Below are 100,100 nucleotides of genomic sequence, written 5' to 3' on the forward strand. Positions count from 1 at the left end.
GCCCCGGCCGTGAACTCGGCCGGGGCAGGGCTCCCTCTGGGCCGCCCCCGGCGGGACGTCACTCCTCGTGAGGGTTCAGGTGGGTCCAGCGTCCCTGGCCCTCGTGCCGCATTTCCATGCCGTAGTAGGGCTGACGGCGACCGGCGGGGGCGGCCCGGCCCCTGGCGATGTCGGTCACCAGGAGCGCGTTCCTGTGCACCTCGTAGGTGACGGTCAAGCGGTCCTCCCCCTCGGCTCGCCACACCCCGTGCCTGTCGGCCTCCTGAGCGATCCTCAGCAGCGCGTTTCCGACGTCTCTCTTCAGTCTCTTGGGCAGGGCGGTGAACTGGGTGCGAGCGGCCTCGGCAAAGATCAGGTCTCGAATCATGTGCCCTCCCCCGTGCACGAAGGACTCCATTCGATGCGGGAGCCCCGATGAACGATAGGTGCCGGCACTCCGCAACGTCACGGGGAATACGAACTCGACCGCATTCGAGGGGAATTCGGAACGGGATCGTGAATCAGGGCCGGACGGAAGCCACTTCGGTCATCCATTCGGAATCCGTAGGGCCGGCCCTCGCCGGAACCGGAACGAAGTCACCTCGGCGCACCGGGAGTCCTCCGTGGCCCTTGGGTGCGCGCCAGAACCTTCGCTCACGAAGGAACGGCGACCGGCCCCGCTGCCACGGGGCCCGGCTCGCGGCTCACGCGGTGATGGCCGATCGGCATGGCCCGCCGGGCCGTCGGCGGCACGTGCCTTGTCCGCCGCTGACCCGCGCCCGGGCGTGTCAGCTGTCTCCTGGACCGAAGTCCCGCGCGGTCCCGTAACCGTCGGCCACGGTCACAGGCATCCCCAGCACCTTCGCCAGGTACTCCCCCGTAGCCAGCGTGATCGGCCAGGCCTTGTCCCGGTCGGGGTCGTCCGACGGTTCGATCTCTATCGTGATGTTGGGCATCGTTCCTCGCTCGGAAGTCGTGACGACGTGGGTCGACCGGCATGCGACATCGCAGGACCCACGGCATGGTGCATGAACCGTCGCTCCCGCTTGACCGACCACCGCAATGTATTCCACGTCACCGACATCAGTCACCGGATGGCGTCCCGCCAGGTGGTGCGGTGGATCGCGGCGTCGAAATCCGCAGGTGGGACGGCCGGTGCTGCCGGGTCGGGCATCCGGCCCTTCTCCACGGGGCACTTCGCGGACCGCCGCTTCCCCGGAAGTCGCCACGGTCCTGGCACCGGGCGCGAAGGGCTCGACCCCCTGCACCACGTCGTGGGGCGTGGTCCCTCGCCGTACCGCCAGGAGGCATGTACTCCTTTGAAAAGCGGGAGCATTTCGGCCTTCAGTGTTCACATTCCGCTCGTTTGAGCGTGTGAGGAGCATCCGCCCGCCGGATGCTCACCCTTTTCAACAGGGTGAGGGGTCACGAGAGCCCCGGGAGGTCACGTCCCGCCGGGTGGTGCAGCCGGTCAAGTATGCGCCATGCGCAGGTCACCACCGCATCGGCACGGTCCCGGGGTGGCCGACGGCACTGACGGCAGACCCGCCGGGGCGGGGCCGGCCGTCCGCCGCCCCGCGAGCACCCCGGCGCCGGCCGTCTACGACAACGTCGTGCGCCGATTGGTCCGTTCGTTCAACGCTGCCGAGCCCTTCTTCCTGAGTCGAAGCCGCGGCGGGAGGCAGCGGGGATGCGGGCCGCCGAGTTCGCGGCGGCGGTGGAGTACGGGGGGAGGACCTCGTCCACCAGGTCGAGGGCGGGAAGCGGATTCCCCGGCCCGAGTACTGCGTCGAGGTCGCGACACCCCCGACTCCGTCCACGTCCGGGACTCCAAGACCCCCGACAACCCCCGTCTCACCCGCACGGCGGCGACGTGGGCCCGCCTCGTGACGCGTCACGCCGGCTGAGACCGGGGGCCGTCGCGAGGACGGCCCCCGGGGTGGGTCAGCTCGCGTACGTCTCGAACTCGGCGATCCTCGGGGTGCCCGAGGCGCTGGTGATCTCGAAGGTGATCTTCTTCAGGGAGGTCGCGGAGAAGCTGATGACGCCCGCTCCGCTGCCGGAGGCCAGGACGGCGCCCGTGTCGTGGTTGAGGACGCGGTAGGAACCGATGGTGCCCGAGCCCGACGCCTGCTGGATGTTGATCTTGGAGACCGTGGTGGCCGAGCCCCACTTGACCGAGACGGAGCCGGTCGAGCCGGACGGCGACCAGTACGTGCTCGTGCTGCCGTCGACGACGTTGCCGTAGCTCGTCCCGGAGGCCTTGGAGGAGCCGTCGGCGCCCGCGCCGAGGCTGAGGTTGGTGCCGGTGGGCGGGTCAGTGGGGTCCGGGTCCGTCGGGTCCGGGTCGGTGGGGTCCGGGTCCGTCGGGTCGGGGTCGGTCGGGTCCGGGGTCTGCGGGGTGCAGCTGCCGTCCGAGACCTTCAGCCCCTTGTTGGCGCCCGCCGTCTGGCTCACCACGCTCGGCACGCAGTTGGCCGCGTCGAGGGTGTACGCGTACGGAATGCCGACCGACGTGTTCGACGTCGGGTTCGGGCCGGCGGGGTTGTTGTCGCCCTCCCGCTCGGACCAGGTCACGTTGTCGAAGATGTTGCCGCTGACCTGCCAGTAGCCGGCCGCGTCGGTGTAGAAGGTGCCGAGGACGTCCTTGGAGTCCTCGAAGTAGTTGTTGTCCACCTTCGCGCGGGCCCCGGCACGGGAGTTGATGCCGGACTCGTTCAGGTTCCTGTAGTGGTTGTTGTAGATGTGCGAGATGCCGCCGCGCAGCAGGGGCGTGCGCGAGTCGATGTTCTCGTACAGGTTGTGGTGGAACGTGACGTAGCCGTTCGAGGTGTCGCTCTCGCTGGAGCCGATGAGGCCGCCGCGGCCGGAGTTGCGCAGGGTGCTGTAGGACAGCGTCACGTACTGGGTGTTGTCCTTCATGTCGAAGAGGCCGTCGTAGCCCTCCGACTCACCGCCGGACGCCTCCAGGGTGGTGTGGTCGACCCAGACGTTGCGGACACCGCTTTCCATGCCGATGGCGTCTCCGCCGTTCGACGTGGGCGAGCCCGACTTCTTGACGTTCCGGATCGTCACGTTCTGGATGATGATGTTCTTGGACTCCCGGATGTGGATGCCCAGTTGGTCGAAGACGGCGCCGTTGCCGACACCGACGATCGTGACGTTGCTGATCTGCTTGAGCTCGATGACACCGGCGGCGGTGCTGCAGCTGCTGCCGGACACCTTGGCGGTGTTGCCGTGGTTGATGGTGCCCTCGACCTGGATGACGATCGGGGTGGAGCTGCTGGCCCGGCCGCACAGGGCCTGGTGGATCGCGGTGCCGGTGGTGGCGCGGACCGTCTGGCCGCCCGCGCCGCCGGTGGTCCCGCCGTTCTGGGTGGCGTAGCCGGTGACGCCGCCGGTGGCGGCGGACGCCGTGGAGGTGGACAGGGCCATACCGGTCGCTGCCGCGAGGGCTCCCGTGGCCAGTAACGCGGAGAGTCGCACTGCGACTGTTCGTCTCATTCTCGTCTCGCCTTTCGCTCTCGGGTGCCGGGCGTTCCACACCGAGCCGCTTTATGTCATGGGCATGTCAGTGCTACCGATGAGGGGAGGCGGGGTGAGCCGACCCATCGGCGAGAAAGCGCTTTCTTCGTATCCGTCGCGACAGTAGGGCCACATCCGAGGGGCTGGCAAGGCTCCGCGCAGTTACGGAAGAAACACTTCCGTTTCTTCCGGGCAGGCGCTCCCCCTCTAGGTCACAACCTGTCCTATATCGCTCCTAGCGTGGTCCTCGACCGCGGAACAGGAACGACGGAAGGCGGAGACCATGACCGTGAACGAGCCGACCACCAGCGCCCCCACCGAGGCCCCGGCGGTGACCGGTGAGCGCGCCGACCTGCTGGAGACGCTCGCCAAGCACCGGCACTTCCTGCGCTTCACCACCCGTGACCTGACCGACGAGCAGGCCGGGCTGCGGACCACCGCCGGCGAGCTCTGCCTGGGCGGCCTGATCAAGCACGTCACCTCGGTCGAGCGGGGCTGGGTGGACTTCATCCTGAACGGCCCCTCGGCGATGGGGGACTTCACGGCCATGACCGAGGAGGACTGGGCCCGGCGGGCCGACGAGTTCCGGATGCTGCCCGGTGAGACGCTGACCGGTGTGCTGGCCGACTACGCCGACGTGGCCACCCGGACCGACGACCTGGTCGCGGCCCTGCCCGACCTCGACGCCGCATGGTCCCTGCCGAAGGCCCCGTGGTTCGAGTCCGACACCCGGTGGACGGCCCGCAGGACGCTGCTGCACATCATCGCCGAGACCGCTCAGCACGCCGGCCACGCCGACATCATCCGCGAGTCCCTGGACGGCGCCAAGAGCATGGGCTGACGCGGCGCCGCCGCCCCCGTCGCGTCACTTCCGCCGAGCCGGGGGCGGGGCCGGAGGCGGCGGTGAAAGCCCACGGGGCCGAGGCCCACGGCCACCGGCCCCGTGCGCCCGTCAGCCGGACACCGGGCCGGACACCGCTCCGGCCCGCGGCTACAGCACCGGCAGGTTCTTCCGCAGCTCGAAGGCCGTGACCTCGGAGCGGTACTCCTCCCACTCCTGCCGCTTGTTGCGCAGGAAGAAGTCGAAGACGTGCTCCCCGAGGGTCTCGGCGACCAGGTCGCTGCGCTCCATCAGGGTCAGGGCCTCGCCCAGGTTCTGCGGCAGCGGTTCGATGCCCAGCGCGCGGCGTTCCGCGTCGGACAGGGCCCACACGTCGTCCTCGGCGCCCGGCGGGAGCTCGTAGCCCTCCTCGATGCCCTTCAGGCCGGCGGCCAGCAGGACGGCGTAGGTCAGGTACGGGTTGGCGCCGGAGTCGATGGAGCGGACCTCCACGCGCGCCGAGCCGGTCTTGCCGGGCTTGTACATGGGCACGCGGACCAGCGCCGAGCGGTTGTTGTGGCCCCAGCAGATGTACGACGGGGCCTCGCCGCCGGCGCCGGCCGTGCGCTCCGTGCCGCCCCAGATGCGCTTGTAGGAGTTGACCCACTGGTTGGTGACCGCCGAGAGCTCCGCGGCGTGCCGCAGCAGGCCCGCGATGAAGGAGCGGCCCACCTTGGAGAGCTGGAACTCCGAGCCCGACTCGTAGAACGCGTTGCGGTCGCCCTCGAAGAGGGAGAGGTGGGTGTGCATGCCGGAGCCGGGGTGCTCGGAGAAGGGCTTCGGCATGAAGGTCGCCTGGACGCCCTGTTCGAGGGCCACCTGCTTCATGACCAGGCGGAACGTCATGATGTTGTCCGCCGTGGAGAGCGCGTCCGCGTACCGCAGGTCGATCTCCTGCTGGCCGGGGGCGCCCTCGTGGTGGGAGAACTCCACCGAGATGCCCATCGACTCCAGCATGGTGATCGCCTGGCGGCGGAAGTCCATGCCGACGTTCTGCGGGGTGTGGTCGAAGTAGCCGGAGTTGTCCGCGGGGGTCGGGCGGCTGCCGTCCAGCGGCTTGTCCTTCAGCAGGAAGAACTCGATCTCCGGGTGGGTGTAGAAGGTGAAGCCCAGGTCGGAGGTGCGGGCGAGGGCGCGCTTGAGGACGTAGCGCGGGTCGGCGAAGGACGGGGAGCCGTCCGGCATGAGGATGTCGCAGAACATGCGGGCCGTGCCGGGGGCCTCGGCGCGCCAGGGGAGGATCTGGAACGTCGACGGGTCCGGCTTGGCGATCATGTCGGACTCGTACACCCGGGCGAAGCCCTCGATGGCGGAGCCGTCGAAGCCGATCCCCTCGTCGAACGCCTGCTCCAGCTCGGCGGGGGCGACGGCCACGGACTTGAGGAAGCCCAGCACGTCGGTGAACCACAGGCGCACGAACCGGATGTCGCGCTCCTCCAACGTCCGGAGCACGAACTCCTGTTGCTTGTCCATCTTCCGCTTCCCCATCCTTGCCGGTCAGGCCGCCTGTCCGCTCCCACGCCCCGGGAGGCGGTCGGGCATCGAGAGCATCCCACCACACCAGCGTTTCATACGCGTTGCCGACCTTGATCGATCGGTCGGCCGCGGCTTGAACGCCTCGCACACGCCAGGTGTACCGCTCCGGAACCCATCTTGCCCGTTCGGGCCGACATCCGTAACGGGCGGCTCGTCGCCGGCGGCTCACGGCCTCGGGGAGATGCCCAGCAGGAGGGGGCCCGTGGGGGCCGCGACGATGTCCGCCACCGTGACCGGGTCCAGCGAGGCGAAGAACGCCTCCTGGGCCCCGCGCAGGGCGCCGCGCAGCCGGCAGGCCGGGCTCAGCGGGCAGGGGGACACGGTGGGGGTGCCCTCGCAGTCGACGACGTCCCCCTCGCCCTCGAAGGCCCGGACCACCGCACCCACGGAAGCGGTACGGCCCTCCTCCGTGAGGCCCAGACCGCCGCCCCGGCCGCGGCGGGCCGTGAGCAGGCCCATGTGCCGGAGCTCGGCGACGACCTTCGCGGCATGGGTGTACGGCACGTCCATGGCCGCCGAGACGTCGCGTGTCGTCGGGTTGGAGTCGCCGGCCACGGCGAGGCGCATGAGGACGCGGAGGGCCAGGTCGGTGGAGCGGAGGAGCCGCATAGCACGCAGCGTAAGTAATACGCATTCGGGGTTCAAATTATTCGGTGTGGAGAATGCGTGCGCGTGGGTGCCGGGCCGGATTCCCGCACCCTCTACGGCTCGCCCCGCCTTCCCCATTACGATCAGCTGATCCGTTCGTCCCACTCTTCCTCTCCCGAAGGACACTCCCATGGGCTCCGCCAAGAAGAGCAGCGCGGCACGTTCGGCACGCATAGAGGAGATGCGGCGCGCCGAGAAGGCCCGCGAGCGCCGCAACCGGCTCCTCACCATCGCCGCCAGTGTGGTGGTCGTCGCCGGGCTCGTCGCCGGCAGTGTGGTGCTCGTCCAGTCGCAGTCGGACGACGACGGCGGCAGCGCGGCCTCCGACTCGAAGAACTCGGGCAAGTTCGTCACGGGCGACGACGGCGTGCGCAAGTGGGAGGGCGAACTGGGGCGCAACCACGTGACCAAGGCGGTGGACTACTCCGTCTCACCCCCGGTCGGCGGTGACCACAACCCGGTGTGGATGAACTGCAACGGGGACGTCTACACCGACGAGATCAGCAACACCAACGCCGTGCACTCGCTGGAGCACGGCGCCGTGTGGGTGACGTACAACGCCTCGGCCGACAAGGCGGACGTCGACGCGCTCGCGGCGAAGGTGAAGAAGACGCCGTACACGCTGATGAGTCCGGTGGACGGGCAGAAGGACCCGATCATGCTGTCCGCCTGGGGGCACCAGCGCACGGTGACCGGTGCGGACGATCCGGCCCTGGACGCGTTCTTCGAGAAGTTCGTCCAGGGGGAGCAGACGCCCGAGCCGGGGGCCGCCTGCACCAACGGGCTGTCCGAGTGAGGCAGGCGGGGCTGATCGCGGGGGCCGCGGCCACGGCGCTGGTCGCGGCCGGGGCGATCACGTACGCGGTGGCCGGGGACGAGGGGTCCTCGGGCGCGGTCCCGTCCGCCGAGTCCGCGGACGCCGGGTTCGCCCGGGACATGGCCGTGCATCATCAGCAGGCCGTCGAGATGTCCTACGTCGTGCGGGACCGCACGGACGACGAGGAGGTCCGGCGGCTCGCCTACGACATCGCCCAGACGCAGGCCAACCAGCGGGGCATGCTGCTGGGCTGGCTCGACCTGTGGGAGCTGCCCAAGGTGTCCTCAAACCCGCCCATGACCTGGATGGGCATGGGGAACACGGCCTCCGGCAAGGACGGGGCGCTGATGCCGGGGATGGCCACCAACACCGAGATGAAGCGGCTGGGGTCGCTGAGCGGGGAGCGGGCGGAGGTCTTCTACCTGCGGCTCATGACGGACCACCACAAGGGCGGGGTCCACATGGCCCAGGCGTGCGTCCGCGCGTGCGGGGTGGGTGTCGAGAAGCGGCTCGCGCGGACCATGGTGGAGGGGCAGGAGTCGGAGATCGCGCTGATGGCGGGGATGCTGGAGGAGCGGGGGGCGGCGGCCCGGCCGTAGCGGACGGGGCTCCGGGACATCGCGTCGCTCTGACGATTACACTGGGCCCGTGCCTCAACTACGTCTCGCCCTGAATCAGATCGACTCGAGCGTCGGCGACCTCGCCGGCAACGCCGAAGCGATGATCCGCTGGACCCGGCACTCCGCCGAGCGGGGAGCGCACCTCGTGGCGTTCCCCGAGATGGCGCTGACCGGGTACCCCGTCGAGGACCTCGCCCTGCGGTCGTCCTTCGTGGAGGCCTCGCGGGCCGGCCTGCGATCCCTCGCCGCGCGGCTCGCCGAGGAGGGGTTCGGGGACCTTCCGGTGATCGTCGGGTACCTCGACCGCAGCGCCGCCGCCCAGCCGAAGTACGGGCAGCCGGCCGGTGCGCCGCAGAACGCGGGCGCCGTGCTGTACGGCGGTGAGGTGGTGCTGAGCTACGCCAAGCACCACCTGCCGAACTACGGCGTCTTCGACGAGTTCCGGTACTTCGTGCCCGGTGACACCATGCCGGTGGTGCGGGTGCGCGGTGTCGACGTCGCCCTCGCCATCTGCGAGGACCTGTGGCAGGACGGGGGGCGGGTGCCGGCGGCACGGTCGGCGAAGGCCGGGCTGCTGCTGTCGATCAACGCCTCGCCGTACGAGCGGGACAAGGACGACACCCGGCTGGAGCTGGTGCGCAAGCGGGCGCAGGAGGCCGGGTGCACGACCGCGTACCTCGCGATGACGGGCGGGCAGGACGAGCTGGTCTTCGACGGGGACTCGATCGTCGTGGACCGTGACGGCGGCGTCGTGACGCGTGCGCCGCAGTTCGCCGAGGCGTGTGTCGTGGTCGATCTCGAACTTCCGGCGGCGGAGGCGGACGCGCCGACGGGGGTCGTCGACGACGGGCTGCGGATCGATCGGGTCGTGTTGTCGGAGGCGCCCGTGCCCGCGTACGAGGCCTCGTCGTCCGGGGGGTATGCCGAGCGGCTCGACGACGACGAAGAGGTGTACTCCGCGCTGGTGGTCGGGTTGCGGGCGTACGTCGCGAAGAACGGGTTCCGGTCGGTGCTGATCGGGTTGTCCGGGGGGATCGACTCGGCGCTGGTCGCCGCGATCGCCTGTGACGCGGTGGGGGCGGAGAACGTGTACGGCGTGTCGATGCCGTCGAAGTACTCGTCCGAGCACTCGAAGGACGACGCGGCGGAGCTGGCGCGGCGGACCGGGCTGAACTACCGGACCGTCGCGATCGAGCCGATGTTCGACGCGTACATGGGGGCGCTGGGGCTGACGGGGCTGGCGGAGGAGAACCTGCAGTCGCGGCTGCGGGGGACGCTGTTGATGGCGATCTCCAACCAGGAGGGGCACATCGTGCTGGCGCCGGGGAACAAGTCGGAGCTGGCGGTGGGGTACTCGACGCTGTACGGGGACTCGGTCGGGGCGTACGGGCCGATCAAGGACGTGTACAAGACGTCGGTGTTCCGGCTGGCCCGGTGGCGCAACCGGGCGGCGGTGGAGCGGGGGCAGACGCCGCCGATCCCGGAGAACTCGATCGCGAAGCCGCCGAGCGCGGAGTTGCGGCCGGGGCAGGTGGACACGGACTCGCTGCCGGACTATCCGGTGCTGGACGCGATCCTGGCGCTGTACGTGGACCGGGACCGGGGGGCGGACGAGATCGTCGCGGCCGGGTTCGACGCGGAGCTGGTGACGAAGACGCTGCGGATGGTGGACCGGGCGGAGTACAAGCGGCGGCAGTATCCGCCGGGCACGAAGATCTCCCCGAAGGGTTTCGGCAAGGACCGCCGGCTGCCGATCACGAACGGCTGGCGCGAAGGGATGCGCGTCTGACGCGCGTCCGGTGCCTGTCCGGTGCCTGCGGCGTCGCGGGTGGGATGCCTGCGGCGCCGGCACGGCTTCGGTGGGGCGCGCGCGGCGCCTGCGTCCGGTGGGTGGATCAGGGCCGCGGGCGGCTGCCTGCCGCCGCTGCCGCGGGCAGTCGTGCCTCCCCCCATGCCTTGAAGGCCTGGGAGGTACCCCAGGGCGGTACGGGTGGGCGGTGGGGGTACCTCCCGCCCATGGGGGTCCTCGCGCGAGCGGAGCCGGGAGTGGGGAGGCACCCCGCCGCGCGCGGGTCCGGTATTCCGTCGAGTGACGGGGGGATGAAGGAAGGACGGCTGACCTGCGGTTTTCAGTCGCCCTGTGGGGTGACCCTCACACGGGCCGCAATGGGGAGGTGGTCGCTCGCCGTGGCCGGGAGGGTCCAGGAGCTCTCCGGTTCGGCGCCCTTGACCAGGATCTGGTCGATCCGCGCCATCGGGAACGACGCCGGCCAGCTGAAGCCGAAGCCGCTGCCCACGGCGCCCTGCGTGGAGCGCATCTGCGAGGTGACGGCGTTCAGGGCGCGGTCGTTCATCGTGCCGTTCAGGTCGCCGAGCAGGACGATGTTCGGCAGTGGTTCGTCGGCGATGGCCTCACCCAGGGCGTCCGCGCTCTTGTCCCGCTGACGGGCCGTGAAGCCGGCCTCCAGCTTCACCCGGACCGAGGGGAGGTGGGCGACGTAGACGGCGACCTGGCCGGCGGGCGCGGCCACCGTGGCGCGCATCGCGCGCTTCCAGCCGAGGCGGATGTCGACCGCCTTCACGTCGCTCAGGGGGTACTTGCTCCACAGGCCGACGGTGCCGACCACCTCGTGGTACTCGTACGTCGACGCCAGCGCCCGCTCGTACGTCGGGACCTTCGACGCCTTCAGCTCCTCGAGGGCCAGCACGTCCGCACCCGCGGCGGCCACGTCGCGGGCGGTGGCGGACGGGTCCGGGTTGTCGGCGTTGACGTTGTGCGTGGCCACCGTGAGGTCGCCGCCCGTGGTGGTCTTGTCGGTGAGCAGGCCGCCGAAGAGGTTGAGCCAGACGGCCGCCGGCAGGATCGTCGCGATCAGTGCCGTCGCCGACTTGCGGATCAGGCCGAGGACGAGCAGCACGGGGATCAGCAGCCCCAGCCAGGGCAGGAAGGTGTCCACCAGGCTGCCCAGGCTGCCGATCGCGTTCGGGATATGGAGGTGGGCCTGCATGACCAGGGCCGTCAGGACCGAGCAGGCGGCCAGGACGAGGCCGCGGCGCCAGATGCGGCGGTCGCCGCGCCAGCCTCTGGTGAGGCGCTCGCGCAGGCGCCGGAGCCGGGTCGGCTGCGGCCCGGACCCCGAACCGCCGTTGTCCGTCTCCGTCACGTACGCCTGCTGCGCCATACCGTCGCCTCACAACCTGCCGTGCGCACCGTCACCCTGTGTCCGTATGACCCTAGGGGATGATCGGTTCCGTTCCTGCCGCCCCGCGACGGCCGTACGGGGGCGAGGACGCGCGGGAGCGCTCGGGGAGTTCCGGGCGGGGGTGGCGAAAGCGCCCTCTGTGACGAAACGCGCATATCGCGGCTAGCTCCTGACGGGGCGTAGCCCCTGGAGGAGGGTGTCGACCACCCGCTCGGCGAGGTCGTCCGGGAGGTCGGCGTCGGGGCGCATGACGGTGCGGACGAGGACGGGGCCCACGACGATGTCGTTGAGGAGTTCCATGTCGACGTCGGCGCGCAGTTCGCCGGTCTCCCGGCCCCGGCGCAGCACTTCCAGGCCGAGTCTGCGGCGCGGCACGATGACGGTGTCGTGGTAGGCGGCCCAGAGGTTCGGGCTGCTCTTCATCTGGGCGTGCACGTGGTGCAGGATCGCCGAGGTGCGGCCCGCCAGGCCCCGTCGGCGCAGGGACTCCAGCAGGACCACGAGGTCGTCACGCATGGAGGTGCCGGGGAGTTCGGGGTCCGGGGGCTCGGCGGCGCGCATGACGTCGACGAAGAGCCGCTCCTTGCCGCTCCAGCGGCGGTAGATGGTGGCCTTGCCGACGCCGGCCGTGCGGGCGATGCGCTCGATGGAGAGCTCGGCGAGGGGCACGCCGTCCTCCAGGAGCCTCATCACTCCCTCGATGACGGCGCGTTCGACCGCCTCGCTGCGGGGACGGCCCCGTGCGGGTCCGTCCTGCCGGGGGTCGGTGTCGGCCGGGCTCACGTCGTCGGGTCCTTTCGGTGGGCTGGGACGATTCTCCCCGGTGGGCGGTGGGAACGGTCCACCGCCCAGGGGTCCTCAGTCCGCCGCCGGGACCAGTTCCCGCTTCTCCCCGTCCCCTTCAAAGGTCGGCCTGCGGCCGGGCAGGAACACCACGGCGACGATCGCGCACAGCACCGTGATGCCCGCTCCCCACAGTGCCGTGATGTGCATCGCGTGCAGGAACGCGTCGTCGGCGGCGCCGGCCAGGGCCTCGCCGCGCGCGCCCAGCCGGTCCGCCACGGCCAGGGTGGCCTCGATGGACTCACCGGCGGCGTGCCGTGCGCCGGGCGGCAGCAGGCCGAGCTCGTCCTCGATGCCGTCGCGGTAGGCGGTGGACAGCACCGAGCCGAGTACGGCGATGCCGAGGGCGCCGCCGACCTGGCGGAAGGTGTTGCTCAGGGCGGAGGCGGAACCGGCCTTCTCGCGGGGCAGGGCCTGCATGACGACGACGCTGACCGGCGTCATGACGTGCGCCATGCCGGCGCCCATGAGGAAGAAGACGACCTCCAGCACCCAGATCGGTGTGTCCCCGTCCAGGACGGCGAACGCGGCCAGCGTTCCCGCGAGCACCACCAGGCCGGCGGTCGTGGTGACCCTGTCGCCGAAGCGGTCCACCATGAGACGGGCCCGGGGCGCGAAGATCATCTGCGTGGCGGCCAGCGGCAGCATCAGCAGGCCCGTCTCCAGCGGCGAGTAGCCGCGCACGCTCTGGGTGTAGAACACCGCGAAGAACGTCACGCCCATCAGCGCGAAGAAGACCAGCGCGATCGCGGCGATCGCGGCGGAGAACACCTTGTTCCTGAAGTAGGTGACGTCGATGGACGGGTGGTCGCTGCGCTTCTCGACCGCCACGAACGCGGCGAGCACGGCGAGACCGGCGCCGACGGTCGACACCACCGTGACGTCGGTGAAGTCGGCGAGCCGGCCGCCCTTGATGATGCCGTGAACCAACAGGACCAGGCCGCTCACGGACAGGACGACGCCGAGGGGGTCGATCCGGCCCGGGTCCGGATCGCGGGAGTCGGGGACCAGCCACAGCATCAGGGCGACGGCGAGGACCACGATGGGCACGTTGACGAGGAAGACCGAGCCCCACCAGAAGTGGTCCAGGAGGACGCCTCCGGTGATCGGGCCGATGGCGATGGCCAGGCCCACGCCGCCCGTCCAGATCCCGATGGCCTTGGGCTGTTCGGCGCGTTCGAAGACGTTCATCAGGACCGCCAGGGTGGCCGGCATGACGAACGCCGCGCCCAGCCCCATCACCGCGCGGAAGCCGATCAGCTCGGCCGGTGAGCCGGAGAACGCGGCGAGCGCGGACCCGATGCCGAACGCGACGAGACCGCCGACCAGCACCTTCTTGCGGCCGAGCCGGTCCCCCAGCAGCCCCGCGCTGAAGAGCAGGCCGGCGAAGACGAGCGTGTAGGAGTTGATCGCCCACTCCAGCTCGCTCTGGGTGGCGCCCAGGCCGGTGGGGGCGGGGGTGGAGATCGTCTTGATGGCGACGTTCAGGATCGAGTTGTCGAGTACGACGATCAGCAGGCTCAGCATCAGCACGCCGAGGATCACCCAACGGCGCCGGTGCACGGCTTCCGGGACCCGGCGGGCGGGGGCGGCAGGAGAAGTCATGCGGCCAAGGCTAGGACAATTACGATACGAGACCGTTCCGTATCGAGGGAGTTTTGCCCGGAACTTTCCGAAATGTTGCACGTGTGCATGTGGGCGGTGCCGGGGGCGGTGGGGCGGAACCCACAGGGGGCCTCTGGCCCTCCTCGGGGCGAGGTGCCACCATGGACATGGTCCGGGGACGCCGTCAGGGCGCCTCGAGATGACGTGTTGGGAGACGGTTCAATGACGCAGCTTTCGGCTGCCCAGACCGGGACGACGTCCGGTTCCTCCGCCGGTGGCACCACGCTGTACGGGGGCAAGGGCACGCGCCGTATCACTGTCCGCGACATCGCAGCCGCCAAGGAGCGCGGCGAGAAGTGGCCCATGCTCACCGCGTACGACGCGATGACCGCGTCCGTGTTCGACGAGGCCGGTATCCCGGTGATGCTCGTCGGCGACTCCGCGGGCAACTGCCACCTCGGGTACGAGACCACCGTGCCCGTCACCCTCGACGAGATGACCATGCTGTCCGCCGCGGTCGTCCGGGGCACCTCGCGCGCCCTGATCGTGGGCGACCTGCCCTTCGGCTCCTACCAGGAGGGTCCGGTGCAGGCGCTGCGCTCGGCGACCCGGCTGGTGAAGGAGGCCGGTGTCGGCGCGGTGAAGCTGGAGGGCGGCGAGCGGTCGCACCGGCAGATCGAGCTGCTGGTGGAGTCCGGGATCCCGGTGATGGCCCACATCGGGCTGACGCCGCAGTCGGTGAACGCGATGGGCTACCGGGTGCAGGGCCGGGGCGAGGAGGCGGCCCAGCAGCTGCTGCGGGACGCCAAGGCCGTGCAGGACGCGGGGGCGTTCGCGGTGGTGCTGGAGCTGGTGCCGGCGGAGCTGGCGGCCGAGGTGACGCGGGTGCTGCACATCCCGACCGTCGGGATCGGGGCCGGGCCGGACACGGACGCGCAGGTGTTGGTGTGGACCGACATGCTGGGGCTGACCGGGGGGCGGGTGCCGAAGTTCGTGAAGCGGTACGCCGATCTGCGTGAGGTCATGAGCGGGGCGGCGAAGGCGTTCGCCGAGGACGTGGTCGGCGGGACCTTCCCGCAGGAGGAGCACTCCGTGCACTGAGCCACTGCGGCACCACCTGCCGGCCCCGCCGATCTTCCCCCGTCGGCGGGGCCGGCGCATGTCCGGGCTGGGCGCCGGACCGCGCGGCCCGGCGCTCGCGGGGCGCCTCCCGGGCCGTTCGGGCACGGGCGGAGGCACGGCTGCCCGCGGGGGCGATGGGCTGTCGGTGGGATGTCGGGGGTTTGTCGGTGGGGGGCGGCAGAGTCGGAGACATGAAGCGAAACGACGATGACCTGGGGGGCGCGAGGAGCGCCGTCACCGTACGGGGGCTGGTCAAGCACTACGGGGAGACCAAGGCGCTGGACGGGGTCGACCTGGATGTGCGGGAGGGCACCGTGATGGGGGTGCTCGGGCCGAACGGGGCCGGGAAGACCACGCTGGTACGGATCCTGTCCACCCTGCTCACGCCGACCGCCGGACACGCCACCGTCGCCGGGTACGACGTGGTCCGCCAGCCGAGGCAGCTGCGCCGGGTGATCGGGCTGACCGGCCAGTACGCCTCCGTGGACGAGAAACTGGCGGGCTGGGAGAACCTGTACCTGATCGGGCGGCTCCTCGACCTGCCCCGTAAGGCGGCCCGGGCCCGCGCCGACGAGCTGCTGGAGCGGTTCTCGCTCACCGAGGCGGCCAGGCGCCCGGTGGCCACCTACTCGGGCGGCATGCGGCGGCGCCTCGACCTGGCCGCCTCGATGATCGGCCGGCCGGCCGTGCTGTACCTGGACGAACCGACCACGGGCCTTGACCCCCGTACCCGCAACGAGGTGTGGGACGAGGTCAAGCGGCTGGTCGGCGACGGGGTGACGGTGCTGCTGACCACCCAGTACATGGAGGAGGCCGAGCAGCTCGCCTCCGAGCTGACCGTCGTGGACCGGGGCAAGGTCATCGCGAGCGGCGGCATCGAGGAGCTGAAGGCCAAGGTCGGCGGCCGCACGCTGCGGGTCCGCCCGGCCGACCCGCTCCAGTTGCGTCCGCTGGCGGACGCCCTCGACACGCTGGGCCTCACCGGACTCGCCACCACCACCGTGGACACCGAGCGGGGTGCCGTGCTCGTCCCGGTGCTCAGTGACGAGCAGCTGACCGCCGTGGTCGGCGCGGTCACCGCGCGCGGCATCACGCTCAGCTCCATCACCACCGAACTGCCCAGCCTGGACGAGGTGTTCCTGTCCCTCACCGGCCACCGCGCCAGCGCCCCGCAGGACGCCGCACCCGCCGAGACCCGCGAGGAGGTCGTCGCCGTATGAGCGCCACCGCCACTACCTCCACCACCGGCCTCCACGCCGACGCCCGCATCCCGCTGCGCGGACATCTGCGCCACACCGGGGCCCTGGTGCGCCGCAATCTGCTGTGGATACGGCAGGACCCGGAGTCGATGTTCGACGCCGTGCTGTTCCCGATCGTCTTCACCCTGCTGTTCGTGTACGTCTTCGGCGGCTCGATCGGGCAGTCGCTGGGCGGCGGGCAGGAGGCGTACGTGCAGTACATCGTGCCCGGACTGATGGCCATGATGGGCATGAACATGGCCCAGGGAGTGGGCACCGGCTTCAACCAGGACTTCAACACCGGGGTCATGGACCGCTTCCGGTCGCTGCCGATCGGGCGCGGCTCGGTACTGTTCGCGAAGATCTCGGTCGAGATGATGCGGATGCTGATCGCCACCGCGATCCTGATGGTCGTCGGTGTGCTCGTCGGCTTCGACATCACCAACTGGCCGGGGCTGTTCGCCGCCGTGGGACTGTCCGCGGTGTTCGGCTCGGCCCTGATGTGGGTCTTCCTCACCCTGGGTGTGGTGATGAAGAACGCGCAGTCGGTGCAGGCGATGGGCTTCCTGGTGCTGATGCCGCTGCAGTTCGGCTCGTCGATCTTCGCGCCGACCCAGTCGATGCCGGGCTGGCTGGAGTCCTTCACCCAGGTCAACCCGCTGTCCGCGCTGGCGGACGCCGCACGCGGGCTGATGGTGGGCGGCCCGGTCGCCCACGACCTGTGGCTGACGCTGGCCTGGTCGGCGGGGATCACGGCGGTGATGGCGCCGGTCGCGATCCACAAGTTCCGTACGAAGAGCTGATCACGCCGGTTCGAGCAGGGCGACGGCCTCCTCCGGGGGGAGGCCGCCGCCCTCGGCGTACGCGGTGCCGTACGCCATGTCGCCGAGTGCCGCCCGGGCGCGTGCCTCGGCGCGTTCGCGCACCGCGCGTTCCACGAGCGTGGCGTGGTGTCCTGGCGGCAGCCAGGAGTCGGCGGCGCCGAGGCAGCGGGCAGCGTCCCGGGCGTGCCGTCCGCCGTCGAGTCCGGCGAGGGCGGCGGCGCCGAGGGTGAGGTACGCGGCGCGCATATGGGGTGCCATGGCGGCGGACAGCGGATCGCCCGCCTGCCGGATCGCCTCACGGATGACGACCAGGCCCCGCTCGTCGTTGCCCTCGGCCACCTCCAGCCAGCCCTCGGCGCCGAGGATGAACGCGTCGAAGACCACGTAGTGCGCGATGCGGAACTCCTCGCGCAGGGCCCGCAGATGCTCCCGCGCCTCCGCCGTACGCCCGGTCGTGCAGAGCCAGCCGGTCAGGAAGAGCCGGGCGGCGGGCAGGGCCTCGGTGTGCCGGCCCCTGGTGTCGTCGATGACCTCGCGCAGCAGTCGCTCACCACGCTCCGGGTCACCCCCCTCCAGCAGCGCGCTGCCCAGCCGGGCGGTGAGTATGGCCGTGTGGGCGCGGGCTCCCAGGCGGTCTGCGTACTCGATCGCCGCCTCGAAGTCGGCGGCGGCGTCCTCGTACGCGCCGGCGCGTTCACGGGCCTCGCCGCGCGCGGAGAGGGCCTCGGCGATGCCCCAGGTGTCGCCCAGCCGGCGGTGGATCTCCAGGGCCTCGTCGGCGGCACGGCGGGCGTCACCGGCCCAGTCACTGCGGTTGGCCAGGAAGTTGGCGCGCAGCTGGAGGTTGGCGGCCAGCTCCCATTCGAACCCGGGGTTCTCCCGGCAGGTACGGATCGCCGCGTCGACCACGTGGCGCAGCCGTTCCATGTCACCGGTCAGCATCACGGCGAACACCCAGAGCAGGCCGGGCGGCCGGCAGACCTGCGGCATGCCCGGCTCGTACGTCGCGCCGACGAGGCGCAGCTTGTGCTGTGCCTGCGGGGTCTGCCAGTCGTCCAGTTCGGTGTCCATGTGGGCCAGATGGGTCAGGTGCACCCCGCGCCGGGCCTCGGCGAGGAACTCGCCGGTCATGGGCGGCGGGGCGTCGGTGCAGCGCTGCCACAGCGGGGTGGCGGGCCGCACCGGTTCGGTGAACGGGTCGGGGGCGAGGGCCATGACCTCGGTGCACCAGTTGCGGGCCTCGATGCGCAGATCGCGCATCTGCCAGTACCAGGTCAGCGACAGGGTGATGCAGAGTGCCTCCTGCTCGTCGCGCAGGGCGAGGGCGTGGCGCAGGGCCGTGCGCACGTTCTCGTACTCCCGCTCCAGCAGTGCGACGGCGGCCTGCTGGCGCGGGCCGCGCAGCATCGGCTCGGTGGTGCGGGCGAGTTCACGGTAGTACGTCAGGTGCGCCCGCTCGGCCTCCGGACGCCGGCCGGACCCGTCGAGGCGTTCACCGGCGTACTCGGCGACGGTCTCCAGGAGCCGGTAGCGCATCTCGCCGTCGCCCGAGGGGGCGGCCACCACCAGGGACTTGTCGACGAGGGAGCCGAGCGCGTCGAGGGCGGCCGGTCCGCACACGGCCTCGGCGGCGGCGAGGCCGCAGCCGCCCGCGAAGACCGACAGCCGGCCCAGTACGTCGCGTTCGTCCTCGTCGAGCAGGTCCCAGGACCAGTCGACGACGGCCCGCAGGGTCTGCTGCCTGGGCAGGACGGTGCGGCTGCCGGAGGTGAGCAGCCGGAAGCGGTCGTCGAGCCGGTCGGCGATCTGGCGCGGGGTGAGCATCCGCAGCCGGGCGGCGGCGAGTTCGATGGCCAGCGGCAGTCCGTCGAGGCGTCGGCAGATCTCCGCGCAGGCCGCCGCGGTGCCGTCGTCGGCGTCGGTGCGGAAGCCGGGGCGGGCGGCGGCGCCGCGGTCGGCGAGCAGGCGCAGGGCGACCGGCTCGGGCAGCGGCTCCACCGGGCGCAGTAACTCGCCTCGTATGCCGAGGGGTTCGCGACTGGTGGCGAGGACGGTGAGGCCGGGGCAGCGTTCCAGCAGCGCCTGAACGAGGTGGGCGGCGGCCTCGACGACGTGCTCGCAGTTGTCCAGGATCAGCAGCATGCGACGCGGGCCGCAGTGTTCGGCGAGACGCTCCACGGGGTCGTCGTGCCGGTCGGTGACGGCCCGCATGCTCTCGGCGCCGGCGCCGTACAGCACGGTCTCGCGGGCGCCGACGGCGGTGAGGACGGCCTCGGGGACGGCGTCGGGGTCGTCGACCGGGGCGAGTTCGGCGATCCACACGCCGTCGGGGAGGGTCTGCCGTACGGTCTCGGCGGCCTCCTGCGACAGCCGGGTCTTGCCGGCCCCGCCCGGCCCGAGCAGGGTCACCAGGCGGGCGGCGGCGAGGTCGGCGCGGATGGTCTCGATGTCGGTCTCCCGGCCGACGAACGAGGTCAGCCGGGCCCGCAGGTTGCCGAGCGGCGCACCGACCCGGGTCCGGGGCGCGGGCTCCGGCCCGGGTTTCAGCAACTCGGCGTGCAACGCACGCAGTTCGGCGCCGGGGTCGGAGCCGAGGCGGTCCGCGAGCAGGCGTCGTACGTCCTCGAAGGCGGCCAGGGCCTCGGCGGTGCGGCCCGTGTCGCGCAGGGCCCGCAGCCGGAGCGCCTGGAGGGGTTCGTCGAGGGGGTGGCCGTCGCACAGCGCGGTCAGCTCGGGCAGGGACTGCTCGGCGTCGCCGAGGGCGAGGGCGGCGGTGTGCCGGGCGCGCAGCACGTCCAGGTGCCGGGTCCGCAGGCGGGCCGCCTCCGCGGTGCGGTCGGGCAGGCCGGTGAGGGCGGGGCCGCGCCACAGGGCGAGGGCGTCGTCGAGGACGACGGCCGCCTTCGCGGCGTCCCCGTCGGCCAGGGCGCGCAGGCCGTCGCCGGCCAGCCGCTCGAAACGGTGCAGGTCGATGTCGTCGGGCGCGGCGGTCAGCCGGTAACCGCCGTCGGCGGAGGCGATCTCGTCCGCGCCGAGCGTCCGGCGCAGCCGCCCCACCAGTGCCTGAAGGGCCCCGGTCGCGTCGGCCGGCGGATCACCGTCCCAGACCTCGTCGACCAGCAGGCCGACGGGCACGGTGCGTCCGGGCCGCAGGGCGAGCACGGTCAGCAGGGCGCGCAGCCGCGCCCCGCCGACCGGGACGACGGTGCCGTCGGGACGGAGTGCCTGGGTGGTGCCGAGGATGCGATAGCGCACGGGGTCCATTCTCTCCGGTGACGGCCGGGACGGTCACAGGGGCCGGGAGGAGGGCGTTGTCGTCCCCCACCCTGCGTGGAACCGGGCGGGCGCGCGAGACGTTTTCACCGTGCGCCCGGTACCGTCGGGCGGTCCCCGTGTGTGCCCGACCGTCCGAGGAGCCCCATGACCACCGCCGCCACCCGTCACAGCGACCGGAGGATCAGTCCGGTCTTCCTGGGCATCCTGGCCGTGACGGCGGTCACCGGGTGGGCCACCTGGACCGGGTTCGCGGAGCAGCCCGGGGTCGCCGTGTTCCTGTTCGTGACGGCCGCCTGGATCGTCTCCCTGTGCCTGCACGAGTACGCGCACGCGCGCACCGCCCTGCACAGCGGCGACATATCGGTCGGCGCGAAGGGCTATCTCACGCTGAACCCGATGAAGTACACGCACGCCCTGCTGAGCATCGTGCTCCCGGTGGTCTTCGTGATCATGGGCGGGATCGGCCTGCCGGGCGGTGCCGTGTTCATCGAGCGCGGGCGGATCCGGGGGCGGTGGCGGCACAGCCTGATCTCGGCGGCCGGCCCGCTGACGAACGTGCTGTTCGCGATCGTGTGCACGGCGCCGTTCTGGCTGGGCGCGCTGGACGGCGTACCGGCCGGCTTCCGGTTCGCGCTGGCGTTCCTGGCGCTGCTCCAGGTGACGGCCGCGATCCTGAACTTCCTGCCGGTGCCGGGGCTCGACGGCTACGGCGTGATCGAGCCCTGGCTGTCGTACGACGTCCGGCGGCAGGTGGAGCCGTTCGCCCCGTTCGGTCTGCTGTTCGTGTTCGCGCTGCTGTGGGTGCCGTCGGTGAACGGCGCGTTCTTCGACGTGATCGACTCGCTGCTGGGGACGCTGGGGATCGACGAGCTCGACACGTACTGCGGCTACGACCTGTTCCGCTTCTGGCGGGAGACGAGCGGGTACTGCTCGGTCAGCCCGTGACCGGCTTGCCGTCCCGCGTGGCCGCCCGCCCGCGCCTGACGTAGTACCAGGTCATGTTGGACGACAGGCCCGCCAGCAGCACCCAGACGATGCCGATGAACACGCTGCCCCGGACGAAGGAGACGACGGCCGCGGCGACGGTGAGGAGGCACACGGCGAGGGCGTAGAGGGCGAGTCGCCGGGCCTGGGCGGGTGGGGGCGAGGGGGGCATGACTGCGGGCTCCTGTCGGGGGACACTGCTACGGCGTCCAGTGTCCCCCATCGCCTCATACGTCCGTGACGCGGAGCCCGGCGTGCGCCTTGTAGCGGCGGTTGACGGAGATCAGGTTGGCCACCAGCGACTCCACCTGGTGGGCGCCTCGCAACCGCCCGGCGAAGACGCCCCGCATGCCCGGGATGCGCCCGGCCAGCGCCTGCACGATCTCGACGTCGGCGCGGTCCTCGCCGAGCACCATCACATCGGTGTCGATCTCGTCGATCTCCGGGTCCTGGAGCAGGACGGCCGACAGGTGGTGGAAGGCGGCGGTGACCCGGGAGTCCGGGAGCAGCGCGGCGGCCTGCTGGGCGGCGCTGCCCTCCTCCGGTTTCAGCGCGTAGGCGCCCTGCTTGTCGAAGCCGAGCGGGTTGACGCAGTCCACGACGAGCTTGCCGGCCAGTTCCTCGCGCAGGGACTCCAGGGTCGTGCCGTGGCCGTCCCACGGCACGGCGACGATCACGAGGTCGCTGCGGCGGGCGGTCTCGGCGTTGTCGGCGCCCTCGACGCCGTACCCGAGTTCCTCGGCGGCGGCCCGCGCGCGCTCGGCGGCGCGGGAGCCGATGATCACCTTCTGGCCGGCCTTGGCGAGCCGGTAGGCGAGGCCCTTGCCCTGCGGTCCGGTGCCGCCGAGCACACCGACGACGAGCCCGGAGACGTCGGGCAGGTCCCAGGGGTCCTTGGCGGGGGCCTTCGCGGGCTGCTGTGCGCTGTCACTGGAGGTCATGACCCGACTCTACGTCCGGGGCGGCACCGCGCCCGGCGGGCGTGAGCTCCGTCACGTGTCCCGGGGCCGTGTCCCCGGTTCGGGCGAATCCGGGCCGGACACCGGGACGCGGCCGCGTGGTCGGGTGCAGGATGCGGCCGCATGGATGCGGTACGGGTCGCGCTGCTGCGGGAAGTGCTCGCCGGGACGGAATGGCTGGGCGTCACCCGGCACTTCGCGGGGACGCTGCGCGGGTCGGTGGTCTCGCACGGGGGCGGGCTGCTGCTCGTGGGCACACCGGAGTACGAGCCGTGGCATCTGGCGGCGCATCTGGCGGACGAGGCCGCCTGGTCGGGCACACCGGAGCTGGCCCCCACGCTCGTACGGCATGACGCGCGCCCCTCGGACCCCGCGCATCTGGCGGTGGGCCTGGGGCGCCTGGAGGCGGCACGGCGGGGTGAGACGCTGCTGGTGGTGGCGCCCGGGGAGACGGCCGGGGAGACGGCCGCCCCGCTCCTGGAGCGGGTGTGCGACGCCCGCCGGGCCGGGGCGACGGTGCTGTCCCTCGGTCCCGGTGAGGGCGAGCTCCCGGCGATGGCCCACGAGGTCCTGCCGGTGCCGGACGGCTCCGAGCTGGACCTGGACACCGTGCAGCACCTGGTCAGCGCGGCGGCCGGCGAGAACGTCCTGCCGGTCCGCCGCGGTCCGCGCCGTTTCCGGGACCGGCTGTCGCGGCTGGCCGACCTGCTGACGGCCCCGCCGCCCACGCGCTGGTAGCCGCCCCGGTGCGGTCAGCCCTCGTCCCGCTCGCCCGCGGGGGCGTCGTGCCACTTGGGGTCGTTCTCCCACCGGAGGTCGCGCTCGCGGGCCGTCTCCATGGCGTGCTCGGCCTCGGTGCGGCTCGCGTACGGGCCGAAGCGGTCCTTGGCCGGGCAGTCGGGGCCCTCCTCGACCTTCTTGTGCTGCAGGCAGTAGTACCACTCGCCCGGCTTTCCGACCGTCCGCTTCTTGAACAGGGGCATGACCGGCTCCTCTTTCCATCTCGTCTCCGTCTCGCCACGGAGATGGTCCCCCGTCGCCGCTGAATTAGACTCGCCGGCATGTCTGGCCAGTCGCTGCTCGTCCCTGGGGAACTGTCCCCCGCCCGTACCGTGCCCGGGAACATCCGTCGTCCCGAGTACGTCGGCAAGCCCGCCCCTGCTCCGTACACCGGTCCGGAGGTGCAGACGCCCGAGACGGTCGAGGCGATGCGGACCGCCGGCCGGATCGCCGCGCGGGCGATGGAGGAGGCCGCGAAACTGATCGCGCCCGGTGTGACGACGGACGAACTGGACCGGGTGGCGCACGAGTACATGTGCGACCACGGCGCCTACCCGTCGACGCTCGGCTACCGCGGCTTCCCCAAGTCGCTGTGCACGTCGGTCAACGAGGTGATCTGCCACGGCATCCCGGACACGACGGTGCTGCGCGACGGCGACATCGTCAACCTGGACGTGACGGCGTACATCGGCGGGGTGCACGGCGACAACAACGCCACGTACCTGGTCGGTGACGTGGACGAGGAGAGCCGCCTGCTGGTGGAGCGGACCCGGGAGTCCCTGGCCCGCGCGATCAAGGCGGTCAGGCCGGGCCGGCAGATCAACATCATCGGCCGGGTGATCGAGTCGTACGCGAAGCGGTTCGGCTACGGGGTGGTCCGTGACTTCACGGGCCACGGCATCAGCACGTCCTTCCACTCGGGCCTGATCGTCCCGCACTACGACAGTCCGCACGCGACGACGGTGATGCGGCCGGGGATGACGTTCACCATCGAGCCGATGCTGACGCTGGGGACCCACGAGTACGACATGTGGGACGACGGCTGGACGGTCGTGACGAAGGACCGCAGGCGTACGGCCCAGTTCGAGCACACGCTGGTGGTGACGGACACGGGCGCGGACATCCTGACGTTGCCGTAGCGCTCCCCCCATCCCCTTGGTTTTCCTGGCCCGCCCCTTCCGGAGGGGCGGGCTTTCGCATGTCGTGGCAGGGTGGGGAGTTACCGACAGCCTGTCGGCAAGCCATTGACTTAGGTAAGCCTAACCATAGAAGATCTGGATTCATGGACTCCTTCTCGACCCTCATCCGCACCGCCTCCCACGAGCAGCACATGGAGGCGGAGACGTCGACGTTCATGAGCGACCTGCTCGGCGGCCGGCTGGGCGTGGACGCGTACGCGCGCTACACCGAGCAGCTGTGGTTCGTGTACGAGGCCCTGGAGTCCGGCTCGCACGGGCTGACGTCGGACCCGGTGGCGGGCCCGTTCATCCGGCCGGAGCTGTTCCGCCTGCCCTCCCTGGAGCGCGACCTGGCCCACCTGCGCGGCCCCGGCTGGCGATCCACGCTGACCGCCCTCCCCGCCACCCGGACCTACGCGGCCCGTGTCGCCGAGTGCGCCCGCACCTGGCCGTCCGGCTACGTCGCCCACCACTACACCCGCTACCTGGGCGACCTCTCCGGCGGCCAGATCATCCGCGGCACGGCGGAGAAGACCTGGGGCTTCGAGCGGAAGGGCGACGGCGTCCGCTTCTACGTCTTCGAGGACATCGCCAACCCGGCGGCCTTCAAGCGGGGTTACCGCGAACTCCTGGACGCGGTCCCGGCGGACGACCTGGAGAAGCAGCGCGTCGTGGGCGAGTGCAAGCGGGCGTTCGCCCTGAACACGGACGTCTTCCGGGCGCTGGGCGAGGAGTTCCCGCTCTCGGCGTGACTCCCCGGGCCTTTCCCCACCCCACCTCATCACGGCAGCGCGGGGTGGGGGCACCCTCCGCTGAAAGCGTGAGCAGCGGACGGAGCGATGCCAGTCAGCCGCTCAGGTGAGCAGCACATGGACAGTCAGGGCTGCCATGCTCACGCTTTTCGAGTGGGCGGACAGCGGGGCCCACGCACCTGTCCGGGACGACGAGAACCCCGCCGGACCGGTGGTCCCCTTCGGGTGGGACGCCCGTCGGACGTGCGTCGCGCGGCGGCCGTCAGCGTTCCAGGTGGACCCGGCCGCCGATCTCCGTCCAGCCCTCCGGCTGGGGGGCGGTGAGGATCTGGGAGCCCGTGCCCTGGGTGATGTTCAGGGCACGGCCCAGCCGTTCCGTGAGCAGCAGGGCGGCGGCGCCCGTCGCCTCGTCCTCCTCGATGCCGTCGTCGCGGCCGGGGAAGGCGCGGGCGCGGACGCGGCCGGCCGACTCGTCCAGCCAGGCCCAGGCGTAGATCCACTCCCCCTTCGGCGGCACGGGCAGGTCGTCGACCTCGGCGGCGGTGGCGTACTGGCGCAGGGTGCGCGGCGGCACCCACTCCGCCCGTGCCTCGATCCAGCAGAACTCCCCGTCCTGCCGGGCGCCCACCACCCCGGCGGGGACGACCAGTTCGGGCACGTCGAGCAGCCAGCCCGCGCCGACGCAGGGGTGGCCGGCGAAGGGCAGACGCAGGGTGGGGGTGTAGATGTCGATCACCCCGCGCTCGGGATCGTCGACGAACACGGTCTCACTGAACCCGAGCTTCTCGGCGAACGCCTGCCGGTCCTCCCGCTCGGGCATCACCGAACCCTCGCGCACGACACCGAGTTCATTGCCGTACCCGCCGTGGGGGCCACAGAAGACGCGCAGGACGTCGTAGTCAGTCACGGGGGCATTCAAGCATCGTGCGGGCGGCGTGGCCGTCCCAGGTCACGGCGCCGCCCGGCGGGGGCCGGCCGGGGGGCGGGGCGTCGTCATGGGGCGGGGAGGCCGCCGTACCGGCGTTCCGTGGCAGCCCGCCGACGCTCGTCCGGCATGATCGGCGTCACCGGCTCCGGCGCTCGGGCGAAGGGAAGCCGTGCCGGAACCCGTGCGCCGGGTCATGACGGAAGTCGCCTCGACCGGTCACGGACCGGCGACGTCCCCGACCCGCTTGAGCACGGAGGTGATCCTGTCCCCCACGGCGTCGCGCCGCCTCGCACGCGCCGCCCGGTCCGCCGGCACCAGCCGCGCGGCGACCTGCACGGCGTGGGCGTCCGGGTCGCCGAAGGCGGTCCGCGGGTGCTCTCCCGTCTCCGCGCAGTGCGCCGTGACCTCCTTGACCGCCTGGAGCACGACTGCCCGGTCCACGCCCGGCTGCACGGCCAGCCGTACCTGGAAACGCGCCATCCACTTCTCGCGGTCCTTCTCCCCCGCCGCTTCCGTCGTCCGGTCCTTCTTCGTCACGTGCTCTCCTGGATGATCGGCAGTCGTCCGTCGTGCAGTGGGACGCCGGAGCGTCGGAGTCGGTTGCCCGGCGTGCTCCCCGGCCCGGAGTCCGAAGAGCACGTCGAAGTGCTTCGGGCACGCGCCGGCCGAAGGGCGGCCGGGCGTGATCCGTCCGCGTGCTCGTCCCGTTCCGCCGGCCGCTCCCGGGCCCGGCGAGGTGCTCGCCCTCGTCGGCCCCGACGGCGCGGGAGGGTCCACCCTGTCGGGCGCCCTCGCCGCCGGTCTCCCGTCCACCACCGGCATCGTACGGATCCACGGGCGCCCCGCGTCCGACTGGTCCGCGCCCGCTCTCACGCCGCGCCGGGCCGTCCTGCCCCCTCCGCTTCCAGGTCACGGTGTGGCCGCTGTACCCGGTCCCGAGGCCCGCGCCGTTCCTCGCCCCGGTAGGGTTCGCCTCCGGGAAGGGGAAGGTGAAGGAACCGGATGAGCAGGGATCTCGGCCTTCGAAGGCTCCGCGGGTACCGCAGGATCGACATGTGCGTGCTCGTGCTCGCCCTGTCGGTCACGGCGAGCGGCTGTGTGGTGGTGCACGGTGAGCGCGAGGTGCTCCCGGCCACCACCCGCGCCGAAGCCGCCAAGGCGCTCGAGGAGTTCACGGCCTCGTACAACAAGGCCGACAAGGCGTACGACAGTTCCCTGGACGCCGACCACACCACCGGTGCCCTCGCCGACATCGACGAGGCGCGGCTGAAGGCCGGGCGGGTCAACAGCCCGGAGGGCAACGCCTCGCACACGCCGCTGGAGCTGACGGACGCGAAGTTCACCATCCCGAAGAAGGCCGGCTGGCCGCGCTGGTTCCTCGCCGACGCGGCCGGCAACAAGGGCGGCGAGTCGCGCTGGTTGCTGGTGTTCACCCGTGACGGGCTGGACGAGACCTGGGAGGCGGCGTATCTGACACTCGTCGCCCCGGACGACATACCGGAGTTCAAGACCGACGAGGACGGCTGGGCCGAGGCCGTGCCCGCCAACTCGTCCGACGTGACCGTGCCACCGGGCGAACTGAGCAAGGGGTACACGTCGTTCCTCAAGGACGGCGAGGGCGTCTTCTCGGACGGCCCGCACACCAGCGGGTGGCGGACCCAGCGCGAGAGGAAGTCGTCGCGGCCGGGGCTGGCCACGCAGTACATCGACGAGCCGATGACGAACGGCGACTACGCGCCGCTGGCGCTGCGCACCGAGGACGGCGGGGCGCTGGTGTTCTTCACCACGCGCCACTTCGAGAAGCAGACCGCCGCGGCCGGGGCGTCGGTGCCGACGCCGAACAAGGACGTGCTGGCGCTGACGACCGGGGAGATACGGCAGTCGCTGACGATGGAGTTCGTCTCCAACGAGGTGGCGCTGGATCCGGCCGACGGTGAGGTGGAGGTCCTGGGGCGGATCCAGGGGCTGACGTCGGCGCAGGGCGAGTAGGTCTCTTCCGGGACCGGGCTCAGCGGCGCGGCGGCCAGGCCGTGCCCGCGTGGTCGGACTGTTCGCCGACGTGGCGGGCGCAGGAGTCGGTGAGGACCTCCAGCAGGCTCAGCGGGTCCGGGAGCGGATGCTCGGGGCCGCGTACCCAGTGCACCGACCGGTCGTCGCCGCCGGGGAGGCGGGCGGGCGGTACGAGGACGTAGGAGCCGCGGCAGTGCCAGCGCAGGCCGGGGTGTTCGTCCATGGTCTCCGGGTGGCAGTCCAGCTCGCACGGCCACCACTCGTCCTCGTCCTCGGGGGTGCCGCGGGTGAGGGTGAAGAACAGCATGCGGCCGTCGTCGCTCCCGGCGACGGGACCGACCTCGATGCCGGCGTCGAGGAGGCGGGTGAGCGCCTCGCGGCCGGCGTCCAGGGGGACGTCGAGGACGTCGTGCACCATGCCGGTGGCGGTGATGAAGTTGGCCTGCGGCTGGTGGCGGGCCCAGCGCTCGATCTGGGCGCGGTCGGTGGTGGACTGCGTCTGCCAGGCGAACGACACCGGGTGCCGGGCGGGGGTGGGACAGCCCACGCGGTCGCAGGAGCAGCCGTATCCGGCGGCGGGGTGGGCGGCGGGCGCGAGCGGCAGTCCCGCTTCGGCGGCGGCGAGCAGCAGGACCTCACGGCCGCCTTCGTCGGCGGCCTGCTTCGGACGGCGTCCGCGCAGCCACTGGGAGAGCCTGCCCTGCCGGCCGGTCCGGCCGTCGAACTCCGCGCTCATCTATCCCCTCGCCTCGCCGTCGTGCCACACAGCATGCCCCATGGTCCCACGATCGTGCGCGCCGGGGGGCCGGAGCGCACAATCGGCACAGGTGGGACGAGTTCGACCCGACGGGACGAGGGGTGACGAAGGGGACACGCGCGGCGAGGGCGCGTGCACCGGTTCGGACGCCGTCGGGCGGTCCGCGGTGATCTGCGGACCTACCGTGGTCGTCATGGTCACAAGTGTCGCGTTGACGGGTCTGGCGGCCGCGGCTTCCGTGGTCTCGCTGACGCTCACGGGCCATGGCGGCGGCCCGCTGGAGTGGGGGGCCGGGCCGCTGACGGTGGACTCGCTGCCGCGCGTCCCGTACGTCGCCCATCGGGGCGGGGCCCGCGAGGTGCCGGAGAACAGCATGTCGGGGCTGATGGCGGCGTACCGGCGCGGTACGGCGCAGGTGCTGGACTTCGACACGCGGGTGCTGCGGGACGGCACGCCGGTGGTCTTCCATGACGCGACCCTGAACCGCACGACCTTCCTGGGCGGCGAGGTGCGCGGTCTGGACGCCGGGGAGTGGCGGGGCGTACGGCTGCGTCCGCGCGACCGGCTGCCGGGGAGCTGGCGCTCGGAGCGGCCGCCGACGGTCGCCGAGGTGCTGGACCGGCTCGGCGGGCGGATCGTGTTGATGCTGGAGGCGAAGGACCCGCGCGGTGTGGAGCGGCTGGCCGCGCTGATCCGTGCCCGCGGGCTGACCCGCTCGGTGTTCGTGAACACCAACGATCCCGAGGTCGCCCGCCGCGTCCACCGCCTGGGTCTGCCGACCCAGCTCTGGCGCTCGGCCCGTCAGCTGCGCACCGACCGCCCCGAACGCTGGCGCTCCTACGTCGACCTGCTCGACGTCGACGTCAAGGCGCGGGACGCCGATCTGCGGCGCGCGGTGCGCTCCGGCATCCCCCGGGTGTGGGCCCACACGGTCGTCACCCCGGGCCAGCGCGACCGCGCCCTGGCGCTGGGCTGCAACGGCGTCATCACGGACGCGCCGGGGCGCCTTGCCCGGCATCCGGTGCGGGTGCCGGGGAGGGTGGGCGCGGCGTCGGGGCGGTGAGACCGCCGGCCGTCCGTGCCGGTCAGCGGGGTGCGAGGCCGTTGAGGGCGTAGTCGACGAGGGTGTCGGTGTAGTCGTAGGTGATCGGGCCCGTGTACTGGAGCCAGCGCTGGGCGAGGGGGGAGACGAAGAGTTCCAGGGCGATGCGCGGGTCGATGTCGGGGCGGACGTCCCCGGCGTCCCGGGCGGAGCGCAGGCGGTCGACGTACAGCTGGAGCTGGGGTTCCAGCAGCTTGGCGACGAGTCTGCGGCCGAGCTCCTCGTTGACGACGCCCTCGGCGGCCAGCGCACGGGAGGGGGCCTCGAAGGAGGGGTCCCGCAGTTCGTCGACCGTGGCGCGCAGGACGAGCCTGAGGTCGGCGGCGAGGTCGCCGGTGTCCGGGAAGGCGTACGGGACCTGGCCGGCCGCCGCTGCCGCCCGCTCGGCCATGTCGAGGAACGCCTCGAGGAGTACGTCCGCCTTCGACGGCCACCACCGGTAGATCGTCTGCTTGCCGACGCCGGCGCGGGAGGCGATGCCCTCGATGGTGGTCCTGGGGTAGCCGGCCTCGACGACCAGGGCGAGGGCGGCGTCGTAGATGGCCCGCCGGGAGCGCTCGCTGCGGCGGGTGGTGTCGGGGGCGGACTGGTGTGCGGCCATGCGGTGAATTTACCACTTGACAAGACGGCGCGTCTCGCCGGACAGTGGTGAGCATCGACCGCGAGACGATACGTCTCGTACTGATGAGAGGAGATCGCCATGACCCGAGGCGGAGCCGGAAACATGCTGGGCGTCGGCGGCACCCGGCAGCACCTGGGCCGCAAGGCCCTGCGCGGGGGCGGGCGCGGTGGGCGCGTCGGGGGCGGGCTCGACCCGCAGGCGCAGAAGCGCGAACTGCTGCGCAAGCTGCAGGAGAAGCGGCAGGAGGGGGACGAGGGGAAGGGAACGCCGCCCGGTCAGGCGTCGACGCGCGGCGGCCAGGAGTCGCCCCAGTCGGCGTCCCGGGCCGCCCGGTAGAGATCGCCGTGACGTCTGGTCACGGTGGTGCGGCGCAGGGCCGGGTCCTTCTCGCACAGGTCGAGGAGGACCTGGCCCTTGCGGATCTGCGGCTTGCGGACGACGCGGGCGGGGGCCGGAGCGACCGGGAGACGGGTGGCGGCGACGTAACTGAACTTCTCGTCCTCGTAGGCGAGGGAGCCGCCCTTGATCTGGCGGTGCAGGGAGGAACGGCTGACCCGCGCGGAGAAGTGGCACCAGTCCGTGCCGGGGACGATGGGGCAGGCGGCGCTGTGCGGGCAGGGGGCGGCGACGTGGAAGCCGGCGGAGATCAGGCGGTCGCGGGCCTCGATGACGCGGGCGTAGCCGTCGGGGGTGCCGGGTTCGACGATCACGACGGACCGCGCGGCCCGGGCGGTGGCGTCGACGAGGGCGGCGCGGTCGGGGGCGGTGAGCTCGTTGAGGACGTAGGAGACGGTGACGAGATCAGTGCTCTCGATGGTGAGCGCCGTTCCGATGCGAGAGCGGTGCCAGCGGGCGTCACGCAGGGCGGGGTTGGCGGCGGCGAGTTCCCGGCCGAGGGCGAGGGCGGGCTCGGCCCAGTCGAGGACGGTCACGGGGCGCCGCCCGTCCCAGGTCGCGCTCACCGCCCAGGCGGCCGCGCCGGTACCGCCGCCGACGTCCACGTGGTCGCCGGGCGCCCATCCGGGCACCGCGTCCGCGAACGCCTCCAGCGCGGAGTGCACCGCCTCGAACGTCGCGGGCATCCGGTAGGCCGCGTACGCGGCCACGTCGGCCCGGTCCCGCAGGATCGGCGCCTCGGTCGGGGTGGCACCCCGGTAGGTGGCGATCAGCCGCTCGACGGCCTGCGCGGCCTGCCGCGCCGGAAGCCCGTCGAGCAGCCCGGCGAGGGCGGAGCGGAGGGTCTCGGCGGTGGGCAGGGAGGCGGGGGCGTTCACCAGACGATTCTACGGGGACGAGCGGGGCAGGGCGCCGCCCACCACAGAGAGCATCGCTCACGTTCGAGAGCGCCGCGCGCCGACGATGACACGGCTCACCATTGAGAACATCACCCACCAGCGATAACGCCGCCCACCGCCGAGTGCACCGCTCACTACCGAGTACGCCGCCCACCGCCGAGTACGCCGCTCACTACCGAGTACGCCGCCCACCGCCGAGTGCACCGCTCACTACCGAGTACGCCGCCCACCGCCGAGTGCACCGCTCACCGCCGAGTGCACCGCTCACCACCGAGTGCACCGCTCACCACCGAGTGCACCGCTCACCACCGAGTGCGCCGCTCACATCCCCCTCACCGCACGAGCCACCCGTGTAGCCACCCCCGCTCTGAGCGTGTTGTCCGGCGTCGAGGAGCGGCGCGGATGAACCGTGTTGGCCAGGAGGATCACGTACGTGTCCGTGGCCCGGTCCAGGACCAGGGACGTGCCCGTGAAACCGGCGTGACCCGCGGCTCCGCGGCCTGCGAGTCCGCCCATGAGCCACGGCTGGTCCACGGCGAAGCCCAGCCCCGGCGGGGTGAGCAGCAGGTCCACGAAGTCGGCGCCGAGGATGCGGGCGGGGCCGTACGAGCCGCCCGCCAGCAGGGCCCGGCAGAAGACCGCCAGGTCCCGCCCCGTGGAGAACAGCCCGGCGTGGCCCGCCACCCCGCCCAGCGCCCACGCGTTCTCGTCGTGCACCTCGCCCCGCAGCATCCCCCGGTCCGCCTTGGCCCACGGCCGCCGCTGGTCCTCCGTGGCCGCCGCGTCCGGGCACGGCCCGAAACCGGTCGCGGCCATGCCGAGCGGCCGGGTGATGCCGTCACGCACGAGGACGTCGAGCGTGCGGCCGGTGATGCGCTCCAGGACGTGCTGGAGCAGCAGCATGTTGAGATCGGAGTAGCAGTACGTGCCGGGCACCCCGACGGGCCGCTCCGCACGCAGCAGCGCCAGGCGTTCCGCGTCGTCGGCGCAGTCGTACAGCGGGAGCTCGGGGCGCAGCCCGGAGGTGTGGGTGAGCAGTTGGCGGATGGTGATTCCGTGCCGCGCCGCCGCCGTGAAGTCCGGCAGGCAGGCGCCCACGCGCGCGTCGATGCCCAGCGTGCGCCGTTCGATCTGCTGCACCACGGCCACCGAGGTGAACAGTTTGGTCAGGGACGCCAGGTCGAAGGGGGTGTCCACGGTCATCGGGACGCGTTCGGCCGGCGGCAGTTCGACCGGGGTGTCCGTCTCCTCGTCGTACGCCGCGTAGCGCACGGCCCAGCCGGCCGCCTCCTGCACGGCGAGCACCGGGCCGCGCCCGACGACCACGACCGCGCCCGCCGCCCAGGGCCGCTCGCCGCTGGTACGGGCGTGGACCTCCCGGACCAGGTGACGTAATTCCCGTGCGTCGAGCCCGGCCCGTTCCGGTGTGCCGTGGCGCAGTCTGGGCGCGCTCAGATGCCCCCGCCCTTCGCACCGGCCGATCCGTTCCACGGACGGCACATTCCCAGGAAGCAGGCCAGCGCCACGAGGGCGGCGACCAGTTGGACGACGGCCATCGGGACGGCGGTGTCCTCCCCTGCGATCCCGACCAGCGGGGAGGCGATCGCGCCGATGAGGAAGGACGTCGTGCCGAGCAGCGCCGACGCGGAGCCGGCGGCGTGCCTGGTGCGCATCAGGGCGAGCGTCTGCGTGTTGGGCAGGGTGATACCCATCGCGGACATCAGCACGAACAGCGCGGCGGCCACGGGCACCAGTCCGGCCTCGCCGAACGTGCCCAGCGACATCAGCAGCAGCGCGACCGCCGCGACGGCCACCACGGCCAGTCCGAGACCGGTCACCTTGTCCAGCCGGACCCGGCCGACCAGCATCTTGCCGTTGATCTGCCCCATGATCACCAGCCCGATCGAGTTGAGTCCGAACAGCAGGCTGAACGTCTGCGGGGAGGCGCCGTAGATCTCCTGGACGACGAACGGGGAGGCGGCGACGTAGGCGAAGAGGGAGGCGAAGGCGAAGCCGCCGGTGAGCATGTAGCCGGTGAACACGCGGTCGCCGAGCAGCCGGCGCATCGAGCCGAGCGCCTCGCCGACGCCTCCGTCGTGCCGGTCGGCGGGGGCCAGCGTCTCCGGCAGCTTCGCCCAGACGACGGCCGTCAGCAGTACCCCGACGACGGTGAGGACGACGAACACGCCCCGCCAGTCCGTCACCCGCAGGATCTGCCCGCCGATGAGCGGCGCCACGATCGGCGCGACCCCGGAGATCAGCATGAGGGTCGAGAAGAAGCGGGCCATGGCCACGCCGTCGTACAGGTCACGGGCGACCGCCCGCGCGATGACGATGCCGGCCGCGCCCGCGAGGCCCTGCGCCAGCCGGAAGGCGACGAGGAGTTCGACGGTCGACGCGAAGGCGCACAGCGCGGTGGCGACGACGTAGACCGCGAGGCCGATGAGCAGCGGTCGGCGGCGGCCCCACCGGTCGCTCATCGGGCCGACCACCAGCTGCCCGAGGGCCATGCCGGCCAGACAGGCGGTGAGGGTGAGCTGGACGGTGGCGGCGGGCGCGTGCAGGGACTCGGTGACCGCCGGCAGGGCGGGGAGGTACATGTCCATCGCCAGGGGTGGCGTGGCGGTCAGGCCGCCGAGGATCAACGTGACCAGCAGGCTGGTGCGGCGGGCGGCGGCCCGGCGGGACGCCGCCCCGGGCGCCGCCGGGGCCGGGGCGGCCGTGTCCGGCGCCCCGTCCGGTATCGGGTCCGCTGTCGAGTTCGGTATGGACGCCCCCACCTCGGGCATGTGGCCCCTCCCTTTCCGTCCCATCGGCTCCCTATGCTCTCAGCTCGTACGGAGTGCTCGACGTCAACGGCGATGTCATGGGAGCGCTTCCACCTACATCCCTTCACGATGTGACGAACGACACGAACAGGGTGGGACACATGACGGAGCAGAAGGTGCGCTGGGGCATCCTGGCGACCGGGGGGATCGCCGCGAGGTTCACCGCGGACCTGGCGGACGTGCCCGACGCGGAGGTCGTGGCGGTGGCGTCACGGTCGACGGAGCCGGCGAAGGCGTTCGCCGAGCGGTTCGGGATACCGCGGGCGTACGGCGACTGGGAGTCCCTGGCGCTCGACGAGGAGGTCGACGTCGTCTACGTCGCCACTCCGCACACGGCGCACCGCACGGCGGCCGGGCTGATGCTGGAGTCCGGGCGGAACGTGCTGTGCGAGAAGCCGTTCACGCTGAACGCGCGGGAGGCCGAGGAGCTGGTCGCGCTGGCGCGGGGCGGCGGACGCTTCCTGATGGAGGCCATGTGGACGTACTGCCATCCGATGGTGCGGCGGCTGAAGGCGCTGGTCGACGACGGCGCGATCGGCGAGGTGCGCCACGTGCAGGCGGACTTCGGCCTCTCGGGTCCGTTCCCGGCGTCGCACCGGCTGCGGGATCCGGCTCTGGGCGGGGGCGCCCTGCTGGACCTGGGCGTGTACCCGGTGTCGTTCGCACAGCTGCTGCTCGGGGAGCCGTCGGACGTCACGGCGCGGGCGATGCTCTCGGAGGAGGGCGTCGATCTCCAGACGGGGGCACTGCTCTCGTGGGAGAGCGGTGCTCTCGCTTCGGTGCACTGCTCCATCGTGGGCGGTACGGCGACCTACGCCTCGATCACCGGTTCCGAGGGCCGCATCGACATTCCGCACGGCTTCTTCTTCCCGGAGCGGTTCGTACTGCACCGGGACGGCCGTGACGCCGAGGAGTTCACGGCCGACCCGGCCGACGGCCCCCGCGACAGCCTCAAGCACGAGGCCGTCGAGGTGATGCGGGCCCTGCGGGCCGGCGAGACCGAGTCCCCGCTGGTCCCGCTCGACGGCACCCTCGCCGTGATGCGGACGCTCGACGCGATCCGGGACCGCGTCGGCGTCCGCTACCCGGGAGAGGAGAGGGCCGGGATCACGCCGGCTTGAGCCCCTGCTCCCCCACCTCCGTCACGAAGGAGGCGGCGGTCGTGAGCGGCGCGCCCTGCGTGGTCACGTGGGGCACCGTCTTGAAGTCGGCGCGCGCCAGCTCACGGCCGAGCGACACCGTCGTGTAACCGCGGAGCCCGTTGTAGAACCTCATGTGCGGGTTGGCGGCCATGTAGGTGTCCCAGTTGGACGGCTTCTCCGAGCCGTTGCCGCCGCTGGTGACGGAGCTCGTGACGATCTCCGTGCCCACGGTCCGGGAGCCCGGGTCGGAGAAGTCGCGCTTGATGTCGAAGCCGTAGTGCACGTGCACGTCGCCGGTGAGGACCATGAGGTTCTCGACACCGGCGGCCTGCGCGCCGGCCAGCACCCGCTCGCGGGAGGCCGGGTAACCGTCCCAGGAGTCCATGGAGACCTTGGAGGGCGCCGTGGTCGAGTTGAACCGCTGGGAGAACGTGACCTGTTGGGGCAGTACGTTCCACACCGCGTCCGACCGGTGCCAGCCGTCGATCAGCCAGCGCTCCTGGGCGTCGCCGGTCAGGGTGCGCGACGGGTCCTCGGACTCCGGGCCCGGGTACTGCCAGCCGTCGCCGTACGCCTGGTTGGAGCGGTACTGGCGGGTGTCGAGCACGTCGAACTGGGCCAGCCGGCCCCAGTGCAGGCGGCGGTGGAGCTTCAGGTCCGGCCCCTCGGGCAACTGCGGGCGCCGCAGCGGCATGTTCTCCCAGTAGGCCCGGTAGGCGGCCGCCCGGCGCAGCAGGAACTCCTCCGGCGGGACGCTGTTCTCCGGGATGTCACCGGCGTAGTTGTTCTCGGTCTCGTGGTCGTCCCAGGTGACGACGAAGGGGTGCGCGGCGTGCGCGGCCCGCAGGTCGGGGTCCGACTTGTAGAGGGCGTACCGCAGGCGGTAGTCCTCCAGGGTCACGGTCTCGCGGTTGAAGAGCGCGGGCAGGGTGCCGGCGGGGTAGGCGCGCGAGCCCGCGACGGCGTTGACGGCGTACTCGTAGAGGTAGTCGCCGAGGTGGAAGACGACGTCCACGTCCTCCTCGGCGAGGTGGCGGTACGCGGTGTAGTAACCCTGGTCGTAGCGCTGGCACGAGACCACGCCGAAGGTGAGGCCGCCGGCCCGGCTGCGGGTCGCGGGCGCGGTGCGGGTGCGGCCGACCGGGCTGACGAAGCGGCCAGCCCGGAAGCGGTAGTAGTAGACGTGGCCGGGGGCGAGGTGGCCGGCCTCGACGTGCACGGTGTGGTGGAACTCGGGGTGGGCGGTGGTCTCGCCCCGTCTGACGACGCGGCGGAACCGTTCGTCGAGGGCGAGTTCCCAGCCGACGGTGACACGTCGCGCGGGCAGTCCGCCGTCGGCCTGGTACGGGGCGGGGGCCAGGCGCGTCCACAGCAGGGCCGAGTCGGGCAGCGGGTCACCGGAGGCGACTCCGAGCGTGAACGGGTCGTCGGTGAGCCGTGCGGCGTCGAGTTCGGCGGCGGCCGCGGTGCCCGCTCCGGGCACGTTCACCGCGAAGGCGAGCGCGGCGGCGGCTCCGGTGGCGGTCAGGAACCGGCGGCGGCCGATGTGGCGGGCGGCCGCGCGGAGTTCGGGGGCGTGCTGTGACTGACGGGCCTCGGATGTCATCCGTTCCTCCCCTGGCGTATGGGTGCGGGAGGAATTGGAGTGACCGGGGACGACCACGCATTGACGCGTACACAGCATTCGGATGACGGTCGCATGAGGTCCGCATGACGGACCCTCCCGTACGCCGCGAGCCCGTGAACGCCGGGCGAACGGACGGACGGACGAGGATCGCCGTGGTCACCGGGGCGGGCTCCGGCACCGGGCGCGCGGTGGCGGTGGAGCTGTGGCGGAACCGCCGTGGGGCGAACACGCGGTTCACGACCGCACCGGCGACGACGATGCCGTACGCGGGTCGGGGGCCGAGGACTTCAGGTGATCGGATTCTCCACAAACGGAATGTGAAAGTCCGCACCACTGCGGCCAGTTGCCGACTTATGCTCAACTCTTCCGCACCAAAGCTTCACATGTGGGGCAGTCGGCTTCCGCAGTCCATGTGTCCAGGGGGAGGCGGCAGCCGTTCCACACCACCGGGTGGGGGTGGACCCGCGCGGGACCGCGGGTGCGCACCGGTGGGTGGAACGGCTGCCGCGTGGAAGCGGCCGGCAACGGCCCGCTACCGGCCCAGGACGCGCTCGACCTCGGCCATCTGCTCGCCGTTCAGCGCCCCCTTCTCCAGCGCCCCCGCGTTCTCCTCCGCCTGGGCGACCGACCGGAAGCCGGGGATCGGCACGGTGCGCGGGCTGCGGGCCCACAGCCAGGCGAGGGCGCCCTGGGCGAGGGTGCGGCCGTCACTGGTGAGCACGTCCCGCAGCGCGTCGACGCGCGCGAGCCACTCGGGGTCGGCGCCGGTCCCGGCACCGAAACCCCGCAGCCAGGCGGGCGGCCGGCTGCGGATGTCCCCCTCCCGCAGCGGTTGCCGGCCGGCGGCGTGCTTTCCGGTGAGCAGGCCCATGGCGAGTGGACTGCGGTTGACGGAGGCGAGGTCCGCCTCCTCGCACAGCCGGAGCATCTCGGGCGCGTCCGTGAGCACGTTGAGCGCGTGCTGCACGGCGGTGCAGTGCGGCCCCTTCGCGAACACGGCGGCGCGGGCCGGGTCGTCGGTGCTCCAGGCGTAGGCCCGGATCAGCCCCTGCGCCACCAGTTCCTCGCAGGCGTCCCGCAGTCGGGCGGCCCGGTCGGGGTCGGCGTCGGCGAGATGGAGCTGGTACAGGTCGATGCGGTCGGTGCCGAGACGGCGCAGCGAGGCGGTCAGGGCGCGGCGGAGGTGCTCCGGGGAGTCGTCGCCGCCGGTGAGGGTGCGGGAGTCCGGGTCGAAGACGTTGCCCCACTTGGTGGCGACGACGACCTCGTCCCGGCGCCGTCCGAGGGCCCGCCCCAGGACGTGCTCGCTGTGTCCCGTCCCGTAGACGTCGGCCGTGTCGAAGAAGGTGACGCCGAGGTCGAGGGCGCGCCGGATCGCCCGCGTCGACTCCTCGTCGTCGACCTTGCCCCACCCCAGGGGCTGCCCGCCCGGGTCCTGCCACTCCCCGCCGATCGCCCAGCAGCCGAACCCGACGGCGCTGACCTCGATACCGCTGCGTCCCAGTGTCCGTGTGGTCTCCATGCCGGGGAACGCTAGGAGTTGGAGCGCGCGCGAAGGCAAGCCGCCGACTCGAAGCCGGGGTCTGTCAGTGCCGTGTGCCAGGCTCGGCGCCCATGAGCGACCACCTGCCCCCGCCCCCTCCCCCGGCCGCCGACCTCTGGGACTCCATCGACGACCTGTACGACTGGCTGGACGCCAGCCGTCCGGCCGACGGCCGGGAGGGCCTGCTGCTGCGGATCATCAAACTGTCCGAGGAGGTGGGTGAGGTCGCCGAGGCGGTGATCGGCGCGACCGGCCAGAACCCGCGCAAGGGCACCACGCACACCTGGGACGACGTCCGGTCGGAACTGTGCGACGTCGCCATCACGGCGCTGATGGTCCTGCGCACCCTCACCCCCGACGCCCGCGAGGTCTTCACCGGCCACCTGGCCCGGGTCACGCGGCGCTCGCTCGGCGACTGAGGCGGGCGGCACCGTCGCGTGCAATGCGCACTTTCCCGCACCCGAAGGAGACGCCCCTCGCCCACCTCCACCGCCGGCCACGGGGCGCCTGGACCGGCCTGGACACCACGGTCGCCTTCGGCCCCTCCGGCCGGGGCCTCACCAGCACGGTGCTCCACGACGTGGACGGCGCGGCGGGCCAGGCGCAGCAGATCCTGACGGTGCGGCCCATCGGCTGATCGGCCGATCAGCCCAGTGGTCGCGCCACGCCACCCGCTGTGACCTAGCGTGAGAATTTGTCACAGTATGCGCTCACCTCGGGAGGCGAGATATGCGGCACATACGCCGCCGCGGCCCGGCTCTGACCCTCATCAGCGGCTTGGCGGCCGGCTCGATGCTGTTGGTCACGAGTCAGGCAGCGGCCATGGAAGACCGGACCCGGCCGCACCGGCCGGCCGGGCACGCGAAGGAGCAGACGCGTCACGAGACCCACACCGTGGCCGACGGAAACACCCTGTGGGAGATCGCCGACGAGCATTACGGCGACGGGATGAAATGGTGGGTCCTCTTCGGGGCCAACGCCAGGACGATCGAGAAGACCGCCCGGGACCACGGGCGCGACGGCAGCGGCATCGGCCACTGGATCTTCCCCGAGACCGAGCTGGCCGTCCCGGACCCCGCCGTGATGAAGGCCGGCGAGAAGGCCGTCCGTGCGGCCCTGGAACGCGTTCTGGACCGGCATCCACAGCTGATCGGCGGTTCGCTCTGCCCCGAAGCGGAGGCACCCGAGGACATCGGCGACTGCTTCCTCGGGATGCTCGACCAAGTACCCATGCTGCTCGACCAAGTCCCCCTGTTGCTGGAACACCTCGGCTTCCCGGAGGAGGTCTCCAGCGGTGCGCTCCTCGAACTTCTCGAGCCGCTCGTCACCTGCGTCATGGAGGAGGAGGACCCGGTCGCCTGCCTGACGGAGGCGCTCGCGGATCCGCCCGCCCAGGGGTGACGGGCTTCGTGGGGGGCCCAACCGCGCGGGGGAACCCACCCCCGGCACCCCCCCCCCCGCGGGCCCCAGGGCCGGAAGACCGACAAACCGACGGAACCTCGGGGGGGTGGCCGTGGTGTGGGGGGGGGGGCGGGCGCGGCCCGCGGCGGGGGTGCCTGGGGTTGGGGTGGCCCGCCCGGGGCGGGCCCCCCCACGACCGGACACCGCGCCCGGGCGGGCACCGTGGCCGTTCAGCCGTTCAGCCGTCGTGACCGGTGGCGTCGCGCAGGGCGTGCAGGAGCATGGGCAGGGACCTGCGGAACTCCCGTACCCAGTAGGGCGGATCGTGCGTGCCGGAGTAGAAGTGCGTCGTCACCGGAGTCCCGACGGACTCCAGGCGGGCGGCCAGGGCACGGGACTCGCGCTCCATGATCGTCTCGGTGGGTGAGATGACGTCGTCGGGGAACGGGTCGGACGGGTCCTCAAGGCCGGGAACCTCCGGGTCGGGCTGCGTGCCCGGCGGATCGAGCACGCCCGCCCTGCCGTCGCCGCTGGAGAGGTGAACGGGGGTGTCGCGCAACCGGTCGGCCAGGTAGTACGGGTCGTGGGCCTCCCAGTTCACGCGCTGGGCGACCGGGTCTCCCCACACCGCCTTCCAGTCCAGGCCCAGGGCGGTCATCCCGGCCCGGACCGCGTGCGGATGCTGCAAGGGGTGCACGTAACCGCTGTAGCTCGCCACCGCCCGGAACAGCCCGGGGTGGCGGCCGGCGTAGGAGAGTCCGCCGAATCCGCCCTGTGACTCACCCGCGGCCACGCGGTGGGTGCCGGCGCCGTAGTGGCGTTCCAGGAGGGGGCGCACCTCCCGGAGGTGGAAGGTCTCCACGGCGGGCGGGCCGCCCCGGCCGTCGTTGTACCAGTCGCTGTAGAAGCCGAACAGCGGCATCTCGGGCATCACCACGAGCACGTCCCGAAGTTCGGGCAGCTCCTGGAGGCGGGCGTCGTAGTCCTCCGTCCACGCCTTGTAGTTGCCGTCACCGCCGACCAGGAGGTAGAGCACCGGCCAGCTCCGGCCCGGCCGCCGGTCCTCCCAGCCGTCCGGGGTCAGCAGCCGGACCTTCGCGGTGCGCCCCAGGGCGGGCGAGTCGACCGTGAGGTCGACCAGGCGCTCACCGACGTCCTCCTCGGCGACGACCCGGGCACCGTGGTGCGGTGCCGGGGCACCCCCGCCGGCGTACGCCTCGGAGCCTTCCGCAGGCAGCAGGAAACCCGTGATCACCAGGGGAAGCAGCAGCCGCAGCCGCAGCCGCGCAGAGCGCCAGGACATCCGACCTCCGTCACGTAGGGGACATCGGTATTTTCACCCATTCGAACCTTATGCGCACGCACAGTGATCACGTGCAGTGATGCTGTGGCGTACCCGCCGTCGGCTGTGCCCTCCAAGGAGCAGGACTCCGGGTGGGTGGACAGTCACGGGCCCCCTTCAGAACGTGGGCCCGCCGCGGGGCACCGGACGTGGCGGAGCCCGGGAGTCGTATCCAGCTCCCGGGCCCCTGGGGATGCCACCCAATTGCGCACGCCGGCGGCGTTTAAGAGGACGGATCAGTCATCATGCCGTCGTGTTCTTCCTTTGAACTACCGCGCCAGGCAAGAGGCGCAGGCGAGAGTCGAACTCGCATCCGACGGCGTTCGTCCGTCCCCGGTCGATCCGGCGATCGGCGGCGATGCTGAGACTGGAGCGAGAGTCTGAGATTGACCGCGGCTGCCTCTGCCATGTTGGGCCACCCCGGCCCGTGTCGGGCTGTTGTGCCGGGGGAAGGACTCGAACCTTCACTGTCACCGCTTCTTCAGGCTGAACTTCAGTGTCAGCTTGCGCTCGTCACGCGGACCGGTCCTCATTTCCGGCCCGCGCTCATCGCGCACCCCCGCGCTCGCACGCGGGGGCGATCATGGGATGCCGCCTGTCCGGCCGCGTCAGCCGAACAGGTAGCCGAACACCGCGTCGCCGACCCGCCGGTCGGTGACCTCGGCGCCGTTGGCCTCCTCACGGGCGAACTTCACGGCCTGCTGGAGCTTCTCCACCCGCTCCACCAGCTCGTTCACCCGCCGCGCCGGAAGCGCCCCGGAGAACTTCACGGTCGTCCAGTACCCGATGGGCACGTCCTCGTAGTACACCTCGACCTGCGCCGGGTGCTTCTCGGTGGCCTCCGCCTTGACGTGGTTGCGCGGGACCTTCTTCGTACGGATCGTGCGGACCGGGTCCGTCTTCCACCAGTCCGTGGACGGGTCGTGGGACCAGGACTCGGCGGCGTCGAGGGTGGGCAGCTTCTTGACGAAGGTGTGCAGGTCGGCGAGCTGCTTCTCCAGGAAGAGCAGGTAACTGACCGGCACGTCGGCCACGATCGTCCGTCCGTCGACGGTGACGTCCGCGCGGGCCGCGCAGTTCGCCCAGTCCTTCGTCGCGGTCACGTCGAACAGCCGCGTCAGCGACGCGGACATCTCCCGCAGCACGTCCTCGCCCTGCACCTGCACCCGCGTCGACTCGGGCGGCAGCTGCTCGCCCTCCTCGTCCTTCGGCTGGTACGTACGCGAGATACCGGCCAGCAGCGCCGGCTTCTGCACCTTGTGGTGCGCCGCGGTGATGTCCTGGAGCGACTTGCTCTTGACACCCTTCTCGACCGCGATGATCTGGTTCAGCTTCGCCACGTCGGGCCCCCCTTCGAACAGGCAGGAACGTATCCCACCTGCTCGAACGCCCGCACTCCCTTTTATCGCCGCGCCCCGCGGGCCGTCGCGCACCACGCCCCGGGCACCGCACGGCCCGGCAGGCCGTCGCCGCCCCTCTTGAGACCCTTGACCTGCACATCTGCCCCCGTGAGGGTGGTTCACCCGGTGTGCCGCGCGTAGGGCACAGTGGAGCGGTACAAAAACGGCGGCAACAGCACGCACGACGGGACGGACATGACGTACGACTCCCTGGTCAACCGCGGAGACTACTTCTCGGCGCACTACCTCGCCGAGGTGCTGCCCAAGGATCTCAAGGCGGGGCTGCTGAACACCTGGAAGCAGCGCGAGGACGAGGCGAGGACCCGGGCGGAGGCCGAGGCCCGGCACGCCGCCGAGCGGGGCGGGGCGGACGCCGCCGGGGAGGGCGGTGCCGGTCCGGAGCCGCTGCCCGTCACTCCCCGCACCGGCCTGCGGGACCTGCGCCGCCGCTACTTCCGCGCCCGCTCCTCCTTCGCCCTCCCCGAGGACGAGGACGGCACCGCCGCCGCCCCGGACACCGAGGACGACGCCGCGACCTACGACTCCCCCGCCTGGCGGGAGCGGGTCCGCGCCCTCAACGCCGCGGTGCTGCACGCCCTCGGTTACGACGCCGAACCGCGCACGCTGACGGTGACGCGCGCCGACCGGCCGTACGAGGTGCGGGTGGCGCACGCCGAGAAGGGGCTGGTCGCGGTGGACTGCGGCTGGGCCGCCGAACCCGACGCCGCCCTCGATCCCGAAGGCCCCGGCCGTCTCCTCGACCCCGTACCGCTCGACGGCCGCGACACGGTCCCGACCGGCTCCAAGCTGGCCTCCTTCCTGTTCGCCTGCGAGGACGCCCCGCGCTACGTCCTGCTGCTGGTCGGCGGCGTCGTCGTCCTCGCCGACCGGGCGGCCTGGGGCGAGGGCCGCTACCTGGCGGTGTCGCTGGACCGGGTGCTGGAGCGCAACGACACCAAGGCGGGCGGCGAACTCGACACGGTGGCCGCCCTGTTCGGCGCCGACTCGCTGCGCACGCCGGAGGAGGGCGGCGAGAACCCCCTGGCCGAGCTGGTCGACAAGTCCGCCCGGCACGCGGTGGGCGTCTCCGGCGAACTGCGTGACGGCCTGCGGGTGAGCGTGGAGCTCATCGCCAACGAGGTCCTGGCGCGTCTGCGCGAACAGGGCGTGCGCCCTGAGGACATCAGCGAACTGCCGGACCTGGGAAATCAGTTGACCCGTGAGTCGCTGCGGTACCTGTACCGGATCCTGTTCCTGTTGTACGCGGAGGCCCGCCCGGAGCTGGGCATCCTGCCGTCGGACTACCCCGAGTACCAGCTGGGGTACGGGCTTGGCCGGCTGGGCGAGTTGATCGCCGAACGGGATCTGGTCGACGAGAAGTCCCGCAAGGGGTTCTACCTGTACGAGTCGCTGGACCTGCTGTTCGGCAAGGTGCAGGAGGGCTACCGGCCGCGTCGGACCCACGGGGCGGACGCGGAGACGCCGTCGGAGGCCGTGACCGCGAAGACGTCGGAGGACATGGGACTGCGGTTCGAGCCGCTGCACTCCAAGCTGTTCGAGCCGGAGTCGATCGAGCTGATCGGGAAGGACGCGGTGCCGGACCCCCGGGCCGACCCCGACCAGGAGAGCCCTCGGTACCTGGACACCCGGCTGCGCAACGAGACGCTGTACCGGGTGCTGCGCCGGCTGATGATCACCCGGGGGAAGAAGGGCGAGCGCGGCGGCTTCATCTCCTACGCCCAGCTCGGCATCAACCAGCTCGGGGCCGTGTACGAGGGCCTGATGTCGTACTCGGGCTTCGTCGCGGGCGAGGAGCTGTACGAGGTCGCGAAGAACGGCGACCCGAAGGACGGCTCCTGGCTGGTCCCGGCGGCCAAGGCCGACGAGTACCCCGACGGCGTGTTCGTCCGGCACACGGATGCGGACACCGGCGAGGAGCGGCGCGTGCGGTACGCGCCGGGCGCGTTCGTGTACCGCCTGTCGGGCCGCGACCGCCAGACGTCCGCCTCGTACTACACGCCGGAGTCACTGACCCGGGTGACGGTCCAGCTCGCGTTGCAGCACCGGCTGGACCAGGACGACACGGTCACCGAGGCGCGCGAACTCCTCGACTGGAAGATCTGCGAGCCGGCGCTCGGCTCGGGCGCGTTCCTCAACGAGGCGATCAACCAGGTCGCGGCGGAGTACCTGCGGCGGCGGCAGGACGAGTTGGGCGTCGCCGTCGACACCGAGAAGTACGCGGTCGAGCTCCAGAAGGTGAAGGCGTACGTCGCCCTGCACAACTCCTACGGCGTCGACCTCAACGAGACGGCGGTGGAGCTGGCGGAGGTCTCCCTGTGGCTGAACACCATGCACCCCGGCATGGAGGCCCCCTGGTTCGGCCTGCACCTGCGGCGCGGCAACTCGCTGATCGGCGGCCGGCGTGAGGTGTACCCGCCGGAGAAGCTGAGGAAGGCGGCCTGGCTGGGCACCACCCCGGAGCGCTTCCCGCTGACGGAGGCCGGCGGCGGCCTCCCGGTCACGGTGACCGAGCGCACGACGCGCAGCGGTGCGGTGCAGCGGGTCACGGAGAACGCCGTGCACCACTTCCTGCTGCCCGCGAAGGAGTGGGGCGCGGTCGCCGCCGAGAAGGAGGCGAGGGCCCTCGCCCCGGAGGCGGCCCGGACGCTGGCCGCCTGGCGCAAGATGATCACCCGGACGCCCACCGCCAAGCAGGCGGAACGGCTCCAGGCGCTGGCGCGGCGGGTGGAGTTCCTGTGGGACCTGGTCGTGCGCCGCCTGGAGATCTCCGAGCGGGACGTCTCGCGGCGGATCCCGGTGTGGGGCGCGGAGGACGGCTGGCTGCGGTCGCCGGAGGAGGCGGTGCGGCGGGAGAAGGTCGTCGCGGACCTGACGGCGCCGGACACCCCGTACTGGCGGCTGAAGACGCTGATGGACGCGTGGTGCGCGCTGTGGTTCTGGCCCGTGCAGGAAGCCGCGCTGTTGGACGGCACGCACGAGGTGTACGGACGGGCGGGGGCAGGCGTCGAGGGCCTCGGCACCGAGGCGTCCCAGGTGCTGCTGTCCTGGGAGACGGAGGACCTGTTCGGCGAGGTCACGGGCGGCGGCGAACTGACGGCGGGCTCGGTCGAGCGGCGGCGGACCGGCCGCCGCAAGGAGGCCGTCGGCGACAGGCGCAAGCGGCCGATGGTGCCGCTGGCGGGGCTGGACGACTGGCTGGAGTTCGCGGAGGCGCTGATCGGCATGGCGGACGTGCCGGCGGACTCGCTCGTGGCGGAGTTCGACTCCCTCGCGGAACTGGAGCCGTACGAGGACGCGCTGCCCGGACTGATGGGCATGGAGCACTTCTACGAGCTGGAGTCACGGTTCCCCTGGACGTCGGTCACGAGGGACGTGGCGAAGGCGCAGGGGTTCTTCCACTGGGAGCTGGACTTCGCGCAGGTGTTTTCGCGGGGCGGGTTCGATCTGCAGGTGGGGAATCCGCCCTGGGTGCGGCCACGGTGGCAGGAGGGCCCGCTTCTGGCGGAGCTGGAGCCGTGGTTCATGCTGGCGGAGAAGCCGAGTGCGGAGGAGTGGCGTCTCCGTAGGGAAGAGGTGCTGGCCGCGCGTGCGGACGGCGAGGGTTTCCTTCTCGGCGAGCTGGCCAACCACGCGGGGGCCGTCGCGACGCTGGGCAGCCCGGTGACGTACCCGCTGCTGGTCGGCACGCAGGGGGACCTGTACCGGGGCTTCATGTCCCGGGTATGGGAGCACACGGGACCTCGAGGCAGCGCGGGGCTGCTTCATCCGGACACACACTTCGGGGGTGTGCGCGAGGGTGCGATTCGTGCGGCCGCGTATCGGCATCTGCGGGTGCACGCACACTTCGTGAACTCGGCGAACTGGGCATTCGACGACCTGGACCGCGGTTGGGAATTCGGGGTGCACGTCTACGGCACGTCGCAGGAACCGAACTTCCTGCACCTCAGTGAGCTACGTGGTGTTGAGGTGCTGCGCGATTCACTGACCCATGACGGTCGGGGAGAAACACCTGGCATCAAGCACAACGGCTTCTGGGACGTACGTCCGCACAGTGAGCGTGTGGTGCACGTGGACGAAGCCCTGCTGGCCAGTTGGCATTCCCTGACGGACTCAGCAGGTGGAGCCGCCCAGGCCCCCCTGCTGTACCCGGTTCTCGTCCGTGAGCAGGGAGCGATCGAAGCGTTGGCCACTTACTCCCACAGCCTTGCTGACTATCGTCCGACGCTCACGAGAGGGTACGACGAAGCAGGTGCCAGAAGGGATGGGCTGATCCGCTGGGGCAATCAGACGGTTCCTGATATTGCGGATCTCATCCTTCAAGGACCTCACTTCGCATCGGCGCTTCCCTTTTCGAAGGAGCCGAGGATTCCCTGCAAGAGCAATCGCGACTGGGACCTGCTCGATCCAGCTCAGTTGCCTGAAGCGTTCACTCCAGTGACCAACTACGTGCGTGCAACTGATGAAGGTGCGTACTTCGCAGCGCAAGACTCCTGGAGCGGAAAACCGTACACCGCGCACTTCCGGTTGGCCTGGCGAAGAATGATCGCTTTCAACACCAGCCGCAGCCTGCACGCTGCTCTCATCCCACCTGGCCCGGCACATGTCCATGCCGTGCAGTCCATGGCCTTGCCGGACAATCGGCTCACCGCACTCAACGGCGGCTTCTGGGCAGCCCTCCCTCTGGACTATCTACTTCGCATCACCGGCCGCTCCGATCTCCAAGTTGTCGAAGCACGCAAGATGCCCGCTCCTGATCCGAAGCATCCCCTTGCCGCGCCTCTCCTCCTGCGCACCCTCCGCCTGAACGCCCTCACCTCCCACTACGCCCCCCTCTGGGAGGAACTGTTCAGCCCCCAGTGGGCGGGCTACGAGGACTGGGCGAACCCCGACTGGCCGTATCTCAAGCCCCTCGCAGCGGGACTCAAGTCGACGTGGGAGTACGCCACTCCCCTCCGAACGGAGCACGAACGTCGAGCCGCCCAGGTCGAACTCGACGCCCTCGTTGCCGTTTGGCTGGGCATCACCGCAGACCAGCTCGCCGCAATCTTCAAGTCCCGCTACCCGCAGCTCTACGCCTACGAGTCGGAGACGTACTTCGACGTCAACGGTCGCAAGATCGCGGCGGACTTCAACACATACGGCCACGGCCAGACCAAGCAGGACTACCTCGACCTCCTCGCCCACCTGGAGGACCCGGAGCGCACCCCGCCCCCGGCCGGCTACCAGGCCCCCTTCTACAAGGCGGACCGGGAGGCCGAGATGCGCGCCGCGCACGCGCACTTCCAGGCGCGGCTGGACGCCGAGATCGCCGCAGGCCGCTGGACGCCGCCCCAGCCGGTGACCGTGGCCGCCTGACCGCCACACCACCCCGGACACGCCTGTGCCCTGTGACTCCCTCGGAGTCACAGGGCACAGCAAGTAAGGCGGCGACTCAGCCGATCCGGTCGGCGGTGAACCCAACGAACACGGCCCACGCCTCCGAACCGACCGCCAGCCCCGGACGGTTCGTGTCCTTCGAGTCCCGCACGTGCACGGTGTGCGGGCAGGTGGCCACCTCCACGCACTCACCACCGGCTCCGCCGCTGTAACTGCTCTTGAACCAGTCGAGCTGGACGGTCTCTTCGACGCTCATAGTTCTCCCAGCGACTTCTCGATGAAGGCCAAGGACTCACGCGGAGTGAGGGCTTGCGCTCGGATGATCCCATAACGCAACACGATGCCGCGGACCTCTGCTCGCTCCGACACGATTGTGCTCCGTCCCTGCGCCTCCAGATAGGCCACTTGATCATCACCGTCTCTGTGCAACACGGTGAACGGTCCATCCACGCCGGCGTTGTCCTCTCCGTCCAGCGGCATGACCTGGATTTCTACGTTGCGGTACGCGCCGACGAGCAGCAGTTGCTCCAACTGCCCACGCATGACGGAGCGCCCTCCCAACGGTCGCCGCAGAACCGCCTCGTCGATGACGAAGCTCACCAGCGGAGCAGGCCTCCGAGCGAAGACTTCCTGCCGAGCCAGCCGCGCAGCGATGCGTTGCTGGACGGCCTCCTCGTCCAGCAACGGGCGCCACATCTCGAACACAGCCCGCATGTATTCCTCGGTCTGCAGCAGTCCAGGCACCGCGTGGGTTCCGTAGACCCACAGCTCAACGGCCTCCGCCTCCAACCGGGCAGCGTCCCGGAAGAACACCGGATACTGCGCCCGCGCGACCTCCTCCTTCATCTCCTGGAGAACCCCGCCCGCGTCCAGCAGTTCGTCCGCCACGTCGATGAACCTCGGCGGAGGAATCCGCCTCCCCAACTCGTAGGACGCGATGGTGGACGCCGAATACCCCGTCCGCGCACCGACCTCCGACCGCTCCAGCCCCGCCCGCAACCGGAACCGCTTCATCTGCCGCCCGAACACCCGCAGGATCCCCATCCCCGGCTCCGGAGAAGCCGCCCCCGGCTCCTCCTCCCCAGCCGCCGCCGTCTCCCCCGGCTCCCGCACCGTCTCGCTCATCGCCCACACACCTCCGCCACCTACCGACCGGTCCGCCCAACTCCCCCGCCTCACCGGAGGACACGGCCCGCCCCGCGTACACACACCGCCGGAACGCGTACAACGCCCCCGGTCGACACGTCACCCGGCGTCAACGCTAGGACTCACCACCCGGAGGAACCGGTGAACGACCACGGTTCACCAGATCGAGTACGCGCATACGCGCACGCTCCCTGGTGGCCGCCGGCGGTTCACCCCGGACCCGGCTCGCTCCGGAGGGCCCGGACGATGTCCTGGACCTCCTCCGAATACCAGGACAAGTGGAGGTCCAACTGTCTGCGGATGGGAGGGCTCGACCGGTACATGGACCGCACCAGCGACGCCCACGCGGCCTGGTTGCCCGGGCTCAGGTTGTGGGACTGCTCCACGAACTCCTGGAAGTAGATGCAGTAGAGCTCGGCGAGTGAGGCGATCCTGCCGGCGTCCGGGTGGTCGGGTGGAACCGGGACGTCGTCGAAGAAGAAGGGCCGCAGGTGCGGGTGCTCGATGAGGACCAGTTTGATCTGGACCCCGATGTCGTAGGTCGCGCGACGGGCCGAGGACCTGATCCCCTCCGCGAGGTGCCGCAGTTGCACGATCACCGCGGCGAGGCCCACGACCGCGGCCGTACTCGCGACCACCGCGGCGAGCGCCTCCGTCGCGTCCGTCCACTGCACAGCGCACCCCCGTACGGCTCGCACCGGCACTGACGACGTACCGTCCCCCGCAGGCAGCGTACGGCGCGACACCTGACCTGCCCCAGGCGTTCGCGGCGCACACGGCGGGCGCACCGGCGCACGTGCGATCCGTCACGCATCGACTACTGTACGAGGGCGTTCGGCCCGTAATCGGCATCGTGGAGGGGACACGTCACGGTCGGCAGCGCGTCCGCGCCACCACCGGGTCCGCAGGAGCCCCCAGAACCGCCGGAATCCGCCGAGGACCCGGTGCCCCCGTCCGCCGAACCCGCCGAGCCCGCCGTCGAGTTCACCGACACCGGCGTCAGCACCGGCATCGAGGCCGAGGACATCGGCGAGGCCGGCCGGATGCCCTTCGATCCCGAACAGTTCCACGGGGTCGGCCGCCGCTACCCCATCGACAAGGCGCTCTTCGAGGTCCAGGCCGTGACCGTGACCGGGTGCGACGCCGGCGAACTCGAGACGCTGCACCGCCGGGCGCGGATCCTGGAGAGGAAGTTCAAGAAGCTGATGGACGACCTGGCCTTCCACGACGCGATCTCCTCCGGCACCGGCAGCGCCCACAAGGTCAACTACCGCTTCCAGTCCATGAAGGACCTGTTCCGCGAGGTACTGAGTGCTTGACCTACTGACCCTCACCAACTTCAAGGCGTTACGCGTCGCCTACATCGGGCCGAAGATCGGGAAGTGACCGTCGGTGGACGGCGCCCCTCAAGGCCGCCGCTCGTCGTCCACACCCCACGCCCGGCCGCGTACAGCTCCCTGCCGTGGGCGCGTCGTACCGGACGGGGCGTCCGCAGGGCACATCGCACCCGTCACCCTGGGCGATCGAAAAGATACTCTGTTTCTCCATACTATGGTTGACTTGAGTATGCTCGATATGAGCAGGACCGAAAGGTAACCCATGCCAGGCTTCGTAGGCCGCACATCCGAGCTGGCCACCCTCGACCGCCACCTCGACTGGGTACGCGACGGCCGGGGCGACCAGCGCGGCCGTGCCCTGCTCCTCCGTGGCCGGCGCCGGGTCGGGAAGTCCCGGCTCGTCGACCTCTTCTGTGAGCGCGCCCAGGTGCCCCACGTCGTACACCAGGCCACCCGGGGCGAGGACGCCCAACGGGAACGGGCCCGCTTCCTCAGCGAGGTCCGCCACTCCTCGCTGCCCGACACCGCCCTCCTCGCCGGCGTCACCACCGTCGCCGCATGGGACACCGCCCTGCGTCAGCTCGCAGCCGTACTCCCGGACGACTCCCCCAGCATCGTCGTGCTCGACGAACTGCCGTGGATGCTCGAAGGCGACCCGGTCCTGGAAGGCACCCTGCAGACCGTGTGGGACCGGGTGCTGAGCCGCAAGCCCGTGCTGCTCATCCTCATCGGCAGCGATCTCGCCATGATGGAGCAGCTCTCCGCCTACGGCCGCCCCTTCCACCAGCGAGGGGTCGAGATGGTCCTCGCGCCCCTCTCCCCCTTCGAGGTCATGGCCATGACCGGGCTCCGGGCCGCCGACGCCTTCGACGCGCACCTGATCACCGGCGGGCTGCCCCTCATCTGCCAGGAGTGGCGGGAAGGCGAGAGCCGCACCGACTTCCTCTCCCGCGCCCTCGACGATCCCACCTCCCCCCTCCTCGTCTCCGCCGAGCGGGCCCTGGCCGCCGAGTTCCCGACCGCCCTCCAGGCGAGGCACGTGCTCTCCGTGATCGGCAGCGGTGAGCGGACCTTCGGGACGATCGCCGCGAAGGCCGGGGCGGCCGACCGCCCTCTCCCTCCCGGCTCGCTCAACCCTGCCCTGCACACCCTCACGGACAAGCGGCTGATCGCCGTCGACACCCCGCTCTCCCTCCGCCCCGGTGACCGCGACCGCCGCTACCGCGTCGCCGACCCCTACCTGCGTTTCTGGCTCGCCTTCCTGGAACGGGGGATCCAGGAGATCGAGCGCGGGCGCGGCCGGCTCGTGGTCGAGTCGGTCGAGCGCGGTTGGACCTCGTGGCGCGGGCGGGCGATCGAACCCGTCGTGCGGGAGTCCCTGGCCCGGCTCCTGCCCGACGACACGTGGCCGCGGGTGCGGGAAGTGGGCGGCTGGTGGCCTCGTACGAACAACCCCGAGGTCGACCTCGTCGGGGCGGACCGGTCACCGGCGCGCGAGATCGGTTTCGTCGGCTCGGTCAAGTGGCACGAGCACGGCTCCTTCGACCGCCGCGCCCTGGCCTCGCTGGCCCGGGACGCCCTCGCCGTACCCGGTGCCGACGAGGACACTCCTCTGGTCGCGGTGTCCCGCTCCGGGTTCACGGTGGACGGTCCGACGGCGACGTACGGGCCCGAACAGCTGATGGAGGCCTGGGCTTCCGCCGCGTGACCTTCCCTCCTGCCGCTCCGGTCACGCGGCTGGGTGGAGCCGGTCGTTCCTCCTCCGGAACGACCGGCACATCGCGGCATGACAGGTGTCGGCGCTCCGCCTCCAGGAGCACCGGGTCGGCGACCGGCAGTGGCGGGGAGGGCCCGGTCCCTTCGGTCCCTCCGTCGGGCCGATCGTGCGTCACCTGGCCGAGCGGGCTGTCCGGGCCGGGACGGCGAGCCGTTGTTCATCGGCCCCGAGAACGAACAGCACCGCCGAGGGGCGATTTTCGGCCGATGCCCGCTTCCGGCGCAACCGGTCACCGGGCGCTCTGTCGCAACTGATAGTTGATCAATAATCTTGTGCGGTACACGAAGTGACGATCGCAGGGAGCTCCATGTCCACCGCCCAGCAGGTGCCCGACATCCTCTCGCCCGAGTTCGCGGCCGACCCCTATCCCGCCTACCGGGTGATGCGGGAGACCGCACCCCTCATCTGGCACGAGGCCACGAAGAGCTACATCGTCTCGCGCTACGAGGACGTCGAGCGCGTCTTCAAGGACAAGGCCGGCGAGTTCACCACCGACAACTACGCCTGGCAGCTCGAGCCCGTGCACGGCAAGACGATCCTGCAGCTCAGCGGGCGGGAGCACGCCGTGCGCCGGGCCCTGGTCGCGCCCGCCTTCCGCGGCAGCGACCTGGAGCAGAAGTTCCTGCCGGTCATCGAACGCAACTCGCGCGAACTGATCGACGGCTTCCGGCACACCGGGTCCGCCGACCTGGTCGCCGACTACGCCACCCGCTTCCCGGTCAACGTCATCGCCGACATGCTGGGCCTGGACAAGGCCGACCACCCCCGCTTCCACCGCTGGTACACGGCCGTCATCGCCTTCCTCGGGAACCTGTCGGGCGACGCCGAGGTGACGGCGGCGGGTGAGCGGACCCGGGTGGAGTTCGCCGAGTACATGCTGCCGATCATCCGGGAGCGCCGCGAGAGGCCGGGCGACGACCTGCTGTCCGTGCTGTGCGCCGCCGAGGTCGACGGGGTGCGGATGAGCGACGAGGACGTCAAGGCGTTCTGCAGCCTGCTGCTCGCCGCGGGCGGCGAGACCACCGACAAGGCCATCGCCGGCATCTTCGCGAACCTGCTGCGCCACCCCGACCAGCTCGCCGCCGTCCGCGCGGACCGCTCGCTGATCCCGCGCGCCTTCGCCGAGACCCTGCGGTTCACCCCGCCCGTCCACATGATCATGCGGCAGTCGGCGACGGAGGTGGAGCTCAGCGGCGGCACCGTGCCCGCGGGCGCCACCGTCACCTGTCTGATAGGCGCCGCCAACCGCGACGAGAGCCGCTACCGCGATCCCGACCGCTTCGACGTCCTCCGCGACGACCTCACCACCACGACCGCCTTCTCCGCCGCCGCCGACCACCTCGCGTTCGCGCTCGGCCGGCACTTCTGCGTCGGCGCGCTGCTGGCCAAGGCCGAGGTGGAGATCGGCGTCGGCCAGCTCCTCGACGCCATGCCCGACGTACGTCTCGCCGACGGGTTCGAGCCGGCCGAGCAGGGCGTGTTCACCCGGGGACCGCAGAGCCTGCCGGTGCGGTTCACCCCCGTGAAGGGCTGACCCTGTGAAGGGCTGACCCCTACGAGCGCTCCGCACGGGCGCGATCCACGCGGGTCGCTCCGTGCCGGCCCGGGCGGGCCCGCCCGGGCCGGTCTCCCCCGGGCCGGCCGGCCCCTGCCGGCCCGCCCCGGTCCGCGCCGTGGTCCGGGCCCCGCCGAGGGGCCCGGACACCCGCGCTACTGCACCACCGGCGTGAACCGCACCGGAAGCGACGACAGCCCCCGCATCCAGATCGACGGGCGCCAGGTCAGTTCCCGCGGGTCCACCGACAGCACCAGGTCGGGCAGCCGTTCCAGCAGCGTCTCGACCGCCGTCCGGGCCATCACGTCCGCCAGCAGCGGGGCCGGGTACGGGCAGCGGTGCTCGCCGTTGCTGAACGACAGGTGCGCGGCGTTCTCCGCGCCCACGTGTCCCTCGGGCCAGATCTGCGGGTCGGTGTTGGCCGCGGCCAGCCCCAGCACCAGGCAGTCGCCGGCCCGGATCTGCCGGCCGCCCAGCTGGACGTCCCGTACCGCCCACCGCCCGATGAAGTTCTGCGTCGGCGTGTCCAGCCACAGCACCTCGTTGAGCGCCTCGCCCACGCTGAGCCGGCCGCCCGACACGTTCACGGCGAACCGCTCGTCCGTCAGCAGCAGCCGCAGCGTGTTGCAGATCCAGTTCGCCGTCGGCTGCTGCGCCGCCGCGATCACGGAGATCAGGTCCTGGACGACCTCCTCGTCCGTCAGACCGGCCGGGTGCGTCAGCATGCGCGAGGTGATGTCCGGGCCGGGGGCGGCCCGCTTGTCCTTCACCAGTTGCCGCAGCCGCTCGCCCACGCGCCCGTACGCCGCGACCGGGTCGTCGCCCTCCCCCGCGTCCAGGGAGATCCGCAGGTCCTCGACGAGCCGGTGGGTGTCCTCGCCCGAGGTCGGCATCCCGCACAGCTGCACCACGGTGCGCATCGGCAGGGCGTGCGCGTAGTCGGCCATCAGCTCCGCCTGGCCGCTGCCGGCGAACCGGCCGATGAGGTCGTCGGCGATCAGCAGGCAGTCGTGGGACAGCTCGAACTGGTCGACCCCCTCCAGCGCCTCGGTGATCACCCCGGCCCGCCGCCGGTGCTCCTCGCCCTCGGTGAACAGCACCGACGGCTGGTACCCGACGAAGGGCAGCAGCGGCCAGTCCTGCGGGATGTTCTCCCACTGGTTCCAGCGCCGCGAGTCCCGTGCGAACAGCTCGTCGTGGCTGGTCACGTACGTGACCTCGGAGTAGCCCAGCACCAGCCAGGCCGGGATGCCGCCGTCGAGCACCACGGGCGCGACGGGGCCGTGCTCCCGGCGCAGCGCACGGTAGAGCTGCGACGGCGTCTGCTGGTACTCGAGCCCCGTCAGACTCACCGCGCCGGAGTGGGCGGGGCATCCCGGGGGCGCCTGGTTCGCGAAGGGGCCGCCTGGGTCGGTCACAGTGTCGCCTCCTCGGCGATGGCCATGGCGTGGAGGTGGTTCACGAGGGTGATCAGCACGTCCTTGCCGGAGTGCCGGACCCGTGCGTCGCAGTCCACCATCGGCACGTGGGCGGGCAGGGCGAGCGCCTGGCGGATCTCGTCCAGGGAGTACCGGTCGGTGTCGTCGTCGAACCGGTTCACGGCGACCACGAAGGGCGTGCGGTGGTGCTCCAGCCGGTCGATCGCGTACCAGGAGTCGTCCATCCGGCGCGTGTCCACGAGGACCACGGCGCCCAGTGTTCCCGAGAACAGCCTGTCCCACAGGAACCAGAAGCGCTCCTGGCCGGGCGCTCCGAACAGGTACAGCACCATGCGGTCGTTGAGGCTGATCCGCCCGAAGTCGAACGCGACCGTCGTGGTGGTCTTCGACGTCACCGCGCCGGTCTCGTCGACGCCCACGCCGGCCTGGGTCATCACCTCCTCGGTGTTGAGCGGCCGGATCTCGCTCACGGAGCGGACCAGGGTCGTCTTGCCGACGCCGAACCCGCCCACGACGACGATCTTCAGACCGGTCTCCGCGGTGTCGTTCAGCGGTGTGCGGTGGGAGGGCAGCTCAGAGGTTGCGGAGCCCATGGAGCACCTCTTGGAGTAGGGCGGAATCAGGCAGGGAGGCGACGGACGGCGCCGCGCGCGGATGGCGGGCGGTGATGCGGCCCGTGTCCAGCAGGTCGCCGAGCAGGATCCGCACCACCATGACCGGCAGTCCGAGCTCCGCGGCGATCTCGACGACGGCGACGGGGTGCCGGCACAGCTCCAGGATCCGGGCGTGCTCCGACTGCATCCCCGGCACCGGCCCGCTCTCGCTGACGATGAGGGTGACCAGGTCGAAGGACTCGTCGGCGCGGCTGCGTCCACCGGTGACGGTGTAGAGCCGGTCCGGATCACCCGTGTCGACGGGTTTGCGCGTCACGACGTGCCGCTCCCCCTGGGCTGGTCCCGCGGCTCGGCCCGCAGGTGCTCGCCGAGCTGCTCGACCAGCTCCGTCATCTGGTGGCCGATCACTCCGGGATCGGCGTCCTCCCGGGCGACGACGGCGAGGTGCGCCCCCTCGCCGGCCTCCACGATGAACAGCAGGCCGCCGTGGAACTCGGTCATCGACTGCCGGACACCGCCGGTGCCGTCGCCGAACTCCATGGAGGCCCCCTGGGCGAGGGCCTGGATGCCGGAGCAGATCGCCGACAGCTGGTCGGCCCGGTCGAGCGTCAGGTGCTCGCTCCAGCAGAGTTTCAGGCCGTCCCGGGACAGCACCAGGGCGTGACGTGCGCCGGGGGTCTGTTCCAAGAGGCCCTGCAGGAGCCAGGTGAGGCTGTTGTCGGTGGTCTGCATGATGGGTGATGGGACGGTGGTGTCCGGCTGACCGGTCACCGGCCCGTTCCTCCTATCTCACGAGCTCGAGCGGGAAGGGGCGCCGTCGCCCCGGGCGCCGTACGGGAAAGGGATGGGCTGACGCCGTACGGGAAGGGGCGGGGCCGACGCCGTACGGGGAAGGGCGGGGCTACGGAGCCGCGGGCGGCTCGGATCCGGGCCGGGCGGCCGGTCCGGCGGTGCCGTCCGCGGACTGCCGTGCGCGGTGGAAGGCGCCGAACCGCGAGCCCGCGTCGCGTGCCGGGCGCCGCGTCGACGCCGTGTCACCGGCCTGGGCGGACGCCGACTGGCGCTGTTCGCGTTCGCGCTCCGCCTCGGCCATGGTGCGGCCAGGGGCGCGGACCGGCAGACCGTTCGGCGTGGTGCCGTCGGGCCGCCGGTGCCGTCCCTGTTCGGGCAGTTCGGGCAGCTCGGGCCGTGCGGCGGGGCGCCCGGTGGCGGCCGGGGGCAGTGCGGCGGCCGCGGGCCGGACGGTGGCGTTGGGCAGCGGGTCCGGGGCGGCGGAGTGCTCGGCGGCCGGGGGCAGTGCCGCGGCCGCGGGACGGACGGGGGCGTCGGGCAGCGGGGCGGGCGCCAGGGCGGCGGGCATCGCGTCGGGCCGGGGGGCCGTCTCGTGCGGGACCGCGTCGCGCTGCTGGGCGAGCAGGTCCAGGGGCAGCAGGACGACGACGCCGGTGCCGCCGCGGGAGGAGGGGCGGTAGTTGACGCTGATGCCGTACTTCGCCGCGAGCCGTCCCACCACGGCCAGGCCGAGCCGGGTGCCCTGCAGCGAGGCGAGGTCGGTGACGCGGCCGGTCACGGCCTCCTCGGCGCGGCGCATCGCCGCGTCGGCCATCTTCAGGCCGCTGTCCTCGATGGTGACGACGATGCCGGCGCTGCGGTCCTCGACGTAGACGTGCACCTCGTCGATGGGCGGGGAGAAGTTCGCGGCGTTGTCCATCAGTTCGGCGAGCAGGTGCATCACGCCCTCGGCGGCGAAGCCGGAGACCGCGGCGCGGGTGGAGCAGTGCAGGCGCACCCGCTGGTAGGCGGCGATGCGGCCGACGGCACCGCGCAGGATGCTCTCCATCACGATCGGCTTGTTCCAGGCGCGGCTGGACCTGCCGCCCATGAGCAGCGCCAGCCGGTCGGTCATCAGGCCGAGCTGGGAGGTGCTGTGGTCCAGCTTCAGCAGGTCGCCGAAGACCTCCTCGCCGTGCCGCTCCTGCATCTCCCGCAGGTCGGCGAGCATCCGCACGGCCTTGGCCTGGACACGGCTGAGCGCCTTGGCGGAGGCGGCCTGTGCCGCGGCGGCGCGCCGCTCGCTGTGGGCGAGTTCGCGGATGAACGATTCGGCCGGAGTGCGCAACGCCGGCAGCCGGGGCAGGTCGGCTTCGGCGAGCACGGTGTCGGCGGACCGGCCCTCGCGCAGCCGGGCGACCGCGGCGGGCAGCGTCTCCCCCACGAAGCGCTCGTACTCGGCCGCCGCCTGCTCCACTTCGCCCCGCATCCTGCGGTGTTCGCCGTCCAGGGCGACCGCCCGCCGCACGTCCTCCTCGACGGTGGCGGCGAAGGCGTGCGTGATCCGCCGCAGTTGCGGGTCGGACGGCGGCGGCACGCTGCCCAGCACGTCGGCCGCGCTCGCGCCCTCCCGCAGCCGCTGGGCCACGGCGGGCAGTGTCACACCGGCCAGGTGCGACATCTCGGCCGACAGCCGGGCCGCTTCCGCCTTGAGGCGGCTGTTCTCCGACTCCCGCTCGGCGGCCGCGCGGCGGGCCCGGTGGACGAGCCGGTGGTCGACGAGGACGGTGACGGCCACGCACACCCAGCCGGCCACCACCACGATCAGGGCCCAGGGAAAGGCGCCGGACGGTGCCAGGGCGAGTGCCGCGCCGCCGGCGGCGGCGCTCGCCACCAGTACGGCCGACCGTGGGGCGAACGAGGTGCGCGGCGCCCCCACCGGTGGGTGCTGGCTGGGCGAAGCAGGCACTGGCATGGAGCGGTCCCTCGGTCGTGAGAGCAGGGGAATCAGGAGCGGCGGCACAACGGCAGCCATGGGCCGGGAAAGAGGTCAGCCAACAGGAAGGCGATCTTCCGACCACGTACGGCTCATGCTAATCACCCGGATGTGCGAGAAGGCCCCGCTTGTTGCACGGTCCGTCAGCAATCCGAGTTCGTCGTGATCCCGTCGCCCGTACGTCCCGCTGTGGTATCCGGGACGAGGCCGGGCGGACCGGGCCGAAGGGCGGGAATGCAGGCAGGGAGCACACTGACGCGACGTCACATCGCCTCGACTGCTTGGGGTACACCGGCTCCCTCATCCGCACGAGCTGTCGAATTTCAGCCAACTATAGCCACAGCGAGCCTCGTTCACGCCCTGTACTCCGTGATGGCCGGGGCGTCGAAGTGGGGGAATGCCGCCGATCGTGAAGTTTCCGTGATGACGGCCCGCGGGAACACGGCCCGCTCCCGCACCCCGGCTCCCGGGGAACCTCAGTTCCAGCAACCGGTCTTCGACCCGTCCGTCTCGGAGCCGACCTCGATGTGGAATCCGGAGCCCGAGTCGAACTCCGGCCCGGCGTCGTAGTCGTACTCGATCTTGAGTTGGCGGGCGGTCGTGAACTGCACGGTCAGCATCAGGGCATCACCGTCCCCGCCCTTGGTGAAGCACAGTCCGGCTTCCGTGGCGGCGACGTCCGGGTCCATGGGGTCGGACTGCAGGTGCCAGCCACCCGCCTCGGCGGTGGTGCGGTAGAAGTCGACGACCTCCTGCCGGGAGCCGGGGAAGGCGTAGGTGCGCTCGGCGTACAGCCAGGCGTCACCACTGTCGTCGAGGCATTCCGCGTCCACCGAGGCGAAGTCCTTCGGGACGGTCGCGCCGGGAGGGACGGAAGTCAGTACGGGCTGCGCGCTCAGTTCCTTCACCCGTGCCTCGGTCCCCTCGCAGGTGCTGAACGGGGACAGGGAGGAGCAGCCGGTCAGGCCGACGGCCGTGAGGGCGGTGGCCAGCAGCAGTGCGGTGGGCAGTACGGTCGAACGGGCCGGGCGCATCGGCGAACGCGGCGGCAGCGGCATGAGGGTCTCCCAAAAGGACATGGGCGCGGGTTCGAAGGGCTGGTGCGGGGGTGGGCCAGCCGGTCCCGAGGGAGATCGGGACGATCTCGGACCGGACGGCGCCGGGGAGGCGGTGGACGCCGGAGGTGGTGCGCGGGTGCCGGAGCACGCTCCCGAAGGGGCGTGCTCCGGCACCCGCCGGCCAGGTCAGCCGGTCAGGGAACGCAAGGGTCGCATGGCCACTGTGGCATCACCTCGCCAGGTATCCCCGGTTGTAGAGCCAGTTCCCGACGCTGTACAGGTACTGCAACAGGCGGCCCCGGTTGTTGTAGTAGACCATCTGCCTGCGGTTCCAGCTGCTGCCGACGAAGGCACGCGCCTGCCGGTTGTTGTACTGGTCCTTGCGGGAGTCGCGGCTGCGGTCTCCGTACTCATGGGCGTCGCCGAGCCGCTTGGCGGCAGCCGCGCCGAAGTAGAAGGTCAGCGCTGCCTGCCAGATGAAGTGACGGACGGCGTTGTTGCGTGACTTGCTGGTGCCGATGTTCCACAACAGGATGCCCGACAGGTATGACGCGAAGACGCATCCGCTGTATCCCAGGCTCCAGCATGCCCTGAGCTCCGCACGCTTCTTCGCCGAACGCCCGTCCAGGTCGAACTGGTTGACCGGATCGGCATTGGCGTAATCGTATGCGTTGGCGCTGCCGCCCTGGACGGGGTCGGCGGACAGGAAACGGCCGGTGGTCGGGTCGTACAGGCGGGCGCCCATGAGCGACAGCCCGGTGACCGTCTCCGACGAGCGCTGGTGCGCGCCGAGCCAGTTGTACCGGGTGGCCTGCTGGCCGGCCCGGGCGTTGCCGAACTCGTCGGTGTCCAGGACCGTCGGGGCGACTGCGGTGTCGAGTGGCAGCTGCAGGGCGATGTCGCCGTGCAGGTTGGCCAGTTGAAGCACGGTACCGCCGGTCTTGGTGGTGGTCGCCGCCAGCCTGCTGTTCGGGCCGAGCACGTTGCGGGTCACCGCGCCGCTGCTCGTGCTCTCCACGATCCAGCGGGGGCTGTCCCCGTCGGAGTCGTAGTGGTTGAGCCGGGATCCGGTCTGGGTCCAGGTGCCGGAGCTGTTGGACTCCGTGGTCCAGGACCGGAAGCGCAGGACGGAGTCCAGCGTCCACGTCTGCCGCTTGGTGCCCGCCGTCTGCTGCCGCACCAGGTCGTTGACGTGGTACTCCAGCGTGGTGCCCGGCTTGGCGGTGGTCCGGCCGAACGCGTCGTAGACGTAGCCGGTGGCGATCTGCCGGTCACCGGTGTCGTAGGTGTACGACGTGGTGGTGGCACCCGAGGTGGTGCAGTCGGCGTTCACCGCCGCGGTGGCCGTGGCCAGCGTCTTGCGGTTGGAGTTCTTGTCGAAGGTGTAGGCGCGGGTGGTGCAGATCGCGTCGGTGGCGGTGTCCTGCACCTGGGTCAGCCGGCCGGCCGGGTCGTAGGTGTACGCCTGGGAGGCGGTCACACCCGGGGTTCCGGCGTGGGTGGCCTGCTGGCCGTGCACCGTCTCGGTGATGCTGTCGGCGATCACCACGGAGCCGTCGCTGACGCGGGTGACCGTGCGGCTCGTGGTCGTGCCCGCGGGGTCGACGGTGTCCTTCGTGGTGTAGCCGCCGGGCAGCCCCTGGGTGACGAGTTCGCCGTCCTCGTCGTACCGGGCGGTGAACGTGCCGGCCACGGAGTCCGTCACCGAGGTGAGCAGACCGCGCGGGTCGACGGCCGTGTCGTAGGTGTAGGTGGTGGTCGACGGCACGTTGTCGGTGACGGTCGTCGGTCGGTCGAGCGCGTCGTACCTGGTGGTGGTGGTGCCCCCGTCCGCGTCGGTGTACGTCGTCTGACGGCCGAGCTGGTCATAGCTCTTGGTGACGGTGCCGCCGGTCGGCGAGGTGTGGCTGACCGGGAGGCCGGTGGCCTCGTCGAATGCCGTGGTGCCGGAGGGCACGGCGGTGCCGACTCCTCCGGACATGCTCACGGTCGTCGCCCGGCCGGCCGGGTCGTAGCCGGTCGTGGTGGTGCGGGTGACGCCGTTGGCGGTCTCAATGATCTTGGTGGCCTGGCCGAACAGCCCGTACTCGAGGACCTTCGTCGGTAGCTGCGCCGGGTTGGATCCGCCGCCGGTGACGTCCGCGGCCGGGGCGATACGGCAGACCTGGTCCGCCCACTCCGGCCTGCCACCACAGGTGCCGGTGCCGTCCGCGGTGTAGTAGGTGGTGATCGTCGTGCCGGCGTCGGAACCGGACGACGCGGGCTGCGACTTGCGGTTCACCCGGCCCTGGGCGTCGTATCCGGTGGTGGTGGTGATCGCCAGACCGCTCGGGTCGACGGTGGTGGCCGTCGGCTGGCCCTTGACCCAGTCGTAGGCGGTCGTGGTGACCCGCGGGTCCGCCGTCAGCGTGGGCCAGGAGCGCGGCTGCGCGCCCACCGTGACCTTGGTGACCTGGTCACGGACGACGGCGGTGCCGTCGCTGGGACGCCCCGAGTCGAACTCCCGGACCGTGTGCGCACGTGCCATCAGCTGGGTACCGGCGGCCGCCAGCGTGGTGGAGCCGCTGGTCAGCTTCGCCGACAGGGTGACACGGTGCAGCGGCTCGTAGGTGTCGGTCTCCCGGACACCGTCCTCGTCGTACACCGATACCGAGGACAGGAGGTGGGCACGCTCGGCGGACGCCAAGGACCTGATGCCCAGGTCCGTCAGCTTGTCCTTGAGCGCGTCCGTGGTACCGAGTGCGAGTTCGCGGTTGGCCGCGGACAGGCTGCGCACCACGTTGCCGAAACGGTCGTACTCGGTGGCCGACAGGCGGTGGCCCGGTTCGGCCTCGTTGACCGTGCGGCCACTGGCGTTCAGGTAGTGGATGTCGGCCCGCCCGTAGTCGCCCGCGGACAGGGAGGACCCGTCGTGCGATGCCGGCATCCGGTCGGCGGGGAAGACCGCCGTGGCGTCGGTCGGCGTGTCCGACTGCCCCCACGACGCGGTGGCGGCGGCACCCAGGTTCTCCGGGGCCGCGGAGCCGGTCAGCGGCACTCCGTAGACCACGCTGGTGGCGGCGGTGCCGTTGGTCTGGTCGGCGCTGCCCGGAGCGAGCGTGGGCCGGGAGACCTTGAGCAGCATTCCGGAGCCGGACGCCGGGCTGGAGTCCACCTGGCCGTAGGTGAACGACCACGGAAGCTGGCCTGCGGGCTTGAGCGAGGTCACCCGCCCGGCCGAGTCGTAGCCGTACGCGGTCTTCAGCGCCGGGGAGATCCGGGGGTCCCAGGTCTCGCGAAGTCGGCCGTCGGCGTCGTAGACGTAGCGCGCGACCGTGGTCGCGGTGGACGCCGAGGCGCCGGGGGCGGTCGCCCACAGCTTGACCGACGACACCTGGTCCTTCACGTCGCCGAAGTCCGCGGACGTGGCGGTGGTGGAGGTCGCGTAGACGAACTCCAGAACGCGGCAGCCCTTGACCGTCGGGTCGGAGGCGCAGGCCGAGTTGGCCGCGGCCGAGGTGGCGGCGACGATCTTCTTGGGCCGGGCGGTCCTGGTCTCGCCGACCGTGAACGTCTCCGAGACGGTAGTGGTGGTGGAGTTCTCCACGCCCTCGATCCAGGACGTACTCGCCCGCCAGGTGTCGCCGCCCGCCTCGACGGGGACGAACCTGCTGGTACCGCCCTCGGTGGTCCTCAGCGTGAAGTCGCCGTCGAAGTCTCCGTCGAGGATGTACTCCTCGGAGCCCGGCTCGGCGATCCAGCCGGTGCCGGCCGCGTCGGCGGTGAAGTGGATCTGCGTGTCGTCACCGGCGAGGCCGACACTCAGCGAGGTCGCCGAGGTCTTGTGCAGGTAGGCGAACGGGGTCGTGACCTGGTCGGCCGCGGCGCTGTACAGCCATTCCTTGCCGAAGATCGGGGCTTGTGCGTCGGCGGCTCCGGCCTCGGGGGAACGAGAGGAGGCGCTGCGGGTCAGGCTCATGCCGAAGAACGATGCGTCACCGCCGGAGAGCGTGTAGTCGCCGGTGATCAGGTTGACCTCACCGGGACCGATGCTCTCGCCGGCCGAGCCGTCGGCGTTGCGGTCCACCACGACGCCGACCGGGTCGGACGCGCCGGTCGCCCCTCCGGAACCGGTGAGTTCCGCACGGAGCTGAACGACGCCGTCGGGGTCGACGGTCCTGGTGGCGTTCCAGGTGAGCTGCGGGGTCTTGCCGGAGGAGAGCGCCAGCGGCCAGGAGGCCACCGGGTCGCCGCCGGACGTCACGTCGCCGGCCGGGATGTCCGTCCAGTCGTCGGCGTCACCGCGCCGCCACTGGAAGGTCACGGCGTCGAACTTCGGGGACTCGGCCTCCGCGGCCAGCGGCACACGGGCCGCGGTGCGGGTTCCGTCGTCGGGCAGCGTCACACCGCCGGGGCCGACATGGAAGGTGTAGGAGACCGGGTCGGACTTGTTTTCCGCCTTGTCCGTGGCCCGGACCTGAAGGACGTTGGTCCCGGCCTTCTCGGGCGCGATGGTGATCTTCACGGGGGTGGTGCCGCTGGTCGGGACCTTCTCCCAGACCGCACCGTCCAGCGACCACTCGATGCCGTTCTGGTCACCGGACGGCGGGGTGACGGTGAAGTCGCCGTTCTGGCCGACGCCCTTGACCCAGGCGTTCGTCGGGTAGTCGGTGGAGGTCACCGAACTCGGCGCGGAGGGGGCACTGGTGTCGACCGTGAAGGACGCGTAGGCGGACCAGCCGGCGTTGTAGTGCTGTCCGTCGTACGGCGACGTGCGGAACTTGTAGGTCTTGCCGTTGCTCAGCAGACCTGAGGGCACCTTCACCGAGGCCGGCTGCCCCGAGGCCACGAAGGGCGAGACCAGGACGTCCCCGACCTGCGTGCCGGTGGCGCTGTCGAAGATCTGGAAGGTTCCGTCGACCTTGTCGTTGTTGGGGTCGACGAAGGTGTCCTGCAGGGTCGGCGTCGTGGTGTTGACGAACCAGGTGCCGCCGGTGTCCTTGAAGAACGGCGGGCCGGCCTGCTGGTCGGTGCCGGTGCGCGGACGGTAGTTGTAGTTGACCGTGAGCTTTGGCGGGTTCGACGCGGCGTTGCCGGAGTTGAACCGCTTCCACGGCGTGCTGACCGCCTCGTCGGTGGCGCGCAGGCCCATATGACCGCGGGTGGTCTTGGCGGAGGCCCACTCCTGCACCAGGGTGGCGACGTTCGCGTTCACCCAGCCGTCGGGGGCCGAGGTGCAGGCCGGATTGCCCTTGGTCTCGGTGGAGGTGGCCTTCTTCGCCGTCCAGGCCGGCTGCGACGTCCAGCGCGAGGAGGTCGACGCGGCTCCCGCGGACCACACCTCCCACGGGTAGGTGCTGCAGTCGGTGTTGCCGGAATGGAAGTTCCACAATGACAGGGTCGCGCTGTTGATCAGGGCGTCGGAGATCGGCGCGGTGTTCCACGAGATGAAGGAACGCGCGGTGCGGAAGGTTCCGTCCGCGTTCTTGGTGCCGGGGTTGCCGAGGTCCAGCTCGACGTCGGAGGACCAGTCCACCGTCTCGCCCTGCTGTACGTACGTGTCGAACACGTTGGACAGCGCGGACGTCGACGGGTCCACCGTCACGGGGTACTTGGTGTCCGGGTCGGCCAGGAACTTCGCGTCCGGGGTGATGACCAGGTCGATCGAGCCGCCCTTGCGGACCACCTTCATGTCGACCTTGACCTGGCGGGTGTGCTCGCCGGAGACGCGGTCCACGGTGGAGTCCCACATCACCGGGGCGGGCATCACCGCGGTCTTCTTGTTCTTCTTGCCGGTGAACAGCACGCTGCCGTCACGCTGCAGTTCGGCCTTCAGGCCCTTGGCCTTGAGCGGGAGTGTGTAGGAGAAGCCGCTCTCGGCCGGCTTCTTCTTGATCTCCACGAACTGCTCGAAGCCGGTACGGGTCGCCTCGACGACGACGTCGGCTCCCGGCACCGCCTCCGTGTATTCGGCCCGGGTGCCGTCAAGTTCGGGTTCGGGCAGGCCGCCCTTCCACTGCAGGGTGATCCCGTTGTCGCCGTCGCCGAGGGTGACCAGGTCGACAGCCTTGGAGCCCTGGCTCGCCCTGAGCGAGGTCGCGCGGGTGCCGGACTTGCCGGAGATCCGCAGACCGCGTGGGTGGGCCTTGGGCACGACCGCGCCCGAGTCGTCGGTGATCAGGTCCAGGTCGACGGGGCGCCATTCGCCGCTGTCCTCGTCCTTGAACCGGACCGGACCGGCGGTGATCTCGCTGGTGAGCGAACCGTCTTTGTTGACCCAGGTGGTCGAGGTCTCGGTTCGCTCGGACAGCGCCTCGACCCGTTTGCCCGAAAGTCTCGCGGCGACCCGTGCCGACGGGATGTCCGCCGCCTGGGTCGCGTGCTTCTTCGGCGCGGACTCGGGCACCCGGGTCTCGGCCGCGAATGCGGAGCCGGCCCCGTTGAGGAGGGTGACGGACAGCGCCAGGGACACACAGCCGGCGACGTAACGTCCGGGTCTTCGTGGCCCGAACATATGATTTGCCATGAAATCCTCGGTATCTGAATACATGAATACGTGAATCGACGCCACATGATCGTGACTGCGACTGATGCGAAACTTACTGGGTGTCAGATCGCTTCAAAGTCGTAGAAGTTGGTCATGTTCGAATTCAAACATTCATTAATTCAGGTGACTTCCACCACAGAACATCCATGGAATCGCCCGGACTTGCGATCCCGGGTCACCGGGGCCGCACCCGAAGTCCGCGGACCGGACGGGGCGAACGGGCCCGGACGCCCCGGATCTCCCGGCCGTGAACACCGGCTCCGCCCGCCCGGCCGAGGCCGGGCATTCGGTGTACGCATCGAGCGGGAGGGCGTGCACCCGAGCCGGGCGAGCGTGGTCCCCGCACAGGCGGGGTTCCCCGCGCGTCGCGAGCGACCGGTGAGCGGGGTCCACCGGTTCGGCGCTGCGGAGAAGGCCGTCTGCCCGGTGGCTCCGCTGTGCCGTGTCCTGGACGTGGCCCGCTCCTCGTCCCATGCCGTCGTCCGGCGCCTTTCGCCGTCTGCCGCGGCGAGCTCCCGAAAGCCCGGAGAGGACCTCCGCCGCCGATGCCGTCCATCGGCCTGTCCCGCCTCGCGGTGCGGCCGATGACACGACGCCCGCCGGTGAGTTCCGTCAACGGAACCAGTGCGTCATGCCGACGATCGCCGAGGGAGGAAACGGCAAAAACGCACGGTGCGGCGCGAGCTCGGCTCCGGGCCCGAGCCCGCCGCAGGGCGACCGTACGAGGGCGAGCTCTCCACGGCTCCGGGCCGGCCGGAGGAACGGCGCGTCCTATCCGATGATGGCGACGGGGGCGTCCCAGGCGTTGCGGTCGACGGTGATGGTGTGACCGCCGCGTGTCTCCTTGCTGTTGACCATGTACTGGTGGCCGCGGCTGTGCGGGGTGAACAGCTTGGGGTCCCAGGGCCAGTCCGCGGTGGTGGTGTTCTTCCTGTCCCACAGCGCGTACCAGAGGTTGCCCGGCAGGTCGGTCCTGTCGGTGGCTGTTGCGACGGCCCTGGCGCTGGAACTGCTGAAGCCGTAGTAGCCGGCGCGGTAGGTCTTCGCGCGCAGGGTCCTGCTGAAGGAGCGCACGTAGGTCAGGACCGCGTCATTGCACGCCTTGTCCGCGACGTCGTACGGCTCCATGTCGAGGTAGACGGCGCTGCCGGCCTTCATACCGAGCGCCGAGGCCCTGGCGACGGCGTCCTTGGCGTTGCTCGCACCCAGGGAGGCAGCCGTGGCGGCCGTGAACTTCTCCGGGTTCCTGCCCGTCTGACAGGGCGGCTGGGCCCCGACATACAGCGGGATGAGCTTCCAGCCGGAGGAGCTGACCGACTTCACCCAGGACGCGGTGAGGTTGGGCTGGGCGCAGCCGCGGTTCTTGCCACCGATGTAGACGGCGGCGGCGCCGTAGAAGCCGGTCCTCCACGCCTTCATCGCCGCGAGGGAAGGCGCTGTGCAGGTGTCGAACGCCCGCCCCGTGTACGTCTTCTCCGCCGGCCAGGCCGATGCCGCCGTCGAAGTCTGCGCCGCGATCCCGGCACCGGCGACGACCACGACGCCTGCCGTCGACCACGCGATGTAGCGGCCTCTTCTGGACAACCGGTGTTCGGACATTCCCCACCCCATTCGGATCGCGGCCACGGCCGCGACCGGCTCGCTTGCGGGGGACCGGTGCATGCGGCGGCACACCGTCGGGCGTGGTCGCAAGGCTCGGTCCCGCCTGCAGCGGCGCGGTACGGCTCCGGCGTTCGGAGCGCTCAGCACCCTATCCAGGATCTGCGAACGACACCGATGACCGTACGGACCGAACTTCGCGCGACGCACCCCGGCTCGCCACCGCCCGCGCCGAACGGGCCGCGCGGACCGCACGGCGGCCGACGCCCGGGCCGCTTCATCCCACCGTCTCCACCACCACCCCGAATCCCGCGGCTCCGCCACGCGCTCCGGCGGCTGTCGCGAACGCCCGGCCCGGAGGGCCACGCGCGCCTCCGTTCCAGGGACTCCTCGGGGACTCCCAGCCCCTGGTCCGAGGGACTTTCCGCCGCGTGACGCGGCAGGACCCCGAAAGACCGGAAAGGGCCTCCGTCCCGGATCAGAGGCCCTTTCCCAGGTAAGACCGCAGGGGGCGGCAGACGAGTCGGGCTGTACGCCGGGTTCTGTTCCGGCGGGTCCTCGCGGGCCCGCCGGCGACGGCCATCCATCTAGGGCCGGCGTTGCCGCCGGCCTCGTGCGGTCTACCCGCGGACTCGGGCGAGCAGCCCTCGAACGTCCGCGCAGAGCGCTTTTCACGGCGCTCCTCTTGACCTTGCTCCGGGTGGGGTTTACCTAGCCGCCTGAGTCACCCCAGGCGCTGGTGGTCTCTTACACCACCGTTTCACCCTTACCGGGGAGCGCCCTCTTCGAGAAGAGAACAACCCCGGCGGTCTGTTTTCTGTGGCACTGTCCCGCGGGTCACCCCGGGTGGCCGTTAGCCACCACCCTGCCCTGTGGAGCCCGGACGTTCCTCGGGAAGTCCCGTGAGGGACTCCACGCGGCCGCCCGCCCGGCTCGTCTGCCGTGCCGACCATGGTACCGGGCGCGGGCGGGGCTTCGGCGCGGCGGCCGTCGCCAGGACCGAGCCGGTGAGGATCAGGGCGAAGGCGGCCAGGACGGGAGCGGTCAGGGGTTCGTCCAGGAAGAGCGCGCCGGCGGCCACCGCGATCGCCGGGTTGACGTACGTGATCACCGACGCGCGGAGGGGGCCGGCCTCCTTGATCAGCTCCAGGAAGGCGACGAAGGCGATCGCCGTGCAGACGACGCCGAGGGCGGCCAGGGCGGCCAGGCTCTCGGCCGAGGGCAGGGCCGCCGGACGGGTCACGGCCGCCGCGGGGGCGTAGACCAGGGCGGCCAGGGCCAGGCAGGGCGTGATGAGGTGCAGCGTCGGGACGTCCTTCAGGTGGCGGTCGGCGATCAGGGGGGCCGTGGCGTAGCCGACCACCGTCACCAGGACCTCCGCCAGGGACAGGGCGTCGCCACCGGTCAGGTGGGGGACGGTGAGGACGCCGACGCCGCCGAGGCCGAGCGCCAGGCCCGTGGTCCGGCGGGTGCCCAGCGACTCCGCCGCGCCGAAGAAGCGTGCCAGCAGGACGCCGGCGATCGGCACGCCCGCGATCAGCAGGCCCGCCGTGGAGCTGGACAGGTGGCGTTCGGCGTCGGTCAGGGTGTACCAGGGGCCGACGATCTCGATGACCGCGAACGCCAGCATCGGTTTCCAGTGCGTCCGCACGTTTTGGGCCATGCCCGGTTGGCGCAGGGCGAAGGGGAGCAGGAGCAGGGCGCCGAGGGCGCAGCGCACGAACACCACCGTCGACGGGGACACCTCGTCCACCGCCACTTTGATCATCAGATAGGGGATGCCCCAGACGACTCCCATCAGGGAGAACAGGGCCCAGCCGCGTGCAGTCATGAAGGTGAGTGTCGGCCGGGTCGGCGGGCGCTGTCTTGAACGCTGTTGCGGTACGCCGCCGGGGTCACCCCCAGGACGCGGCGGAACCAGCGGGTCAGGTGCGCCTGGTCGGCGAAGCCGACGAGTCCGGCGACCTCGGCGGGGCGCGCTCCGGCCTCCAGCAGGGCGCGGGCCCGGGTCACCCGGTACTGGGCGAGCCAGGCGTACGGGGGCACCCCCATCGTCGTACGGAAGGCGCGCAGGAGCTGGTAGCGGGAGAGGCCGAGGTCGGCGGCGAGGGCGGCGAGGGAGGGCGGGGCGAGGAGTTCGTCGGCGAGGCGGTCGCGCACGGCGAGGGCGACGGTGCCGGCGCCGGGGACCGCCGTGTCGTCCGCGCGGGCCGTGGAGTGGCGGCGGGCGAGGGCGGTGAGCAGCCAGGGGATGCGGGACTCCGCCTCCAGGGGGTCCGGGCGGGAGCTCACGTCCGTGTGGGCGCGGCACAGGGCGGCGGCCAGTTCGGGGTCGTCGAGGACGGGGTCGGGGAAGTGCGGGAGGCCGCCGCCGAGGGTGCCGTCGGCGAGGAGGGCGGGGGCGGCGTAGAGGGCGCGGTAGGAGTAGCCGTCGGGGGCGGCGGGGCCGCCGGTGTGCATCTCGCCGGGTTCGAGGACGACGATCGAGCCCGGTCCGGACACGATGCGTCCGCCCCGGTAGGCGATGGCCTCCAGGCCGCCGACGGTGACCCCGACCGTGAACTCGTCGTGGGCGTGGGGGGCGTACTCGTGCCGGTCGAAGCGGGCGGTGAGCAGGTCGAGGGGAGGGCCGCACCGCCCCAGCCGCGCCCTGGTCCAGCGGGCCTGTTCCCGTACGTCCGTCACCGCGCACCCCCGCCCACAGGGGATCAGAGGAAGTCGGCGGTGTCCAGGTCGAATCCGAAGGGGGCGGGGAGAGTGACCGGTTTGCCGAAGGGGCGAGTGCACCGCTCGCGGTACTCGTCCTTCCCCGGGTCGCCGAACAGCGTGATCGAAGAGGCTTCGCGGTCGACGAGGAGGTAGAGGGGGATGCCGCCGCGGGCGTAGCAGCGGCGCTTGGCCTCGCGGTCCGCCTGAGGCTTGCTGGATGTCACCTCCACCACCATGGCGACGCCGTCGCAGGGCATCCAGGAGCCGGCTCCCCGGTAGAGGCGCAGAGCCGTGGGAGCGAAGGTGCCGTCCGGGATGGCGTGGTTCTTCGGGCAGGCTCCGCCGCTCTTCAGCTTCAGTCCTTTGTTCCCGGAGAAGTCCATGTCGGTACGGGACCGCCTGATCACCTGCTTCATGATCAGATTGATGTAGTCCTCGTGGTCCCCGTCCGGCGGCGGCGTCACGACGATCTCCCCCTCGATCAGCTCGGCCCGGAAACCCTCCGGGGTCTCCAGGGCGAGAAAGCCCTCCAGCAGGACGTCCGCCTGCGAGAGCGGCTCATGGGCCATGGCAGTCATGTCACGCCCCTCCTTCTGTCGCCCGTCAGGCTGGGACATCGGCTGATCACCTGTCATGAGATCGGGAACCGTTCCCTCGATCGTGGCACAGGATCGTGTGGCCCGGCAGGCGCCACCGCGCCCGCTTGACCCTGCCGCAGCGTCAACGTCTCTACTGGTCCCATGCGGATCGGAGAACTCGCCGCCGCCGTCGGGGTCACCACGCGGGCGGTGCGGCACTACCACCAGTCGGGGCTGCTGCCGGAACCGGAGCGGCTGGGCAACGGATACCGGGACTACACCCTGCGGCACGCCGTCGCGCTGGCGCGGATCAGGCGGCTGACCGAGCTGGGGCTGGGGCTCACCGAGGTGCGGGACGTGCTCGCGGACGACGCGGGGAAGGATCTCGTCGAGGTGCTGACGGAGCTGGACGAGGACCTGGCGCGGCAGGAGGCCGCGATCCGGGACCGGCGGGCGCGGCTGCGGGGCCTGCTGGAGACGGGGGACGGGCTGACCGCCGAGGGGCCGGTCTCCCCCGAGCTGGCCGCGCTGTTCCGGGACACGGCCCGGCTGACCGACTCCCCCATGGCCGTCAAGGACCGCGAGATGCTCGCGCTCATCGAGACCGCCGCGCCGCCGGAGGAGCGGAAGCGGCTGATCGGGCTGCTCGGCGGGATGGTGGACACGCTGGGCGGGGCCGAGCGGGCGCGTGCGCTGTACGGGATGCTCGACGCGCTCGCCGACGCCGATCCGGACGACCCGCGCGTGGAGGAGGCCGCCCGCGCCCTCGCCGCGTCCGTGCCGGACGGACTGGTCCCGGAGGGGACCGACGTCGGGGAGGCGGACGGCTTCCTGCGGGCCCTCTACGCCGACTTCGCACCGGCCCAGGCGGAGGTGTTCCGCCGCATGCTGCGGATCGTCACGGAGGGGCGGTCATGAGGGGCGTGCGGGTGGCGTGGGCGCTGGCCCGGCACGAGCTGCGGCTGATGACGAGCCTCTGGCTGTGGGTGGCCCGTCGTAGGCACGGTGTCGGCGGCGGGACGGCGTTCGGGTACGCGCGCGGACAGGCGGCCCTGATGTACGGGTTCGCGTTCGTGTGCGTGGTCGAGACGGTGGCGATGTCCGTGCTGCTGGGCGACTGGCCGACGGTGCACGCGGTGGTGCTCTTCCTGGACGTGTACACCGTCGTGTTCGTCGTCGCGCTGCACGCCGCGTCCGTCGTCCGCCCGCACGTGCTGGACGCCGGGGTCCTGCGGGTCCGCCGGGCCGTCCACGTCGACCTGCGGATACCGGTCGGGCGGATCGCCTCGGTCCGGCGTGAGCTGCGGATGACGCACGAGCCGGCCGACGGCGAGCTCGATCTCGCCGTCGGGTCGCAGACGACCGTCACGGTCGAGCTCACCGAGCCGGTCACCCACGTCACCTTCCTCGGCCGCCGCCACGACGTCCGCGTGGTCCGCTTCCACGCGGACGACTCCGACGGGCTCGTCCGCGCGCTCGCCGCAACCCCCTCTCCTCGGGGGCGCTGTCGCTGAACCCCATCGCCAAGCCGGTGGGCACGAGCGGAACCGCGTCCGGCGCGCACCGTACGCTGACGTCGAGCTCGATCGAAGGAGTACGTGTGCTTGTCCTGCTGCCGCCGTCCGAAGGCAAGGCCGCTTCCGGCCGCGGTGCCCCGCTGAGGACCGAGTCGCTGTCGCTGCCGGGGCTGGCCGCCGCGCGGGAGGCCGTCCTCGCCGAGCTGGTGGACCTGTGCGCCGGCGACGAGGACAAGGCGCGCGAGGTGCTCGGGCTGAGCGAGGGGCTGCGGGGCGAGGTCGCGAAGAACGCGGAGCTGCGGACCGCCGGGGCGCGGCCCGCCGGGGAGATCTACACCGGGGTGCTGTACGACGCCCTGGACCTGGCGTCCCTGGACCCGGCGGCGAAGCGGCGGGCGGCGGCGTCCCTGCTGGTCTTCTCCGGGCTGTGGGGTGCGGTCCGGGTCACCGACGAGATCCCCTCCTACCGCCTCTCGATGGGTGTGAGGCTGCCCGGCCTCGGCGCGCTGAGCGGGCACTGGCGTGCGCCGATGGCCCAGGTGCTGCCCGAGGCCGCCGGGGACGGGCCGGTGCTGGACCTGCGGTCGGCGGCGTACGCGGCGGCCTGGAGGCCGAAGGGCGAGGTCGCCGGGCGGACGGTGACCGTACGCGTGCTGCACGCGCCGACCCGGAAGGTGGTCAGCCACTTCAACAAGGCGACCAAGGGGCGGATCGTACGGAGCCTGCTGACGGCCGGGGCCGCGCCGGAGGACCCCGCCGGGCTGGTGGAGGCACTGCGGGACCTCGGGTACGAGGTGGAAGTGACGGCGCCGGCCAGGGCGGGGGCGGCGTGGGCGCTGGATGTGCTGGTGGACGAGGTGCACTGATTGCATCCTCTGCAATGAGCTTTGCGCGGTGCGCATCGGTGTGGGCAGGATGACGCCATGCGCTCTTCCCTGCCCTCCGCGGACTCCTCCTCCGTGCTGGACCTCGCCCCCGTCGTGCCCGTCGTCGTCGTCGAGGACGCCGCCGACGCCGTACCGCTGGCGCGCGCGCTGGCCGGTGGCGGGCTGCCCGCGATCGAGGTGACCCTGCGGACGCCCGCCGCGCTCGACGCGATCCGCGCGATCGCCGGTGAGGTGCCGGACGCCGTGGTCGGGGCGGGGACGGTGATCACGCCGGAGCAGGCGGGCGAGGCGGTGGCGGCCGGGGCGCGGTTCCTGGTCAGCCCGGGGTGGACGGACGTACTGCTCGAGGCCATGCGGGCGTCCGGGGTGCCGTTCCTGCCGGGGGTGTCGACCGCCTCGGAGGTGGTGGCACTCCTTGAGCGGGGGGTGCGGGAGATGAAGTTCTTCCCGGCGCAGGCGGCGGGCGGTACGGCGTACCTGAAGTCGCTCGCCGGTCCGCTTCCGCAGGCCCGCTTCTGCCCGACCGGGGGCATCGGCCCCGACTCCGCGCCGGACTATCTCGCGCTGTCCAACGTGGGGTGCGTGGGCGGGAGCTGGATGCTTCCGGCGGACGCGGTGGCCGCCCGGGACTGGGACCGGATCGAGGCGCTGGCCCGCGCGGCGGCGGGGCTCAGCGCAGGTGCGAGGTGTCGTTGAACAGGCGGACGCTGGCGTTGCCGTCGGCGTAGTACGCCACGGCGGAGAGCGATGCCGCCGAGAGTTCCATGCGGAACAGGGCCTCGGGCGGGGCGCCCAGGGCGAGGCGCACGAAGGTCTTGATCGGTGTCACGTGGGTGACGAGCAGGACCGTGCGGCCGCGGTACTCGGCGGTCAGCCGGTCGCGGGTGGCGGCGACCCGGGCGGCGGTGGCCGCGAAGCTCTCGCCGCCGCCGGTGGGTTCGGCGTCCGGGGAGGACAGCCAGGCGTTCAGGTCGTCGGGGTGGCGTTCGCGGACCTCGCCGAAGGTGAGGCCCTCCCAGGCGCCGAAGTCCGTCTCGCGCAGCCCGTCCTCCACGGTCACGTCGAGACCGAGGCGGGCGGCGACGATGCCGGCGGTCTCGCGGGTACGGGCGAGGGGCGAGGCGACGACCGCCTGGACGGTCCCGCGCCGGGCGAGGAACTCGCCGACCTTCTCGGCCTGCTCCCGGCCGACGCCGGAGAGGGAGGGGTCGCTGCCGCCACTGCCCGAGAAACGCTTCTGCGGGGTCAGCGGGGTCTCGCCGTGCCGCAGCAGCACGAAGGTCGCGGGCGGCCCCAGATCGGCGGGCGCCCAGCCGGCGGTGGGAGTGGCGACGGCCCGCGCGGCCCGGACGTCGGCCTCGGCTTCAGTACGGCCGACCTCGGCGCGTCCGGCTCCGGTCCGATCGGCCTCGGCGCGTCCGGCTCCGGGCTCGCCACCGGCGACCTCGGCGCGTCCGGCTCCGGGCTCGCCACCGGCGACCTCGGTCCGGCCCGCTCCGGGCTCGCCACCGGCGACCTCGGTCCGGCCCGCTCCGGGCTCGCCACCGGCGACCTCGGTCCGGCCCGCTCCGGCCCGATCGGTCCCAGGCTCGCCACCGGCGACCTCGGCAACGGCGGCGTTCTCGGACACGGTGCCGGCTCCCGCGGCCCCGGACGCGACGCGGGTCCCGGCCGCCCGCGCGGCCCGCGCATCCGCGTCGGCCTTTACACGGTCGGCGTCGGCCTCCGCGGCCCGCGCGCGCCCGGCACCGGCCCCGGCCCCGGCGGCGGCGGAACCCCCGGCCTCCGGGGCCGACGCCAATGCGGCGCGGACCCTGGCCGCGCCCTCTGTCGCGTCACCCGGTGGGCCCGCCGGCTCGGGGGTCACCGGGCGTGCCGTCGGGGTGCCGAGGGCGGCCCGGGAGACCGCGGCCGACCACGCCTCGCCCCGTTTGCCCGCGTCCATCGCCTCGTTGGCCAGGCGGTCGGCGTGCTTGTTCTGTGCGCGGGGGATCCACTCGTAGGTGACCCGCTCCGGCGGGAAGACCCGCGCCGCCTCAGCCGCGAGCGGCTTCATCGCCGGGTGCTTGATCTTCCAGCGGCCCGTCATCTGCTCGATGACGAGCTTGGAGTCCATCCGGACGTGGACCCGTGCCTGAGGGTCCAGCTCACGGGCGGCGCGCAGGCCGGCCAGCAGGCCCCGGTACTCGGCGACGTTGTTCGTGGCGACACCGAGGTACTCGGCCACCTCCACCAGGGTCTCCCCCGTCGCCGCGTCGCTCACCACGGCCCCGTAGCCCGCGGGCCCCGGGTTGCCCCGCGACCCGCCGTCCGCCTCGACGATGAACTCCCGCACCGTCCGGAACCCCTACAGCCCCGACTCGGACGTACGCACCAGGATGCGGCGGCAGTTCTCGCAGCGCACCACCGTGTCGGGGGCGGCGGAGCGGATCTCGTTCAGCTCGGTGATGGCGAGCTCCTGACGGCAGCCCTGGCAGGTACGGGCGTACAGCTTCGCGGCACCGACGCCGCCCTGCTGCCCGCGGAGCTTCTCGTACAGGCTCAGCAGCGGGGCGGGCACCGAACCCGCGACGACCTCGCGCTCCTTCGTCACCGAGGCCGCCTCGCCGTCGATCTCCTCGACGGCCGCGTTCCGGCGCGCGGTGGCGTCGTCGATCCGCCCCTGCACGGAGCCGACCCGCTCGGTCAGCTCGGCGACCCGCTCCTGCGCGGACTCGCGGCGCTCCATGACCTCCAGGACGACGTCCTCCAGGTCGCCCTGCCGCTTGGCGAGGGAGACGATCTCGCGCTGGAGGTTCTCCAGGTCCTTCGGCGAGGAGACGGCACCGGAGTCGAGGCGCTTCTGGTCGCGGGCGGCGCGCTGGCGCACCTGGTCGACGTCCTGCTCGGCCTTGGTCTGCTCGCGGGCGCAGTCGCTCTCCTCGGTCTGCGCGGCGACGAGCAGGTCGCGCAGCTGGGTGAGGTCCCGGCTCAGCGACTCGATCTCGGCGTGCTCGGGCAGCGACCTCCGCTTGTGGGCGAGCTGCTGGAGGCGGACGTCGAGGTCCTGGACGTCGAGGAGTCGGATCTGGTCGGCGGGCGCGGCGTTCAGTTGGGGGCTCCAGATGTGTCGGTGGTGGCGGGAGACGCCGCGTGGGCGGTCCAGGGGTCGGTGACCGTCTTCGAGACGTGGACCCGCAGGCCCCATCCGTGACGGTCGGAGATCTCGTCGAGCTGGGCTGCCGCCAGCTCGCACCAGGGCCACTCGGTGGCCCAGTGCGCCGCGTCGAGCAGCGCGAGGGGACTGTGGGCGCGGTCCGCGATGAACTCGGACGCCGGGTGGTGGCGCAGGTCCGCGGTGAGGAAGGCGTCCACGCCGGCGGCCCGGACGTGGTCGAAGAGGCTGTCGCCGGAGCCGCCGCTGACGGCGACCGTGCGCACGAGCGCGTCGGGGTCGCCGGCGACGCGGATGCCCTGCGCGGTGGCGGGGAGGCGTTCGGCGGCACGGGCGGCGAGGGCGCGGACGGTCAGCGGGTGGTCCAGTTCGCAGACGCGGCCGAGTCCCCGGCGGCCCTCGGGGTCGGCCGGGTCCGGCACCAGGGGTCGTACGACCCTGAGGTCCAGGGCGCCGGCGAGGGCGTCCGAGACTCCCGGGTCGGCGGTGTCGGCGTTGGTGTGGGCGACGTGCAGCGCGATGTCGTTCTTGATGAGCGTGTGTACCACGCGGCCCTTGGAGGTGGAGGCCGCGACCGTGGTCGTACCGCGCAGATAGAGCGGGTGGTGGGTGACCAGCAGGTCGGCGTCCAGCCTCACCGCCTCGTCGACGGTCTCCCGGACCGGGTCGACGGCGAACAGGACCCGCGTGACCTCCTGGTCGGGCTCGCCCACGACGGTGCCGACCGCGTCCCAGGACTCGGCCCGCTCGGCGGGCCACAGGTTCTCCAGCGCGGCGATGACTTCAGACAGACGGGGCACGCCGCCAAGGCTACCTGGGCCGCCTCGTGCGCCCGAACCGGCGCCGCTCTCGCCGGCCGGCGTCACGACCCCGTGGAGCACACGTCCGCTCCTTCCTCAGGCGAATCGTTCCTGGAGCACCCTTACGTGTGAAGTGCGGGCCCACCGGTTCGCCGTCCGCGCACGCGCGACCTACTTTCGTCACCGGAGGTGACCGAACGATGACGGTCTGTGCCATCGAACCTGCGGCGGGACACGCGGACGGAGCCGGGCGAGCGGGCTGCACCATCACCGCCGACGGTTCCTACGCCGCACGCCTCGCCCTCGCCGGCGACTCCTTCTTCCCGGAGCGCTGGACCCTGGACGGCCCCGAGCCCTACGCGGTGCCGCTGCCCGGCGACCGGCCCGAGGAACCCGGCACCGAGGTGCAGCCCCTGAGCGACGGGCGGGTCCTCATCCACCGCCTGGTGGGCGGACGGCACGCCTTCTCGCTGCTGTACCCGACCGGCCCCGGCACCGGCGAGCTGCCGCTGGGCACGGTCGAGTGCCCGGACGAGGGCACCCGGCTGCGGCTGCTGCCGCCCGCGCCGGGCGGGGAGCGGGCGTACGCCCTCGCCGTGGGCCGGCGGTCGACGGTGGTGTGGCTGGTGGCGGGCGGCGCGTTCGGGCCGGAGCAGCTCGCGGAGGTTCCCGGGCGCTGCTCGGGCGGGGTGTGGCTGGACCGCGAGGGGCGGATGCTGGCGCTGGACCGGGAGACCGGCGGGCGCACCAAGGCGGTCGTGGTGGACCTGGAGCGCGGCGGCGAGATGTCCCCGCTGCTGCAGATCGCCGACGGGAGCGACGACCGGGTGCTGCTCGCCGACCCGGACAGCGGGCTGCTGCTGATCCGCTCGGACGCGCCGTCCCCCGGTCGGGACCGGCTGGGCTGGGGGGTACTGGGCAGCACGCTGCCGGTGCGTTTCCCGGAGTGCCTGCGGCTGGCGGACTGCGCGGTCACGCCGTTCGCGATCCAGCCGGGGCAGATGCTGACGCCGGAGAGCTGCGCGGTGGCGCTGCGCGTCGACGGCGCGTTCGGCAGCTGGGTCGGGGTGTGGCGGCCGGCGGAGCGGCGGGTGCACCATTTCCCGGCGCCGGCGGGGTGGCTGGCCGGCGCCGGGCTGTGGACCGCGGACGGGGTGTTGCGGCTGCCGTACGCCACCGGGGCGGTGCCGTGCGGTGTCGCCGGGCTGCGGGCGCCCGGGCAGGAGCGGCGGCGGGAGGGCCTGGACGTCCGTCCGGTGGTGAGCCTTCCGGAGGCTCCGGGCCGCCCGGCATCCGCCGTGCCCGTGCCCGACCGCGTGCCTGACGGCCGGCTCCCCACCGCCGTGGGCCTCGCGGCCAAAGGCCGGATGCCGTCCGCCGTCGCACCTATGACCGTGGGCCGACTCGCTTTCACCGCCGCGCCCACGGCCGAAGGGAAGAACCCGTCCACCGCCGCACCCATGACCGAAGGCGGACCCCCCTCCACCGCCGTACTCATGACCGTGGGCCGCCTCGCCACCACCACCGAGCCCACGAACGAGGACCGCACCCCGTCCACCGCCGCACCCATGACCGAAGGCGGGACCCCCTCCACCGCCGTACTCATGACCGTGGGCCGCCTCGCCACCACCACCGAGCCCACGAACGAGGACCGCACCCCGTCCGACACCGCGCCCATGACCGAAGGCCGACTCGCCACCACCGCCGGCACCATGGCCGAAGCCTCTCTCCCGCCCCACACCATGCGCATCGGCGGTCGGCTGCCGTCGTACGTCGTGCACATCGCCGACGGCCCGCCCCCGCTGCGCACCGTGCACATGGTCGACGGTCAACTACGGCCCCGCACCGAGCACATGGCCGACGGGGGGCATCCGTTCCACGCCGGACTTCCCGCGCACGGCGACCCCGACGCCCTTGCCGCTCCCCGTCCCGTTCCCTTGCAGCAGGCGCCTTTGGGGCGGCTTGTAACGAAGTAGTGGCGGTCGGCGTGGCCGCCTGGATTCGAGCGGTGGGGTGCCGGTTACACTCGCCCGGCTGTAGGAAAGATCATGTTTACGGGGTGAGTTCCTTCCGATGAACGACGTCAACACGAACAAGCCGCAGTCCGCCGAGGGCGGACAGGCCTCCGCCGGACACGGCAGGCACCGGGGTCCGGTCTCCACGCAGGACGCGGAGGCGTCCCCGCGCGGCCGGCACCGCAGGCCGGAGCAGGCGAACGAGTACGCGGGGTCGGCTGCCTGACATCACGTCAGACACCGGTCCGCAACCGATCCGGGCCCCGGCCGTCGTCGATGACGGCCGGGGCCCGGCTCTCTGCCGGCCACCGGGCGGCCCCGGCCGGCACGAGCGCCCCGGCACCGGCTTTCGCCCCGTGCCGAACCTGGTCCCCGGTCCTGGACACCGCCCACCCCCCCGGTCGGCCAAGGAGCGGGCGGGACTCTCCGTCGGAGCGGGGCCGGCGGTCACACGCGGTGGCTGCCGCCGGTGTCCCGGTGGTGCTCGTGCTTGGTCTTACGAGGGATGAGCCCGGCCAGTCCCAGCAGGCCGAGCAGGCCCCACAGTCCGGCGTTGCCGCCGCCGTCGTCGTTGTCGTCGTCCTCCTGCGCCTGTACGACCGTGGCGGTGGTCGGCTGGGCCGCCTGCTCGGCGGTCTGGCTGAACGCCGCCCCGGCCGGGGCGATGGCGAGCAGGATGCCGATGGCGACGGTGCCCACGAATTTGCGCATTGCTGTCTCCCTTATCTCAGTGGTCCCAGCAGTCGCTTTCGCACCGTCCATAGTGCCCGTTTTCCTCCATAAAAGACTCAAATGCGAGAAACACGGGCGCTTTTTTGATTGCCACTTCGACCGGACACGTCGACACCGGCCGGTACAAAGGAACGGTCAAGAATTCGTTAGTGGCTCGAAGCATCGGAATAGTTGCCTCGGTGTACGGGGTTCGGTCTGCACGTACCCCTGCACACGGCCCGCCCCGGAGGCACCCTTCATGACGCAGACGACGACCGACCGTCCCTCCGGCAGAGCGGGCGGGGCCGTGGTCCCGGTGCTTGCCTTCGCGGGCATCGTCGTCGCGGTGATGCAGACCCTGCTGGTCCCGGTCATCAAGGATCTGCCGCGCCTGCTGGACACCACCCCCGGCGACGCCACCTGGGTCCTGACCTCGACCCTGCTGTCCGGCGCCGTGGCCACCCCGATCATGGGCCGCCTCGGCGACCTCCACGGCAAGCGGCGCATGCTGGTCACCAGCCTCGCGGTGATGGTGGTCGGCGCGCTGGTCAGCGCGTTCACCAGCGATCTGCTGCTGATGATCGCCGGCCGTACGCTCCAGGGCTTCGCGATGGGCGCCATCCCGCTCGGGATCGGCCTGATGCGCGACATGCTGCCCCGCGAGCGCCTCGGCTCGGCGATGGCCCTGATGAGCTCCTCCATAGGCGTCGGCGGCGGTCTCGCGCTGCCCGCCGCCGCGCTGGTCGCCCAGCACTCCGACTGGCACGTCCTCTACTTCGGCGCCGCCGGCCTCGGCGTCCTCGCGATCGCGCTCACCCTGACCGTCGTACCGGAGTCCCCGGTGCGCGCGAAGGGCACCTTCGACCTGCCGGGCGCGCTGGGCCTGTCCGCCGGACTGGTGCTGTTCCTGCTCCCCGTCTCCAAGGGCAGCGCCTGGGGCTGGACCTCCGGCACCACGCTGGGCCTGTTCGCCGCGGCGGCCGTGGTTCTCCTCCTGTGGGGGCTGATGGAGCTGCGCGTCGCCGCGCCCCTGGTGGACCTGCGCACCAGCGCTCGCCGCGAGGTCCTGCTCACCAACCTCGCGTCGATCATGGTCGGCGTCTCCTTCTTCGTCGTCTCCCTGGTCCTCCCCCAGCTGCTCCAGCTCCCCGCCGGCCACGGGCTCGGCCAGTCGATGGTCGTCGCCGGCCTGTGCGTGGCCCCGCTGGGCGTGACGATGATGTTCACGGCCCCCGTCTACGCCCGGCTGTCCGCCCGCCACGGCCCGAAGACCACCCTCATCCTCGGCCTGCTGATCATCGCGGCCGGCTACGGCGGCGGCCTCGGCCTGATGGACGCCGCCTGGCAGACCGTCGTCACCTCGGTGGTCATCGGCGCGGGCATCGGCCTCGCCTACTCCTCCCTGCCCGCGCTGATCACCGACGCGGTGCCGGCCTCGGAGACGGGCGCGGCGAACGGCCTCAACACGCTGATGCGGTCCATCGGTACGTCGGTGTCGAGCGCCGTCATCGGCATGGTGCTGGCGAACACGGCGGACACCGTGGGCGGGGTGGAGATCCCGACCCCGCACGGCTTCCGGATCTCCTTCCTGATCGCGACGGCGGCGGTGGCCGTGGGCCTGGTGCTGGCCCTGTTCCTGCCCGCCGGGCGCCCGTCGGAGCAGTATCCGCGACTGCGGGCGAGCAGCGAGGAGGACGCGAACCCGGAGCACGCAAAGGCGGCCCCGCACGGTTTCCGCGGCCGGGTCCTGGACGCGACCGGTGTCCCCGTCGCCCGCGCCGAGGTCACCCTGACCGACCGCCACGGCCGCCGGGCCGGCACCACCGTCTCCGCCGACGACGGCGGCTACGCCCTCGCCGTCCCCGCCGGGGGCGCCTACGTCCTGGCCGCCCGCGCCGCCGGCCACGCCCCGCTCGTCTCCCCGGCCCGCCACGAGGGCGACGGGCGTCCGGTCGACCTGGACCTGTCCCTGCCGGGCGCGACGGTCTCCACCTGACCCCCGCCACCCAGCGGTACCCCCTGTCGGCCGGTCCGGCGGGGAGGTACGGCAGCATGGGGCCGTGCACACACGTACGACCTCGGGAGAGGCAAGCCCCATGTCGATGGCACCCGGGCCCGCGATCCTGGCCGCGTTCGAGGCGGCGAAGGGCTTCATGCCCGTGGACGAGGGCCTGGCCCTGTACGCGGCGGCGGCCGAGGCCGGCCGTCTCGGGCTGCCGCTCCTGGAGATCGGCACCTACTGCGGCCGCTCCACGATCCTGCTCGCCGACGCGGCCCGCGCCGCCGGTGTCACCGCGCTCACCGTGGACCACCACCGCGGCAGCGAGGAGCAGCAGCCCGGCTGGGAGTACCACGACCCGGAGACGGTCGACCCCGGACTGGGCCTGATGGACACCCTCCCCGCCTTCCGCCGCACCCTGCACCGGGCGGGCCTGGAGGACCACGTGGTGGCCCTGGTCGGCCGCTCCCCCAAGATCGCCGCCCTCTGGGCCTCCCCGCTCGCCCTCGTCTTCATCGACGGCGGCCACACCGACGAACACGCCACCGCCGACTACGAGGGCTGGGCCCCGCACGTCACCGAGGGCGGCCTGCTCGTCATCCACGACGTCTTCCCCGACCCGGTGGACGAGTTCACCGGCCAGGCTCCGTACCGCGTCCACCTCCGGGCTCTCGCCTCCGGCGCGTTCACCGAGGTCTCGGCCACCGGCTCCCTGCGCGTACTGCGCCGTACCGGCGCGGGCATCTGACACCGCTAGGGTGGCTGCGTGTCGTACACAGGTCCCGGTTTCGATCCGCCCCAGCCCCGGAGGTCCCGGCGCGGGCCCCTGACCATGGCATTCGCCGCGCTGGTGCCGGGCGCGTTGCTCGGGTGGGCCGTGTATGCCGCGGTGGGCGGGGGCGACGAGAGGCCGGGGAGCGCCGCCGCTTCCCCCTCCCTCTCCCCCTCTGCTTCCGCTTCCGCTTCCGCTTCCGCCACGTCCCGTACGTCGTCGCCGGCGCCGTCCGCGAGTTCCGAGGACGCGAAGCCCAGCGCCTCCGCCGCCGCGAGCGGCCCCCTCAAGGGCAAGGTCGTCGTCATCGACCCCGGGCACAACCCGGAGAACTTCAAGCACACCGCCGAGATCAACCGCCAGGTGGACATCGGGACCAACCGCAAGGAGTGCGACACCACCGGCACGTCCACCAACGACGGTTACGCCGAGGCCGACTTCACCCTCGACGTCGCCCACCGGATGCGCGCGCTCCTCGAAGAAGAGGGTGCCACCGTGAAGTTGACGCAGGACGCCGACCGGCCGTTCGGCCCGTGCGTGGACGAGCGGGCCCGGATCGGCAACAAGGCGAAGGCCGACGCCGTCGTCTCGATCCACGCGGACGGCTCGGGCACCGGCAACCGCGGCTTCCACGTGATCCTGCCCGGCGCCGTGCACGCCGGTGCCGCCGACACCCGCGCCATCGTCGGACCGTCCGGCGACCTCGGTACGCGCATCGCGGGCAACTTCGTCCGCGTCACCGGCAGCGCGCCCTCCAACTACGTCGGCGGCGGTACCGGTCTCGTCACGCGTAAGGACCTGGGCGGTCTCAATCTGTCAACGGTTCCCAAGGTGTTCATCGAGTGCGGCAACATGCGCGATAGCAAGGACGCGGCGCTGCTGACCAGCGGTGCCTGGCGGCAGAAAGCGGCGCAAGGGATTTCCGACGGAATCGTGAGTTTCCTGCGCGGGTAGGGATCAGCGCGCTGATCCGGGCGGACAGCCCGATCCTTCGGACGATAATGTCGTCCACACGATGAGGGGCCACCCCCGCGCTTCACACCGGGGCCTTCGGGCGACATGGTGACAGCGACGCCTCTTCCGCCGACGAGACGACCTACGAAGGACCTGAAGTGAATATCCGCTCCCTCACTCGAGGCGACGGCGTGGTGATCGGAGCAGCGGTATTGCTGTTCATCGCGTCGTTCCTCGACCTCTACTCCGTCGATGGCGCTCCCGACAGCTACGACCTCCCCAGCCTGTGGGGCAGCGGTCCGGTCGTGCTCGGAGTGGTGCTGGCGGGCCTCATCGGCGCCGCGCTCGTCGTCGTCGCCCGCGGCCTGCCGCAGCCGCCGAAGGTCGCGGGGCTCGACCTCGGCCAGTTCGGCGTCGCCTTCACGGTGTTCGCCGCCTGGACCGCCCTCGGCAACATCTTCGACGTGGCCGGCGGCATCGACAACGTCGGTGGTTCCTCCGACGGCCCCGACGCCGGCACCGGTCTGATCCTGGCGCTCGTGGCCACGCTCGTCATGGCCGCCGCCGCCGTCGCCACCCCCCTGGTGCCCGCCCTCAAGGGCGCGCTCCTCCCGGCCGCCCGTCCCGCCGCCCCGCAGCCGTACGGCGCGCAGCCGCCCGCCGGTTACGGCTACCCGGGTGCGCAGCAGGCCTCGTTCGGTGGTCAGCCGCAGCCGGGCCAGCCCGGTCAGCCGCAGCAGCCCTTCCCGGGCCAGCCGCAGGCGGGCCAGCCCGCCGCCCCGGCGCCCGCCGGGGACTTCTCGCCGTTCTGGTTCGCCGTGCCGGTGCCGCGTCCGCTGTTCCCGGAGGACGGCTCGCCCACGCCGATCGCCGAACTGGCCCCCGGTACCTGGTACCTGGCGGTCGAGCAGCGCGGTCCGTCCCTCGTCGCCCAGACCCAGGACGGCCGCCGCGGCGTCCTCCAGGACACCTCGGGCATCCAGCGCGGCTGATCGGCCCCGGCCCTTTCTCGTCACGGCCCCCGCCCCACCGGGCGGGGGCCGTTGTCGTACGGCGGGCACCCGCCACGGCCGCGGCGGATCGGGGACCGGCGGCCCGGCGTCTTCTCGGTGGACCACCGGCAGCGCGGCCCGAAGGCGTGGCGCCTGCTGCTCACCCACCGCTGAGCTCGCGGCGAACTTCCGCACCGGCTCCGGGCGTTCCGGGTTTCAACCCGACTTTCGGGGCCAGTCGGAAAGCATGTCCCCTCGATATCGCACTGGTTCCAACTCCGCGGGGACGGTCATCGCGGTGATCGCGGACATCATGGCCGTCATCCTCGGACTGTGGATTCTGATGTACCTGCTGGACGCCAACCGGGGCAACGACCTGGTGCAGTTCGTCCACGATGCGGCCAACTGGCTGGCCACCTGGTCCCGAGACCTGTTCACCTTCGACGAGGCGTGGGCCCGGGTGGTCGCCGGCTACGGACTCGCCGCCGTCGTCTACCTGTTCATCGGCCACGCCATCGCGGGCCGGCTGCGCCGCCACTGAGGCCGCCGTGCGGCCGGCTCAGGTGAGCGTGCAGCAGTCCGGGGCCAGTCCCCTGGGCAGGCGGTCGCCGCCGAAGACCGCGCAGGTGGCCTCGTGGCCGCCGAGGGCGGCGACCGCCAGCAGCAGTGAGCCGGCGGTCCAGGCGGTCAGCTCGCGCGGCCAGATCGCGTCGTCGTCGAAGACGTAGCCCGTCCAGTACAGGCCGGTCCCCGGATCGCGCAGGTGCTGGATCGACTGGAGCACCTCCAGCGCGCGGTCGGACTCGCCCATCGCCCACAGCGCCAGGGCGAGTTCGGCCGACTCGCCGCCGGTCACCCACGGGTTGGGCACCACGCAGCGCACCCCGAGGCCGGGCACGACGAAGCGGTCCCAGCCCTCCTCGATACGGGCCTTGGCCTCCGCGCCGGTGAGCGCGCCGCCGAGCACCGGGTAGTACCAGTCCATGGAGTAGCGGTCCTTGTCCAGGAACCGCTCCGGGTGGTGCCGGATCGCGTGCCGCAGCGCGCCCGCCGCCAACTCCCAGTCCGGCTGCGGCTCCTCGCGCTGCTCGGCGATGGCGAGCGCGCAGCGCAGCGCGTGGTGGACGGAGGAGGAGCCGGTGAGCAGCGCATCCGCGGTGGGCGTGCCGTCGTCGTCGCGCCGCCAGCCGATCTGTCCGCCGGCCTGCTGCAACCGCAGCACGAACTCGACCGCCGCGTACACCACCGGCCACATGCGGTCCAGGAACGTGTCGTCGCCGGTGGCGAGGTAGTGGTGCCACACGCCGACCGCGACGTAGGCGACGAAGTTGGTCTCCCGGCCCCGGTCGGTGACGTCGAGCGGGTCGCCGTCGGCGTAGGCCGCGTACCAGGAGCCGTCCGCCAACTGGTGCCGGGACAGCCACAGATAGGCCCGTTCGGCGGCGGCGTGCTCGCCCGCCGTGTCCAGGGCCATCGCGGCCTCGACGTGGTCCCACGGGTCGAGGTGGTGTCCCCGGAACCAGGGGATCGCCCCGTCCTCCCGCTGCACGGCGAGGATGCCGGCGACGGTCGCGGCGGCCTGACCGGCCGTGAGCACCCCGGGCAGGACGAGGTGTTCCGTCCGAGGGGTCCGGGGAGACCTGGAGGTCGTCACGTGGCGTCCGCCTCGGCCTCGGCGCGCGGCAGGTGCGGCTTGGTCGCGTACGCCACGAAACTCTTGCCGATCAGCGGGTTCAGCGCCTGCTCGGCGACCCGGGTGGCGAGCGGCTTCTTCATGATGTCCCAGACCAGCAGCTTGTGGTACGCCCGCACCGGCAGCGCCTTGTCGTTGTCCACGCCGAACGCGCACTTCAGCCACCAGTACGGCGAGTGCAGCGCGTGCGCGTGGTGGGTGCCGTACGGGCGCAGACCCGCCCCGCGGATCTTCGCCAGCAGCTCGTCCGCCTTGTAGATGCGGATGTGGCCGCCCTCGACCTCGTGGTAGGCGTCGGACAGCGTCCAGCACACCTTCTCCGGGCCGTAGCGCGGCACGGTGATCGCGATCCGGCCGCCGGGCCTGAGCACCCGCACCATCTCCGCGAGGACGCCCTTGTCGTCCGGGATGTGCTCCATCACCTCGGAGATGATGACGACGTCGAAGGACTCGTCGGGGAAGGGCAGGGCGAGGGCGTCGCCCTCCATGGCGGTGGCGGTGGCCCCGGCGGGCGCCTCCCCGGCCTCCTTCATCGCCGCGAACCACTTGGCGACCTCGCGGATCTCCTCGCCGTTCTGGTCCAGCGCCACGACCTGCGCGCCGCGCCGGTAGCACTCGAAGGCGTGCCGGCCGGCCCCGCAGCCGAGGTCCAGGACGCGGTCACCCGGGGCGAGCGGGAACCGGGAGAAGTCGACGGTCAGCACGTGGCCCTGCTTTCGCGGTCGGAGGTGTCGGCTGCGGGCGCGGACACGGCGGCGGCCGTGTCCGCGAGGGTGTCGGGAGCGGCGTCCCCGGCGGTCGGGGCGCCCGCACGGGCGGCGTCCCCGGATCCGGAGTGGCGCGAGGGCGTGGCCGCCGAGCGGGCGTCCCCGGTGTCGCGGTCCCCGCGGGCCGCGCCCGTGCCCCGGCCCGCGTGGGCCATCGCCTCGCGGTAGCGGGCCACCGTGCCCTGCGCCGCACGCGCCCAGGTGAAGTGCCGCAGCACCCGCTCCCGTCCGGCCGCCCCGAGCCGGGCGCGCAGCTCCGGGTCCCCGAGCAGCCGGGTCAGCGCGGCGGCCAGCGCCCCCGCGTCGCCGGGCGGTACGGCGAGACACGTCTCCCCGTCGCGGCCGGCCACCTCGGGAATCGCCCCGCCGGTCGTGGCGACCAGCGGGGTGCCCGTGGCCATGGCCTCGGCGGCCGGCAGGGAGAACCCCTCGTACAGCGACGGCACGCACGCGACCTGCGCCGACCGCACCAGGTCGACGAGTTCGGCGTCCGAGATGCCCTTGACGAACTCGACGGCGCCCTCCAGGCCGTACCGCTCCATCGCCTGCGCGACGGGCCCCTCCGCGGGCCGCTTGCCGACCACGACGAGATGCGCCCCGGGCTGCTCGGCGCGCACCTTCGCCAGCGCCTCGACGAGGAAGACCAGCCCCTTCAGCGGCACGTCCGCGCTGGACGTGGTCACGATCCGGCCCGGTACGACCGGCACCGACGGATCGGGCGCGAACAGGTCGGTGTCGGCGCCGATGTGGACGACGTGGACACGGTCCTGCCGTACGCCGAGATCGTCGACGATCTCCTGGCGGGAGCTGCCGGAGACGGTGAGTACGGACGGCAGGCGGCGCGCCACCCGCTTCTGCATCCGCGTGAAGGCGTACCAGCGGCGCACCGAGTACCGCCGCTGCCAGTTCTCGGCGGCGTCCAGTTCCAGCCGGCGGTCGACGGTGATGGGGTGGTGGATGGTGGTCACCAGGGGGGCGCCGAGGTCGCCGAGCAGGCCGTAGCCGAGGGTCTGGTTGTCGTGGACGACGTCGAAGTCGCCGCGCCGGGCGCGCAGATGGCGGCGGGCACGCAGGGAGAACGTCAGCGGCTCGGGGAAGCCGCCGGTCCACATCGTGCCGACCTCCAGCGCGTCGACCCAGTCCCGGTACTCGCCGCGCTTCGGGGTGCGGAAGGGGTCCGGCTGGCGGTAGAGGTCGAGGCTGGGCAGCTCGGTGAGGCTCGGCCCGTCGTGGCCCTCGTCGGAAACGTCGAGGACGTCGAGGACGGGGTAGGGCTGGGCGCCGATGACCTCGACGCGGTGTCCGAGACGGGCGAGTTCGCGGGAGAGGTGGCGTACGTAGACGCCCTGGCCGCCGCAGAACGGGTTTCCCTTATAGGTGAGGAGTGCGATGCGGAGCGGTCGCAAGCCGTCGGATGCGGACCCCTGCGAGGGCCCGGCCTGACTGGCCTCAGCGGTCACTCTGGGCCCCCTTCTCCCTGCACTGCCCTGCGAGATTACGCCGGGACGCCAATCTAGAACAAGTTTCAGAGTTGATCGTTCGGAGGATCCGAATCTACCGGCAGGTAGGAGTACTGGCAGCAGCGGATCAGGTGATTCACGCCACGACGGACGACATGCCATGCTGTCTGATCATCCACCCTCACCGACTGTCACGGACGGGACCCATGCCTACGGAAGCCAACAGGGACGAGGCGGCCAGGGCAGCCACGACGGACAGGGCGGGCAAGGCCGCGGCGACGGGGGCCGGCACCGCGCGCCCCGCCCCGGCCTCACCACTCACCGAGCGCCAGGAGGCGCGCCGGCGCCGCATCCTGCGGGCATGCGCGCGGCTGGCCGGCCGGGGCGGCTTCGACGCGGTGCAGATGCGTGAGGTCGCGGAGTCCTCGCAGGTGGCGCTCGGCACGCTGTACCGCTACTTCCCGTCCAAGATCCATCTTCTGGTCGCGACCATGCAGGACCAGCTGGAGACCCTGCACGGCACGCTGCGCAAGAAGCCGCCGGCCGGTGAGACCCCGGCCGAGCGGGTCGCGGAGACCCTGATGCGGGCCTTCCGCGCGCTCCAGCGGGAGCCGCACCTGGCCGACGCGATGGTGCGCGCCCTGACGTTCGCGGACCGCAGCGTGAGTCCGGAGGTCGACCAGGTCTCCCGGCAGACCACGATGATCATCCTGGACGCCGTGGAACTCACCGACCCCACACCCGAGCAGCTCTCGGCCGTCCGGGTCATCGAGCACACCTGGCACTCGACCCTGATCACCTGGCTCTCGGGCCGCGCCTCCGTCGCCCAGGTCAGGACCGACATAGAAACGGTGTGCCGCCTGATGGACCTGACGGCCCCGGAGAGCACCGATGACCGCTGACAGCCACCGACCACCACTCCGAAAGTTTCGACATCTTTCCGTCAACACTGGCGGCAGGGCCCCTTCTCCACAGACCCTCACATACCGACGGCTTCCGTCGTGCGCGAATGATTGACCACCCCTCCGGCGGCCCGTATCGTCTCCGCAGAAATTCGGAGCCGAGTCCGAAACTTTCGTTCGACCGCACGGCAGCAATCCCGCCCATCCGCAGCACGGGACCCCACCGGAAAAGGGATGACATGCGCATGATCAGAAAGCGGACGAGAACCGGAGGCGGCGGCCCCGCACACGGCCGGCTGCGCGCCGCCCTCGGCGCCACCACCACCGCCCTGCTCACCGTCACCGCGCTCGCCGCACTCCCCCAGACCACCGCCCACGCCGCCGACACCCTGGGCGCGGCGGCGGCCGAGAAGGGCCGCTACTTCGGCGCCGCCGTCGCCGCGAACCACCTCGGGGAGGCGCAGTACGCGGCCACGCTCAACCGCGAGTTCAACTCGGTGACCCCCGAGAACGAGATGAAGTGGGACGCCGTCGAGCCCAGCCGCGGCTCCTTCAGCTTCAGCCGCGCCGACCAGATCGTGAACCACGCCCAGAGCCGGGGCATGGACGTCCGCGGCCACACCCTGGTCTGGCACTCCCAGCTGCCGGGCTGGGTCTCCGGACTCGGCGCGAGCGACCTCCGGTCGGCCATGAACCACCACATCACCCAGGTCATGACCCACTACAAGGGCGAGATCCACTCCTGGGACGTGGTCAACGAGGCCTTCCAGGACGGCGGCAGTGGCGCCCGGCGCAGCTCGCCCTTCCAGGACAAGCTCGGCAACGGCTTCATCGAGGAGGCCTTCCGCACCGCCCGCGCGGCCGACCCGAACGCCAAGCTCTGCTACAACGACTACAACACCGACGGCGTCAACGCGAAGAGCAACGCCGTCTACAACATGGTCCGGGACTTCAAGTCCCGTGGCGTGCCGATCGACTGCGTCGGCTTCCAGTCCCACTTCAACCCCAACTCCCCCGTCCCCTCCGACTACCGGGCCAACCTCCAGCGCTTCGCCGACCTCGGCGTCGACGTGCAGATCACCGAGCTGGACATCGAGGGCTCGGGCCAGGCCCAGGCCACCAACTACGGCAACGTCACACGCGCCTGCCTGGCGGTGACCCGCTGCACCGGCATCACGGTGTGGGGCATCCCGGACAAGTACTCGTGGCGGTCGAGCGGCACCCCCCTGCTGTTCGACGACAACTACAACAAGAAGCCCGCGTACGACGCTGTGCTGAGCGCTCTCGGTGGCACCCCCGGCGATCCTGGTGATCCGGGCGACCCGGACGCGGCCTGCACCGCCACCTACAGCACGGCGGAGCAGTGGGGCGGCGGCTACAACGGCAAGGTGACGATCACGGCGGGCGGTTCGCCGATCACCGGCTGGAGCGTCGACGTCACCATGACCGCCCCGCAGAAGGTCGTCTCCGTCTGGAACGGCTCACCCACCTGGGACGGCAGCGGCAACGTCATGACGGTGCGGTCCAGTTGGAACGGATCGCTCGCCGCCGGGGCATCGACCAGCTTCGGCTTCACCGTGAACGGCGGCGCCTCGCCCCCGCCGCAGGTCGGCGCCTGCACGGCTTCCTGACCCGGCCCACCCGCATCCGCATTCCCATTCCGGGGGTGCGGATGCGGTGCGCCTTCCACGGCTCGCGTGACCCCGCTCACCGAAGCCACCCCTGGCCCCTTCCCTACGGGCGGGTAGAGTGTCGGCGTCGTCATCACACCGTACGGGGGGAAGCCGGTGCAATTCCGGCGCTGACCCGCAACCGTGAGCCGTCCACCGGGACGGCGAGCCGGACTGCCCCGCACGGTTCATGACCGGCTCACGTGCCCGGCGAACCCGCCGGCGCACCGGCACCGTCGAGGCATACGGAGCCGAGCCGCCGGGGTGTCCCGCGCTGCCCGGCTCCCCGCAGGGAAGGCACCCGCCGATCATGAATGTTCGCCGCAGCGCAGCGGTCCTGGCCGCCGTCGCCGTGATCGGCGCCGCCACTCCGGCCGCCGCCGACACGTCCCCGTCCCCCTCGCCGTCCCAGGCACTGCCCTCCGCCCTGTACGGCGACAGCGACCCGCAGTACGACGGCGTCTGGCGCCAGTCGCTCGCCCTGCTCGCCCAGCACACGGCCGGCGTCGAGCCGTCGAAGGCGGCCGTCGACTGGCTCACCGGGCAGCAGTGCGCCGACGGCTCCTTCGCCCCGTACCGCGCCGACACCGCCGAGGCGTGCGACGCGAAGACGATGGTCGACACCAACCAGACCGCCGCCGCCGTCCAGGCCCTCGCCGCGCTCGGCGGCCACGACGACGTCACGAAGAAGGCCGTCGACTGGCTGAGGTCCGCGCAGAACAAGGACGGCGGCTGGGGCTACCTGGCGGGCGGCGCCAGCGACACCAACTCCACCTCCGTCGTCATCGGCGCGCTCGCCGCCGCGGGTGAGAAGCCGGCCGAGGTGAAGAAGGACGGCAAGTCCCCCTACGACGCCCTGCTGAAGCTGGCGCTCCCCTGCGAGGGCGACGGCGCGGGCGCCTTCGCCTTCCAGCCGGACAAGAAGGGCGAACGGACCGCCAACGCGGACGCGACGGCGGCGGGCGTGCTCGGTTCGCTGGGTGCGGGACTGGTCGTCGAGCCCGGCAGGGGCGAGGCGAAGGAAGCAGCGTGCGAGAAGGCCGCCGGCCCCGAGCAGGCCGCCGCCAACGGTGCCGCGTATCTCACGGACGCCCTCGCCGAGAAGGACCACCTCACCTCCGCCCTCGCCGGCGCCGAGGACCAGCCCGACTACGGCAACACCGCCGACGCGGTCGTCGCGCTCGCCGCGCAGGGCGCCACCGAGCCGGCCGGGAAGTCCCTGGCCTGGCTGGAGAAGAACGCCGCCGACTGGGCGGCACGGAGCGGCCCCGCCGCGTACGCCCAGCTGATCTTCGCGGCCCACGCGACGGGCGCGGACCCGCGCGCCTTCGGCGGCACGGACCTGGTGAAGCAGCTGACGGCGACGGGCCCGGCCCCCGAGAAGACCACCCAGGCGTCGAAGGACGGGGAAAAGAAGGACGGGGAAAAGAAGGACGACTCCGACTCGGGCCTCGGCGTCTGGTGGTTCGTCGGCGTCTGCCTGGTCGCCGGCATCGGCATCGGCTTCCTGATCAGCGGCCGTAAGAAGCGGCAGCAGCCGTGATCCGCCGGGCCACCGTACTGTTCCTGGCCGCGCTCCTGCCCCTGTCGGCGGGCGCGGGCCAGGCGCAGGCCGCCGGCTACCGCTACTGGTCGTTCTGGGAGCAGGACGGCACGGCATGGACGTATGCCAACCAGGGCCCGTCCCTCGCCCGCCCCGCCGACGGTGACGTCCACGGCTTCCGCTTCTCCGTCAGCGAGAACTCCGCCGACGCGGCGAAGCCCCGCGGTACCGCCGACTTCGGCACCATCTGCGCGAAGACCCCGGCGGCCGACGGCAGGAAACGCGTGGCCCTGGTCATCGACTTCGGCACCTCCGCCGACGCCCCGTCCGGCGAAACCCCGCCGGCCGGCCGCACGGCCTGCGCCCGGGTCCCCGAGGACGCCACCACGGCCGAGGCCCTGGCCTCGGTCGCCGAACCCCTCCGCTACGACACCAACGCCCTGCTGTGCGCGATAGCGGGCTACCCGAAGCAGGGCTGCGGAGAGCAGGTCTCGGCGGAAAAGGCCCCCGCGCCCCCAGAGGAAACGAGGGAGTCGGACGACTCCGGCCCCTCAGTGGGCCTGACAGCCGGAATCGCCGTGGTGGCCCTCCTCGGAGCAGCGGCACTCTGGCAGGCACGCCGCCGTGCGTCGTGACTGCGGGCAGGAGTGCCCGCGTGACTGCGGGCACTCCTGCCTCCCCCAGGGCGGCACGGGTGGGCGATGGGGGTCCCCCCGCTCGAGCGCGGCCGAGAGTGAGGGAGGCACCCCGCGCACACCGGGCTGCGCGACACCCCCCGCCCAGCACCGGCACCGCGCCCCCCACCTCCACCCCGGCGCCTGGTGGCTCTGGGCCCTGGCCCTGGGCACCGCGGCCACCCGCACCACCAACCCCCTCCTCCTCACCCTCCTCATCGCCGTCTCCGCCTACGTCGTGGCGACCCGCCGCCCCCACGCCCCCTGGTCCCGTTCCTACGGCGCCTTCGTCAGACTCGCCCTCGCCGTCCTCCTCGTCCGCCTCGCCTTCGCCGTGCTCCTCGGCTCCCCCGTCCCCGGCACGCACGTGCTCGTGCACCTCCCCGAAATCCCCCTCCCCCACTGGGCCCAGGGCATCCGCCTCGGCGGCAAGGTCACCGCCGAGGCCCTCGCCTTCGCCCTGTACGACGCCCTCCGTCTGGCCACCCTCCTCATCTGCGTGGGCGCCGCGAACGCCCTCGCCAACCCCTCCCGCCTGCTCAAATCCCTCCCCGGCGCCCTGTACGAACTCGGCGTGGCCGTCGTCGTGGCCCTCACCTTCGCCCCGAACCTCATCGCCGACGTCCAGCGCCTGCGCGCCGCCCGCCGTCTGCGAGGCCGGCCCGACAAGGGCGTACGCGGCCTGCTCCAGGTCGGACTCCCGGTCCTGGAGGGCGCGTTGGAGCGCTCGGTCGCCCTCGCCGCCGCGATGGACGCGCGCGGATACGGCCGTACCGCCGACGTACCTCCCACCGTCCGCCGTACCACCGCCGCCCTCACCCTCGGCGGCCTGCTCGGCGTCTGCGCCGGCACGTACGGGCTGCTCACCGCCGAGGGCGGCACCTACGGCCTCCCCGTCCTCCTCGCCGGTGTCGCCGCCGCCCTCGCGGGCCTGTGGCTCGGCGGCCGGCGCACCCTGCGCACCCGCTACCGCCCGGACCCCTGGGACGCCCGCGCCTGGCTGGTCACCGCGTCCGGAGCCGCCGTGGCCGCCCTCCTGGCCCTCGCCGCCTCCCGCGACCCGGCGGCCCTGCACCCCGGCGTGGTCCCGCTCGTCGCGCCCGCGCTCCCCCTGTGGCCGGCGGCGGCCGTCCTGGTCGGCCTGCTCCCCGCTTTCATCACCCCCGCCCCCGAGGCGGCCACGGACACCCGCAAGGAGCCGACGACGTGATCCGCTTCGAGAACGTGTCGGTGACGTACGACGGCGTGGGCGAACCCGCCGTCCAGGGCGTCGACTTCGAGGTCCCCGAGGGCGAACTGGTCCTCCTCGTGGGCCCGTCCGGCGTCGGCAAGTCGACGGTGCTGGGCGCGGTGAGCGGCCTGGTCCCGCACTTCACCGGCGGCACCCTGCACGGCAGGGTCACGGTCGCCGGCCGTGACACCCGTACCCACAAGCCGCGCGAACTCGCCGACGTCGTGGGCACGGTGGGCCAGGACCCGCTCTCCCACTTCGTGACGGACACGGTGGAGGACGAACTCGCCTACGGCATGGAGTCGTTGGGAATCACCCCGGCCGTGATGCGCCGCAGGGTGGAGGAAACCCTGGACCTCCTCGGCCTCGCCGGCCTCCGCGACCGTCCCCTCGCCACCCTCTCCGGCGGCCAGCAGCAGCGCGTGGCCATCGGCTCGGTCCTCACCCCGCACCCCCGGGTCCTGGTCCTCGACGAACCGACGTCCGCGCTCGACCCCGCGGCGGCGGAGGAGGTCCTCGCGGTCCTCCAGCGCCTGGTCCACGACCTCGGCACCACCGTCCTGATGGCAGAACACCGCCTGGAACGCGTCATCCAGTACGCCGACCGGGTGGCCCTGCTGCCGGGCCCCGGCGAGCGGCCGTGGCTCGGCACCCCGGCGGAGGTGATGGCGGTCTCCCCCGTCCGTCCCCCCGTGGTCGACCTGGGCCGCCTGGCCGGCTGGTCCCCCCTCCCCCTGACGGTCCGCGACGCCCGGCGCGAGGCGGGCCCGCTGCGCGACCGCCTGGCCGACAGGCGACCCCCCGCACAGGAACCCGAGCCGCCGGCACCGGCCCCCGCCACCAGGCGCCTGTTCCCGCGCAGGAAGCCCGGCACCCCGGCCCCCGCCCACGTGGCCGAGGTCCGTTCCCTCGCGGTCCGCCGCGACCGCGTCCAGGCCCTGCGCCACATCGACCTGACCGTCGGTCCCGGCGAGACGATCGCCCTCATGGGCCGCAACGGCGCCGGGAAGTCGACGCTGCTCAGCGCACTGGTGGGCCTGGTCGCCCCCTCCTCGGGCTCGGTCCGCACCGGCGACGCGGTCCCCCACCGCACCCGCCCCCGCGACCTGGTCCGCCGCGTCGGCCTGGTCCCCCAGGAACCCCGCGACCTCCTGTACGCCGACACGGTCGCGGCGGAGTGCGCGGCCGCCGACGGGGACGCGGGCGCCGAGCCGGGCACCTGCCGCGCCCTGCTGACCGAGCTGCTCCCCTCGGTGGCCGACGACACCCACCCCCGCGACCTGTCCGAGGGCCAGCGCCTGACCCTCGCCCTGGCGGTCGTCCTGACCGCGCGCCCGCCCCTGCTCCTCCTCGACGAGCCGACCCGCGGCCTGGACTACGCGGCGAAGGCCCGCCTGGTGACGATCCTGCGCGGACTGGCCGCCGAGGGCCACGCGATCGTCATGGCCACGCACGACGTGGAACTGGCGGCGGAACTCGCCCACCGGGTGGTCCTGATCGCGGAGGGCGAGGTGATCGCGGACGGCCCGGCGGCGGAGGTGGTCGTGGCGTCCCCGTCCTTCGCCCCGCAGGTGGCGAAGATCCTGGCCCCGCAGCACTGGCTCACGGTCTCCCAAGTCCGGGAGGCGCTGCGATGACCGGCCCGGACGGCGCACAGCGCCAGACCCGGGCCATCCGTCTGGGCCCGCGCTCATGGGCGGCGCTGGCCCTGGTGAGCGCGGTGGGCGTGGCGGGTGTCGGCTGGCCCTTCCTCGCCCCGCCCGACTCCTCCGTGAACGCCCACGCCCAGGACGCACCGTGGCTCTTCGCGGGCCTGCTGGTCCTGCTGGTGGCGGTGGTGGCGGCGACGATCTCGGAATCGGGCCTGGGCCCGAAGCCGGTGGCGATGCTCGGCGTCCTGGCGGCGACGGGTGCGGCCCTGCGCCCCATCGGCGCGGGCACGGCCGGCCTGGAACCGATGTTCTTCCTCATGGTCCTCAGCGGCCGGGTCCTCGGCCCCGGCTTCGGCTTCGTCCTCGGCTCGGTGACGATGTTCGCGTCCGCCCTGCTCACCGGCGGTGTCGGCCCCTGGCTGCCGTTCCAGATGCTGTCGATGGGCTGGTTCACGATGGGCGCGGCCCTGCTGCCGGGCGCCGACCGGCTGCGCGGGCGCGCGGAACTCTGGCTGCTCGCCGTCTACGGCTTCCTGGCGGCCTTCGCCTACGGCACGGTGATGAACATGGCGGGCTGGCCCTTCATGTCCGCCCTGGCCTCGAACATCTCCTTCGACCCGGACGCAGCGCTCCCCGCCAACCTGGCCCGCTTCCTGGCGTACTGCCTGGCCACGTCCCTCGGCTGGGACCTGAGCCGGGCCCTGGTCACGGTCGCCCTGACCCTCGCCCTCGGCACCCCGGTCCTGAAGGCCCTGCGCCGGGCCACCCGCCGGGCGGCCTTCGAGGCCCCGGTCACATTCGAGGACACCCCTCGGTGAGCCCCGCACGCACCCCGTGAGCGGGACGGTGAACCACCCCACATGACCCGCCTCACATACGACCCGGCACCGTAGCGACGTGCCGGGTCCGCGCAGGGCGCTCCCGCCTCTCGGGCCGGCCCCTCCGACCTTCGGTAGTAAAGGGGACCTTTGCGGGCAATTCCGAAATTTGCTTCTGTGGAGCAGTCGCCAGGCGCCGACGTACCCCACGGGGTCGCGGCGCCGACGCATGCCCCCGCCGCACATCACGGCGTCCGGCACGGCGTAGCGCGACCGCCCTGATCCCGACCGAAAGGCCGCCTGTGTCCGCCGCTTCCTTCCTCCGCACCGTCGCCGCCCCGAAGAAGACCCTCGCCGGTGCCGCCCTGGTCGCCGCCACCTGCGGCACCCTGATCGCCGCCGCGCCCGCCCATGCCGCGACTCCGACGAGCGCGTCCTCGGCCCAGGCGACCGCGAAGAAGATGATCGGCGACTCGGCCGAGTTCCAGTGCTTCTCGAAGATCGTCCAGCACGAGAGCAGCTGGAACCCCACCGCCACCAACGCCTCCAGCGGCGCCTACGGCCTGGTCCAGGCCCTGCCCGCCTCCAAGATGGCCTCGGCCGGCTCCGACTGGAGGACCAACCCCGCCACCCAGATCGAGTGGGGCCTGGACTACATGAAGGACCGCTACGGCAGCGCCTGTGACGCCTGGTCCTTCTGGCAGGCCAACCGCTGGTACTGACAGCACCGCACCCCCCATACCGAAGGCGGCGACCCCATGATCCCCGGGGCCGCCGCCTTCGTCATCGCCGAACGGTCTCCGCGTTCGAGGTCGAGCACCGGCACACCGCGCCCCTCGTACGCCTCGGCATCCACCGTAGCGACGAGCGCGTCCGCGCCCCACTTGGGCAGCTGCCGGGCCGCGGGGCCGGCCAGTTCGGCGGCCCGGCCGGCTGCGGAACCCACGTCGTCCAGGTGGAACTCGAGCAGCGCCGGGTCGCCGTACGCGGCTGCCGGGCGGGGGATCAACGCGTCCAGGGGGTCGTCGCCGGTCGGGGGGGCGACCGGGTTCCAGTAGGTGGTCGCGTCCGTCGTCGGTTCGGTATCGGCGGGGGTGACCAGGGTGATCAGGACGTCCTGGGCGTCGATGACCACGTGGCACACCAGGTCGCGTACGAGCCGGCCCCGACAGAACGACCGTAGCGGAGCGAGCAGTCGGTCACGGTGTCCGGATTCGCGGTCGGGTGGACTGCTCCCCGCGCTCCCCACGTTCCTCGCCCCGCGCAGCGACCGGTACGCGATGCGGCTCACTGTCGGTGAGCACTCGGCGCGGCGTGTCCGGCGCATCGTGCGGTCGCTCCTGCGCGAGTGGGAGATGACCGGGCTGTCCGACGCCGTGGAACCCGGCGTGACGGAGCTGCGCGCCGACGTCGTACGCCACGTTCCCGACCGGCGCCGCGCCCTGCTGTTGCTGCGGCTGCCGACCGGGGTGCGGGGGAAGCGGCCGACGGAAGTGACGAGCTCCCGGGTGTGCCGATGGAGTTGGCGCCCGACGCGGAGAACGGGCGAGGACTCGCACTGCCGGCTGCGGTGACCGGCAAGGGGGTGTCGATCCCGAGCCCCGTGGCGGGAAGACCGTGTGGTTCGCGTGTGCGGTGGAGGCCGGTGCGTGAGGTGGCCGTGGGGCCACTCGCTTCTTTGTCAGTGTCGTGCTTCCGCGACCCGCGTCAAGGGCGCTGCGTTCCGCTGCGCTCCACTCCGCGTCGGCTGCGCCGATGGGCCTGCGGCCCACCCTTGACCCGGCCCGCTCCAGCACGGGGGAGAAGCGAGCGAGCGGCCCGGAAGAACGGGTGGCCGAGGCATGTCTGCGGTGCGAGGCGGGCCGGCCAGTCACCCGGGGTCTGCGGGCGCGCTCGCGTCTCGCCTGCACGCCGGGCCGTCTCGGCGGCGAACGGTGGGTGGTGGTGGGTGGGGTCCCAGGGGGCGCATCCCCCGGGTGGCGGCACGCCGGGCCGTCTCGGCGGCCAACCGTAGGGGCGGGCAGGGCTGCGCATGCCGCGATAGGAGCGTTTCTCCATCCTCGACCGGTACGAAGTGGGCTTTCCGGCACCACGCTTGGAGAACGGCTCCAATCACCTCGGTCACGTCCGCCTCACCGGAGAAGCAGTCAGCCCCGGCAGCCCGGTCCCCTCAGCACCCCTTCCGAAATCCGTGAACACTTTGCTGCAAAGTGTTCACGGATTTCAGCACGAGTCCCTCCCCCTGCTCCACCCACCATCCATCGCTCACCATCCACCACCCACCATCCATCGCTCACCACCCACCACTCATCACTCATCACTCACCGCCGAACCCACCCGGCGCACCTCCGCCCCAACCGCCCCAACCGCCCCAACCGCCCCAGCCGTCGTACATCCGCAACCACCCACCCACCGCTCGCCGCCGAGACGGTCCGGCGCGCAGGCGAGACGCGAGCGCGCCCCCATCCCCGGCCGTAAGCCGCTGAGCCCACCCGGCGTGCTGGCGAGGCGCGGACGCGTCCGCGAACCCCGTCCACCCCGCGACCGACGGCAGGTCGTAGACATGCCTGGCCCCCCGCTTTCCTCCGGCCGCTCGCTCGCTTCTCCCCCGTGCTGGAGCG

At 72.1% G+C, this 100,100-nt stretch carries 84 protein-coding genes, 1 other RNA gene, 7 pseudogenes and 1 riboswitch; of the genes and pseudogenes, 46 read left to right on the top strand and 46 right to left on the bottom strand.

Going from position 1 to position 100,100, the window contains the following annotated elements; translation table 11 throughout:
* Positions 1-58: 58 nt before the first annotated feature.
* Both ACFXAE_RS19270 and ACFXAE_RS19275 read right to left on the bottom strand, forming a co-directional pair.
* Positions 59-367, bottom strand: coding sequence for a hypothetical protein (locus ACFXAE_RS19270; protein WP_384715916.1), 309 nt, complete (start codon positions 365-367; stop codon positions 59-61).
* A gap of 400 nt (positions 368-767) precedes the next feature.
* Complete coding sequence (locus tag ACFXAE_RS19275; protein ID WP_384715919.1) at positions 768-935, bottom strand: hypothetical protein; 168 nt, start codon at positions 933-935, stop codon at positions 768-770.
* Between the two features lie 710 nt (positions 936-1,645).
* Between ACFXAE_RS19275 and ACFXAE_RS19280 the strand changes: the two are divergent.
* Positions 1,646-1,764 (top strand): annotated as a pseudogene (locus ACFXAE_RS19280) (helix-turn-helix domain-containing protein); the annotation flags it as partial.
* A complete protein-coding gene (locus tag ACFXAE_RS19285; protein ID WP_384716141.1) occupies positions 1,764-1,886 on the top strand; it encodes a DUF397 domain-containing protein in 123 nt (40 codons plus the stop codon). The pseudogene ACFXAE_RS19280 and the gene ACFXAE_RS19285, both read left to right, overlap by 1 nt.
* Positions 1,887-1,923: 37 nt before the next feature.
* Here ACFXAE_RS19285 and ACFXAE_RS19290 read toward each other — a convergent pair whose 3' ends face one another.
* Complete coding sequence (locus ACFXAE_RS19290; protein WP_384715922.1) at positions 1,924-3,483, bottom strand: polysaccharide lyase family 1 protein; 1,560 nt, start codon at positions 3,481-3,483, stop codon at positions 1,924-1,926.
* Positions 3,484-3,787: 304 nt separating this feature from the next.
* Between ACFXAE_RS19290 and ACFXAE_RS19295 the strand changes: the two genes are divergently transcribed.
* On the top strand, positions 3,788-4,345 hold the full coding sequence (locus ACFXAE_RS19295; RefSeq protein WP_384715925.1) for a DinB family protein: 558 nt from the start codon (positions 3,788-3,790) through the stop codon (positions 4,343-4,345).
* Between the two features lie 150 nt (positions 4,346-4,495).
* Here the strand turns inward: ACFXAE_RS19295 and glnA are convergent, their stop codons facing one another.
* Both glnA and ACFXAE_RS19305 read right to left on the bottom strand, forming a co-directional pair.
* On the bottom strand, positions 4,496-5,857 hold the full coding sequence (glnA, locus tag ACFXAE_RS19300; protein WP_384715928.1) for a type I glutamate--ammonia ligase: 1,362 nt from the start codon (positions 5,855-5,857) through the stop codon (positions 4,496-4,498).
* A 228-nt stretch (positions 5,858-6,085) separates the two neighbouring features.
* Complete coding sequence (locus tag ACFXAE_RS19305) at positions 6,086-6,529, bottom strand: RrF2 family transcriptional regulator (RefSeq protein ID WP_384715931.1); 444 nt, start codon at positions 6,527-6,529, stop codon at positions 6,086-6,088.
* Between the two features lie 169 nt (positions 6,530-6,698).
* Between ACFXAE_RS19305 and ACFXAE_RS19310 the strand changes: the two genes are divergently transcribed.
* Genes ACFXAE_RS19310 through ACFXAE_RS19320 form a run of 3 tightly spaced genes read left to right on the top strand, consistent with a single transcriptional unit; the run spans position 6,699 to position 9,794 of the window.
* The gene (locus ACFXAE_RS19310; RefSeq protein WP_384715934.1) at positions 6,699-7,364 is read left to right on the top strand and encodes a DUF3105 domain-containing protein; all 666 of its coding nucleotides are present in this window, start codon (positions 6,699-6,701) and stop codon (positions 7,362-7,364) included.
* Positions 7,361-7,984: a DUF305 domain-containing protein gene (locus ACFXAE_RS19315; protein WP_384715937.1), complete on the top strand. Its 624-nt coding sequence runs from the start codon at positions 7,361-7,363 to the stop codon at positions 7,982-7,984. The genes ACFXAE_RS19310 and ACFXAE_RS19315 overlap by 4 nt, the downstream gene beginning before the upstream one ends.
* A gap of 49 nt (positions 7,985-8,033) precedes the next feature.
* Positions 8,034-9,794 carry an NAD+ synthase gene (locus ACFXAE_RS19320; protein ID WP_384715939.1) on the top strand — a complete coding sequence of 587 codons (1,761 nt, stop codon included), beginning with the start codon at positions 8,034-8,036 and terminating at the stop codon, positions 9,792-9,794.
* Between the two features lie 340 nt (positions 9,795-10,134).
* On the opposite strand, the gene ACFXAE_RS19325 is transcribed toward ACFXAE_RS19320, so the two are convergent.
* The 3 genes from ACFXAE_RS19325 to ACFXAE_RS19335 form a co-directional block, all read right to left on the bottom strand.
* Positions 10,135-11,187: an endonuclease/exonuclease/phosphatase family protein gene (locus ACFXAE_RS19325; RefSeq protein WP_384715942.1), complete on the bottom strand. Its 1,053-nt coding sequence runs from the start codon at positions 11,185-11,187 to the stop codon at positions 10,135-10,137.
* Positions 11,188-11,370: 183 nt separating this feature from the next.
* A complete protein-coding gene (locus ACFXAE_RS19330; protein WP_384715945.1) occupies positions 11,371-11,991 on the bottom strand; it encodes a TetR/AcrR family transcriptional regulator in 621 nt (206 codons plus the stop codon).
* 75 nt (positions 11,992-12,066) lie between these two features.
* Complete coding sequence (locus ACFXAE_RS19335) at positions 12,067-13,656, bottom strand: MFS transporter (RefSeq protein ID WP_384715948.1); 1,590 nt, start codon at positions 13,654-13,656, stop codon at positions 12,067-12,069.
* Between the two features lie 222 nt (positions 13,657-13,878).
* Here ACFXAE_RS19335 and panB point away from each other — a divergent pair, with 222 nt between their 5' ends.
* From panB to ACFXAE_RS19350, 3 genes are all read left to right on the top strand, one after another.
* Positions 13,879-14,757: a 3-methyl-2-oxobutanoate hydroxymethyltransferase gene (gene panB, locus ACFXAE_RS19340; protein ID WP_384715951.1), complete on the top strand. Its 879-nt coding sequence runs from the start codon at positions 13,879-13,881 to the stop codon at positions 14,755-14,757.
* A 212-nt stretch (positions 14,758-14,969) separates the two neighbouring features.
* Positions 14,970-15,998 (top strand): ATP-binding cassette domain-containing protein, encoded by a 1,029-nt coding sequence (locus ACFXAE_RS19345; protein ID WP_384715954.1) that lies wholly within the window; start codon positions 14,970-14,972, stop codon positions 15,996-15,998.
* Positions 15,995-16,819 carry an ABC transporter permease gene (locus ACFXAE_RS19350; RefSeq protein WP_384715957.1) on the top strand — a complete coding sequence of 275 codons (825 nt, stop codon included), beginning with the start codon at positions 15,995-15,997 and terminating at the stop codon, positions 16,817-16,819. Before ACFXAE_RS19345 ends, ACFXAE_RS19350 begins: the two co-directional genes overlap by 4 nt.
* Here ACFXAE_RS19350 and ACFXAE_RS19355 read toward each other — a convergent pair whose 3' ends face one another.
* The gene (locus tag ACFXAE_RS19355) at positions 16,820-20,104 is read right to left on the bottom strand and encodes a BTAD domain-containing putative transcriptional regulator (protein ID WP_384715960.1); all 3,285 of its coding nucleotides are present in this window, start codon (positions 20,102-20,104) and stop codon (positions 16,820-16,822) included.
* A gap of 156 nt (positions 20,105-20,260) precedes the next feature.
* On the opposite strand from ACFXAE_RS19355, the gene ACFXAE_RS19360 reads away from it, so the two are divergent.
* Positions 20,261-21,061, top strand: coding sequence for a site-2 protease family protein (locus ACFXAE_RS19360; protein ID WP_384715963.1), 801 nt, complete (start codon positions 20,261-20,263; stop codon positions 21,059-21,061).
* Here ACFXAE_RS19360 and ACFXAE_RS19365 read toward each other — a convergent pair.
* Both ACFXAE_RS19365 and npdG read right to left on the bottom strand, forming a co-directional pair.
* Positions 21,051-21,323, bottom strand: a complete 273-nt coding sequence (locus ACFXAE_RS19365; RefSeq protein ID WP_384715966.1) for a hypothetical protein — start codon at positions 21,321-21,323, stop codon at positions 21,051-21,053. The genes ACFXAE_RS19360 and ACFXAE_RS19365 overlap by 11 nt on opposite strands.
* Before the next feature lie 4 nt (positions 21,324-21,327).
* Positions 21,328-22,041, bottom strand: a complete 714-nt coding sequence (gene npdG, locus ACFXAE_RS19370) for an NADPH-dependent F420 reductase (protein WP_384715969.1) — start codon at positions 22,039-22,041, stop codon at positions 21,328-21,330.
* Between the two features lie 141 nt (positions 22,042-22,182).
* Between npdG and ACFXAE_RS19375 the strand changes: the two genes are divergently transcribed.
* On the top strand, positions 22,183-22,797 hold the full coding sequence (locus ACFXAE_RS19375; RefSeq protein WP_384715971.1) for a hypothetical protein: 615 nt from the start codon (positions 22,183-22,185) through the stop codon (positions 22,795-22,797).
* 14 nt (positions 22,798-22,811) lie between these two features.
* On the opposite strand, the gene ACFXAE_RS19380 is transcribed toward ACFXAE_RS19375, so the two are convergent.
* On the bottom strand, positions 22,812-23,042 hold the full coding sequence (locus tag ACFXAE_RS19380) for a hypothetical protein (protein WP_384715974.1): 231 nt from the start codon (positions 23,040-23,042) through the stop codon (positions 22,812-22,814).
* Between the two features lie 78 nt (positions 23,043-23,120).
* Here ACFXAE_RS19380 and map point away from each other — a divergent pair, with 78 nt between their 5' ends.
* Together map and ACFXAE_RS19390 are read left to right on the top strand one after the other, a co-directional pair.
* The gene (gene map / locus ACFXAE_RS19385) at positions 23,121-23,978 is read left to right on the top strand and encodes a type I methionyl aminopeptidase (RefSeq protein ID WP_384715977.1); all 858 of its coding nucleotides are present in this window, start codon (positions 23,121-23,123) and stop codon (positions 23,976-23,978) included.
* A gap of 143 nt (positions 23,979-24,121) precedes the next feature.
* Positions 24,122-24,769, top strand: coding sequence for a heme oxygenase (biliverdin-producing) (locus ACFXAE_RS19390; protein WP_384715980.1), 648 nt, complete (start codon positions 24,122-24,124; stop codon positions 24,767-24,769).
* A gap of 262 nt (positions 24,770-25,031) precedes the next feature.
* Here the strand turns inward: ACFXAE_RS19390 and ACFXAE_RS19395 are convergent, their stop codons facing one another.
* Both ACFXAE_RS19395 and ACFXAE_RS19400 read right to left on the bottom strand, forming a co-directional pair.
* Positions 25,032-25,676: a PhzF family phenazine biosynthesis protein gene (locus ACFXAE_RS19395; RefSeq protein ID WP_384715983.1), complete on the bottom strand. Its 645-nt coding sequence runs from the start codon at positions 25,674-25,676 to the stop codon at positions 25,032-25,034.
* A gap of 237 nt (positions 25,677-25,913) precedes the next feature.
* Positions 25,914-26,234 carry a hypothetical protein gene (locus ACFXAE_RS19400; protein WP_384715986.1) on the bottom strand — a complete coding sequence of 107 codons (321 nt, stop codon included), beginning with the start codon at positions 26,232-26,234 and terminating at the stop codon, positions 25,914-25,916.
* A gap of 199 nt (positions 26,235-26,433) precedes the next feature.
* Between ACFXAE_RS19400 and ACFXAE_RS19405 the strand changes: the two are divergent.
* From ACFXAE_RS19405 to ACFXAE_RS19415, 3 genes and pseudogenes are all read left to right on the top strand, one after another.
* Positions 26,434-26,559 (top strand): annotated as a pseudogene (locus ACFXAE_RS19405) (hemin ABC transporter ATP-binding protein); the annotation flags it as partial.
* A 31-nt stretch (positions 26,560-26,590) separates the two neighbouring features.
* A pseudogene (locus ACFXAE_RS19410) lies at positions 26,591-26,734 on the top strand (iron transporter); the annotation flags it as partial.
* The gene (locus ACFXAE_RS19415) at positions 26,700-27,686 is read left to right on the top strand and encodes a hypothetical protein (RefSeq protein ID WP_384715989.1); all 987 of its coding nucleotides are present in this window, start codon (positions 26,700-26,702) and stop codon (positions 27,684-27,686) included. The pseudogene ACFXAE_RS19410 and the gene ACFXAE_RS19415, both read left to right, overlap by 35 nt.
* A 19-nt stretch (positions 27,687-27,705) precedes the next feature.
* On the opposite strand, the gene ACFXAE_RS19420 is transcribed toward ACFXAE_RS19415, so the two are convergent.
* Positions 27,706-28,443, bottom strand: a complete 738-nt coding sequence (locus tag ACFXAE_RS19420; RefSeq protein WP_384715992.1) for a bifunctional DNA primase/polymerase — start codon at positions 28,441-28,443, stop codon at positions 27,706-27,708.
* 214 nt (positions 28,444-28,657) lie between these two features.
* Here ACFXAE_RS19420 and ACFXAE_RS19425 point away from each other — a divergent pair, with 214 nt between their 5' ends.
* Positions 28,658-29,527: a glycerophosphodiester phosphodiesterase gene (locus ACFXAE_RS19425; protein ID WP_384715995.1), complete on the top strand. Its 870-nt coding sequence runs from the start codon at positions 28,658-28,660 to the stop codon at positions 29,525-29,527.
* Positions 29,528-29,549: 22 nt separating this feature from the next.
* Here the strand turns inward: ACFXAE_RS19425 and ACFXAE_RS19430 are convergent, their stop codons facing one another.
* Positions 29,550-30,167, bottom strand: coding sequence for a TetR/AcrR family transcriptional regulator (locus ACFXAE_RS19430; RefSeq protein WP_384715997.1), 618 nt, complete (start codon positions 30,165-30,167; stop codon positions 29,550-29,552).
* A gap of 99 nt (positions 30,168-30,266) precedes the next feature.
* On the opposite strand from ACFXAE_RS19430, the gene ACFXAE_RS19435 reads away from it, so the two are divergent.
* On the top strand, positions 30,267-30,524 hold the full coding sequence (locus ACFXAE_RS19435; RefSeq protein ID WP_384716000.1) for a DUF6243 family protein: 258 nt from the start codon (positions 30,267-30,269) through the stop codon (positions 30,522-30,524).
* Here ACFXAE_RS19435 and ACFXAE_RS19440 read toward each other — a convergent pair.
* The 3 genes from ACFXAE_RS19440 to ACFXAE_RS19450 all read right to left on the bottom strand — a co-directional run bounded on the left by ACFXAE_RS19440 (position 30,464) and on the right by ACFXAE_RS19450 (position 34,272).
* On the bottom strand, positions 30,464-31,462 hold the full coding sequence (locus ACFXAE_RS19440) for a small ribosomal subunit Rsm22 family protein (RefSeq protein ID WP_384716002.1): 999 nt from the start codon (positions 31,460-31,462) through the stop codon (positions 30,464-30,466). The genes ACFXAE_RS19435 and ACFXAE_RS19440 overlap by 61 nt on opposite strands.
* Positions 31,463-31,804: 342 nt before the next feature.
* The gene (locus ACFXAE_RS19445; RefSeq protein ID WP_384716005.1) at positions 31,805-32,983 is read right to left on the bottom strand and encodes a serine hydrolase domain-containing protein; all 1,179 of its coding nucleotides are present in this window, start codon (positions 32,981-32,983) and stop codon (positions 31,805-31,807) included.
* A complete protein-coding gene (locus ACFXAE_RS19450) occupies positions 32,935-34,272 on the bottom strand; it encodes a multidrug effflux MFS transporter (protein WP_384716008.1) in 1,338 nt (445 codons plus the stop codon). The genes ACFXAE_RS19445 and ACFXAE_RS19450 overlap by 49 nt, the downstream gene beginning before the upstream one ends.
* 140 nt (positions 34,273-34,412) lie before the next feature.
* Here ACFXAE_RS19450 and ACFXAE_RS19455 point away from each other — a divergent pair, with 140 nt between their 5' ends.
* Positions 34,413-35,432, top strand: coding sequence for a Gfo/Idh/MocA family protein (locus ACFXAE_RS19455; RefSeq protein ID WP_384716011.1), 1,020 nt, complete (start codon positions 34,413-34,415; stop codon positions 35,430-35,432).
* Here ACFXAE_RS19455 and ACFXAE_RS19460 read toward each other — a convergent pair.
* Entirely contained in the window at positions 35,419-37,059 is a 1,641-nt protein-coding gene (locus ACFXAE_RS19460) for an alkaline phosphatase D family protein (protein ID WP_384716014.1), read from the bottom strand. The two genes, ACFXAE_RS19455 and ACFXAE_RS19460, sit on opposite strands and share 14 nt — an antisense overlap.
* A 553-nt stretch (positions 37,060-37,612) precedes the next feature.
* Positions 37,613-38,602 (bottom strand): aldo/keto reductase, encoded by a 990-nt coding sequence (locus ACFXAE_RS19465; protein ID WP_384716017.1) that lies wholly within the window; start codon positions 38,600-38,602, stop codon positions 37,613-37,615.
* Positions 38,603-38,694: 92 nt separating this feature from the next.
* Between ACFXAE_RS19465 and ACFXAE_RS19470 the strand changes: the two genes are divergently transcribed.
* The 3 genes and pseudogenes from ACFXAE_RS19470 to ACFXAE_RS19480 all read left to right on the top strand — a co-directional run bounded on the left by ACFXAE_RS19470 (position 38,695) and on the right by ACFXAE_RS19480 (position 40,024).
* The gene (locus tag ACFXAE_RS19470; protein WP_384716020.1) at positions 38,695-39,042 is read left to right on the top strand and encodes a MazG-like family protein; all 348 of its coding nucleotides are present in this window, start codon (positions 38,695-38,697) and stop codon (positions 39,040-39,042) included.
* A gap of 59 nt (positions 39,043-39,101) precedes the next feature.
* A pseudogene (locus tag ACFXAE_RS19475) lies at positions 39,102-39,260 on the top strand (thioesterase family protein); the annotation flags it as partial.
* 185 nt (positions 39,261-39,445) lie between these two features.
* Complete coding sequence (locus tag ACFXAE_RS19480; RefSeq protein WP_384716023.1) at positions 39,446-40,024, top strand: LysM peptidoglycan-binding domain-containing protein; 579 nt, start codon at positions 39,446-39,448, stop codon at positions 40,022-40,024.
* Between the two features lie 238 nt (positions 40,025-40,262).
* Here ACFXAE_RS19480 and ACFXAE_RS19485 read toward each other — a convergent pair whose 3' ends face one another.
* The gene (locus tag ACFXAE_RS19485) at positions 40,263-41,327 is read right to left on the bottom strand and encodes an alpha/beta hydrolase (protein ID WP_384716026.1); all 1,065 of its coding nucleotides are present in this window, start codon (positions 41,325-41,327) and stop codon (positions 40,263-40,265) included.
* 647 nt (positions 41,328-41,974) lie between these two features.
* Positions 41,975-42,706 (bottom strand): hypothetical protein, encoded by a 732-nt coding sequence (locus ACFXAE_RS19490; protein WP_384716029.1) that lies wholly within the window; start codon positions 42,704-42,706, stop codon positions 41,975-41,977.
* A gap of 255 nt (positions 42,707-42,961) precedes the next feature.
* Between ACFXAE_RS19490 and ACFXAE_RS19495 the strand changes: the two genes are divergently transcribed.
* The gene (locus tag ACFXAE_RS19495) at positions 42,962-48,142 is read left to right on the top strand and encodes a class I SAM-dependent DNA methyltransferase (RefSeq protein ID WP_384716144.1); all 5,181 of its coding nucleotides are present in this window, start codon (positions 42,962-42,964) and stop codon (positions 48,140-48,142) included.
* Positions 48,143-48,218: 76 nt separating this feature from the next.
* Here ACFXAE_RS19495 and ACFXAE_RS19500 read toward each other — a convergent pair whose 3' ends face one another.
* From ACFXAE_RS19500 to ACFXAE_RS19510, 3 genes are all read right to left on the bottom strand, one after another.
* Positions 48,219-48,419 (bottom strand): DUF397 domain-containing protein, encoded by a 201-nt coding sequence (locus ACFXAE_RS19500; RefSeq protein ID WP_384716032.1) that lies wholly within the window; start codon positions 48,417-48,419, stop codon positions 48,219-48,221.
* Entirely contained in the window at positions 48,416-49,288 is an 873-nt protein-coding gene (locus tag ACFXAE_RS19505) for a helix-turn-helix domain-containing protein (RefSeq protein ID WP_384716034.1), read from the bottom strand. The genes ACFXAE_RS19500 and ACFXAE_RS19505 overlap by 4 nt, the downstream gene beginning before the upstream one ends.
* A 230-nt stretch (positions 49,289-49,518) precedes the next feature.
* Positions 49,519-49,983 carry a hypothetical protein gene (locus ACFXAE_RS19510; RefSeq protein WP_384716037.1) on the bottom strand — a complete coding sequence of 155 codons (465 nt, stop codon included), beginning with the start codon at positions 49,981-49,983 and terminating at the stop codon, positions 49,519-49,521.
* A 270-nt stretch (positions 49,984-50,253) separates the two neighbouring features.
* Here ACFXAE_RS19510 and ACFXAE_RS19515 point away from each other — a divergent pair, with 270 nt between their 5' ends.
* From ACFXAE_RS19515 to ACFXAE_RS19525, 3 genes are all read left to right on the top strand, one after another.
* A complete protein-coding gene (locus tag ACFXAE_RS19515; protein WP_384716040.1) occupies positions 50,254-50,628 on the top strand; it encodes a hypothetical protein in 375 nt (124 codons plus the stop codon).
* A gap of 280 nt (positions 50,629-50,908) precedes the next feature.
* Positions 50,909-52,354, top strand: a complete 1,446-nt coding sequence (locus ACFXAE_RS19520; RefSeq protein WP_384716043.1) for an ATP-binding protein — start codon at positions 50,909-50,911, stop codon at positions 52,352-52,354.
* 376 nt (positions 52,355-52,730) lie between these two features.
* A complete protein-coding gene (locus tag ACFXAE_RS19525) occupies positions 52,731-53,957 on the top strand; it encodes a cytochrome P450 (RefSeq protein ID WP_384716046.1) in 1,227 nt (408 codons plus the stop codon).
* A 176-nt stretch (positions 53,958-54,133) separates the two neighbouring features.
* Here ACFXAE_RS19525 and ACFXAE_RS19530 read toward each other — a convergent pair whose 3' ends face one another.
* The 12 genes and pseudogenes from ACFXAE_RS19530 to ACFXAE_RS19585 all read right to left on the bottom strand — a co-directional run bounded on the left by ACFXAE_RS19530 (position 54,134) and on the right by ACFXAE_RS19585 (position 71,259).
* The gene (locus ACFXAE_RS19530; RefSeq protein ID WP_384716050.1) at positions 54,134-55,396 is read right to left on the bottom strand and encodes a cytochrome P450; all 1,263 of its coding nucleotides are present in this window, start codon (positions 55,394-55,396) and stop codon (positions 54,134-54,136) included.
* The gene (locus ACFXAE_RS19535; protein ID WP_217128569.1) at positions 55,393-56,010 is read right to left on the bottom strand and encodes an ATP/GTP-binding protein; all 618 of its coding nucleotides are present in this window, start codon (positions 56,008-56,010) and stop codon (positions 55,393-55,395) included. The genes ACFXAE_RS19530 and ACFXAE_RS19535 overlap by 4 nt, the downstream gene beginning before the upstream one ends.
* Positions 55,991-56,347, bottom strand: a complete 357-nt coding sequence (locus tag ACFXAE_RS19540; RefSeq protein WP_030859372.1) for a DUF742 domain-containing protein — start codon at positions 56,345-56,347, stop codon at positions 55,991-55,993. Before ACFXAE_RS19540 ends, ACFXAE_RS19535 begins: the two co-directional genes overlap by 20 nt.
* Positions 56,344-56,763, bottom strand: a complete 420-nt coding sequence (locus tag ACFXAE_RS19545) for a roadblock/LC7 domain-containing protein (RefSeq protein WP_384716054.1) — start codon at positions 56,761-56,763, stop codon at positions 56,344-56,346. Before ACFXAE_RS19545 ends, ACFXAE_RS19540 begins: the two co-directional genes overlap by 4 nt.
* Before the next feature lie 169 nt (positions 56,764-56,932).
* Positions 56,933-58,777: an ATP-binding protein gene (locus ACFXAE_RS19550; protein ID WP_384716057.1), complete on the bottom strand. Its 1,845-nt coding sequence runs from the start codon at positions 58,775-58,777 to the stop codon at positions 56,933-56,935.
* A 497-nt stretch (positions 58,778-59,274) separates the two neighbouring features.
* Positions 59,275-59,877, bottom strand: a complete 603-nt coding sequence (locus tag ACFXAE_RS19555; RefSeq protein ID WP_384716060.1) for a hypothetical protein — start codon at positions 59,875-59,877, stop codon at positions 59,275-59,277.
* A 208-nt stretch (positions 59,878-60,085) separates the two neighbouring features.
* Positions 60,086-66,349, bottom strand: coding sequence for an RHS repeat-associated core domain-containing protein (locus ACFXAE_RS19560; protein WP_384716146.1), 6,264 nt, complete (start codon positions 66,347-66,349; stop codon positions 60,086-60,088).
* 804 nt (positions 66,350-67,153) lie between these two features.
* Positions 67,154-67,981 (bottom strand): glycoside hydrolase domain-containing protein, encoded by an 828-nt coding sequence (locus ACFXAE_RS19565; protein WP_384716063.1) that lies wholly within the window; start codon positions 67,979-67,981, stop codon positions 67,154-67,156.
* Between the two features lie 515 nt (positions 67,982-68,496).
* An RNA gene (gene rnpB, locus ACFXAE_RS19570) (RNase P RNA component class A) lies at positions 68,497-68,917 on the bottom strand.
* 115 nt (positions 68,918-69,032) lie between these two features.
* Positions 69,033-69,812: pseudogene (locus tag ACFXAE_RS19575) on the bottom strand (DMT family transporter); the annotation flags it as partial.
* The gene (locus ACFXAE_RS19580; protein ID WP_384716066.1) at positions 69,809-70,666 is read right to left on the bottom strand and encodes an AraC family transcriptional regulator; all 858 of its coding nucleotides are present in this window, start codon (positions 70,664-70,666) and stop codon (positions 69,809-69,811) included. The pseudogene ACFXAE_RS19575 and the gene ACFXAE_RS19580, both read right to left, overlap by 4 nt.
* A 23-nt stretch (positions 70,667-70,689) precedes the next feature.
* Entirely contained in the window at positions 70,690-71,259 is a 570-nt protein-coding gene (locus ACFXAE_RS19585) for a Uma2 family endonuclease (RefSeq protein WP_384716149.1), read from the bottom strand.
* Between the two features lie 171 nt (positions 71,260-71,430).
* Here ACFXAE_RS19585 and ACFXAE_RS19590 point away from each other — a divergent pair, with 171 nt between their 5' ends.
* The 4 genes from ACFXAE_RS19590 to eda all read left to right on the top strand — a co-directional run bounded on the left by ACFXAE_RS19590 (position 71,431) and on the right by eda (position 74,368).
* The gene (locus tag ACFXAE_RS19590) at positions 71,431-72,186 is read left to right on the top strand and encodes a MerR family transcriptional regulator (RefSeq protein ID WP_384716069.1); all 756 of its coding nucleotides are present in this window, start codon (positions 71,431-71,433) and stop codon (positions 72,184-72,186) included.
* Positions 72,183-72,782: a hypothetical protein gene (locus tag ACFXAE_RS19595; RefSeq protein WP_384716072.1), complete on the top strand. Its 600-nt coding sequence runs from the start codon at positions 72,183-72,185 to the stop codon at positions 72,780-72,782. Before ACFXAE_RS19590 ends, ACFXAE_RS19595 begins: the two co-directional genes overlap by 4 nt.
* Positions 72,783-72,868: 86 nt before the next feature.
* Positions 72,869-73,651 (top strand): peroxide stress protein YaaA, encoded by a 783-nt coding sequence (gene yaaA, locus ACFXAE_RS19600; protein ID WP_384716074.1) that lies wholly within the window; start codon positions 72,869-72,871, stop codon positions 73,649-73,651.
* A gap of 57 nt (positions 73,652-73,708) precedes the next feature.
* Positions 73,709-74,368, top strand: coding sequence for a bifunctional 4-hydroxy-2-oxoglutarate aldolase/2-dehydro-3-deoxy-phosphogluconate aldolase (gene eda, locus ACFXAE_RS19605; protein WP_384716076.1), 660 nt, complete (start codon positions 73,709-73,711; stop codon positions 74,366-74,368).
* Here eda and ACFXAE_RS19610 read toward each other — a convergent pair.
* From ACFXAE_RS19610 to ACFXAE_RS19620, 3 genes are read right to left on the bottom strand one after another with little or no spacing between them, the layout of a single operon-like run.
* The gene (locus ACFXAE_RS19610; RefSeq protein WP_384716079.1) at positions 74,343-76,007 is read right to left on the bottom strand and encodes a bifunctional RNase H/acid phosphatase; all 1,665 of its coding nucleotides are present in this window, start codon (positions 76,005-76,007) and stop codon (positions 74,343-74,345) included. The genes eda and ACFXAE_RS19610 overlap by 26 nt on opposite strands.
* Positions 76,008-76,019: 12 nt before the next feature.
* The gene (locus tag ACFXAE_RS19615; protein WP_384716152.1) at positions 76,020-76,763 is read right to left on the bottom strand and encodes a zinc ribbon domain-containing protein; all 744 of its coding nucleotides are present in this window, start codon (positions 76,761-76,763) and stop codon (positions 76,020-76,022) included.
* Positions 76,760-77,626: a Nif3-like dinuclear metal center hexameric protein gene (locus ACFXAE_RS19620; protein WP_384716082.1), complete on the bottom strand. Its 867-nt coding sequence runs from the start codon at positions 77,624-77,626 to the stop codon at positions 76,760-76,762. The genes ACFXAE_RS19615 and ACFXAE_RS19620 overlap by 4 nt, the downstream gene beginning before the upstream one ends.
* A 200-nt stretch (positions 77,627-77,826) precedes the next feature.
* Between ACFXAE_RS19620 and ACFXAE_RS19625 the strand changes: the two are divergent.
* Positions 77,827-78,835, top strand: a pseudogene (locus ACFXAE_RS19625) (hypothetical protein); the annotation flags it as partial.
* Positions 78,836-79,699: 864 nt separating this feature from the next.
* On the top strand, positions 79,700-79,867 hold the full coding sequence (locus ACFXAE_RS19630; RefSeq protein WP_384716085.1) for a hypothetical protein: 168 nt from the start codon (positions 79,700-79,702) through the stop codon (positions 79,865-79,867).
* 221 nt (positions 79,868-80,088) lie between these two features.
* Here ACFXAE_RS19630 and ACFXAE_RS19635 read toward each other — a convergent pair whose 3' ends face one another.
* On the bottom strand, positions 80,089-80,352 hold the full coding sequence (locus tag ACFXAE_RS19635; RefSeq protein ID WP_384716088.1) for a WGxxGxxG family protein: 264 nt from the start codon (positions 80,350-80,352) through the stop codon (positions 80,089-80,091).
* 259 nt (positions 80,353-80,611) lie between these two features.
* On the opposite strand from ACFXAE_RS19635, the gene ACFXAE_RS19640 reads away from it, so the two are divergent.
* The 5 genes from ACFXAE_RS19640 (at position 80,612) to ACFXAE_RS19660 (ending at position 85,610) form a co-directional block, all read left to right on the top strand.
* Complete coding sequence (locus tag ACFXAE_RS19640; protein WP_384716091.1) at positions 80,612-82,348, top strand: MFS transporter; 1,737 nt, start codon at positions 80,612-80,614, stop codon at positions 82,346-82,348.
* 100 nt (positions 82,349-82,448) lie between these two features.
* Positions 82,449-83,099, top strand: a complete 651-nt coding sequence (locus ACFXAE_RS19645; protein WP_384716095.1) for a class I SAM-dependent methyltransferase — start codon at positions 82,449-82,451, stop codon at positions 83,097-83,099.
* Between the two features lie 18 nt (positions 83,100-83,117).
* Complete coding sequence (locus ACFXAE_RS19650; RefSeq protein ID WP_384716098.1) at positions 83,118-84,077, top strand: N-acetylmuramoyl-L-alanine amidase; 960 nt, start codon at positions 83,118-83,120, stop codon at positions 84,075-84,077.
* A 158-nt stretch (positions 84,078-84,235) separates the two neighbouring features.
* Positions 84,236-85,069, top strand: coding sequence for a DUF5336 domain-containing protein (locus ACFXAE_RS19655; RefSeq protein WP_384716101.1), 834 nt, complete (start codon positions 84,236-84,238; stop codon positions 85,067-85,069).
* Positions 85,070-85,316: 247 nt separating this feature from the next.
* Positions 85,317-85,610, top strand: coding sequence for a hypothetical protein (locus ACFXAE_RS19660; RefSeq protein ID WP_384716104.1), 294 nt, complete (start codon positions 85,317-85,319; stop codon positions 85,608-85,610).
* A gap of 18 nt (positions 85,611-85,628) precedes the next feature.
* On the opposite strand, the gene ACFXAE_RS19665 is transcribed toward ACFXAE_RS19660, so the two are convergent.
* From ACFXAE_RS19665 to ACFXAE_RS19675, 3 genes are read right to left on the bottom strand one after another with little or no spacing between them, the layout of a single operon-like run.
* Positions 85,629-86,723, bottom strand: a complete 1,095-nt coding sequence (locus tag ACFXAE_RS19665) for a prenyltransferase (RefSeq protein ID WP_384716107.1) — start codon at positions 86,721-86,723, stop codon at positions 85,629-85,631.
* The gene (locus ACFXAE_RS19670; protein WP_384716110.1) at positions 86,720-87,466 is read right to left on the bottom strand and encodes a class I SAM-dependent methyltransferase; all 747 of its coding nucleotides are present in this window, start codon (positions 87,464-87,466) and stop codon (positions 86,720-86,722) included. Before ACFXAE_RS19670 ends, ACFXAE_RS19665 begins: the two co-directional genes overlap by 4 nt.
* A complete protein-coding gene (locus tag ACFXAE_RS19675) occupies positions 87,460-88,989 on the bottom strand; it encodes a glycosyltransferase family 4 protein (protein ID WP_384716113.1) in 1,530 nt (509 codons plus the stop codon). Before ACFXAE_RS19675 ends, ACFXAE_RS19670 begins: the two co-directional genes overlap by 7 nt.
* Before the next feature lie 206 nt (positions 88,990-89,195).
* Here ACFXAE_RS19675 and ACFXAE_RS19680 point away from each other — a divergent pair, with 206 nt between their 5' ends.
* The 8 genes from ACFXAE_RS19680 to ACFXAE_RS19715 all read left to right on the top strand — a co-directional run bounded on the left by ACFXAE_RS19680 (position 89,196) and on the right by ACFXAE_RS19715 (position 98,201).
* Positions 89,196-89,891, top strand: coding sequence for a TetR family transcriptional regulator (locus ACFXAE_RS19680; RefSeq protein WP_384716116.1), 696 nt, complete (start codon positions 89,196-89,198; stop codon positions 89,889-89,891).
* Positions 89,892-90,130: 239 nt separating this feature from the next.
* Positions 90,131-91,522 carry an endo-1,4-beta-xylanase gene (locus ACFXAE_RS19685; RefSeq protein WP_384716119.1) on the top strand — a complete coding sequence of 464 codons (1,392 nt, stop codon included), beginning with the start codon at positions 90,131-90,133 and terminating at the stop codon, positions 91,520-91,522.
* 100 nt (positions 91,523-91,622) lie between these two features.
* Positions 91,623-91,762, top strand: a riboswitch (cobalamin riboswitch).
* A gap of 109 nt (positions 91,763-91,871) precedes the next feature.
* Positions 91,872-93,104 carry a prenyltransferase/squalene oxidase repeat-containing protein gene (locus ACFXAE_RS19690; protein ID WP_384716123.1) on the top strand — a complete coding sequence of 411 codons (1,233 nt, stop codon included), beginning with the start codon at positions 91,872-91,874 and terminating at the stop codon, positions 93,102-93,104.
* Positions 93,101-93,739, top strand: coding sequence for an SCO2322 family protein (locus tag ACFXAE_RS19695; protein ID WP_384716126.1), 639 nt, complete (start codon positions 93,101-93,103; stop codon positions 93,737-93,739). The genes ACFXAE_RS19690 and ACFXAE_RS19695 overlap by 4 nt, the downstream gene beginning before the upstream one ends.
* A gap of 199 nt (positions 93,740-93,938) precedes the next feature.
* Positions 93,939-94,988 (top strand): CbiQ family ECF transporter T component, encoded by a 1,050-nt coding sequence (locus ACFXAE_RS19700; RefSeq protein WP_384716155.1) that lies wholly within the window; start codon positions 93,939-93,941, stop codon positions 94,986-94,988.
* Positions 94,985-96,646 (top strand): ABC transporter ATP-binding protein, encoded by a 1,662-nt coding sequence (locus tag ACFXAE_RS19705; protein WP_384716129.1) that lies wholly within the window; start codon positions 94,985-94,987, stop codon positions 96,644-96,646. The genes ACFXAE_RS19700 and ACFXAE_RS19705 overlap by 4 nt, the downstream gene beginning before the upstream one ends.
* The gene (locus ACFXAE_RS19710) at positions 96,643-97,479 is read left to right on the top strand and encodes an ECF transporter S component (RefSeq protein ID WP_384716132.1); all 837 of its coding nucleotides are present in this window, start codon (positions 96,643-96,645) and stop codon (positions 97,477-97,479) included. Before ACFXAE_RS19705 ends, ACFXAE_RS19710 begins: the two co-directional genes overlap by 4 nt.
* Before the next feature lie 302 nt (positions 97,480-97,781).
* A complete protein-coding gene (locus tag ACFXAE_RS19715; protein WP_384716135.1) occupies positions 97,782-98,201 on the top strand; it encodes a transglycosylase SLT domain-containing protein in 420 nt (139 codons plus the stop codon).
* A 176-nt stretch (positions 98,202-98,377) separates the two neighbouring features.
* Here ACFXAE_RS19715 and ACFXAE_RS19720 read toward each other — a convergent pair.
* Positions 98,378-98,656 (bottom strand): annotated as a pseudogene (locus tag ACFXAE_RS19720) (maleylpyruvate isomerase N-terminal domain-containing protein); the annotation flags it as partial.
* Between the two features lie 103 nt (positions 98,657-98,759).
* On the opposite strand from ACFXAE_RS19720, the gene ACFXAE_RS19725 reads away from it, so the two are divergent.
* Positions 98,760-99,053 (top strand): hypothetical protein, encoded by a 294-nt coding sequence (locus tag ACFXAE_RS19725; RefSeq protein WP_384716138.1) that lies wholly within the window; start codon positions 98,760-98,762, stop codon positions 99,051-99,053.
* The last annotated feature ends 1,047 nt before the right edge of the window (positions 99,054-100,100 follow it).

It is taken from the genome of Streptomyces sp. NPDC059454, from assembly GCF_042749965.1.
Classification (GTDB): Bacteria; Actinomycetota; Actinomycetes; order Streptomycetales; family Streptomycetaceae; genus Streptomyces.

Coding starts and splice junctions, on each gene's coding strand:
- npdG (WP_384715969.1), bottom strand. CDS start 22,041: ATGACCTCCAGTGACAGCGCACAGCAGCCCGCGAAGGCCCCCGCCAAG.
- ACFXAE_RS19375 (WP_384715971.1), top strand. CDS start 22,183: ATGGATGCGGTACGGGTCGCGCTGCTGCGGGAAGTGCTCGCCGGGACG.
- ACFXAE_RS19305 (WP_384715931.1), bottom strand. CDS start 6,529: ATGCGGCTCCTCCGCTCCACCGACCTGGCCCTCCGCGTCCTCATGCGC.
- ACFXAE_RS19430 (WP_384715997.1), bottom strand. CDS start 30,167: ATGGCCGCACACCAGTCCGCCCCCGACACCACCCGCCGCAGCGAGCGC.
- ACFXAE_RS19645 (WP_384716095.1), top strand. CDS start 82,449: ATGTCGATGGCACCCGGGCCCGCGATCCTGGCCGCGTTCGAGGCGGCG.
- ACFXAE_RS19545 (WP_384716054.1), bottom strand. CDS start 56,763: ATGCAGACCACCGACAACAGCCTCACCTGGCTCCTGCAGGGCCTCTTG.
- ACFXAE_RS19295 (WP_384715925.1), top strand. CDS start 3,788: ATGACCGTGAACGAGCCGACCACCAGCGCCCCCACCGAGGCCCCGGCG.
- ACFXAE_RS19460 (WP_384716014.1), bottom strand. CDS start 37,059: ATGACATCCGAGGCCCGTCAGTCACAGCACGCCCCCGAACTCCGCGCG.
- ACFXAE_RS19690 (WP_384716123.1), top strand. CDS start 91,872: ATGAATGTTCGCCGCAGCGCAGCGGTCCTGGCCGCCGTCGCCGTGATC.
- ACFXAE_RS19465 (WP_384716017.1), bottom strand. CDS start 38,602: ATGGAGACCACACGGACACTGGGACGCAGCGGTATCGAGGTCAGCGCC.
- ACFXAE_RS19710 (WP_384716132.1), top strand. CDS start 96,643: ATGACCGGCCCGGACGGCGCACAGCGCCAGACCCGGGCCATCCGTCTG.
- ACFXAE_RS19590 (WP_384716069.1), top strand. CDS start 71,431: ATGCGGATCGGAGAACTCGCCGCCGCCGTCGGGGTCACCACGCGGGCG.
- ACFXAE_RS19450 (WP_384716008.1), bottom strand. CDS start 34,272: ATGCCCGAGGTGGGGGCGTCCATACCGAACTCGACAGCGGACCCGATA.
- ACFXAE_RS19680 (WP_384716116.1), top strand. CDS start 89,196: ATGCCTACGGAAGCCAACAGGGACGAGGCGGCCAGGGCAGCCACGACG.
- ACFXAE_RS19470 (WP_384716020.1), top strand. CDS start 38,695: ATGAGCGACCACCTGCCCCCGCCCCCTCCCCCGGCCGCCGACCTCTGG.
- ACFXAE_RS19355 (WP_384715960.1), bottom strand. CDS start 20,104: ATGGACCCCGTGCGCTATCGCATCCTCGGCACCACCCAGGCACTCCGT.
- ACFXAE_RS19635 (WP_384716088.1), bottom strand. CDS start 80,352: ATGCGCAAATTCGTGGGCACCGTCGCCATCGGCATCCTGCTCGCCATC.
- ACFXAE_RS19270 (WP_384715916.1), bottom strand. CDS start 367: ATGATTCGAGACCTGATCTTTGCCGAGGCCGCTCGCACCCAGTTCACC.
- ACFXAE_RS19505 (WP_384716034.1), bottom strand. CDS start 49,288: ATGAGCGAGACGGTGCGGGAGCCGGGGGAGACGGCGGCGGCTGGGGAG.
- ACFXAE_RS19525 (WP_384716046.1), top strand. CDS start 52,731: ATGTCCACCGCCCAGCAGGTGCCCGACATCCTCTCGCCCGAGTTCGCG.
- ACFXAE_RS19380 (WP_384715974.1), bottom strand. CDS start 23,042: ATGCCCCTGTTCAAGAAGCGGACGGTCGGAAAGCCGGGCGAGTGGTAC.
- ACFXAE_RS19415 (WP_384715989.1), top strand. CDS start 26,700: ATGAGCAGGGATCTCGGCCTTCGAAGGCTCCGCGGGTACCGCAGGATC.
- ACFXAE_RS19420 (WP_384715992.1), bottom strand. CDS start 28,443: ATGAGCGCGGAGTTCGACGGCCGGACCGGCCGGCAGGGCAGGCTCTCC.
- ACFXAE_RS19390 (WP_384715980.1), top strand. CDS start 24,122: ATGGACTCCTTCTCGACCCTCATCCGCACCGCCTCCCACGAGCAGCAC.
- eda (WP_384716076.1), top strand. CDS start 73,709: ATGCGCTCTTCCCTGCCCTCCGCGGACTCCTCCTCCGTGCTGGACCTC.
- ACFXAE_RS19290 (WP_384715922.1), bottom strand. CDS start 3,483: ATGAGACGAACAGTCGCAGTGCGACTCTCCGCGTTACTGGCCACGGGA.
- ACFXAE_RS19725 (WP_384716138.1), top strand. CDS start 98,760: ATGCGGCTCACTGTCGGTGAGCACTCGGCGCGGCGTGTCCGGCGCATC.
- ACFXAE_RS19325 (WP_384715942.1), bottom strand. CDS start 11,187: ATGGCGCAGCAGGCGTACGTGACGGAGACGGACAACGGCGGTTCGGGG.
- ACFXAE_RS19480 (WP_384716023.1), top strand. CDS start 39,446: ATGGAAGACCGGACCCGGCCGCACCGGCCGGCCGGGCACGCGAAGGAG.
- ACFXAE_RS19350 (WP_384715957.1), top strand. CDS start 15,995: ATGAGCGCCACCGCCACTACCTCCACCACCGGCCTCCACGCCGACGCC.
- ACFXAE_RS19595 (WP_384716072.1), top strand. CDS start 72,183: ATGAGGGGCGTGCGGGTGGCGTGGGCGCTGGCCCGGCACGAGCTGCGG.
- ACFXAE_RS19550 (WP_384716057.1), bottom strand. CDS start 58,777: ATGCCAGTGCCTGCTTCGCCCAGCCAGCACCCACCGGTGGGGGCGCCG.
- ACFXAE_RS19500 (WP_384716032.1), bottom strand. CDS start 48,419: ATGAGCGTCGAAGAGACCGTCCAGCTCGACTGGTTCAAGAGCAGTTAC.
- ACFXAE_RS19685 (WP_384716119.1), top strand. CDS start 90,131: ATGCGCATGATCAGAAAGCGGACGAGAACCGGAGGCGGCGGCCCCGCA.
- glnA (WP_384715928.1), bottom strand. CDS start 5,857: ATGGACAAGCAACAGGAGTTCGTGCTCCGGACGTTGGAGGAGCGCGAC.
- ACFXAE_RS19520 (WP_384716043.1), top strand. CDS start 50,909: ATGCCAGGCTTCGTAGGCCGCACATCCGAGCTGGCCACCCTCGACCGC.
- ACFXAE_RS19455 (WP_384716011.1), top strand. CDS start 34,413: ATGACGGAGCAGAAGGTGCGCTGGGGCATCCTGGCGACCGGGGGGATC.
- ACFXAE_RS19425 (WP_384715995.1), top strand. CDS start 28,658: ATGGTCACAAGTGTCGCGTTGACGGGTCTGGCGGCCGCGGCTTCCGTG.
- ACFXAE_RS19345 (WP_384715954.1), top strand. CDS start 14,970: ATGAAGCGAAACGACGATGACCTGGGGGGCGCGAGGAGCGCCGTCACC.
- ACFXAE_RS19310 (WP_384715934.1), top strand. CDS start 6,699: ATGGGCTCCGCCAAGAAGAGCAGCGCGGCACGTTCGGCACGCATAGAG.
- ACFXAE_RS19435 (WP_384716000.1), top strand. CDS start 30,267: ATGACCCGAGGCGGAGCCGGAAACATGCTGGGCGTCGGCGGCACCCGG.
- ACFXAE_RS19565 (WP_384716063.1), bottom strand. CDS start 67,981: ATGTCCGAACACCGGTTGTCCAGAAGAGGCCGCTACATCGCGTGGTCG.
- ACFXAE_RS19640 (WP_384716091.1), top strand. CDS start 80,612: ATGACGCAGACGACGACCGACCGTCCCTCCGGCAGAGCGGGCGGGGCC.
- ACFXAE_RS19660 (WP_384716104.1), top strand. CDS start 85,317: ATGTCCCCTCGATATCGCACTGGTTCCAACTCCGCGGGGACGGTCATC.
- ACFXAE_RS19560 (WP_384716146.1), bottom strand. CDS start 66,349: ATGTTCGGGCCACGAAGACCCGGACGTTACGTCGCCGGCTGTGTGTCC.
- ACFXAE_RS19630 (WP_384716085.1), top strand. CDS start 79,700: ATGAACGACGTCAACACGAACAAGCCGCAGTCCGCCGAGGGCGGACAG.
- ACFXAE_RS19495 (WP_384716144.1), top strand. CDS start 42,962: ATGACGTACGACTCCCTGGTCAACCGCGGAGACTACTTCTCGGCGCAC.
- ACFXAE_RS19585 (WP_384716149.1), bottom strand. CDS start 71,259: ATGGCCCATGAGCCGCTCTCGCAGGCGGACGTCCTGCTGGAGGGCTTT.
- ACFXAE_RS19555 (WP_384716060.1), bottom strand. CDS start 59,877: ATGTCCTTTTGGGAGACCCTCATGCCGCTGCCGCCGCGTTCGCCGATG.
- ACFXAE_RS19360 (WP_384715963.1), top strand. CDS start 20,261: ATGACCACCGCCGCCACCCGTCACAGCGACCGGAGGATCAGTCCGGTC.
- ACFXAE_RS19485 (WP_384716026.1), bottom strand. CDS start 41,327: ATGTCCTGGCGCTCTGCGCGGCTGCGGCTGCGGCTGCTGCTTCCCCTG.
- ACFXAE_RS19275 (WP_384715919.1), bottom strand. CDS start 935: ATGCCCAACATCACGATAGAGATCGAACCGTCGGACGACCCCGACCGG.
- ACFXAE_RS19365 (WP_384715966.1), bottom strand. CDS start 21,323: ATGGGGGACACTGGACGCCGTAGCAGTGTCCCCCGACAGGAGCCCGCA.
- ACFXAE_RS19335 (WP_384715948.1), bottom strand. CDS start 13,656: ATGACTTCTCCTGCCGCCCCCGCCCGCCGGGTCCCGGAAGCCGTGCAC.
- panB (WP_384715951.1), top strand. CDS start 13,879: ATGACGCAGCTTTCGGCTGCCCAGACCGGGACGACGTCCGGTTCCTCC.
- ACFXAE_RS19535 (WP_217128569.1), bottom strand. CDS start 56,010: ATGGGCTCCGCAACCTCTGAGCTGCCCTCCCACCGCACACCGCTGAAC.
- map (WP_384715977.1), top strand. CDS start 23,121: ATGTCTGGCCAGTCGCTGCTCGTCCCTGGGGAACTGTCCCCCGCCCGT.